The organism is Herbaspirillum sp. CAH-3, from assembly GCF_009668275.1.
Classification (GTDB): domain Bacteria; phylum Pseudomonadota; class Gammaproteobacteria; order Burkholderiales; family Burkholderiaceae_D; genus Herbaspirillum; species Herbaspirillum aquaticum.
Genome location: NZ_VSWE01000008.1, coordinates 113,927 through 229,269, shown reverse-complemented (window position 1 = coordinate 229,269; position 115,343 = coordinate 113,927). Strand labels below are relative to the sequence as shown.

Genomic DNA, 115,343 nt, shown 5'->3' with positions numbered 1-115,343 from the left:
GGCGCCAAGGTGCTGGTGATCGCCGCCATCGACGGCACCACCCTGACCGACGTGCTGCAGAAGGCCGCCGACAAGGGCGTCAAGGTCATCGCCTATGACCGCCTGATCCGTGGTTCCAAGAACGTCGACTACTACGCCACCTTCGACAACTTCCAGGTCGGCGTGCTGCAGGCACAATCGCTGGAAAAGGCGCTGGGCCTGAAGGAAGGCAAGGGTCCGTTCAACATCGAACTGTTCGGCGGCTCCTCGGACGACAACAACGCCTTCTTCTTCTACAACGGCGCCATGTCGGTCCTGAAGCCCTACATCGACAGCGGCAAGCTGGTGGTGCGTTCCAAGCAGATGGGCATGGACAAGGTCGCGACCCTGCGCTGGGATCCGGCTACCGCCCAAGCCCGTATGGACAACCTGCTGTCGGCCTTCTACACCAACGCCAAGGTCAACGCCGTGCTGTCCCCGTATGACGGCCTGTCCATCGGTATCCTGTCCTCGCTGCGCGGCGTCGGCTACGGCACCCCGCAACAGCCGTTCCCGTATGTCTCGGGCCAGGATGCGGAAGTGCCTTCGGTCAAGTCCATCATCCGTGGCGAGCAGTACTCCACCATCTTCAAGGACACCCGCGAACTGGCAAAGGTTACCGTCGGCATGGTTGACGCCGTCCTGGGTGGCAAGCAGCCCCAGATCAACGACACCAAGACCTACAACAACGGCGTGAAGGTGGTGCCGTCCTACCTGTTGAAGCCGGTCGTGGTCGACAAGTCGAACTGGAAGGAAGTCCTGGTTGGCAGCGGCTACTACACCGAAGCTCAACTGAAGTAAGCATCATCGTGTAATACGCAGGCGGCCGGCATCCTCGATGTCGGCGCCGCCTGCGGCAGTACCGCAAGACCCAACAAGAACAAAAATCACCGTAAGCAGAACAGCATGGTCCCGCTCTGTGCGGGACTAATTCTTTCAGCAGGTTGCGCTTGCCCCAATGCAACGCGCAAGAGACAAATAAGTCCGGCTACGTCATCCACGCAAGACCGGCAAAAGAGAGGTCAGCATCATGAGCAACATTCTGGAAATGCGCGGCATCGAGAAGAGCTTCCCGGGTGTGAAGGCGTTGAACAACGTCAACCTGGCAGTGCGCGAAGGCGAGATCCATGCGATCGTCGGCGAAAACGGCGCCGGCAAATCCACGCTGATGAAGGTGCTCTCGGGCGTCTACCCGCACGGCAGCTATTCCGGCGACATCGTCTACAAGGGTGAGGTCCGTGCCTTCAAGGATATCCGCGACAGCGAACACCTGGGCATCATCATCATCCACCAGGAACTGGCCCTGGTGCCGCTGCTGTCCGTGATGGAAAACCTCTTCCTGGGCAACGAGCAAGCCCGTGGCGGCGTGATCGACTGGGAACAATCCTACGTGCGCGCCAAGGAACTGCTGGCCAAGGTCGGCCTGAAGGAATCCCCGCTGACCAAGGTCGGTGACCTCGGCGTGGGCAAGCAGCAGCTGATCGAGATCGCCAAGGCGCTCTCCAAGGAAGTCAAGCTGCTGATCCTGGACGAGCCGACCGCCAGCCTCAATGAAAGCGACTCCGACGCACTGCTGGAACTGCTGCTCGAACTGAAGCGCCAGGGCATCGCCTCGATCCTGATCTCGCACAAGCTCAACGAAATTTCCAAGGTGGCCGATTCCATCACCGTGCTGCGCGATGGCACCACGGTCGATACCTTCGACTGCCGCGCTGAACCGATCAGCGAAGACCGCATCATCCAGCACATGGTGGGCCGCGAAATGGCCGACCGCTATCCGCAGCGCGATCCGCAGATTGGCGACGTGATCTTCGAAGTGCGCGACTGGCGTGTACACCACCCGCTGCACTCGGACCGCCTGGCCATCAAGGACGTCAACATGACGGTGCGCGCCGGCGAGATCGTCGGCATCGCCGGCCTCATGGGCGCGGGCCGTACCGAGCTGGCCAAGAGCATCTTCGGCCGCGCCTACGGCAAGAAGATCACCGGCCAGGCTTTCCTGCACGGCAAGGAAGTGGACCTTTCCACCATCGAGAAAGCGATCGACAAGGGCATCGCCTACGTCACCGAAGACCGCAAGGGCGATGGCCTGGTGCTGGAAGAAGACATCAAGAAGAACATCTCGCTGGCCAACCTGGGCGGCGTCTCCGAGCGTACCGTCATCGATGAGGCGCGCGAGTACAAGATCGCTGCAGATTTCAAGCAGCAGATGCGCATCCGCTGTTCCAGTGTGCTGCAGAAGGTGGTCAACCTCTCCGGCGGCAATCAGCAGAAAGTGGTGCTGTCGAAGTGGCTGTTCTCGCAACCGGAAGTGCTGATCCTGGATGAACCCACGCGCGGCATCGACGTCGGCGCCAAGTTCGAGATCTACAACATCATCAGCAAGCTGGCCGCCGAGGGCAAGTGCATCATCATGATCTCCTCGGAAATGCCGGAGCTGCTGGGCATGTGCGACCGCATCTACGTGATGAACGAAGGCCAGTTCGTGGGCCACCTGCCCAAGGCCGAAGCGACCCAGGAAAGCATCATGCGCGCCATCATGCGCAACAAGCGCATCGATGACCCGGGCCTGTCGCAGGCTGCCTGACACCCATTACCAAGCCGGAGCCAAACCGGCAGCATCACCCATAAAGTCCATCAAGACCAGAGAGCACCCGAGGAGCAAGACAATGGAGAGCATTGACATGAGCAAGAAACCGGCTGCGGCCGCCGCCAGCGGCGCCGTCGAGAAGAAGGACTACGGCAGCTTCCTGAAGAACAACATGCGCGAATACGGCATGCTGATGTCGCTGGTGGCCATCATGGCCTTCTTCCAGATCATGACCGACGGTACGCTGATGCGTCCGCTGAACCTGACCAACCTGGTCCTGCAGAACAGCTACATCGTCATCATGGCGCTGGGCATGCTGATGGTGATCGTGGCCGGCCACATCGACCTGTCGGTGGGCTCGGTGGTGGGCCTCATCGGCGCGCTGGCCGCGGTACTGATGGTGGACTATGGCTGGGGCTTCGTGCCGGCCTCCATCGTCTGCCTGATCGCCGGTGCCTTGATCGGCGCGGCGCAGGGCTACTGGATCGCCTACTTCAAGATCCCGTCCTTCATCGTCACCCTGGCCGGCATGCTGGTCTTCAAGGGCATGGCGCTGGCGCTGCTGCAAGGCCAGTCCCTGGGCCCCTTCCCGCAGACTTTCCAGATGCTGTCCTCGGGCTTCATCCCCGAACTGACCGACAACACCACCTTCCGCACCACCTCGCTGATCGTGGGCATCATCGCGGCCGTCGTGCTGATCCTGGTCAAGCTGCACGGTCGTCGCAAGCAGACCAAGCACGGCATGGAAGATGAACCGGCCATGTTCTTCCTGCTCAAGAACGGCGTCTTCGCCATCGCCATCATCGCCTTCAGCTACCTGCTGTCGACCTATCGCGGCATGCCCAACGTGCTCATCATCATGTTTGCGCTGATGGTGCTCTACACCTTCATCACCAGCCGTACCACCCTGGGCCGTCGCGTCTACGCCGTGGGCGGCAATGAAAAGGCGGCCAAGCTGTCGGGCATCAAGACCGAGCGCGTGTCCTTCTTCACCTTCGTCAACATGGGCGTGCTGGCGGCACTGGCTGGCCTGATCTTCGCGGCCCGCCTGAACACCGCTACCCCCAAGGCGGGCCTGGGCTTCGAGCTTGACGTGATCGCAGCCTGCTTCATCGGCGGCGCATCGGCTTCGGGCGGCGTGGGCAAGGTCATGGGTGCGGTCATCGGCGCCTTCATCATGGGCGTGATGAACAACGGCATGTCCATCATGGGCATCGGCATCGACTACCAGCAGATGATCAAGGGCCTGGTCCTGCTGATGGCTGTCTGCTTCGACGTCTACAACAAGAACAAGTAATCCGGATCAAGCAAGGCGGGCCTGGCGCCCGCCTTTTGCATTCGGGTGCAAGCGTTTTTCGAGATCCTTCGTTTTCTGTCATTCGGGAATTCAACAATGAGTAGCGACAAAAAAGACAAGAGCCGCACCCTGCGCTCGGCCGGCTGGTTCGGTACCGCCGACAAGAACGGTTTCATGTACCGCAGCTGGATGAAGAACCAGGGCATCCCCGACCACGAGTTCCAGGGCAAGCCGGTCATCGGCATCTGCAACACCTGGTCGGAACTGACGCCCTGCAATGCCCACTTCCGCAAGATCGCCGAACACGTGCGTCGCGGCATCATCGAAGCCGGTGGCTTCCCGGTGGAGTTCCCGGTGTTCTCCAACGGCGAGTCCAACCTGCGCCCGACCGCCATGCTGACCCGCAACCTGGCCAGCATGGACGTGGAAGAATCGATCCGCGGCAATCCGATCGATGGCGTGGTGCTGCTGACCGGCTGCGACAAGACCACCCCGGCCCTGCTGATGGGCGCGGCCAGCTGCGACGTGCCGGCCATCGTCGTGACCGGCGGTCCGATGTTGAACGGCAAACACCAGGGCCGCGACATCGGTTCCGGTACCGTGGTGTGGCAATTGTCCGAACAGGTCAAGGCCGGTGAAATCACCATCCACGACTTCATGGCGGCCGAAGCCGGCATGTCGCGTTCGGCAGGTACCTGCAACACCATGGGCACCGCTTCCACCATGGCTTGCATGGCCGAGTCGCTGGGTGTGTCGCTGCCGCACAATGCAGCCATTCCCGCCGTGGATGCGCGCCGCTATGTTCTCGCGCACTTGTCCGGCATGCGTATCGTCGACATGGTCTGGGAAGGCCTGACCCTGTCCAAGATCCTGACCCGCAAGGCCTTCGAGAATGCCATCCGCACCAACGCCGCCATCGGTGGTTCCACCAATGCCGTGATCCACCTGAAGGCCATCGCCGGCCGCATCGGCGTGGACCTGGAACTGGAAGACTGGACCCGCATCGGCCGTGGCACCCCGACCATCGTCGACCTGCAGCCCTCGGGCCGCTACCTGATGGAAGAGTTCTACTACGCCGGTGGCCTGCCAGCCGTACTGCGCCGCCTGGGCGAAGCTGACCTGCTGCCGCACAAGGATGCGCTGACCGTCAACGGCCAGACCATGTGGGACAACGTCAAGGATGCGCCGATCTACAACGATGAAGTGGTGCGCCCGCTGGCCAACCCGCTGATCGAAGATGGCGGCATCTGCATCCTGCGTGGCAACCTGGCGCCGCGCGGTGCGGTCCTGAAGCCCTCGGCCGCTACTCCCGAGCTGATGAAGCATCGCGGCCGCGCCGTGGTCTTCGAAGACTTCAACCACTACAAGGAACGTATCAACGATCCTGACCTGGATGTCGATGCCAGCTGCGTGCTGGTGATGAAGAATGTCGGGCCCAAGGGTTATCCGGGCATGGCCGAAGTGGGCAACATGGGTTTGCCGCCCAAGGTGCTGGCGACCGGTGTGAAGGACATGGTTCGCATTTCGGATGCGCGCATGAGCGGTACCGCCTACGGCACCGTGATCCTGCACGTGGCTCCGGAAGCCGCTGCCGGCGGTCCGCTGGGCATCGTCCAGGATGGCGACTTCATCGAGCTTGACGCCTATGCCGGCAAGCTGCAGCTGGATATCAGCGAAGAAGAGATGCAACGCCGCCTGGCCGAACGCGCCAAGGTGCTGGCCGAGCGCAAGCCGGAGATGGCCGGCGGCTACCAGTCCCTGTATGTGGACCGCGTGCTGCAGGCTGACGAAGGCTGCGACTTCGACTTCCTGGTCGGCTGCCGTGGCGCGGCCGTGCCCAAGCACTCGCACTGATCTTCTTCCCGTCATCATGATGCCGGTGCCGCGCCTGGCGCGCGCACCGGCCTGCAAGGAAACCTCATGAGCAATACCCCCCAGAACGTGCAACTGGCGAACTTCCCCAGCCTCAAGGGCAAGCGCGTCTTCATCACCGGCGGCGGCACCGGCATCGGTGCGGCCATTGTCGAAGCCTTCGCGCAACAGCGCGCGCATGTCGCTTTCGTCGATATCGCCACCGAGGCCAGCGAGGCGCTGTGCAATGAAGTGGCCGCTGCCGGCTACCCCAAGCCGCTGTTCCGCCATTGCGACCTGCGCGACATCCCCGCTTTCCAGGCCACCATCGCCGAGCTGCAAGCGCAGCTGGGCGACTTCGACGTGTTGGTCAACAATGCCGCCAACGACCAGCGCCACAAGCTCGAAGAAGTGACGCTGGACTACTGGAACGACCGCATCGCCATCAACCAGCGTCCGTCCTTCTTTGCCGTGCAGTCGGTGGTGGAAGGCATGAAGCGCCGTGGCGGCGGTTCCATCATCAACTTCAGTTCGATCAGCTGGCACCAGTCCGGTGGCGGCTTCCCGGTCTACACCACAGCCAAGGCCTCGACCCTGGGCCTCACGCGTGGCCTGGCGCGCGACCTCGGTCCGCACAAGATCCGCGTCAATACCGTGACACCGGGCTGGGTCATGACCGAACGCCAGATCCAGCTGTGGCTGGACGAAGAAGGCAAGAAGTCGATCGCCCGCAACCAGTGCCTGCAGGGCGACCTGCTGCCCTGGCACCTGGCGCGCATGGTGCTGTTCCTGGCCGCAGACGATAGCGCGATGTGCACCGCGCAGGAATTCATCGTCGACGCTGGCTGGGTGTGACAGTCTTTACGGCGCGCACTTGCGCAACGGAGCAGAAAGAGTCGCCAAATGGCGACTCTTTTTTTGCGCAAATTTTGCGCAAACGCCAAAAGGGCTTGGAGACGGGAAGGGAAATGCGGCAGTTTTAGAAAAAAGCTGTATGACAGCTTGGAAAAACTTAGATTTTTACGCGTTTGAAGTGTTGTTTTTTAGCCGCGTTTTTTTAAAGTTTCGGGGTGCGTGATTTCTGTTTTGATGCCGCGTCGGGAGGCGATTTCAGAGTGTCTTACGTTACCTTACATTTCTTAATAAAACTCGGCGCAGCAAACCGACCCCGGCATGGTCCTGGCCGGGCTGCCGGGGTGGATCAGTAGATCATTTTGGCCACTTCACGGATGGCTTGCAGTACCAGGTTGGCGCCTGGCGAGAGCAGGTTGTCCTGGCGCGTGATGATGCCAAAGCCGGCCATGCGGCAGGGCAGCTCGATGGGCAGGATGTCCATCAGGCGGGCCTGGGTGTAATAGCGCGCCACCTCGGTGGGCATGGCGTAGATGAAATCGGTCTGCTGCAACAGGCTGGTGATGAACAGGATGGCGGTCGTGTCGACCACGTTGGAGGGCGGCGCCAGGCCTTGCTCACGGAACATCTGGTCGCAGCGTGCGCGCAGGATGCTGCCCTTGGGGGCCATGATCCAGGCCTCGCTGGCCAGGTCGGCCAGGCTCAGGTCGGTGCGGGTGTGGAAGGGGTGGCCCACGCGCGCCACGGCGCACACCGGCTCGTCAGCCAGTTCCTCATAGAGCAGTCCGCCGCGGGCTTCCTCGTCCAGGATGCGGCCGATGATGAAGTCCAGCTCGCCGTGCAGCAGGCGTGAGAGCAGGATGTTGCTGCTTTCCACCTCCACGCCGATGCGCAGCATCGGGGCCTGTTCCTTGACCCGCGCGATGGCTGGCGGCAACAGGGCCATGCCGGGCGAGAGGATCACGCCCACATCGACCTGGCCGGACAGGCCGGACTTCAGGGCCACGATGTCCTCATGGGCCTTGGACAGGCTGGTCAGGGCCATGCGCGCATGGCGGATCATGGCCTCGCCATAGATGGTGGGCCGCATCCCGCGCGGCAGGCGCTCGAACAGCGACACGCCCAGCATGTCTTCGAGGTCCTTGAGTTGCTTGGAAGCAGCCGGCTGCGTCATGTTCAGCTCGCTGGCAGCGCGGTGGATGTTGCGGGTGTCGTCGAGAGCGATCAGCAGAAGGAGTTGGCGGGTCTTCAATCGCGCCCGCAGAAACCAGTTCGGGTCACTGTTTTTCATAAGTCTCCGGGGGACGGTTTTCTAAATTTTTTCAATCGTTTTTTTATTAGGAATTGATGATATCAAATCGCATATCGGAATTGCTAAAGATTTCATTGGAAAGACATGAACTGAATACTTAGTATCTAGCCACATTCCGGGCTGTACAGGAGACAACCAGGGCAGCAGCGGGATGAAAGAAGAGAAGGTCGGGCAGCATCAAAAACAACAAGTTGGGAGACTGTCAGGAGTCCGTCAGGATCCAGGGGTCTGAAATGCAACGCTGCACGGCCAAGCCCACCGACGAAAAAAATTTTAAACGGCAATATCCACGGAGACTATTCATGAAGCAAGTGAAGCCATCCTTTATTGGAGCAAAGACCCTGTGCGCGCTCGCGCTGATGGGTGCGTTCTCGGCACAGGCGCAGGCGCAAAGCAGTGTCACCATCTACGGCCGCGTGGTCGCCGGTATCGACTTCCAGACCAACGCCGGTACCAACGGCAAGGGTTCCAAGTGGAGCGCTGCGAACAACCAATGGGGCACCAGCATGATCGGCTTCAAGGGCACGGAAGACCTGGGCGGCGGTACCAATGCCTTCTTCCTGCTGGAATCCGGTTTCAACTCGACCAAGGGCGCTTTCAACGGTACGGACACCAGCAACAACGCGCTGTTCAACCGCCGTTCCTACGTCGGCCTGTCCTCGGCCAGCGCCGGTTCCATCAAGTTCGGCAAGAACCTGTTCATCAACAACGACGTCTGGTTCCTCGACCCGACCGGCCAGCAAGCCATCGGCACCTCGGTGCTGGTCAACGGCCGCAACTGGCCTGGCGCGTCCAACGTGATCGAATACAACAGCCCTGACATGGCTGGTTTCACCGTCAACCTGCAAACCAGCTTGGGTGAGAAGGCCGGTTCGTTCAACGGTGGCAACAACAACAGCGCCGTGGGCGGCAGCAGCGATGGCCGCAAGGACGGCATCTCGCTGGCCTACCAGAAGAACGGCCTGGAACTGCGCGCGATCTATGACGTGGTCCGCGACGCCAACGGCAACTACGACGATCTGTGGAAGCACTCCAAGGAGCTGATCCTGGGTGCTACCTACAAGTACGACAAGCTGAAGATGTTCGTCGGTTACGAAAACCTGCGCGCACCCAACGCTGCTGCTGGTGCACCGAGCCGTGCCAACCACTACTGGCTGGGCGCCAACTATGACGTGACCTCGCAGCTGCAACTGGTCGGCGCATGGTTCCACGTCAATGCCAACAACGCCTCGGTCAGTTCGACCGGCGTGGGCAACGGCGGCGGCACTGCCAACCTGTACATGGCCGGCATCAACTACTTCCTGTCCAAGCGTACCCTGCTGTACGTCGATGTGGGCACCGTGCGTAACGGCACCGGCGCTGGCCACATCCTGGAAAACGGTGGCGACAATGGCGTTTCCGGCCTGAAGCAGACCGGCGGTTACTTCGGTATCGCCCACTCGTTCTAATGTAACGAATAGCAGTAATGTAATCCTTCCTGAGGTGGTCTTGATGTAGTTGAGGGTGGGCGCAAGCCCACCCTTTTTTGTCGTTTTGACGGACGTTTCATGGCGTCCTTCAAACAATTTATATCGTTTGTTTCATTGACTTGATTGGTAGGCGGAACCCCGATGAATGCGCAATTGCTGGTCGACGGACATCATGAACTGGGCGAAGGCGTGCTGTGGTGCGAGCGCTCGCAGACGGTCTTCTGGACCGATATCCATGCTTCCCGCCTGTGGAACCATGATCCCGCCAGCGGTGCCACCCGCAGCTGGGCCATGCCGGAACGCCTGTGCTGCTTTGCCTTCACGGCCGATCCGCAGCGCCTGCTGATCGGACTGGCCTCGCGGCTGGCCTTCTTCGAGCTGGATAGCGGGAAAATCAGCCCGATCTGCCGCATCGAAGACGACCTGCCGAGCACGCGCCTGAACGATGGCCGCTGCGATCGCCAGGGCCGCTTCGTCTTCGGTACGCTCAATGAAGATGCGGGCCGCGCCCCCATCGCCAGCTTCTATCGTCTCAATGCCGACCTGAGCCTGGAGCGCCTGGCGCTGCCGGGCATCGCCATTTCCAACAGCATCTGTTTCAGCCTCGATGGCAAGCTGATGTATCACTGCAACTCCATGGCCGGCAAGATCATGGTGTGTGATTACGACACCGCCAGCGGTGCGGTGGGCCATCAGCGCCTCTTCGCCGACCTGGCGCAGCAGCCGGGCGGCCCCGATGGGTCGACCGTCGATGCGGACGGCTACCTGTGGAATGCCCAGTGGGGTGGTGCGCGCGTGGTGCGTTTCGCGCCCGATGGCCGCATTGACCGCATCATCGACATGCCCACGGCGCAGCCTTCCTGCGTGGCTTTCGGCGGTGCGGCCTTGGATACCTTGTTCGTGACCACAGCCCACGAGGGCATGAGCGCCGAACAGCGCGCCGAGGATGCGCTCGCCGGAGGCCTCTTCAGCGTGCCGGGACTGGATGTGCGCGGCTTGCCCGAAGTGCGCTTCGCCGGCTGAGGCCGCCACACGCGTGCGGCCTCCCCGCACGCAACTCTTCCAACGGGTCCGGATTCAGGACCCGAAACTCGAATCCCCCATCAGCCGCGACAGCCGCGCCGAGACTTCCTGGACGATGCCTTGCACCTCATCCAGGCTGGGGTTGACCTTCTTGTCGATGCGTTCGATGTAGGGCACGTTCAAAGCCGCCAGCATGCGGTTGTTGGCCCCCATCACCGGGTAGGACAGGTTGATGACGCCCCGGATCTGGCGGCTTTCCATGCGCGAGTGGCCGCGTTTGCGCGTGTCCTCGATCTGGCGCATCAGTTGCGCCGTCTCGATTTCCTGTTCGCCATCCATGCGCACGTGCGCAGCCAGCATGCCGGCGCGTTCGGCCTCGTCGCGGAAGGCCAGCAGCACGTGGCCCGAGGCCGTATCGGTCAGGCTCACCAGCGCACCGACCTTCAGTCCGAAAGCCCAGCGTTCGGGGCTGTCGACTTGCGCCACCACGATTACCCGCCCCGCCTCATAGACCGTCAGGTGCGTAGACTGCATGGCGCGGTTGGCCAGCTCGCGCATGTGGGGCAGGGCGGTGCTGACCAGTGAGCGAATGGGCTGGTGATGGTGCGCCAGTTCGAACAGCTTCAGCGACAGGCGGTAATGATCGTTGTCGGCCACCAGGTAGCCGCGCTGTTCCAGCGTGACCACCATGCGAAAGATTTCATTGACGCTGCGCCCCAGCTGCCGCGAGATCTGGTTCAGGGTCAGCATCTGTTCCGAGCGGCTCAACAACTCCAGGATATCCAGTCCCTTGTCCAGCGCCGGCGCGGCATAGCGTGTCTTGCCGCTGGCGCTTTCCTCTTCATGGTCGGCAGCCGTCTGTACGGCAGGGGCCTCGGCAGGATTGATTTTGCGGGTTCTGGGCATGGCGTTTCGGGGCGCAATAGGGAGCGGGATCGCAAAAACGGCGGGTTTCTGGGGCCGGATTGTAGGTGATTTTGATGAAAAATCCATTTTATTCATGAAATATTTTTTCATGAATGATCCCATCGCCCCAGCTCGTCATTCCGAAAATGATATCAATCAGAGCGGAAACTTCATCGGCCTGGCGCTGTAGTGGGAGGATAATCGAGGTTATGCTCTGCAACTCACAGATGAAATGATATTTTATTTGTGAGTAAATGCAAAAGAGGGGCCCCGCCCCGGAGACGATCATCCCGGCTTTCCGTGACGGAGGGCCCCGCCGGCCGCGGCTCGCCACCGCAGCGGCATCCACGCTAGAGACCGATGACCAAGATTACTGCCCTGCGCGTGCTGGACGTACGCTTCCCCACTTCGCAATCGCTGGATGGTTCGGACGCCATGAATCCGGATCCGGATTACTCCGCCGCCTACGTCATCCTCGATACCGACAATGAGCAATTGAAGGGCCACGGCCTGACCTTCACCATCGGCCGTGGCAACGAGATCTGCTGTGCCGCCATCCGCGCCATGGAGCACTTGGTGGTGGGCCTGGAGCTGGACTGGATTGCCGCCGACATGGGCCGCTTCTGGCGCCACGTCACCTCCGACAGCCAGCTGCGCTGGATCGGCCCGGACAAGGGCGCCATCCACCTGGCCACCGGCGCGGTGGTCAATGCCGCCTGGGACCTGTGGGCCAAGGCCGCGGGCAAGCCGGTCTGGAAACTGGTGGCCGAGATGTCGCCGGAGGAACTGGTGCGTACCATCGACTTTCGCTACATCACCGATTGCATCACCCCGGACGAAGCGCTGGCCCTGCTGCGCGAAAAGGAGGCCGGCAAGGCCGAACGCCTGCGCATCCTGGAGCAGGAAGGCTATCCCTGCTACACCACCTCGGCCGGCTGGCTGGGCTATGACGATGCCAAGCTGCGCCGCCTGTGCCAGGAAGCCATCGACCAGGGCTTCAACTACGTCAAGCTCAAGGTCGGCCGCGACCTCGAAGACGACAAGCGCCGCGTGCGTATCGCCCGCGAAGTGCTGGGCCCTGGCCGCAACCTGATGATCGATGCCAACCAGGTATGGGAAGTGGACCAGGCCATCGACTGGGTCAACGAGCTGGCCTTTGCGCAACCCTGGTTCATCGAGGAGCCGACCAGTCCGGATGACGTGGAAGGCCACCGCAAGATCCGCGCAGGCATCGGCGCGGTCAAGGTCGCCACCGGCGAGATGTGCCAGAACCGCGTGCTGTTCAAGCAGTTCATCATGCGCGATGCCATCGACGTGGTGCAGATCGATTCCTGCCGCCTCGGTGGCGTCAATGAGATCTTGGCCGTCATGCTGATGGCCGCCAAATTCGGCAAGGTGGTCTGCCCGCATGCCGGTGGCGTGGGCCTGTGCGAGTATGTGCAGCACCTGTCGATGATCGACTACCTGTGCATTTCCGGCAGCAAGGAAGGGCGCGTGACCGAATACGTGGATCACCTGCACGAACACTTCGTGGATCCCTGCGTGATCCGCAATGCCGCCTACATGCCGCCTGCCTTGCCGGGATTTTCGATCGAAATGAAGCCCGCTTCCCTGGAGCAGTACCGCTTCCGGGGCTGAGGCCGGCTCCCCCATTACAAGATGAACGAAAACGGAGACTGATGTGGATTTGAACCTGCAAGACAAGGTCGTCATCGTGACCGGCGGCGCCTCCGGCATCGGTGGCGCGATCAGCCTGCAACTGGCTGCCGAAGGCGCGATACCGGTGGTGTTTGCGCGCAGCGAACCGGACCCGCAGTTCTGGGCCCGCCTGACCGGCGTGCAGCCGCGCGCCGCCCTGTTCCAGCTGGAATTGCAGGACGAAGCGCGCTGTGGCGAGGCGGTCGCCGAGACGGTGCGCCGCTTCGGGCGGCTCGATGGCCTGGTCAACAATGCCGGCGTCAATGACAGCGTGGGCCTGGAGGCCGGCCGCAATGAATTCGTGGCGTCGCTGGAGCGCAATCTCATCCATTACTACGTGATGGCGCATTACTGCGTGCCGCACCTGAAGGCCACGCGCGGTTCCATCCTCAATGTCTCTTCCAAGACCGCCCTGACCGGGCAGGGCAATACCAGCGGCTATTGCGCCTCCAAGGGGGCGCAACTGTCGCTCACGCGCGAATGGGCTGCGGCCTTGCGCGAGGATGGCGTGCGCGTCAACGCCCTGATTCCCGCCGAAGTGATGACCCCGCTCTACGAGAAATGGATCGCCACCTTCGAGAATCCGCAGGAGAAGCTCGATGCCATCACCAGCAAGATCCCGCTGGGCAAGCGCTTCACCACCTCCGAAGAAATGGCGGACATGGCGGTATTCCTGCTCTCGGGCCGCTCCTCCCATACCACCGGGCAATGGGTCTTCGTCGATGGCGGCTATACCCATCTCGACCGCGCGCTGACCTGAGGCCGCCATGCGTACCGTACTGGCCCTCGACCTCAAGGATGATCCGGCCCTCATCGCCGAGTATGAGCGGCATCACCAGCGCATCTGGCCCGAGATTGCTGATCACCTGCGCCGCCAGGGCGTGACCGGCATGGAGATCTACCGCCTGGGCACGCGCATGATGATGGTGATGGAAACCGATGACAGCGTCTTCGACGCCGCTGCCATGGCGGCTGCAAGCGAAAGCGACCCCAAGGTGCGAGCGTGGGAAGAGCTGATGTGGCGCTTCCAGGCGCCCACGCCGTGGACCCCGGCCGGACAGAAGTGGGTGCCGATGACGCGCATCTTCGATCTGGGCGCGCAGGAAGATTAAGTTTTCATTGTCGCAAAGTTTAGACTTTGCAAATCGCTTTCTAAGTTTTTCGCAAGGCGGTACAGTAGGCAGCAGGCAGTCAACGCAGTCCCCCAACAGCAGCGAACGAAGAGTCGCGCAGACGATGGCCATGGTCCCGCCCAGGCCGGCAATGCATCCGCATCCGAGGTGAGCATGCAACAAGAACACGAGACAACAGCCCGCGCAGGAGCGACGGCAGCGGCTACACCGCTGATTCTCCTGCGCAATGTCAGCAAGCGCTTTCCCGGCGTGCTGGCGCTGGACGATTGCCAGTTCGAACTGGTGGCCGGCGAAGTCCATGCCCTGATGGGCGAGAACGGCGCCGGCAAATCCACGCTGATGAAGATCCTCTCCGGCGTCTACCAGCGCGACAGCGGCGACATCCTGCTCGACGGCAAGCCGGTGGAAATCGCCGAGCCGCGCCAGGCGCAGGCGCTGGGCATCGGCATCATCCATCAGGAATTGAACCTGATGAACCACCTGTCAGCGGCGCAGAACATCTTCATCGGCCGCGAGCCGCGCAAGGGCTTCGGCCTCATCATCGACGAAGAACAGCTGAATCGCCAGGCTGCGGCCATCTTCGCGCGCATGCGGCTGGACATGGATCCGCGCACGCCGGTGGGCGAGCTCACCGTGGCGCGCCAGCAGATGGTGGAGATCGCCAAGGCGCTCTCCTTCGATTCGCGCGTACTGATCATGGATGAGCCGACCGCGGCCCTGAACAACGCCGAAATCGCCGAGCTGTTCCGCATCATCCGCGACCTGCAGGCCGAGGGCGTGGGCATCGTCTACATCTCCCACAAGATGGACGAGCTGCGCCAGATCGCCGATCGCGTCAGCGTCATGCGCGATGGCAAGTACATCGCTACCGTCCCCATGCAGGGCACCTCCATGGACACCATCATCTCCATGATGGTGGGTCGCGCGCTCGATGGCGAACAACGCATGCCGCCCGATACGTCCGGCAACGAGGTCGTGCTGGAGGTGCGCGGGCTCAATCGCGGCCGCGCCATCCGTGACGTCAGCTTCCAATTGCGGCGGGGCGAAATCCTCGGTTTTGCCGGCCTCATGGGCGCGGGTCGCACCGAGGTGGCGCGCGCCATCTTCGGTGCCGATCCGCTGGAGTCGGGCGAGATCATCATCCACGGCGGCAAGGCCGTGATCCGCCAGCCGGCCGATGCAGTGGCACATGGCATCGGCTACCTGTCGGAAGACCGCAAGCATTTCGGGCTGGCCGTGGGCATGGACGTGCAGGCCAACATCGCGCTCTCCAGCATGGGCCGCTTCACCAAGGCCGGCTTCATGGACCAGCGCGCCATCCGCGAAGTGGCACAGGGCTACGTGCGCCAGCTGGCCATCAAGACCCCCTCGGTGGAACAGCAGGCGCGCCTGCTCTCGGGCGGCAACCAGCAGAAGATCGTGATTGCCAAGTGGCTGCTGCGCGACTGCGACATCCTGTTCTTCGATGAGCCCACGCGCGGCATCGACATCGGTGCCAAGAGCGAGATCTACAAGCTGCTCGATGCCCTGGCCGAACAGGGCAAGGCCATCGTGATGATTTCCTCCGAGCTGCCCGAGGTGCTGCGCATGAGCCACCGCATCCTGGTCATGTGCGAGGGCCGCGTCACCGGTGAACTGGCACGTGCCGAGGCCACCCAGGAAAACATCATGCAGCTGGCCACGCAGCGCGAATCGGCCGTGGCGCAATAAGCCGCAAGCCACAGGCCACAAGTCACAAGCAACACCGGGCCCCAAGACCTGACAAGAGAGACACACCGATCATGGCAAACCAAATCCACTCCGCCCCTTCCGCATCCACCATGGCCAATACCGCTTCCCCCTCGGGCCTGCGCGCCCGCCTCTTCAATCCGGCGGCGCGCCAGAAGCTGCTGGCCTTTGCCAGCCTGCTGCTGATGATCCTGTTCTTCAGCTTCGCCTCGCCCAACTTCATGGAGGTGGACAACCTGGTCAGCATCCTGCAGTCCACCGCCGTCAACGGCGTGCTGGCCATTGCCTGCACCTACGTCATCATCACCTCCGGCATCGACCTGTCGGTGGGCACCATGATGACCTTCTGTGCCGTCATGGCCGGTGTGGTGCTGACCAACTGGGGCATGCCGCTGCCGCTGGGCATTGCGGCGGCGATCTTCTTTGGCGCGCTCTCGGGCTGGATCTCCGGCATGGTGATCGCCAAGCTGAAGGTGCCGCCCTTCATTGCCACGCTGGGCATGATGATGCTGTTGAAGGGCCTGTCGCTGGTGATCTCCGGTACGCGCCCGATCTACTTCAACGATACCGAGGGCTTCTCGGCCATCGCCCAGGATTCGTTGATCGGCGAGCTCATTCCCTCGCTGCCCATTCCCAATGCGGTGCTGATCCTGTTCATCGTCGCCATCGCGGCCTCGGTCATCCTCAACAAGACGGTGTTCGGCCGCTATACCTTTGCCCTGGGCAGCAACGAGGAAGCGCTGCGCCTGTCGGGCGTGAAGGTGGATTTCTGGAAGGTCGCGGTCTATACCTTCTCGGGCGCCATCTGCGGCATCGCCGGTCTCATCATCGCCTCCCGCCTCAATTCGGCCCAGCCCGCGCTGGGTCAGGGCTACGAGCTCGATGCGATTGCCGCCGTGGTGATTGGCGGGACTTCCCTCTCGGGCGGCACCGGCACCATCCTGGGGACCATCATCGGCGCTTTCATCATGAGCGTGCTGGTCAATGGCCTGCGCATCATGTCGGTGGCGCAGGAGTGGCAGACGGTGGTGACCGGCGTCATCATCATCCTGGCCGTGTACCTGGACATCCTGCGCCGCCGCCGCCGTGCATGACATGATTTCCCTGTAGTAATGCAAGCCCCGCCGGAAGCGCCATTTCCGGCACTCCATCATCGATAACAAAAGGAGACGTACCGTGTTCAAGAACAAGTTACTGGCCGCTGCCCTGGGCCTGGCCTTCGCTGTCGGCACTTCGGCCGCGCACGCGCAGGAAGTGTATGTGCCGCTCATTTCCAAGGGCTTCCAGCACCAGTTCTGGCAGGCTGTCAAAGCCGGTGCCGACCAGGCCGGCCGCGATCTGAAGGTGAAGGTCACCTTCGAAGGTCCGGAAACCGAGGCCATGGTCGACAAGCAGATCGACATGCTCTCCGCCGCCCTCGCCAAGAAGCCGCAAGCCATCGGCTTTGCCGCCCTGGACAGCAAGGCCGCCATCCCCCTGCTGAAGAAGGCGCAAGCCGCCAAGATCCCGGTGGTCGCTTTTGACTCGGGCGTGGACAGCGACATCCCCGTGACCACCGCCACCACCGACAACCGTGCCGCTGCGGCGCTGGCCGCCGACAAGATGGCCGAACTGATCGGCAAGGAAGGCGAAGTGGCCGTGGTGGCCCACGACCAGACCAGCCGTACCGGTGTGGATCGCCGCGATGGCTTCCTGGAGCGCATCAAGGCCAACTATCCCAAGATCAAGGTGGTCAGCGTGCAATATGGCGCGGGTGACCAGTTGAAGTCGACCGAAGTCACCAAGTCCATCCTGCAGGCCTATCCCAAGATCAAGGGTGTCTTCGGCACCAACGAAGGCTCGGCCATCGGTGTGGTCAATGGCGTCAAGGAGATGAAGCGCAAGATCATCATCATCGGCTACGACTCCGGCAAGCAGCAGAAGGATGCCATCCGTGAAGGCGTGATGGCCGGGGCCATCACCCAGAACCCGGTGGGCATCGGCTACAAGACCGTGGAAGCGGCGGTCAAGGCGATCAAGGGCGAGAAGTTGCCCAAGGTCATCGATACCGGCTTCTATTGGTACGACAAGAGCAACATCGACGATCCCAAGATCAAGGAAGTGCTGTACGACTGATCTGGTCTGGCATCCTGCGGTTTCCCCGGCACGGTCCGGGGAAATCCCTAAGTTTTCGGTTTCCCGTTTCTAAGTTTTCGTCCAGAAAAAACTAAGGGATGCGGAAACGCTTCGTTCTCCTCCTCCCTCCCGAGACTGCGCCATGAAACCCCTCCGTATCGACGCCCATCAGCACTTCTGGCGCTATCGCGCCGACGACTATCCCTGGATCGGAAAGGGCATGGAATTGCTGGCCTGTGATCGCCTGCCGGGACAGCTGCATCCGGTGCTCGATGCTGAAGGGCTGCATGCGTCGATCGCCGTGCAGGCCCGCGCCGGGCGCGAGGAGACCGGTTTCCTGCTGGACCTGGCCCGGGCCGATCGCCGCATTGCCGGGGTGGTGGGCTGGGAAGACCTGTCCTCGCCGCACCTGGCGGCCAACGTGGCCCAATGGGGACGCGACAAGCTGGTGGGCTTTCGCCACCAGGTCCAGGACGAAGCCGATGTCACCGCCTTCCTGGAGGCGCCGGCCTTCAATGCCGGCATCAAGTGGCTGCAGCAGCAGGGGCTGGTCTATGACGTGCTGGTCCATGCCAGGCAGATGGCCGAGGTGCAGGCTTTCTGTGCCCGCCATGACGCCCACTGGCTGGTGCTGGATCACCTGGGCAAGCCGGCCCTGGCTGACTTCGGGCGCAGTGAAGCTTCTTTCAATGAATGGAAACGCCAGTTGCGCGCCTTGGCCGCCATGCCGCATGTGGCCTGCAAGCTGTCGGGACTGGTCACCGAGGCGGACTGGTTGCGCGGATTGCGGCAGAAGGATTACGACAATATCGCCCTGTGCCTGGACACGGCGCTGGAAGCCTTCGGCCCGCAACGCCTGATGTTTGGATCGGATTGGCCGGTATGCCTGCTGGCCGCTTCCTACGCCAAGGTGGCGGGCGTGGTCCGCGAGTGGGCGGCCACGCGGCTGTCGGCGGCCGAGCAGGAGCAGTTGTGGGGGACGACTGCGGCGCGCTGCTACGGCCTGTAAGTCATGCGGGGCAGGTGCCGCCTTTGAGCGGGCGGCACCCTGCCTTACTTCGTGAAGCCGTTGAAGGCCACGTGCAACATGTGTTTCACGATTTCTTCATTGCTCATCTTGCTGAACTTCTGCAGGTAATCCACCGCCGGGTCACAGGTGCGTGCGTAGTAGCTGTACAACACCACATCACTGGGCAGGGCGGCATCGAGCTCGCCATTCTTCTGCGCCTCCTTCACCAGCTTTTCCAGTTGCCCGTTGAGCTTGAGCACGCGCATGACGTATTTCACGTTGCGCATGAGCATCTCGCGCACATGCGCGCTGGTGGAGGGCAGGAAGGGCAGGCCCCCTTCCAGGCGCACCCGCAGCGCCCATTCCAGCATCGCTTCGAGCTTGCCGCGCGGGCTGGCGATGTCCTCCAGCTGCGCCAGCTGGTCAATGGCGCCATCGATGAGACGCAGCATGGTCTCGCCAACCAGCTCTTCCTTGGACTTGAAATGCTTGTACAGGCTGGGTTTGGAGATGCCCACTGCACCGGCCACGTCGTCCATGGTCATCAGGTCATAGCCCTTGCTGCCCAGGACGGTCGTGGCGGCATCCAGGATGGCGTTCTCCCGTAATTTGAAGGCTTGGTCCTTGAAGCTCAGTTTGCCGAAAATACTCATTGGTAGTTTAAGTTACTAATTAGTAGATTTTATTTTTCTTTGGTAGTAATCTTAGCACCTAAATCAAGGATGAGAAGCAAATAAGCGGCGCCGGTGGCCAAAAAGCCCCACAGCAAGCGCCGCCCCGGGTCACCAAACGCAGCACGGGCCAGCAGGGCGGGAGAACATTCCCAAGGACTGGCAACGGCAGAACTTCAATAACAAAGACAGAGGCGGGCAAGTTTTCATGAATCCAAACGCAGCAGCCAACGGGCAAGGCAGCCAACAGCGCATCGCCGTCATCGGCGCCGGCATTTCCGGGCTGGCCAGCGCCTACCTGCTGGCACGCAAGCACCAGGTGGTGCTGTTCGAGTCCGCGCCCACGCTGGGCGGCCATGCCAATACGGTGGACATCGCGCCGGAGGGCGTGCCGTTTCCGGTCGATACCGGTTTCCTGGTCTTCAACGACTGGACCTATCCCAACCTGATTGCGCTGTTCGAGGAACTGAAGGTCGAGACCTACGATACCGACATGTCTTTCGGGGTGTCGATGGATGAAGGCAGCTTCGAATGGGCCGGCACCAACCTCGATACCGTTTTCGCCCAGCGCAAGCGCTTGCTGCAACCCGCCTTCCTGGGGATGCTGCGCGACATCCTGCGTTTCAACCGTGCGGCCCATGCCAACCTGGCGGCCTGCGAGGGGCGCCCGATCAGCTTGCGCCATTTGCTGGAGGAGGGCGGCTATGGCGTCCTCTTCGGGGATGCCTACCTGATCCCGATGGCGGCGGCGATCTGGTCCAGTTCGCCCTCGGACATCCTCGATTTCCCGGCAGCGACCTTCCTGCGCTTCTGCATCAACCACGGCCTGCTGCAGGTCAACAACAGGCCGCGCTGGCGCACGGTGCGCGGCGGTTCGCGTGAGTACGTGCGCCGCATCGCCGCCACCCTCGACGATGTCCGCCTGGGCAGCCGCCTCACCAGTGTCACCCGCAATGAGCAGGGAGTGCTGGTGCGCAGCGGCGGCGCCGAGCCGCGCGAAGAACAGTTCGATGCCGTGGTCTTCGCCACCCACGCACCGCAGACCCTGGCCCTGCTGCAGGACGCCACCATCGAAGAACATCAGGTGCTCTCGGCCGTGCGTTACCAGGCCAATACCGCCTGGCTGCACAGCGATGTTTCGCTCATGCCGCACCTGGACAAGGTCTGGTCGGCCTGGAATTACCTCGGTTCGCGCCACAGCGACGGCAGCCGCGCCGTGTGCGTGAGCTATTGGCTCAACCGCCTGCAGGACTTGCCCTGCAAGACCGACATCGTCCTCACCTTGAATCCGCCGCAGCCGCCCAATCCGGCTACCGTGATGGGACGTTTCGACTACGAGCATCCGGTGTTTGACCAGCCCGCCATCGACGCCCAGCGCCGCCTGCCGGAGATCCAGGGCAAGCACCGTGCATGGTTCGCCGGTGCGTGGACCGGTTACGGTTTCCATGAAGACGGCCTGAAATCGGCCTTGCGTGTCATCCAGGACTTCGGCGTGACGCCGCATTGGGCCGCGCTATGAACACGTCGCCGACCGCCCGCACCGACGCGCCCGCGCTGTTGTTGAGCGGGCAGGTGATGCACCAGCGCCTGCGTCCGGTGCTGCACAAGTTCGTCTATCCGGTGTTCTGCGTGCGCCTCGATCTTGCGCGCCTCCACCAAGCCGGCAACGCCTGGTTCGGGGTGGATCGCCGCCGCCTGATGTGCGTGCGTACACGCGACTATGGTCCGCGCGATGGCAGCGACCTGGCTGCCTGGGTACGTGGCCACCTGCAACAGGCGGGCCTGCCGCATGACGGTGCCATCTGGCTGCAGACCTTTCCGCGCCTGTTCGGCTTCGTCTTCAATCCGGTCAGTTTCTTCCTGTGCCATGACGGCGCGGGCCAGTTGCGTGCGGTTCTGGCGGAGGTCAACAACACCTTTGGCGAAACCCAGCACTATTTGCTCTCGGCGCCGGATGAGGGCGCCATCGACGAGCACACGCGGCTGGTGTGCAACAAGCTGATGCACGTCTCGCCCTTCTGCGAAGTACGCGGTTTCTATCGTTTCCGCTTCCGCGACCAGGCACGGCGTGCGGAGGCTGGCGGCAACACCGCCTTCGTCGGCATCGATTATTACGACCACGGCCACCCGTCGGACGTCGCGCAGGGCTTGCAACCCCTGATGCGCACCTCGGTGGGCGGCCACCTGCATCCCCTGACCGCGGCCACGGCCTTCGGCGCGCTGTGTGCACAGCCGCTGCTGACCCTGGGCGTGGTCGCCCGTATCCACTGGCAGGCCTTGCTGTTGTGGCGCAAGCGCGTGCCCTGGTTCAGCAAGCCCGAGCGCGTCGCCGCCACAGGACCTTCTTCTGGAAAGGAAACCCTATCGTGAACAACAGCCCCGCACTGCAGACTACCGGCCGCCGTGCCGGCCCGATTTCGGCCCGCCTGTTCCTGGCGATGCTGGAACGCCTCAATCACGGCCATCTTGAACTGATCACGCCGCATGGCACCACGCTGACCTTCGGCGACCTGCGCCAGCCGCCCAGCGCGCAACTGCGCATCCTCGACTGGCGTGCCTGCGGTGCCATCCTGCGTGCCGGCGACATCGGCTTCGGTGAAGCCTACGGCAATGGCTGGGTGGAGACGCCCGACCTGGCCGCGCTGCTGCGCCTGGCCATGCGCAACCGCGCGATGCTCTCCAGCGCGGTCGAAGGCGGACGCCTGGCCTCGCTGTGGTATCGCCTGCGCCACCTGCTGCGTTCCAACACGCGCAGCGGCAGCCGCCGCAATATCCATGCGCACTACGACCTGGGCAACGATTTCTATCGCCTGTGGCTGGACCCGACGATGACCTATTCATCGGCCATCTTCACCGAACCCTGCCAGAGCCTGGCCTCGGCGCAGGCCGCCAAGTACCAGCGCATCGTCGACCAGCTCGGCCTGCGGGCCGGCGACCGCGTGCTGGAGATCGGCTGCGGCTGGGGCGGCTTTGCCGAACATGCGGCGCGCCTGGGCATCCGCGTGCATGGCGTGACGATCTCGCCGGCGCAACTGGCCTTCGGCCAGGAGCGAATGCGCCACCAGCAGCTCGATCATCTGGCCCATCTGGAACTGTGCGACTACCGCGATCTGGACGGGCAATACGATGCCATCGTGTCCATCGAGATGTTCGAAGCCGTCGGCGAGCGCTTCTGGCAAACGTATTTCGATACGGTCTCGGCGCGCCTGAAACCCGGTGGTCACGCCCTGATCCAGTCGATCACCATCGATGAAGCCGTGTTCGAACGCTATCGCGACAGTGCCGACTTCATTCGTGAATTCATTTTCCCCGGCGGCATGCTGCCCAGCCATGAGCGCTTCTCGCGCTGCGCCCAGCGTGCCGGGCTGGCCACGCGCGACCGTTTCCATTTCGGCCGTGATTACGCCGAAACCCTGCGCCGCTGGAATGACGCTTTCCTGGCCCAGCGCGAGACCATTGCCGCGCAAGGTTTCGATGAGCGCTTCCGCCGCCTGTGGCAGCTGTATTACGTGTTCTGCGAAGTGGGCTTCGATGAAGGCCAGACCGATGTCGTGCAATTCCTCTTGCACAAGGAGTGAGTCATGGATGCCAAACTGATGCGTACGGGCCTGCCCGCGCGCCTATGGAAGGGAATCACGCTGGCGCTGCTGGCGCTGGCACTGGGCGGCTGCGCCTCGCAGAAATTGTCGGACTACGCCAGCAAGACGCCGGTGTTCGATCCGGCGGTGTTCTTCAAGGGGCGCACCGAAGCCTGGGGCATGTTCCAGAAGCGCGGTGGCGAAGTGGCACGGCGCTTCCATGTGGTCGTGACCGGTACCGTGGAGGGCAATACGCTGACCCTGGACGAGCGATTCCGCTATGACGATGGCGAAACCCAGACGCGCGTCTGGACCCTGGTACGCCAGGGCGACAACAGCTGGCGCGGCCGTGCCGGCGATGTCATCGGCGAGGCCATCGGCCAGACCGCCGGCAATGCCTTGCACTGGAATTACACGCTGCTGCTGCCGGTCAATGACAAGCAATACGAAGTCCAGATGGATGACTGGATGTACCAGATGGATGAACGTACCCTCATCAACCGCACCAGCATGAGCAAGTTCGGTGTGGAAGTGGGCCAGGTCACGCTGTTCTTCCGCAAGGAGGGCGTATGAATACCCAGTCCAAGCCCCTGCCCAAGGAGGCCGCCGGCACCGCCGACGAGCGCGCCCCGATTTCTCGCCCGGCCGTGTTGTTTGGTCCGATGAACCAACCGGTCAGCGACCTGCGTGGCCTGCGCATCTGGCTGGTCGGTGCCTCCAGCGGCATCGGTGCCGAGCTGGCGCGCCAGGCGCTGCAGGCGGGTGCCCGCGTGGCCTTGTCGGCGCGCCGCGCCGATGTGCTGCAAGAGGTCGCAGCGGCCCACAAGAATGCCTTCATCGCACCACTGGATGTGCTCTGCCACGATGCCTGGCGCGACCAGCATGCCCGCATCGTGGAAGCCTTCGGCGGCATCGACCTGCTGGTGTTCTGTGCGGCCAAGTATCGCCCTGAACGCACCTGGGAAGTCCAGGAAGACGAAGCCGAACACACCTTGCGCACCAACGTTGCCAGCGTCTATTCGGCACTCGGTGCGGCGCTGCCCGACATGCTGGCGCGTGGCAGCGGCGGCATTGCGCTGGTGGCCAGCGTGGCCGGTTATGTGGGGCTGCCGGGGGCGACCGTGTATGGTCCCGGCAAGGCGGCGTTGATCAATCTTGCGGAAATTCTTTATAGCGATTTGCGGCCCAAGGGATTGAACGTGTACCTGATCAATCCGGGCTTCGTGAAGACCGACCTGACCGACAAGAACGACTTTCCCATGCCGGCCATCCAGACGCCGCAGCAGGCGGCCACCGCGATCTGGCGCGGGATCTCCGAAGGCCGCTTCGAGATCCACTTCCCGCGGCGCTTCACGGCTTGGTTGAAGATCCTGCGGCTGCTGCCGTTCCGGCTACGCTTCATGCTGTTCCAGCGCTTCATGCTGAGCTGACCATGCAGCATCTTGACCGCTTGCTGGACTGGTATGGCGCGCTGGACCCTGGCAGCCTGGAACGGATTGGTGAATTTTATTCACAAGAGGCCCTGTTCAAGGACCCCTTCAACGACATCAAAGGTCTGCGTTCCATCCGCGCCATCTTTGCGCACATGTTCGAGACCACCGAAGATCCGCGCTTCGTGATCCTGGAGCGCATGGGGCAGGGGCAGCAGGCCTTCGCTACCTGGCGTTTCGAGTTTCGTCTCAAGGGACGTTTCTACACGGTGCTCGGGGCCACGCATTTCCGCTTCGATGCAGCGGGGCTGGTCACCGAGCATCGCGATTACTGGGATGCGGCTGAAGAGCTGTGGCAGAAGTTGCCGGTCATTGGCGGGCCGGTGAAGTGGTTGCGGGGGAAGTTCAGGGCCACCCCCTACTGATCCGGTCGGACATCAATCAATCATCAATCGGTCGTGCTCGGCGTCCAGAATGCCTGCTTCACCGCCGGCAAGGCCAGCAAACGTTCCACCAAGGCATCGAGTTCATCGCCATCCACGGAGGTCGCTGCCAGGGTGGCTTCGATCTCGACTTCATCTTCCGTGAAGGGCCGCACATCCAGTCCATGCGTAGGATGGCGGCTCTGCTCCAGCATGTCGGTGACGGCGGTCAGCACGCGCTTCTGGTGTGCACTCTCCACGATCAAATGGATGGTGTTGGTCACTTCCACCGAAGGCACATCCAGCGGCTTGCGGTTGATGGTGTTGACCACCGGGCGCAGCAGGGTGTTGGCGGCCAGCACGAAGAGGGTGGCCAGGATCGCTTCCAGGATCAGGTCCGCCCCCGCCGCTGCTCCCACTGCGGCCGAGCCCCACAAGGTGGCGGCGGTATTGATGCCGCGCACGTTGCCTTCTTCGCGCATGATCGCGCCCGCGCCCAGGAAGCCCACGCCCGACACCACATAAGCCACCACATGCACCGCCCCTTCGTGACCACCCATGCGATTGGCCATGTCGACGAAGACCGCCGCGCCCAGGGCCACCAGCACATTGGTGCGCAGGCCGGCGGTACGTTGCCGGTACTGGCGCTCCAGCCCGATCAGGCCACCCAGGATGAAGGCGGCGGTCAGGCTGATGGAGGTATCGAGCAGGGATTCGAGATTGATGTTGGCGATGATTTGCATGGGACTTCCGCTACGTTCATGGGGCCGCACGAGGGCCGGGCTGCGCAATGGTGCGCGATGATGCCCCAGAAATGCAACAGGGACATGACAAATTCCGGATGAGCCTGGGGCTGTTCACATTCAATCGCACGCGCAGTTTGAACGTGAACAGGCCCTGATGCGCGTCTCATGCCCTGCACGCGGCATCGACACGCACTACAATCGCCAATCCCGCGCAGGACGTCATGATTTCCCGTGCGGCAAGATCACTTATCCACAAGGAGTTTCCATGAGCAGCAAAGTAGCCCTGATCACCGCCGCCGGCAGCGGCATGGGTGCCGCCGCCGCGCGCCGCCTGGCGGCCGATGGCTTCCAGGTCGGCATCCTGTCTTCCTCCGGCCGTGGCGAGGCGCTGGCCGCCGAGCTGGGCGGCATCGGCGTGACCGGCTCGAACCAGTCAGTGGAGGATCTGCAGAAGCTGGTCGACCAGGCCGTGGCCCGCTGGGGTCGCGTGGACGTGCTGGTCAACAGCGCCGGCCATGGTCCGCGTGCGCCCATCCTCGACATCACCGATGAAGACTGGCATCGCGGCATGGATACCTACCTGCTCAACGTCATCCGTCCCACGCGCCTGGTGACGCCGCTGATGCAGGCCCAGGGTGGCGGCTCCATCATCAACATCTCCTCGGCCTGGGCTTTCGAGCCCTCCGACATGTTCCCGACCTCAGCCGTATTTCGTGCCGGGCTGGCCGCGTTCACCAAGCTCTTCGCCGACAAGTACGCACCGGAAAACATCCGCATCAACAACGTCCTGCCAGGCTGGATCGACAGCCTGCCGCAGCGTGAGGAACGCCGCGCCGGCGTGCCCATGCAGCGCTATGGCACCAGCGAGGAAGTGGCCGCGACCATCGCCTTCCTCGCTTCCACCGGTGCGGGCTACATCACCGGACAGAACATCAAGGTCGATGGCGGACTGATGCGTTCGGTGTAATACAGCCAACCTGACCCCGTACGACGGCCCTGCCTTGCAGGGCCGTTTTGCTGCCGTGCAGTGTATTTCATTCTCCGAGCCTTTTTGCGCAAAAAAGTATCAGTCCTGCTTCGCTGGTGATGTAGAAGCCGCAGCCAGAGGGGCACTAAGATGCAGCACATGAAGAAAACTGACAACAGCGATTTGTCAGTTTCAATAAGGAAAATGCTCTCGATTGAGAGGAGACACGATGCAGCCCGACCTGGAACTGGTCCATATCCGCAAGGGCGAATCCTTTGCGGCATGGATGCACGGCTACCCCTTCCGTACCGTGCGCTGGCACTACCATCCGGAGTACGAGATCCACCTCGTGGTGGCGACTTCGGGACGTTTCTACGTCGGTGACCACATCGGCGACTTCGCGCCGGGCCAGCTGGTGATGACCGGCCCCAATCTTCCGCAGAACTGGATCTCCGACATCGGCCGCGATGAGGTGGTCCCCGTGCGCTCGCTGGTGATCCAGTTCCCCGAGCAGCTGGTGGATCAATGCGCCGCCAGCATTCCCGAGATGGAAGCCATCATGCCGCTGCTCGAACGCAGCCATCGCGGACTGCTGTTCGATGCCGCCACCAGCGACACGGTACGCCCGCTGATGCAGCGCCTGATCGACCAGCGCGGCCTGAAGCGGCTGGCCCTGTTCTGGGAAATCCTCGACGTGCTGGCCAATTCGCCCGAGCCGGAAGTGCTGGCCAGCCTCTCCTACAAGCTGGATCTGTCGGGCGTAAACAGCAGCGGTCTCAACCGCGCCATCGCCTACCTGCGCGAGCACCTCACCGATGACATCGGCGAACAGGACCTGGCCGACATGGTGGGGCAGAACCTGAGCACCTTCTCGCGCGCCTTCAAGCGCCACACCGGGACCACGCTGGTGCGCTACAAGAACCAGCTGCGCGTGGACCTGGCCTGCCTGGCGCTGCTCAACAACCCGGAAGCGCGCATCACCGACATCTGCTACGAGACCGGGTTTTCCAATCTCTCCAACTTCAACCGGCACTTCCAGAAGATCAAGGGCATGTCGCCTTCGGAGTTCCGCAATACCTTCGCCAGCAATGGCCTCTTTGCCGCGACCGGATAGCGTCGGTCGCATGCCGTAAATAATTTAAATCATTTAAAGCATTTAAATCATTTAAATCATTTCCTTGTCAGGGAAACCGCATTCAGGAAAGCCCCCGCTTTCCGGAACAGGACAGGTGTTGCCTGTCACTTCGCAACGAGCATGCCGGGCCATCCCGTCATCAAGCACACGACCAACAACAATGGAGACTGCAATGAAGAAAGCACTGACCGCACTGGCCCTGTCCACCGCCACGCTGGTGGCGTTCACCGCGCCGGCAGGCGCCCAGGAACTGTCCAAGCTCAAGATCGGCATGAGCTTCCAGGAAATGAACAACCCGTATTTCGTCTCGATGAAAAAGGCCCTGGATGATGCGGCCAAGTCCTTCGGTGCCAAGGTCATCGTCACCGATGCCGCCCACAACGTGGCCAAGCAAATCGCCGACATCGAAGACATGCTGCAGCAGAACATCGACATCCTGCTCATCAACCCGACCGACTCCGCTGGCGTGGAAGCGGCAGTGAAAGCGGCCAAGGCACGCAACGTGATCGTGGTGGCGGTCGATGCCAATGCCTCCGGTCCGGTGGACATGTTCGTCGGTTCCAAGAACAAGGACGCCGGTTACCAATCCTGCCGTGCGCTGGCCGATGCCATCGGCGGCAAGGGTGAAGTGGCGATCCTCGACGGCATCCCCGTGGTGCCCATCCTGCAGCGCGTGGAAGGCTGCAAGCAGGCCCTGGGCGAATACAAGGACATCAAGCTGGTGGCCACCCAGAACGGCCGCCAGGACCGCTCGGTGGCGCTGGGCGTGGTGGAGAACATGATCCAGTCGCGTCCCAACCTCAAGGGCATCTTCTCCGTCAATGACGGCGGTGCGATGGGCGCGCTGGCCGCCATCCAGGGCAGCGGCAAGGACATCAAGCTGACCTCGGTGGATGGTGCGCCGGAAGCCGTCAAGGCCATTGCCGATGGCGGCCCCTTCATCGAAACCACCGCGCAATTCCCGCGCGACCAGGTGCGCGTGGGCCTGGCCATGGCGCTGGCCAAGAAGTGGGGCGCACGCGTGGTGCCCAAGGAAGTGCCCATCGACGTCATGCCGGTGACCAAGAAGAACGCGGCCGGCTTCAGCTGGTAAGCCGCTGGCGCGGCAGCCCTGGGTTGCCGCGCCTTCCTTTCCCTTGATGGAGGCAGCCATGCTCCAACTGACTGGTATCAAGAAGAACTTCGGCCCGGTGACGGTGCTGCGCGGCGTGGACCTGCAGGTGCGCGCCGGTGAGGTGCACGCGCTGTTGGGCGAGAACGGCGCGGGCAAGTCCACCCTGATGAAGATCCTGTGCGGCATCGTCACGCCCGATGGCGGCGAAATCCGCATCGATGGGCAGGCCTGCCGTTTTGCCAGCTATCACGAGGCCATCGCCGCCGGTGTCGGTGTGGTGTTCCAGGAATTCTCGCTGATTCCTTACCTGGATGCGGTGGACAACATGTTCCTGGCACGCGAGCTGCGCAGCCCCTTCGGCCTGCTGCAGCGTGCGGCCATGAAGCGCCGCGCGGCGCAGATCATCGCGCAGCTGGGTGTGGAGATTCCGCTGGATGTGCCGGTGTGCAAGCTCTCGGTGGCGCAGCAGCAGTTCGTCGAGATTGCCAAGGCACTGGCGCTCGATGCCCGCCTGCTGGTGCTGGATGAGCCGACCGCGACCCTCACGCCCGGTGAGGTCGAGCACCTGTTCAAGGTGATGCGCGGCCTGCGTGAGCAGGGCGTGGCGATCATCTTCATCTCGCACCATCTGGAAGAAATCTTCGAGATCTGTGACCGCATCACCGTCCTGCGCGATGGCGCCTATATCGGCACCTGTGCCGTGAGTGAAGTGGACCAGTCGCGCCTGGTGGAGATGATGGTGGGGCGGCGCATCGAGAACTGCTTCCCGCCCAAGGCCGCGGCCGCTCCCGAAAGCGATGTGGTGCTGGAGGTGGAGGCCTTGCAGCTCAAGCGCAATGGCCCGGTATCGCGCTTCCGGTTGCGGCGCGGCGAGATCCTGGGCTTTGCCGGCCTGGTCGGCTCGGGCCGCACCGAGACCGTGCTGGCCATGCTGGGCGCGCATCCGGCGGTGCAATGCAAGCTCTCCATGCACGGTGTGCCGCTGCGCTTTGCCGATCCGGCGCAAGCCCTGCAAGCGGGGATCGGCCTGCTGCCGGAAAGCCGCAAGGAGCAGGGACTCATTACAAGCTTTCCGATCCTGCACAACATCTCGCTGAACAATTACGGCAAGTATCGCGCGGCGGGCCTGTTCCTGGATCGCCGCCGTGAAGCCGAAGCGACCCGCATCGCCATGCAGCGCGTACGCGCGAAGGCGCCTGATGCCCAGGCGCGGGTCGATACCCTGTCCGGCGGCAACCAGCAGAAGGTGGTGATCGCGCGCTGGATCAATCACAACATGCAGGTGCTGATCTTCGATGAACCGACACGCGGCATCGATGTGGGCGCCAAGGCCGAGATTTACCAGCTCATGCGCGAATTCACCGCGCAGGGCTATTCCATCATCATGATTTCTTCCGAGTTGCCGGAGGTGGTCGGCATGTCCGACCGGGTCTGCGTCTTCAAGGGCGGCGGCATCGTGGCCACCGTCGAAGGCGATGCCGTCACCGCCGAAGAGATCATGACCCATGCCACCACCGGGAGACTCCACCATGCAGCATGACGCAAATACCCTGGGCAACGCCCCCGTGCGTGCCTCTTCGCAGGCGCGCTGGCGCGCCCTGATCCATTCACCGCTGGCACTGCCGCTGGCCGGGCTGGTCGTGGTCTCGCTCCTGATGGGGCTGGCTTCGGACAACTTCTTCACCGTCTCCAACTGGCTCAACGTGCTGCGCCAGGTCTCCATCGTCGGCATCCTCGCTGTGGGCATGACTTTCGTCATCCTCACGGGCGGCATTGATCTGTCGGTGGGTGCGGCCATGGCATTGGCCGGTACCTTGTCGGCCGGGCTGATCGTCAACAGCGGCCTGCCTGCACCGCTGGCATTGCTGGCCGGGGTGGCGCTGGCGGTGGGCATCGGCCTGCTCAACGGCGCGCTGGTGGCGTGGGGGCGCATGCCGGCCATCATCGTCACGCTGGCCACCATGGGCGTGGCACGCGGGGTCGGGCTGATCTACTCGGGAGGCTATCCGATCTCGGGCCTGCCCGGCTGGATCTCGTGGTTCGGCGTGGGCCGCATCGGCATGATCCCGGTGCCGGTGATCCTGATGCTGGTGGTCTATGCACTGGCCTGGGTGCTGCTGCAGCGCACGCCCTTCGGTCGCCACGTCTATGCCATCGGCGGCAATGAGATGGCAGCGCGGTTGTCGGGCGTAAAGACCACGCGCATCAAGCTGGCGGTGTATGCGATTTCCGGTTTCACCTCGGGCCTGGCCGCCATCATCCTCACGGGCCGCCTGATGTCGGGCCAGCCCAATGCGGGCGTGGGCTTTGAACTCGATGCGATTGCCGCCGTGGTGCTCGGCGGCACCGCCATCGCCGGTGGACGCGGGCTGGTGGTCGGTACGCTCATTGGCGCGGTGCTGCTGGGCATCCTCAACAATGGCCTGAACCTGATGGGCATCAATCCCTACCTGCAGGACATCATTCGCGGCGTGATCATCCTGCTGGCGATCTATATCGCCCGGGAATGGCGCTGAGCATTTCCATTCCTTTTTTTCATACTCAATTTCATTCACAAGGAGACAGAACATGCCCCAATCTCTCGCAGGCAAGATCGCCGTCATCACCGGTGCCGCCTCCGGCATCGGCCTGGCCACCACCGAAAAGCTGCTGGCCAATGGCGTGACCGTGGTGATGGTGGACTGGAACGCCAAGGCCCTGGACGAACTGGCCGCACGGCTGGGTCCGCAAGCGATCCCGCAGGTGACCAACCTGCTGGACGCCGACAGCTGCGCGGCGATGGTGCCGGAGATCCTGGCCAAGGTCGACCACATCGACATCCTCTACTGCAATGCCGGTACCTACATCGGCGGCGAGCTGGTCGATACCACGCCCGAGGCCATCGACAAGATGCTCAACCTCAACGTCAATGCGGTGATGAAGAACGTGCATGCCGTGGCGCCGCACATGATCGCGCGCAAGACCGGCGACATCATCGTCACCTGCTCGGTGGCCGGGCATTTCCCGACTTACTGGGAGCCGGTCTATGCGGGTTCCAAATGGGCCATCACCTGCTTCGTGCAGACCATGCGACGCCAGATGATTCCCCATGGCGTGCGCGTCGGCCAGGTCTCGCCCGGCCCGGTGATCTCGGCACTGCTGGCCGACTGGCCGGAAGAGAACCTGCGCCTGGCCAAGGAATCGGGCAGCCTGATCGAGCCCTCGGAAGTGGCCGATGCGGTCGAGTACATGCTGACCCGCAACCGCAACGTGACCATCCGCGATATGCTCGTGCTCCCCACCAATTTCGATCGCGTGTGAGTCAGTCAACGCGGCAGGTGGCCCATTTCCAAACCAGCGAGGAATGATGGAGACCTATCTGATCGGCATCGATGTCGGTACCGGCTCGGCCCGGGCCGGCGTATTTGATCGCAGCGGCAAGCTGTGTGGCAGCGCCAAACATGACATCGATCTCTTCCGCGACGAGCGCCGCGCGCGCGTCGAACAATCCAGTGCCCAGATCTGGGACGCGGTATGCCACGCGGTGCGGGGTGCCGTTGCCAAGGCCGGCATTGATCCGCAGAGCGTCACCGGCATCGGCGTGGATGCCACCTGTTCGCTGGTCGTGCAAGGCGCGCCGGCCGGCGTGGGCGATGCCGACCATCCCGAGCGCGATGTGATCGTGTGGATGGATCACCGTGCGCTGGAGCAGGCGCAGCGCATCAATGCGGGCGGGCATGCGGTGCTGTCCTATGTGGGCGGCGTGATCTCGCCGGAGATGGAAACGCCCAAGCTGCTGTGGTTGAAGGAGCACTTGCCGGAGGTGTATTTCGGCGCTGCTCAGTTCTTCGATCTCACCGACTTCCTGACCTGGAAGGCGACGGGTTCGCTGCAGCGCTCGTCCTGTACCGTGACCTGCAAGTGGACTTATCTGGCGCATGAAGGACGCTGGGATGCCGATTACTTCCGCCGCATCGGCCTGGGCGATCTGGCCGAGGAAGGCTTCGCGCGCATTGGCCAGGAAGTGGTGTGGCCCGGTACCGCTTTGAATGGCGGCTTGTCGCCCGAGGCTGCGCAGCAATTGCAGTTGCGGCCCGGCATCGCGGTGGCGGCCGGACTGATCGATGCGCATGCGGGCGGCGTCGGCACGGTCGCTGCGCGCGGTGGTGCGGAGGATGCAGCAGCTTGCATGGCCTATGTGTTCGGTACATCTTCCTGCACCATGACCAGCAATGCCGAAGCCGTCTTCGTACCCGGGGTGTGGGGTCCGTATTACAACGCCATGGCGCCGGGCATGTGGCTCAACGAAGGCGGGCAGTCTGCGGCGGGCGCGGCCATCGATCATCTGCTCACACTGCATCCGGCCACGCCGCAAGCGCGCCAGCTGGCCGCCGCTGAAGGGATGGAACTGCCGCAGTGGCTGGCCGCGCGCGCGCTGGCTTCGGTGGCGCAACCGGCGCAGGCGGTGTGGCTGGCCGGACAGCTCAACGTGGTGCCGGAATTCCTCGGCAACCGTTCGCCGCTGGCCGATCCGCAGGCCCGTGCGGTGCTGCTGGGGCTGGGCATGGAGCACGACATCGACAGCCTGGTGGCGCTCTACGTGGCGGGACTGTGCAGCCTGGGCTACGGCCTGCGCCAGATCATCGAAGCGCAGGCGGCATGCGGGGTGCGCATCGCCAGCATTTCGGTCTCGGGCGGTGCCGGTACGCATCCGCTGACGCGCCAGTTGCTGGCTGATGCCACCGGCCTGCCGGTGGAAATCACCGCCTGCCCGGAGCCGGTACTGCTTGGATCGGCCATGCTGGCGGCGGTCGCGGCCGGCACGCATGCCGACCTGCAGACCGCGATGGCATCCATGTCCAGCGTGGCCGGGCGCAATGCGCCGACAGGGGAGGCCATCGGCCGCCTGCATGAGGTGCGTTATCAGGCCTTTCTCAAGAGCCAGCAACTGGCGCGCGAGGTACGCGACAGCCTGGCCCCGCTGTTGGCGGCGCAGTCCGCGCCCGCCGCAGCGTCTCACTGAATGGAGACAAGCAGATGGAATTTTCAGGAACATCGGTCATCATCACCGGCGCCGGCAAAGGCATAGGCCGCGCCTGTGCCAGGTTGATGGCGCAGCGCGGCGCCGAGGTGATCGCTTTGTCGCGCACGGCCAGCGACCTGGCGAGCTTGCGGGAGGAGATCGGCGGCCGTTCGGTACAGGTCGACCTGGCCGATCCGGCGGCCGCCCGGCGCGCCATGGCACAGGCCGGCACCGCGGACTTCCTCATCAACAGCGCCGGCATCAACGTGCTGCAATCCAGTACGGCAATGACCGATGAAGGCTATGAGGCCGTGCTGGGCGTCAACCTGCGCGCCGCGCTCATCACCTGCCAGGCCTTCGCCCTGGCCCGTATCGCGGCTGGTGGCGGCGGTGCCATCGTCAACATCACCTCCATTGCCGGCCATCGCGGCTTTGCCGAGCATCTCTGCTATGCCGCTTCCAAGGCCGGCCTGGAAGGCGCGACGCGGGTACTGGCCAAGGAACTGGGCGTGCATGGCATCCGCGTCAATGCGGTGGCGCCGACCATCACCCTGACCGAACTGGCCGAGGCAGCCTGGAGCGATCCGGCCAAGTCGGCCCCGATGATGGTGCGCCATCCCTTGCAGCGCTTCGCTTCTGCCGAGGACGTGGCGCGCAGCATCGCCATGCTGCTCTCAAGGGATGCGGCCATGCTCACGGGGGCGGTGGTGCCGGTGGACGGCGGCTTCCTGGCGGTCTAGCGATATCCGATATCCGTCATGGCCCTCGCCAGACGCGACAAGGGCGGCCCGAAGACCGCCCTGACGATGCTGCGCGCGGCATTCGCCGCGTAAATTTGACGAAACTTGACGGGGATCAGCGGCCGATCTGGTGACCGATCACGCCGCCCACGGCCGCGCCGCCAGCGGTACCGATGCCGCTGCCGCCGGTGAGGATGGCGCCGCCCACGGCACCTACCGTGGCGCCGATGGCAGTGTTCTTGTCGCGGGTGCTCATGTTGCTGCAGCCGGTCATGGCGGTGAGCGCAATGGCAGTGATGGAAATGGCAGCGATCTTGTGCAGTGTTTTCATGATTTTTTCCTGATCGAAAGTTGGGCTGGTTCCCGACGTTTTTTGAATGAGGGTCCGGCTCGCGCATGCTGCCCCAAGGAGGTCTTCATGCGGGAGCGGGTACGGCAATAGACCAGCTTGATCTCGAAAAGATTCGAGTTGCAACACGTTCTCTTACAGTTGTTACATACTTTGGCCTGCGCCGTACCAGCCCTTGGGAAAAGGGGCGGTGCGTCGACTATTTTTGACAATAAACAGACCAGAGAGACCTCATGAACCTGACCTCAAGCCTGCGCCGGGCGGCCCGCCTGTTGCTCACCTCTGCCAGCCTGCTGCTGGCTGCTGCGCCGCTTTACGCTGCCGAACCGGCCAAGCCGGTGGAAGGCAGCTGGGTGGCGCCGCGCTTCCAGTTCCATACCGGCCAGACCCTGGAGAACCTGCGCCTGCACTACGTCACCCTGGGCGAGCGCAGCAATCCGGCGGTGCTGGTGCTGCACGGCACCTACCAGAGCGCCGGTGCGATGCTGTCCAAGGACTTCGGCGGCCAGCTCTTTGGTCCCGGCCAGCCGCTGGATGCCAGCAAGTACTTCATCATCATTCCGGACGGCATCGGCGTGGGCAAGTCCACCAAGCCCTCCGACGGCCTGCGCGCGGCCTTCCCGCAATACAACTATGACGACATGGTGCTGGCGCAATACCGCATGCTGACCGAGGGCATGGGCATTTCGCACCTGCGCCTGATCATCGGCAATTCCATGGGCGGCATGCAGACCTGGATCTGGGGGGGTACCTATCCCGGCTTTGCCGATGGCCTGGTACCGATGGCCTCGCAGCCGACCGAAATGGCCAGCCGCAACTGGATGATGCGGCGCATGCTGGTCGAATCGATCAAGCAGGACCCGGCCTGGAACAACGGCAACTACACCACCCAGCCGCCCTCGCTGCGCCTGGCCAACAACATGTTCGTCTTTGCCACCAATGGCGGCACGCTGGCCTACCAGGCCATGGCCGGCACCCATGCCCAGGCCGACAAGCTGGTCGACGAGCGCCTGGCCGCACCGGTGACGGCAGATGCCAATGACTTCATCTACCAGTGGGGTTCCTCGGCCGACTACAACGCCGCGCCAGGTCTGCCAAAGATCAAGGTGCCGGTGCTGGCCATCAATTCCGCCGACGATGAACGCAATCCGCCCGAGACCGGCATCATGCAGGCCGCCTTGAAGGAAGTGCCGAGCGCACAGCTGCTGCTCATCCCGGCCAGCGCCGAGACGCGTGGCCATGGCACCACCGGCATGGCGCGCTTCTACGTGCGTGAGCTCACGCAGTTCATCCAGGGCCTGCCCGCTCGCTGAGTCCGGGGCTGCTGATGTACAAGCGCATTGGGCGACGCCTGCCGGCGCTGGCCGCGCTCCTGCTGGTGGCATGGGGCCGTCCGTCGGAGGCGGCCACCGGCTATTACCTGGTCAATGTCTATTCCGATCCGGGACGATGGACGCTGGACTACAAGTACTGGAACGCCAAGGCCAGCGTCGGTCCCCCGATCGGTTCGCCCGAGCTGGGGATCGGCTATGGCGTCAATTCGCGCTGGTACACCGAGCTGTATGGCGTGACGCAGCAGGATGCCGTGCAGGGCACGCAGATGCTGAGCATGAACTGGCAGAACGATGTCCTGCTCACGCAAGGGGAATACCCCTTCGACCTGGCCATCCACACCGATGTGGGCCAGTATCGCAACAGCCAGCGCGACGGCTATTCACTGGAGTGGGGACCGGCGCTGCAAACCGAATGGTGGCGCACGCAGTTCAACGCCAACCTGTTCCTGCAGCGGGACTACCGCAGCCAGCGCGACGGACCGACACAACTGGTCTATCAATGGCAGGTGCGTCAGCACTGGCGGCCCTGGTTCAACTTCGGGCTGCAGGGCTTCGGCGAGCTGGGACGATGGGATCACTGGGCCACGCGCGATCAGCAGTCGCATCGCGCCGGACCGGCGCTGTTCGGTACGCTGCGCATGGGGCATCAGTTCGTGAAATACGAGGCCGCCTACCTGTTCGGCAGCAATGCCACCCTCAGTGCGCGTACCTTCACCATGCGGCTGCAAGTGGGCTTCTGACAGGCGCGCTGCGCCTTATCCTGCGGTGTAAAGTTCATATCCGCTCTTTCCCCGGTGCTTGACGTGATACATGGCCGCATCGGCCTGCTCCAGCAGCCGCGACAGGTCTTGTCCATGGCTGGGATACAGGCTGATGCCGATGCTGGCGCCCAGGACGAATTGCTGGTGTCCGACCTCGATGGGGGCGGCCAGCTTGGCCAGCAGCTTCTTGGCGATTTCCGGGGCCTGGTCCTGGCGCTCCAGCTGGGTGGCGATCACGGTGAATTCATCCCCGCCCAGCCGGGCGCAGATGTCGGTGCTGCGCACGGCCTCCTTCAAGCGCTGTGCCACGCACATCAAGACCTTGTCACCGACCGCATGGCCAGCCTGGTCATTGACGGGTTTGAAGTTGTCCAGGTCGATGTAATACACCGCCACCAGGTGATGCGGACGCGTGGCCAGCAGCAGCGCCTGGTCGAACAGGTTGTTCATGAAATGCTTGTTGTAGAGGCCCGTGAGCGGATCCTTGAACGCCAGTTTGAGGGCCTTGGCCTCGGCCTGGATCAGGCGCCGGTGGAACAGTGCCAGGATGGCCGTGAGCAGGCTCATGTACTGCAGCGCCACCAGCGCTGTGCCCAGCAGGAAGCCATAGCGCAGCCAGGGCGGATAGAAGTGCCCGACCAGGCCACCGCTGGCCCAGTGCACCGTCAGCGCAATGCAGGCAGTGGCCATGCAGCGGCGGATGAGGCGCGGGCAATCGATGTCGTCGCGCAGCAGCATCCAGCTCAGGCTGGCCAGCACGAAGACGTTGAAGAGGGCATAGCTGGTGCTCTTGATGAGCGGCAGGGCCAGCTGGTTGTTGGACCACAGCATCCACAGTTCGGCAACGGCGGCGCTCACGCAGATGGCGCGTACCAGCATGGTGCGATGTTGCAGCTCGAAGAAGCGCACGAAGCCCATCACCAGCAGCACCTTCTCCAGGATCAGGAAGCTGCCATACACCGGATTTGCCAGTGCCAGTTCACCCAGCGGCGTGAGATAGAGCACCGCCAGCCGGCCCAGCAAGGCACAGCTGATGGCAGCGGCAAACCAGTTGGCACCGGGCGGCGTGCGCGGGATGCGCGCGGCCAGCAGGAACAGCGCGATGAAGACGCAATACACTCCGGCCCCGAAGGCGTGCACGATCTGATAATGCATAGCGTCCCCTTGCGCTTTGCCATCCGCCTGTCCCGGCAGGCTAGTCCCCGCTAGCGATCATAGCCAAGCGCAATGGGCGAGTACAGGGGAAATGAAGGCTTCTTCACACATCCCTTCCGGCAATATTTCCCATGCGCAAAATCAGGGCGCAAACGCACGCCCTGCAAGGCTCTCAGCCCAGGCGCGCGGCGCTGGGCGGATGTCCGATGATGCGCTTGAAAGCGCGACTGAACGATGCTTCCGAATCGTAGCCCAGGCGGTTGGCCACCACCGCCACCCGCAAGCCGTCTCGGGCGATCCAGTGGCGCGCCTGGAACATCTTGACGCGGGCCACGTACTTGGCCGGGGTCTCGCCCACGGTGGCCGAGAACTTCTCGATGAAGCTGGAACGCGAGGCTCCCATCAAGGCCGCCAGTTCATTGACTGACCAGTCGCGTTCCGGATGCTGGTGCACCGCCGCCAGCACCCGTCCGACCAAGGGGCAGCGCACGGCTGCGATCCAGCCGCTGGCATCGCTGCAGGCGCATTCCACCCAGCCACGGATGATGCTGGCGGCCAGCACGTCGGCCAGGCGCGCCAGGATGCCGCAGGCACCGATGCGATTGAGGGCCACTTCGCGCTCCATCGCATCGAGCAGGGCCAGCACCGCCGGATCGCGCTGGGCCAGGTCACAGGCACGCATGGCCTCGGGCATCATCATCAAGAGCGGGTGCAGCGGGTCGAGGTTGAAGCGCAGCGTACCGGAGAACACCACGTGCGTAGGCGGCGTGGCCATGCCGGTATCGGATTGGGCATGCGCACTGTCATCGACCAGGAACAGATTGTCCGCCACCGCCTTGCGTGCCAGCTTGCCGATCGCCACCGTCGGCAGGGCAGGCGCACTGGCCAGCGCATGCGCCGAGCCGCGCGGCAGCAGTACCGCATCGCCTGCATTGAGCTGCAGCCAGTCTTGCTGGCCGACCTGTATCCAGCAACTGCCCTGGGCGATGAAGTGGAAGGTCGCCTCGCGCAGCGCCGGGAAGGCCACTGCCCAGGGCTCGTGCAGCACATAGCGGGCGTACTCGACGCCATCGAGCCGCAGGCCCAGCAGGATCTCGGTCAGGGGATCGACGCCATCGGCGGGACGGTCCTTGGGGGCGCACTCAGTGATTTCCGGGAGATTTGGACGAATAGTCATATCTTTGCGAAATATCGGCATGGAAAGTCCAGACATTTAACCATAGACTGCGCTACCCAGTCATAAAACGTCACAAGAAAGGTTTTTCCCATGTCCAACCCCGGCATCATCGAGGCCCCGCTGACCGAGACGGCGGCCCCGGCCAGCGGCCCTGCGGCGCCTGCCCACAAGGCAGCGAAAGACATCCCGGCCAACTGGAGCGGCATTGCCAGCCTGGCATTGGGCGTGTTCAGCCTGGTCACCGCTGAATTCCTGCCCGCCAGCCTGCTGACGGCCATCGCCACCGACCTGCACGTCTCCGACGGCGCGGCCGGCCAGGCCGTCACTGCCACGGCCATCGTCGGTGCCGTGGCCGCCCCCAGCATCCCGCTGCTGACCCGCAACATCGACCGCAAGCGCGTGGTGCTGATGCTGACCCTGCTGCTGCTGGTGTCCAATGTCCTGGCCGTGACCGCGCCCAGCCTGCCGGTACTGCTGGTGGCGCGCGTGCTGCTGGGCGTGGCGCTGGGCGGCTTCTGGTCGATGGCGGCGGCGCTGGCCATGCGCCTGGTGCCGGACCATCTCTTCGCACGCGCCATGTCGCTGATCCTCACCGGGGTCTCGGTGGCTACCGTGTGTGCTGCGCCCATCGGCGCCTACATGGGCAACCTGTGGGGCTGGCGCAGCGCCTTTGTGGCAGCCGGCGTAGTGAGCCTGGTGGCCTTTGCGATCCAGTGGATCGCCATTCCGCGCCTGCCGCCCAAGGACCATCCCAGCCTCAAGGTGCTGGCCGAACTGCTGGGCCGCAAGGATGTGCGGGTGGCGCTGCTGGCGGTGCTGCTGGTGGTCTCCGGCCACTTTGCCGGGTTCACCTACATCCGCCCCCTGATGGAGCAGATCACCCACATGTCGGTCGCGACGATCTCGGCCGTGCTGCTGGGCTATGGCGTGGGCGGCTTCTTCGGCAACTTTGCCGGGGGCTTCATCGCTGAACGCAGCGAACGCTATGCCATCGTCAGCGGCGGCACGCTCATCGCGCTGCTGGCGGCTTCCCTGTGGGTGGCCGGCAGCTCGCCGTTGGTGGCGGCCATCGCCATCACGCTGTGGGGCTTCGCCTTCGGGGCCTTCCCGGTCGGCTTCCAGACCTGGATCGTGCGGGCTGCGCCGGACCACGCCGAAGGTGCGGGTGGCTTGCTGGTGGCCGCCTTCCAGGTGGCCATCGCCAGTGGCGCCATCGGCGGCGGCGTATTGGTGGACCATGTGGGCGCGCTGGGCGGACCGATCTTCGCCCTCATCGCCATTACGCTCGGCACCTTGCTGACGCTGCGCTATGGCCCGCGCGGTGGCGGTGCGCCGGTCGGGGGCAATGCGCATTTCTGAACGGATACGCCGGGTCCCGTGCTGACCCGGTGAGAGCGCCCGACGGCTTCCGGCTTGTCATCGGAAGCCGTTTTCATTTCCGCTGCATTATTCCTGCCTGTGCAATAAAGAAGTGCCGATGGCACGGATTCTCTTCATCCGCGCTTGGCTCCACACTGGCGTCACGGTCAAGGAACAACTCCCTGACCGACCCAACCCACCAGGAGCCCTCCCATGAAGATCCATCATTTCTCCCTCTCCGGCCACGCTCATCGCGCCGTCCTGTTCGCTTCGCTGCTGGGCCTGGAGGCCGAGCTGGTTCACGTGGACCTGGCCGGTGGCGCCCACAAGCAGCCGGCCTTCCTCGCCTTGAATCCCTTCGGCCAGGTGCCGGTGCTGGAAGATGGGGAAGTGGTCATCGCCGATTCCAATGCCATCCTGGTTTACCTGGCCAAGAAGGCCGGCCGCACCGACTGGCTGCCCGAGGATGCCCAGGGCGCCGCCGCCGTGCAGCGCTGGCTGTCGGTGGCCGCCGGTGAGCTGGCCTATGGCCCGGCTGCCGCACGCCTCATTACCGTCTTCGGTGCCCGTTTCAATCCGGAAGAAGTAATCCAGCGCACGCACCTGCTGCTGGGCCGCATGGAGCAGCACTTGGCCACGCGCCAATGGCTGGCCGCCGATCACCCGACCATCGCCGATGTGGCCGTCTACAGCTACCTGGCCGGCGCACCCGAGGGCAACGTCGACCTCGCCGCCTATCCGGCCGTGCTGGGCTTGCTGGAGCGCATCGAGGCCCTGCCGGGCTTCGTACCCTTCCCGCGCACGGCCGCTGGCCTGCGGGCTGCCCAGGCCTGATTGTCGGAGCCCATTTCCTGGCGGTCGTCACGGCGATTGCCTGCACTGTCTTTTCGAGAGGTCCGTCATGAGCACTTTCCCCAAGCTACCGACCTGGCATGCCGGTGAGAAACAACTGCAAGCGCAACTCGGCGTGGCCGACAAGATGGAGTCCGTGGGGCAGCGCGTGGTCCGCGACTTCATGCCCGAGCAGCACCGTGATTTCTACGGCCAGCTGCCCTTCATCGTAGTGGGCAGCGTCGATGCGTCGGGCGATGCATGGGCCACCTTCCTCGAAGGCCATCCCGGTTTCCTGGCCTCGCCTGCGCCGACCCAGCTGGACATGCACGCCCGTCCCGCCGCCGGCGACCCGGCCGCCGCCGGCATGGCCGCAGGCGCGCCGGTCGGCCTGCTGGGCATCGAGATGCACACGCGGCGCCGCAACCGGATGAATGGCGTGCTCGCGCCGCTGGCCGACGGATGGCGCGTGCAGGTGGACCAGAGCTTCGGCAATTGCCCGCGCTACATCCAGCTGCGCGACTATTCCTTCGCCCGCGAGCCGGGCGAGGCGCGCACCGACCAGGTCGAGATGCTGGCCACGCTGGACGAAGCAGCCCGTGCCTTGATCGCCGGTGCCGATGCCTTCTTCGTGGCCACCTATGCCGACCTGGAAGGACGGCGCCAAGTGGATGTCTCGCATCGGGGCGGCAAGCCGGGGTTCGTCCGGGTTGATGAGGAGGGCGTGCTGACCGTGCCGGACTTCAACGGCAACCTGTTCTTTTCCACCCTGGGCAACATCGTGCTCAATGGCCGTGCGGGTTTGCTCTTTGTGGACTATGCCTCGGGCGATGTCTTGCAGATGACCGGGCAGGCCGAGGTGATCCTCGATTCCCCCGAGATCGCCGCCTTCGAGGGCGCCGAGCGCCTGTGGACTTTCCGCCCGCAGCGTATCGTGCGCCGTCCTGCAGCACTGGCCTTGCGCTGGGCGTTCCAGGAGCACGCCTTTTCGCCGTACGCGGTCATGACGGGCGACTGGCAGCAAGCCGCCGAGCGCCTGCGCGCCCAGGCCCTGGCGGGCCAGTGGCGCAGCCTGAAGGTGGCGCGCATCGTGCAGGAAAGCGACACCATCCGTTCCTTCCACCTGGTGGCCGACGATGGTGCCGGGCTGCTGCCGGCGCTGCCGGGCCAGCACCTGCCGATCCGGGTGCAGACCGAGGCCGGGACCGCGCCGTTGATCCGCACCTACACCTTGTCCTCGGCGCCGCACGAGGGGCACTACCGCATCAGCGTCAAGCGCGAGGGCGTGGTGTCGCAGTACCTGCATGCGCAGCTGCGCGAGGGCGACCGCATCGAGGCGCGCGCCCCGGCGGGCGACTTCATCCTCGATACCGCCTCGGACCGGCCGGTAGTGCTGCTGGCCGCAGGCGTGGGCATTACGCCGATGATGGCCATGCTGCGCCACCTCGTCCAGGAAGGACTGCGCCGCCAGCGCATGCGCCCGGCCATCTTGTTTTATGCCGCCCGTACGCTGGGCGAGCGCGCTTTCGACACTGAGCTGGCCGAGCTGGTGGCGGCCTCACGGGGTGCAATCAGGCTTGTACGCGTGCTCAGTGACACCACCGACGCCCGCGAGGGCGAGGCGTTTGACACCGCCGGCCGTATCGACATGAACCTGCTCTCGCGCAGCCTGCCGTTTGGCGATTACGAGTTTTACCTGTGCGGTCCGGGCGGCTTCATGCAGGGGCTCTACGATGGCTTGCGCGGATTCGGCATCGATGACGAGCGCATCCATGCCGAAGCCTTTGGTCCGGCCTCGCTCACCCGCACGGGAAACACCGTCACGGCGGCCGTGCCGCTGGCACCGGTGGCGGACACGGCCGTGCCCGTGATCTTCATGGAAAGCCGCAAGGAAGCCCGCTGGACACCTGATTCCGGCAGCTTGCTGGAGCTGGCCGAAGCACGCGGCCTCTCGCCCGAGTTCAGTTGCCGCGAAGGCCACTGCGGTACTTGCCGCACCCATTTGCTGGCCGGCGAGGTGACTTACCTCAAGCCGCCGCAGGCCAGCGTGGGCGAAGGCGAGGTGTTGCTGTGCTGTGCGCGTCCGGCCAAGCCATCTGGCACGGATGCGCAGCGCCTGGAGCTGGCGCTGTGAGGGCGAGATGAAGGTTTTGGCAAGTCCCGCTCCGGATGCCGCTGAAGAGGGCATAATGCGACCTTCTCCGACAGGCAGGCAAGGAAGGCACATGGACCGATGGCTGGCAATGCGAATCTTCGTGCAAGTGGCCGAGACCGCCAGTTTTGCCAAGGCGGCGCGGCAGATGCAGTTGAGTGCGCCGGTGATCACCCGCACCGTGGCGGGCTTGGAAGAACTGGTCGGTGCGCGGCTGCTGGTGCGCACCACGCGCTCGGTCAAGACCACCGAAGCCGGGGCCCGCTATCTGGAAGACTGCCGCCGCATCCTGGCCGAAATCGCCGAAGCCGAAGCGGCCGCGGCCGGTCATTACGACCAGCCCTCGGGCACGCTGTCGGTGACGGCGGCCCTGCTGTTCGGGCAGTTGCATGTGCTGCCCATCGTCACGGAATATCTCGATCTCTATCCGGGCATGCGGGCGCGCACGTTCTTCGTGGATCGCCCGGTCAACATCGTGGAAGAGGGGATGGATGTGGCGGTGCGCATCGGCCATCTGCCGGATTCGGGATTCACGGCCATCCAGGTCGGTTCGGTCAGCCGCGTGATCTGTGCCTCACCCGACTATCTGCGCCAGCATGGCACGCCGACCTCGCCCGCCGATCTGAAGCAGCATCGCATCGTCACGTCCACCAGCGCCTGGGCTTCGCCGGAATGGCGCTTTGCCGACGGCCAGCGCGTGGTGGTCGATGCAATCCTGCAGACCAATACCAATGAAGCCGCCATCAGCACTGCCCGCCAGGGCTGGGGCTTGACGCGCGTGCTGGCCTACCAGGTGGCAGCCGACTTGCAGGCCGGGCGCCTGCAGCGGGTCATGCGCGAGTTCGAAGAGCCGCCCCTGCCTATCCACGTGCTCTATCCGGAAGGACGGCGCTCGCCAGCCAAGGTGCGCGCCTTCATCGACCTGGCCGTGAGCCGCTTGCGGGCGCATCCTGCATTCCTCTGAGCGCTGCCGGGCTCATCCGTAGTACGCGGGTGCCCGCACTGAAATGCGCAGGGGGCGGTCCAGCTGGCGTGTCCAGGCCGCGTAGGCCTGGTCGGCGACCAGGCGCAGGGCGGCGATGCGCTCCGGCAACTGGTCAAGGATCTGTGTTTGGCTCTGTGCAGCCGGGCCGCATGCACGCAGCAGTTCGCCGCGACCCGCGGCACACCAGCTGCGCACGCTCTCTTCGGTCACTTCGAGATGGCCCTGGAACCCCCATTGCCTGCCGCGCATGAATCCCTTGTTGAGGCAGTGGCTGCCATACATGGTGCGCACGGCGCCGACGGGAATTTCAAAGGTGTCGTAATGCCAGTTGAAGAGGGTGACCTGGCGCGCCAGTCCCATGTGCTGCTGCGCGGGCGGCGTGACCCAGACCGGGCTCCAGCCGATGTTGGCGCAGAGGTTGCGGCTGACCTGCGCGCCCATGGCGCGGGCCAGCAATTGGGCACCGAAGCAGTGGCCCAGCACCGGAACGTCGCGGGCCAGGGCATCTTGCAGGAGAGCGTGTTCGGCGTGGATCCAGGGCAGGTCTTCATTGACGCTGCGGTCGCTGCCCAGCGTGACGATGCCGGAAAACTGGCTGGCATCGCGCGGGGCATCGCCTTCTGCGGCGGGATGGAACAGGCGATAGGGTAGGGCGTATTGTTGCAGATGATCGAGCAGGACACCGGGACCCTGCGTGCTTTCATGCTGGAGGATGGCGATCGGTCTCATGAACGGGGGACGGGCTTGGGCCGGTCCGTAGTGGAGGAGACGTCAATGTAGGATGGGGGGCGTAAACGGCGGGTTGTATTTTTGAGTGGAGACGTAAACATCCTGTAAAGCCGCTGACATCCCGGCCACTTGCAGATGCTTGGTGGCAGATTGGACGTCACACCCCAAGCCACAATTACGCGCGCGACGCCACCCCGAGTCGCCCGGCCATGGTCTTGATGGCCAGATGATGAATGCTGCCGAGCATGCGCAACTGAGACGCCCGAAGATGTGCCGGAACATCGCTGCGGGCGGCGAATTCTTCCAGCAATGCCAGCGAGGCGGCTTCGACCTGATCGATCATCCGCGAGACTTCGCGCCGGAAGCTGATGTTGCCCATGCCAAGTTGCCGCGCGAACGTCTGCAAGTGCGCAAGCGTGAGCTCGTGGTAATGGCGTGCTTCTCCCACGGGGAAAGACATCGGAATGTCTGGCCAGCATGCTTCACCCGGCCCTAGCAGTTCCGGCCGTGCCCATGCGCCGATACTGAGCAGATCGTAATGCGGGGCCAGTTCGTAGCCGTCGGTGCCGGCATACAGCGAGAGATTCTTCAAGTGTGCATCGCTGTTGCCGATCAGGATGTTGAAGAGCGTCCACCGAAACAATGCGGTACGAGCGGTCGCCGGAGTGCGGCATTTCTCCAGGATATCGAGCAGTGCCCTTATACCGGAATGTGCGTATTTGGCTGCGGCCGACAGCGACAGGACTTGGGCCGCATCCAGTGTGTGCAGGCGGCGTACCCGGTTCGCCTCGATGCTGCGGTCGAAGCGCTCCACGATGTACACGGCTGAAGGGACGTAGCGCAGCTCAACTTTCGGCACCGTCAAGCCCAGTCCTTGCGCCAGCCGCGCACAGAACCATTCGTTGACCGCGCTGCTTGGATAGTGGGCGCTCAGTACATCGGGCTTGAGGATATGGGTCGATGCCAGGCTGCCGGTCGGTTCGAAAAGTTGGCCGTCCTGCAGCACTACGGCGATCTTCTGCTGGGCACCGGCCAGTGACATTTTCTTCGGTGCAGTCGCCGAGAGCGGTTGTCGCGGCATGGCACGGATGCGCGTTTCCAACTCTTCGTGTGATAGCGGCACCAGTGTCGAGGGCGGCAATGTCGCGCCTGGTGCCAGCAAGGTGATCGCGCCGGCAGATTCGGCACCGAAGTATTCCAGCATGGACCAGGCGTCGATCGTCTGCGCGGCATCCTTCCTCATGAAGGCCATCAATTCCAGCCGCGCGCCTTCTTCGGGCAGCAGATTGTCGAAGAACCATTGCACCGGACGCATCGTGCCTTCGTCCTGATGCAGCCCGGCTGTCAGCGGAATTCCGGGAGAGAGTTCGTGCCCGGTGCTGATCCAGTCCTGCGCATACCGGAAGGACCACACGCCCGTGTTCTCGAAAAGCTGGCCCACCGGCTTTTCATCAATGAAGACGTCGAGCTGCCGGTTCATGGGCGTGCCCGCCTGCGCTTGCCATCCTGCGCTGAGGCAGCAATGGCGCGTTCATTGAGGGCGGGTGGCAGTGAGAGGTGCAGTTCAATGCCCAGTTCTCGCATGGCTGAAAAAAGCTTTTCTACGGCTACCGTCGCCTCGCCCTGCTCCTGCCGTCGCAACAAGGTTTGTGATGTATTCAATGTCTCAGCCAGATCGGCCAAAGGCACGTTGAGGCCTACCCGCACTGCGCGCAGTACGTTGCCCAGTTCTTGCGGCGAGGTGACTTTCATGGTGCGTCCTAAGCGTGTGATATTGCTCTATTATTGCAATTTACATCTGGCGGTCAAGTTAAAAGTGTGAAATCACTCTTTTATTTTCTGAAGCGGGCACATTGTCTTTAAAAAAGTAATATTGCTCTTTAGTGTTGGGCGAGTTTCCCGAATATCCGCACGCTGGCCAGAAACAAAAACGCCGCGCGGCTGCAGTCACAGCGGCGCGGCGGCTTGCAGCCGGTCATGCAGAATTACCGGCTCGGGTCAGTGAATGTGTTAAGCCATCGGACAGCTCAAATCCCCCCCATGCACAAATACTTCACCACCAGATAATCATCAATCCCGAAGTGCGACCCTTCACGCCCCAATCCCGACTGCTTGACCCCGCCAAACGGCGCGACTTCATTGGAGATGAGCCCGGTATTGATCCCCACCATGCCCGACTCCAGCCCTTCTGCCACACGCCAGATGCGGCCGATATCGCGTGAGTAGAAATAGCTGGCCAGCCCGAATTCGGTATCGTTAGCCAGCGCCACCGCTTCGTCATCGGTCTTGAAACGGAACAGCGGTGCCATCGGACCAAAGGTCTCTTCGCGGGCCACCTGCATGGCCGGCGTCACATCGGCCAGCACGGTGGGTTCGAAGAAGCTGTGGCCCAGCGCATGACGCTTGCCGCCCAGCAGCACGCGGGCGCCCTTGCTGACCGCATCGGCAATGTGCTGCTCCACCTTCTTGACGGCCTGCTCGTTGATCAGCGGACCTTGCGTCACGCCGTTCTCCATGCCATCGCCGACCTTCAGTTTCTTGACCGCTTCCACCAGCTTGGCAGCGAAGGCGTCATACACCCCATCCTGCACGTAAATCCGATTGGCGCAGACGCAGGTCTGGCCGGCATTGCGGTACTTGGAGGCAATCGCTCCTTCCACCGCAGCGTCCAGGTCGGCATCGTCAAAGACGATGAAGGGCGCATTGCCACCCAGTTCCAGCGAGAGCTTCTTGATGCTCGATGCACTCTGTTCCATCAGCAGCTTGCCCACGCCGGTGGAGCCAGTGAAGCTGATCTTGCGCACGATGGGGTTGGAGGTCATCTCGCCGCCGATGTCCTTGGCGCTGCCGGTGACCACGCTGAACACCCCGGCCGGAATGCCCGCGCGCTCGGCCAGCACCGCCAGGGCCAGTGCCGAGAAGGGGGTGGCTTCCGCGGGCTTCAAGACCATCGGGCAGCCGGCGGCCAGTGCGGGACCGGCCTTGCGGGTAATCATTGCAGCAGGGAAATTCCACGGCGTGATCGCAGCGCACACGCCGATGGCTTCCTTGATGACCACGATGCGATTCGACGGCGAGGGCGACGGAATGGTATCGCCATAGGTGCGCTTGCCTTCTTCGGCAAACCACTCGATGAACGAAGCGGCGTAGCCAATCTCGCCCTTGGCCTCGGCCAGCGGCTTGCCTTGCTCGGCCGTCATGATCAGCGCCAGGTCGTCGGCATTGGCCATCATCAGCTCATACCAGCGGCGCAGGATGACGCTGCGTTCCTTGGCGGTTTTCTTCTTCCACGCCGGCCAGGCGGCGTTGGCGGCTTCGATGGCGCGGCGGGTTTCGGCCGCGCCCATCATGGGCACGCTGCCCAGCAGGCTGCCGTTGGCCGGATTGTGGACCTCATGCTTGCCACCTTGGTCGGCATCGCACCACTGGCCGTTGAGGTAAGCCTGCTGGCGCAGCAGGGAAGGATCTTTGAGTTGTTGCAGCATGTCGGTTCTCCGTAAAAGAAGGGGCCGGCTCAGAAGCGCGCGGCCGCCTTGTTGCGCCCGCGCAGCCATTCCAGGGCCAGCAGCAGGCAGGTCGAAAACAGAATCAGGATCGTCGCCAGGGCGGCGATGGTCGGGCTGATGTTGTCCTTGATGCCGGCAAACATCTGGCGCGGCAAGGTGGCTTGCTCAGGCCCGGCCACGAACAAGGTCAGAACCACTTCGTCGAAAGAAGTTGCAAAAGCGAACAAAGCCCCCGAGATCAGGCCCGGCGCAATCACCGGCAAGGTGATGCGGAAGAAAGTGCGCAGCGGACTGGCCCCCAGGCTCAGGCTGGCGCGCACCAGGTTGTGGTTGAAGCCCTGCAGTGTGGCCAGTACCGTCGTGACCACGAAGGGCGCACCCAGTGCGGCATGCGCCAGGATCAGGCCGAGATAGCTGTCGGAGAGACCGATACGCGCAAAGAACAGGTAGACACCCACACCCACCACCACCACCGGCACGATCATGGGCGAGATCAGGATTGCCATCAGGATACCCTTGCCGCGAAAGTCCGACTTGTTCAGGCCGACCGCCGCCAGCGTGCCCAGTACGGTGGCGATGACGGTCGCGGCTGGAGCCACGATGAAACTGTTCTTGGCGGCTCGCACCCATTCGTCGGAACTGAACAGGTTCTCGTACCAGCGCAGCGAGAAGCCCTTGATGGGATACATCAGGAAACTGCTGTCGGAGAACGACAGCGGGATCATCACCAGGATGGGCGAGAGCAGGAACAGCAGCACCAGCAGGTTGAAGCCGCGCGAGGCAAAGAACCAGGCGCGTTCCACCAGCGAGGTGTAGGGCGGGAAGAGGGGCGGTTTGTTCATGGCGTACTCCTTGGATTCTTCAATGGCTCAGCTGATGCCCACATCGACCTTGGCAAAGCGGCGGTAGACGCCATACAGCACCAGGGTCGCCGCCAGCAGCAGGGCACCCAGGGCGCAGGCCATGCCCCAGTTGATGGTGGTGTTGATGAAGTAGGCGATGAAGTAGCTCACCATCTGTTCGTTCGGTCCGCCCAAGAGCGCCGGGGTGATGTAGTAGCCGCCGGCCATGATGAAGACCAGCAGCACGCCTGCACCGATGCCCGGATAAGTCTGCGGCACATACACGCGCCAGAAGGCCGCAAAGGGATGGCTGCCCAGCGACACGGCAGCCTTCAGGTAGGTCGGCGGCACCGATTTCATGACGCTGTAAAGCGGCAGGATCATGAAGGGCAGGAGGATGTGCGTCATCGAGATGTAGACACCGACGCGATTGAAGACCAGCTCCAGCGGCGACTGCGTGAGACCGGCCAGCATCAGCGCCTTGTTGACCAGGCCTTCGGATTGCAGCAGCACGATCCATGCGGCCACGCGCACCAGGATCGAGGTCCAGAAAGGAATCAGTACCAGGATCATCAACAGGTTGGCGCGGCGCTCCGGCATGGTGGAAAGCCAGTAGGCCAGCGGATAGGCCAGCAGCAGCGCGATGAGGGTGACCACTGCGCTCATCCACAGCGTGCGGCCGAAGATGGTGCGGTAGATCGCCGATTCAGGGGCGGCCGCTTCGATGTCGCCGAAGACGTTCTGGCGCAGGTCCAGCGATGCCAGCAGATAGTAGGGCGAATAGACCGAGCCGTTCTGGGCGATCACGCGCCACACCTCCGGCTGGCCCCATTGTGCATTGAGGGCGATGATGGCCTCGCGCGCGGCGGCGGGGCTCAGGGCCTTGCCATCGGCATCGCGCAGCGGCATGGCACGCGCCGTGCCCATCACCAGCGAGCGCGCACCGGACAATTCGATATTGAGACGGCGTGCCAGGTTGCCGGCAGTCGTGTCTTCCTTGGCACGGGCCAGGTCTTCCGCCAGCGCTGAAAAGGCCTGGTCCGGCAGGGCCGACTTGCGATCCCACTTCGAGAGCACCGCCACGGTCTGCGGCAGGGTGGTGGCCACTTCCGGATTTTCGATGGCGCGCTGCAGGAGGGCCACGATGGGGGCCACGAAGGTCAGCAGCAGGAAGATCGCCAGCGGCGCGATCAGGGCCAGCGCACCCAGGCGCTTGCGGGTCTGGGCGGCGCGCAGTTCGCGCTTGAGTTGCTGCGGATCAGGTTCGGCCAGGGGCATGGCGGCGGCGGAGCGGGTGGCGATGGTGGTCATGTCTCGGGTGTCCGGTGGCAGCGGAATTGAAGGCAGCGATCCCGCCTGTCGGGGGCGGGATCGCTGTCAGTACGGCGTGCAGGCTTACTTGGCGATCCAGGCAGCGAAGCGCTGCTCCAGCTCTTCACCGTGGTCGGTCCAGAACTGCAGGCTCAGCTGCACCGCATCCTTGGCATTGGCCGGCGAGGTCGGCAGGTTGCCCAGGGTCTTGGCATCCAGCATCTTCAAGGCACCCTTGTTGACCGGGCCGTAGGCGATGTTGTTGGCGTAGACCTTCTGATTTTCCGGCTGGCTGACGAAGTTGATGAACTTCTCGGCCAGTGCCTTGTTCGGCGAACCCTTCGGGATCACCCAGTAATCCAGGGTGTAGACGCTGCCGGCCCACACCACCTTCAGGTTCTTGCCTTCGCGCTGGGCGGCATCGATGCGGCCGTTGTAGGCGTTGGCCATGACCACGTCACCCGAGGCCAGGAACTGCGCCGGCAGGGCACCGGCATCCCACCACTGGATGTTGGGTTTCAATTGATCCAGCTTCTTGAAGGCGCGATCCACACCTTCCTTGGTGGCCAGGACCTTGTAGACATCCTTGGTCGGCACGCCATCGGCCATGAGCGCGAACTCCAGGTTGTACTGCGCGCTCTTCTTCATGCCGCGCTTGCCGGGATACTTCTTGGTGTCCCAGAAATCGGCCCAGCCGGTCGGTGCGGTCTTGAGCTTGTCGGCGTTGTAGGCCAGCACGGTGGACCAGACGAAAGCACCCATGCCGCATTCGCTCACCGTCGCTTCGGGGATGTAGTCATCCTTCTTGATGGTCTTGGCCAGGTCGAGCTTTTCGATCAGGCCATCATCACAGGCGCGGGTCAGGTCGCCGCCGTCGATTTCCACCACGTCCCAGCTGACCTTCTTGGCCTCGACCATGGCCTTGACCTTGGCCAGTTCGCCGTTGAATTCAGCCGTCACGACCTTGGTGCCGGTGCTCTTCTGGAAAGGCTCCACGTAAGCGACCTTCTGGGCGTTGCCGTTGGCGCCGCCGAAGTTGACCAGGGTCAGTTCTGCGGCAGAGGCCGCGCCGGAAAAGAGCAGGCCCAGGAAGAGCGGGGACAGCAGGGCGGGTGTCAGGCGTTTCATTGTTGTTCCTCGTTGGTTATCGTGCGTGTTGACTGTGTTGAACTAAGGTAGAGCCGAGCGGCAATCTAAGTTGCCTCACTCATCGAGCGGTACTGCAGACCATCAGGTGCGACTAAAGAACAAAAACGGAATAACTCAAAAACTAAGTAAACGGGAGTGTTGGAAAAATCAGAGGAAGCAGCGCAGGCGATCCTGCGCCACATGCAGGACCACGCTGCTGCCTTCGCTCAGTCCTGCCAGTGCCGGGTCGGACAGGGAGAGCTTGACGAAGCAGTCTTCCTGCCCCGTCACCGTGCAGCGCACGCGCACGTGATCCCCAAAATAGATCAGCCCGGCGATGGTGGCGCGGATGCTGTTGGGTTCGGCGCTGCCGCCTGCGGCCAGGCGGATGCGTTCGGGGCGTACGCAGGCGGTGATGCTTTGTCCCGCATGGGCGCGATGCACGTTCAGGCCGGTGACCACGGTGCCATCGGCCAGGCGCAGCGTACAGTGTTCGCCCTGTACCGATTCCACGCTGCCCTTGAGACGGTTGTTGTCGCCGATGAAGTTGGCGACGAATTGATTGTCGGGATATTCGTACAGCTCGGTGACCGGGGCCAGTTGCTGGATCACGCCCTGGTCGAACACGGCCACGCGATCCGACATGGTGAGCGCTTCGCTCTGGTCGTGGGTGACGTAGACGAAGGTCACGCCCAGGCGCTTGTGCAGGGCCTTCAGTTCGAGCTGCATGTGTTCGCGCAACTGCTTGTCGAGTGCGCCCAGCGGTTCATCCATCAACACCAGTTGCGGATCGAACACCAGCGTGCGGGCCAGCGCCACGCGCTGCTGCTGGCCGCCGGAGAGCTGGGTCGGATAGCGGTCGCCGAATTTGCCCATCTGCACCATGTCCAGCGCCTGCTTGACCTTGGCTTCGCGGGTGGCGCGATCCATCTTGCGTACCGACAGCGGATAGGCCACGTTCTGCGCGATGGTCATGTGCGGGAACAGCGCATAGTTCTGGAACACCATGCCGATGTTGCGCTTGTGCGGCGGCACGCGATTGAGCAGCTGGCCATCGAGGCGGATCTCGCCGCCGGTCGGGAATTCGAAACCGGCCAGCATCATCAGGCAGGTGGTCTTGCCGGAGCCCGACGGACCCAGCAGGGTCAGGAATTCACCGCGACGAATGTCGAGATCCAGGTTCTTGACGATCAGGTTTTCGCCGTCGTAAGTTTTCTTCACGCCACAGAACTGCACCAGCACGTCAGTGCCGCTGGCGGCGGCCGGCGCGGGTGCTTGCGCCGATTGCTTCATTGCATGAGCTGCCATCATCGATCCTCTCTTCTACGCAGGCCGGAGTCTTGGTCCGGCCCGTCTACCCTGTTCTGAAAGCTGCCTTGCAATGCAAGACTCAGGCCAGCTTGATCGCCTTGGCCAGGATGCCCAGCGCCTCGTCCATGACGGTATCGGGAATCGTCAGCGGGAACAAGAAGCGGATCACGTTGCCGTAGCTGCCGCAGGTCAGCAGCAGCAGGCCGTTGTTCAACGCATGCTGTTGGACCTTCTTGGTGTACTCGGCATCGGGCTTGCCGGTGGCCGGATCGGCAAACTCCACCGCCACCATCGCGCCCACGCCGCGCACTTCGGCGATCTGCGGCACGGCCGAGCGCCATTCGTTCAGGTGTTCCTGCAGCTTGTCACCCAGGCGCTGGCCACGGGCCGGCAGCTTTTCTTCTTCCATCACCTCCAGCACCGCCAGCGCCGACGCCACGGCCAGCGGGTTGCCGGCATAAGTGCCGCCCAGGCCGCCGGGAGCGGGCGCGTCCATGATCTCGGCGCGGCCGTTGACGGCCGACAGCGGCATGCCGCCGGCCAGGCTCTTGGCCATGGTAATCAGGTCGGGCAGGACATCGTAATGTTCCATCGCAAACAATTTGCCGGTACGGCCATAACCGGACTGCACTTCGTCGGCGATCAAGAGGATGCCGTGCTCGTCACAGATGGCGCGCAGCCCGCGCATGAAGTCGGCCGGGGCGGCATAGAAACCGCCTTCGCCCTGTACCGGTTCCAGGATGATGGCGGCCACGCGCTTGGCTTCGATGTCATTCTTGAAGAGGGCTTTGACCGCATCCAGCGCTTGCTCGGTGGTGATGCCGTGCAAGGCGCTGGGGAAGGGCGCATGGAACACTTCGCCGGGGAAGGGACCGAAGCCCAGCTTGTAGGGCGCGACCTTGCCGGTGAGCGCCATGCCCATCATGGTCCGGCCATGGAAAGCGCCGCCGAAGGCGATCACGCCGGGACGGCCGGTGTAGGCGCGGGCGATCTTGATGGCGTTTTCGACCGCTTCGGCGCCGGTGGAGAAGAAGGCAGTCTTCTTGGGATAGTTGCCCGGCGTCACCGCATTGATGCGCTCGGCCAGTTCCACGTAGCTGGCGTAGGGCACGATCTGGTAGGCGGTGTGGGTGAACTTGTCGAGCTGGGCGCGCATGGCGTCGAGCAGCTTGGGATGGCGGTGGCCGGTGTTGAGCACCGCAATGCCGGCGGCGAAGTCGATGAAGCGGCGGCCTTCCACATCCCACAGTTCGGCGTTCGACGCGCGCTCGGCATAGAAGTCGCACATCACTCCCACACCGCGCGGGGTGGCGGCGTTCTTTCGTTGTTGCAGCTCTTGGTTGGTGGCCTTGCTGGTCATGGCTTGCTCCGATCTTGCTTCGTTGAATGCGCCGCAGGGCGCGGAAATGTGCAGGAAATTGCTGAATCGGGAAACAATATAAAACCCCAGTGGCACTGTAATATAGAGCCAATTTCAATTATTTGATGGTGCCACTTGAAACTCGCCTCCTTGTCCGACTATCTGCTGCTGCGCATCAATCGCAGTCCCGCCAAGGCCGCGCCGGGCAAGGGCAAGGCGGCAGCCAGCCGCGAAAGCGGCGCAGCGAAGGCCCTCAAAAACGCCAAGCCTGGCAGCGAGCGCATGCCCGTCAACCGCCAGATTTATCAGTTGATCCGTGAAGCCATCCTGGCCCACACGCTGCCGGCGGGAATGCAATTGCCGTCCTCGCGCGACCTGGCCCTGGAGCTGGGCACCTCGCGCAATACGGTGACCTATGCCTATGAACAATTGCTGGCCGAGGGTTATCTGGAGAGCCGCACCGGTGCCGGAACCTTCGTGGCCGATACGGCGCCGGACCAGATCCCCGAGGCGGTGGAGCGCAAGGAGCCGCTGACCGATCCTTCCGGCAAATCGGAACTGTCGGCGCGCGGCGCATTGCTCACACGCCAAGCCGGCGTGGGCGAGCGCCAATGGGGGGCCTTCATGCCGGGCGTGCCCGACGTGACCTGCGTGCCGCACAAGATCTGGGGACGCCTGCAGAACAAGCATTGGCGCCGTTCCAATTCGGACCTGCTGACCTACGGGCCTGGTGCCGGTTATGCCGGCCTGCGCGAGCAGATCGCCGAGTACCTGCGGGTGGCGCGCTCGGTCAATTGCACGCCCTCGCAGGTGCTCATCACCACCGGCATTCATCAGTCCATCGACATCGTGGTCAAGCTGCTGGGCGAACATGGCGATACCGCCTGGGTGGAAGACCCGTGCTACTGGGGCACACGCAGCGTGCTCAATTCGCTGGGCATCCAGTCGGTGCCGATTGCGGTGGACCAGGAAGGCATGCGCATGCGCCTGGCCAACCTGCGCCGGCCGCCGCGCTTCATCTGCACCACGCCCTCGCACCAGTACCCGCTGGGCATGGTGATGAGCCTGTCGCGGCGGCGCATGCTGCTGGAGTACGCGGCCACCCACAAGGTGTGGATCATCGAGGATGACTACGACAGCGAGTTCCGCTACGGCGGCCGTCCGCTGGCGTCGCTGCAGGGCATGGATACGCAGGACCGGGTGCTGTACATGGGCACCTTCAGCAAGATCATGTTCCCGGGATTGCGCATCGGCTTCCTGGTGGTGCCGGAGTCACTGGCCAAGGCCTTTGCCACCGGCATCGCCGAGCTCTATCGCAACGGCCAGGTGTTCCTGCAAGCCACGCTGGCCGACTTCATGGCCGAGGGCCACTTTGCTTCGCACATCCGCAAGATGCGCGTGCTCTATGCCGAGCGGCTACGACTGCTGCAGCAGTCCATCAATCGCCACTTCGGCGAGAAGATGACCATCACCGGCGGCGAAGCCGGCTTGCACCTGGTGCTGGGCCTGCCGCAGGAATGCGACGACGTGCTCATCTGCGAAGAGGCGCTGGCGGCCGGCATCGTGGTGCGGCCGCTGTCGCGTTACTACATGCATGCGCGCGGCGCGCGGCGCGGCCTGCTGCTGGGCTATGCGAGCGTGCCCAATGAGGAGATCGCACGTGCCTTTGACAAGTTGGCTGCCGTGATCAAGCCGCATCTGGCCTGAAGCCGCGACCGGTGCTGGATGGGGCCGGATTTTCGCTTGTATGAAGAAACTCTTTCGCGGGTCCGGGAGTGGTTGTCGGGCGGGCGCTGTCCTAAGATGCCTGCATCCATTGATCTTCAACGTGAAGGATTTAGCCATGAAAGCCATCATCACCAACCCGCAAGCCCAGGCCATCGACAATGCGGCCTCCCTGACCGAGACCATTTTGCCCGATCCGGTTCCCGGCGAGCATGACCTGCTGGTCGAAGTCAACGCCATCTCCGTCAATCCGGTCGATACCAAGATCCGCGCCAGCGCCAGCGAAGCCCGCGTACTGGGCTGGGATGTGAGCGGCGTGGTACGTGCGGTCGGTGCGGGCGTCACGCTCTTTGCCCCGGGCGACGAAGTGTTCTACGCCGGTGCCATCGATCGCCCCGGCGCCAACAGTGAACTGCACGTGGTGGATGAGCGCATCGTCGGCCGCAAGCCCGCCAGCCTGGGCCACGCTGATGCCGCGGCGATCCCCCTGACCGCGATTACTGCGTGGGAACTGCTGTTCGACCGCGTCGGTGTGAAAGAGGGAGAGGGACAGGGCAAGCGCTTGCTGATCATCGGTGCCGCCGGTGGCGTGGGATCCATCCTGACCCAGCTGGCGCGCAAGCTGACGCAGCTGACCGTCATCGGCACCGCCTCGCGCAAGGAAACTGCGCAATGGGTGAGCGAGCTGGGCGCGCATCACGTGATCGACCACAGCCAGCCCTTCAAGCCGCAGCTGGAGCAGCTGGGGTTGCCGGAAGTGGATATCGTCATCAGCCTGACCCATACCGACCAGCACTATGCGCAGATCATCGACGCACTGGCGCCGCAAGGGCAGCTGGCCCTCATCGACGATCCGGCCACGCTGGACGCGGTGCCGCTCAAGCGCAAGAGCATTTCGCTGCATTGGGAATTGATGTTTACGCGCTCGCTGTTCCAGACCGCTGACATGATCCGTCAACATGAGCTGCTGCAACGGGTGGCGCAACTGCTCGACGAAGGCATGCTGCGCACTACCACGGGCGAGCATTACGGCCGCATCAGCGCCGAGAACCTGCGCCGCGCCCATGCGCTGCTGGAGTCGGGCAAGGCCAAGGGGAAGATCGTGCTGGAGAATTTCTGATTGCGTGACGGCTTTGCATAGAGTGAGCCCGATCAATGACTTATCTTGAGTCGGACCCGTGGCGCGAAGCAAGAAATTGATCAATCGCTCGTCGCAGCGACGAAATCGCTTCCGGGTTCTTCTCAATCAAAAAATCAAAGATTTGCTGTTGAGTGTATTCGTACCGGGTCAGATGCGTGAACAGCTTTTTTCCCGCATTTGAAAAATCCCGTTCCTTGATGGGTTCTCCTTTTGCTGCGCTCAGCTTTCGACGCAACTCGGTATTCTTGTTCTTTTTGATGAACAGCAGGAGAGAGTAAAGGGCGCTCTTGAACGAAGCTCCCTTTTCGCCATTTTCTCCACGCATGAAAGCGGCCATCCTCTTGTGATCTGGAATCAGCACTTGGAGTTTTCTGGTATCCCAAAACTCACCAGCAAGGCACCTCGCCAGAAGCTCCTTCTCGACGCTTTCCATCGGGATGAAGAATACGTTTTCTTTCTTGGAAAGGGCAGTCTTCTTCTGATCACCATCCAATACAACGATGACGTTTCTATATTCGTCGGTCAGGAATTTTTCAGTCTTGTTTCGCTGCATCAAGTCAGTCGTATTCTTGCTCCCGCCGACATAAATAATTTTGAATTGATAAAACGGTCGTATGCAGTGCTGATTGATCAGATGTTCAAGAAAGGCTTTTAGTACCTCATCCTCGGTCAATATGTATTTTTCCCATCCGTTGAACCCGAACAACGTACTTTTCACGAATCCGTAGGATCGTCTTTCAATTGTCGTGGTGCCGTCCGGCTGTTCTTCCATGTAGAAGAGTTCATCAGAGACGGTCCGCATCATCGCGAGAGAATGGGTAGTGAAGATGAATTTGGTCTGGTATCTCTCCTTGAATTTTCTCAGCCACTCGACCAGGCGAACTTGTGCCGCTGCGTCGAGGGAAATATCGATTTCGTCGATGAAGATAGCCATGTAGCCCGACTTTATCCTGCGATACAGGCTGATCAAGAAGTACTCGCCTGAGCTGAAGTAGTCTTCTCTGAGATAGTAGTCGCCGTCGTAGGGGATCACATAATAAGGAACATCTTTCACTGTGATCTCCACAAGATTGTCAAACTTTGACGTGTTATAGATGGCCTTGAGAAAGCTGATCAATTCTTCAGGATGTGAATATTTCTGAAGTACGATCTGCCGTCGCAGGTCTTCGTCAATGCCGCTGATCTTTTGGAAAAAATTAAAGCGCTCTCCATGAGGAATGGGTAACTCTACTGATAATTTTTCTTTGATTGATCTCGGTAGCGTCGTGCGTGAATCGAGTGCTTTGAGCTTTTTGTTGTAAGTAAATGCGATGGGCTCTCCATCGATCTCGTAGCGGATGGTGCTGTGTTCGCTGACGATTCTTGCGGCACTGGTTCTGGAAAATGTATCGGCATTCAAGAGGTTGCCGATGGCTTTGAATAACGTGGTCTTTCCAGAACCATTTTTTCCGGTAATGCACAGCAGCGACTTGTCCTTCAGATCGAAAGAGAAGTCGAAACATTTGACGTGCTGTACGTTGCGAATCGAGATGGCCAGTTTCATTTTTCTTTTGAAAAGCCGCTGTGCTTGAGTGCGTCAATCGTGGCCGTGCCAAATTTTCGGCGAAGCTTGTCCGTATAGTCCGGATCGATAGAGTCTACGTGATTGATGGTCCCGCTTAAATATGCAACGTAATCGTCATCGCTTAATTCTCTACTTGTTTCCGTGCGATTCTTAGCCTGATTCACGATCTTTCTGAATCGTTCCTTATCGTTCAAGTAGAAGAACAGGAGCACCTCAAGATCTTTTTTCTTCTTGGAATCGATGCTGATCTTCCCGTTTGGAAGAATCGTCATTCCAAGGATTTTTATCTTTCCTCCTACGTGGAAATAACGGGTCTTTCCTTCATGAATCGAGAAATTCTTTGATGAGAACTGATGTAATTTTTCTTGCACTGATTGTCCTATCTCTTGGACATCAACCTGCCGGTGCCCGGAAATGATGATGTCGTCAGCGTACCTCGAGTAGCAGAGTTCCCGTTCGAGACAGCTGCGTTCCAACTCATTGTCGAAGTCCAGCAGGACTGCGTTGCTCAGCGGTGCTGATGCAGGAAGGCCGACGGGCAGAGAATTATCAATGCACACCAGGTCCACAATTCTGTCGAGGTGAATGTCCAAGTCGGAGATAGGGCAGTTCGCCTGGCCGGACAAAATGGCTTTTTCGGTCAAAGCGCGATCAATCGAGTCAAAGAACGCCTGAATATCGGTTTGATAGAAAAATTTGCTTTTGGCATGCTTTTGCACCGCATGTAATGCACTGAAGCCTTTGCGATAGGAGAAGACAACTCTATCGTTGACTGGTAAGAATTCAAAGAGGAACAAATTCAGAAATCGATGATAGGTCTTGAGATTTTCTTTAGGCTTGAATAATCTTCGCCCGCCCGGCTCTGTCGGTGCGATGACCTCGTAATTTTTCTCGACCGGGCTTTGCAAAAAATCCTCGAAGCTATATTTGCCGTGATACATCGCGTCAAAAAGTTTCTGCAAAGGCTGTTTAGTCATGGTCAGTATGTGTTGACGTTCATAAAGAACGGGGGAATATTGCATCGTTTTTCAAAGCCGGGATATAATCGCGGCATGTCAGTGACTAGGAGTAGCTCCAGTCATTCTGCTGACCTCTAGGCCGTCTGATTCTACCAATTTGGTTGCGGGGCTTGAATCATATTCAAGCCCCGCAATAGTAGATTCGCAAATCCTCCTTCTCCTCTGGCAACGTCTGCATTTTCCGTAATCCCGCTCTTTGGGCGTTCGCAGACGCTTGCGTCACGTGTTAGATCGGTCTCGTCCTTTTTGATAAATTTGGCTCGCGTGGGGTGCCATGAAAATTGCATTATTGCAATAAGGCCGGCAACCGCTTCTACCCGTGGTAAATTACGCAGTCCGGACCGGCTCATGGTGTCCGGGCCCTTTGACAACCCCGATAGGAACCCTCGTTGGAAAACATATTGCTGATCGTCGCAGCCTTCTTCCTGGTTGCGTTGAACGGTTTTTTCGTTGCAGCAGAATTCAGTCTGGTCAAGTTGCGTCAAACGCGCATCCGGGCCATCGCAAAGACACAAGGCATGCGCGGCCGCATCCTGGCCGTGGTCCACAACCAGCTGGACGCCTATCTCTCCGCCTGCCAATTGGGCATCACCCTGGCCTCGCTGGGCCTGGGCTGGATCGGTGAACCCGCTTTCGCCCGCTTGCTGGAGCCGCTCTTCTCGCTGGTTGGCGTGACCAACCAGGAGCTGATTCACGGCGTGTCGTTCGTATTCGCCTTCTTCGTCATTTCCTTCCTGCACATCGTGGCCGGTGAACTGGCTCCCAAGTCGATGGCCATCCGCAGCCCCGAGAAGCTGGGCCTGTGGTGTGCCGTGCCGCTGTATGGTTTCTATTGGGGCATGTATCCGCTGATCTGGGTGCTCAATGCCAGCTCCAACTGGCTGCTGCGCGTGGCCGGCCTGGGTGCGGGCCACGGCCACGATGCGCATTATTCCTCGGACGAACTCAAGCTGATCCTGCGCGCAGGCGGCAAGAGCGGCAAGAGTGGCAAGTTCACCCGCGACGAGTGGAACGTGCTGGCGCAGAGCCTGAACTTTGCCGAACTGGACGTGGCCGACATCATGCGTCCGGCCAGCGAGATCGTCTCCCTGGGCGATGACAAGAGCCTGGAAGAAAACCTCGACATCATTTACCGCAACCGCTATTCGCGCTATCCCTATTTCGATGCCGAGCGCCAGCAGGTGTTGGGCCTGGTGCACCTGAAGGATGTTTTCCTGGCGCAGCAGGATGGCCGCGCCATCAGCAACCTGAAGGATTACCTGCGTCCCGTGCAGTTCATCTCGCCGGCCTTGCCGGCACTGGACCTGCTGCGGCGCTTCCGTACCGGCATGCCGCACTTTGCCATCATCGGCAAGAAGGGCCAGCCGCCGCAGGGCTTCATCACGCTGGACAACATGTTGAGCTTCCTGGTGGGCGAGATCCGCGACGAATTCCGCCACAACACCGGCGAGTGGAGCCGTCAGGACGACGGTACCTTGCTGGGCAAGGGCAGCCTGCCCATCGTGACGCTGGAACACATGCTGGGCATCGACATCGAGTATGACGACAGCATCGACTCGGTCGGCGGCCTGGTGATGGAGAAGCTGGGCGACTTGCCCAAGGAAGGACAGAAGATCGAGTTCGCGGCCTTTGATGTGGTCATCAAGCGCATGTCGGGGCCGAAGATCGTGTTGGTGAAGGTTTACCCGAAGGGTGGCGACGCGCGTGAGTGAGTCTCGGATGGGGCTGGCGGTCTCTTGAAGTTCGCCAGTGGCATCGGTCGAGGCAAGCTGGTTTGTCCGGCCAGCCGTTGACAAGGTCAGTGAATGCGAACAGGCAGGTGGTGGCGAGAGGCCATCACCTGCCTGTTTTTTTTGTGGGGATCGTTCCTGGCTTTTGTTCCTTGCCTTCGGCCAGGAAGCTCGCCGTATAGATCAGGAAGGCTTTGCCGTTGGCATCGGCGCGGTCGTAGTCGGCCACCAACGCAGCGATTTCGCGCTTGAGCAGGCTGCTGCTGGTGCTCGCGCTGTGGCCGCTGAGCAGCCAGGTGATGTCGATGCCGAATTGCTCGCGCATGAGGCACAGCAGCCTGCTGCCGGGAACGCAGCGGCCGCGTTCGATCTGGCAGATGTGATTGGGCGCGGTGTTCAAGGCGCGGGCGAAGAGATTCTGGCTGATGCCCATTCTCAGGCGAATCATGCGCAGGCGTTGGCCGATGGCGATTTTGTGTGAGTCCATGATGGTGCGGGTTCAGGATGGGGGCGGGTGTGGGTCATGTGTGGCGAGGCGGGGAGGATGCCTTTGGCAGCGATGAGGGATTGATCCAATCCGGCGGCAGCAGAAGTGCGCTGTTCCAGTAGTCGCTATCGGTGAGCCGGGGCAGGGCGATGCCGGCTTCCTGCCGCTCCAGCGAGGGGAGGGCATGCTTGGTTTCCACATGTTCCGGCAGGCTCAGCCAGGCGCGGTCCTCCCGCTGGGCGTAGAGGCGTTCCACCAGCATGGGGAGGTCTTCGTTGCCGGGCCGCCAGAAATTGCGGCCGTCGCCTATTGTTCGGGACATACATTGGTCTCCTTCCTTTCTCTGTTGCGATGATGGGGGCAGCAAGGGCCCCGGCCCGTGAAGCGTGGGCCGGGGTGCTGCAGGTCAAGCTTGGTTCAGATCACACGCCGAAAAGGGTGTGCGTGTTGCTTGCGTTGTAGGTGACGTTTTGCAAGTAGAGGGTGTACTTGTCGCCGCCAGCAAGGCCATCCAGATCGATCACCAGCTTGGTGCCGGTTCCGGATGCGCTCTGCTGGCTAGCCGGGGCAAAATTCTCCAGGTTGTCGAGTCTGATGTCCCTATACGTCAGGCCGTTATTCCCGTTGCCAGCCATGATCCTGATCCTGTCCGTGCCCAGTCTGAAATCCGTGATGGTCGCCTCCAGAGAGCCTGTGCGGCCCAGGTTCGAGAGGGTCAGGACATCTTGTCCGTTACCGGTCTCGATTTCTGTCGCAGCACCTCCGGCAGTGCGGCCGAGCAGTATTTCATCGTTGCCGGCCCCGCCCTTGACGTTGCCCAGTGATTGCGGCGCCCAGTAGTAGCCCAGTGCCAGACCTTGCACGCTGTTGACCATGCCCTTGTGCTCACTGTTGGGCGTGATGTTGGTGGCCGTCACGCTGAGGTCGTCATAGAAGCCCGGTGCAAGCTGGCTGGCACCGGTCCTGACGGTGAAATTGCCGCCGCTGACCACATCAAAACCGAGCAGCTTGCCCCCCATGCTCACCTGCACCAGATACGTGCCTCCGGCATCGGTGCCATTGGAGAGCAGCGTACCGACCTTGCCCGTGATGGTTGGCCCTTGTTCGTAGTTGTTGGTGCGGCCCGGTGCGTCAGGATCGACGAAGACCGCATAGGAGCTCTTGGACGTTCCCAAGGCCTGCGCAGGCTTTGCCGAGGGGTAAGGCAATTGCACCTTCAGATCACTGAGGAAGGGCAGCACCCCCTCTCGGGTTACGTTCAGCGGGACCGCCACCTCGGTCTTGCTTTCATCCCCCGAGACTTCGCTGTACTTGGCCGTGAACTGGTGCTCTCCCTTGCTGAGGCTCTCCGTCACAGTGAGCCGGATTTGATCGGTGTCGTTGATGTCGGCCGCCGTGAGGCGCTTGCTGGCGACCAGACGGGAGCCATCATAGATCTCCATCAGACCGCCTACGGTGGCATTTCGGTGATCAAAACCGATAGAGAAGGTGGGCGTATTCGTGGTCGCGGTGGTGGACACCTCATAGAGCAGCTTGATCTTGCCAATGGCGTAGAGACCACCGGCACTGGCTGTGTTGGTACCGTCGAAGTTGTAGAGGTCGCTATCTTGTCGGTTGAACGAACGCAGGTTATGGAGCGTCAATCCGCCAGCGCTGGCCACGAACTTGAGGAAATCGCCCTTGACGTAGGTGCCCCCCTGATGGCTGAAGGAAAATGACACATCATTGCGCGGCGGGACATTGAAGCCAAGATAGCTCTTGACGTTCTCATTCAACAGGTTGGCACCATCGTTGTTACTGGTTGCGGCAATTCCTTTGCCGCCCCAGACCGCCGACAGGCCGCGGATGTTCTTGAGGAAATCCGCCGCACTAACTCCGCTGGGAAGGGGAATGTTGAGAGGATCATCCTCACTGTTGAACACGAAAGTATTGTTCGCCCCGAATCCACCATTGAACTCCAGAACATCGTAGCTGACCTGATTGTCGTTGACGATCGCCAAGCTCAAGGTCTGTGGCGGCGGGTCGCGGTCCAGCGTGATGCGCGCGCGCGCCGGTGCGCTGGTGTTGCCGGCCTGATCGGTGAGGGTGATGTCGATCAGGCGGGCGGTGGCGTCGGTGGAGGTGGTCTTGAATTGCAGCCCTTCCAGCACGGCCTTGACCTGCTCACTGGTGAAGCTGCTCCCGTCGGTCTTGGTCAGCACCAGTGGCGGGATGTTGGCGCTACCGGATGTGCGTGTGTAGCTGATGGCCACGTCGCGCACGCCTGCAATGGTTTGCACCAGGTTGGCCGGTGCGCTGGTATCGAAGGCAAGCGTGTAGCTGCCCAGGACCAGCTTGTCCAGCGTGACGGCCAGCGTGCCGTTGGTGAAGCTCAACTGGATGCTCTTGGTATCGTCGTCTCTTGGCGTGGCGATGGGCTTGGCGAACAGGCTGGCGCCTTCCGTTTGACCGGCCAGATTGATGATGCGGGTTGCGACCAATTGGGTGCCGGCGGTGGTGGCGTCGAGGTCTAGTGGAGGGGCGAAGTTACGTGTAGTTACATAGACAGAAGAGACCGGCCCCGCTACACCATTTTTAACGAGAGAAAGATCGAACTGATTTTCGTTGCTACTCAATGAGATGAAATGGATGTGCTTTATGATCGCCACAATTTCGTTAGCGCTAAACTCTCCACCACCGTTGCGCACTATGCCGATAATGCCTGAGTTCGAATTCACGTTGAGGCGGACGTTGGATACCCCTCCTATCGTTCCTACGAAGGGAGTATTGTTGTCGTAAAGGACGATTCTCTCCACAACACCTATGCCCCCTCCAGAGACATTCGAGCCGTTGTCCACCTCAATCTGCTCCTGATCGGTGAAGAAGTTCTGCCCTTCGTCGAAGCCCCGCTTGCTGATTCGAATTTCATTTGCGGAAGATGTGGCTGTGAGATCCGTCACAAAGGCTGTACGTGGTTCGCGGATGTTTTGGTACTTGACCTTTGATTGATGTTGAACCCCGGCCAAGCTGGTGTCCATATCCAACATCGGTTGATTATTGACGATGTTGAGCGAGGTCACCGACGACAGGATACCGTTCTGCTTTGCAATGTCTTGCAGGACCACTTCGGCACGGTAGCGCTCGCCGCTGGCGATGCTCCCCGCCGTGTTCTTGATCTTGATCGCTTCCAGAATGCGCTCGACTTCATTGCCGGTCAGTGCCTGCAGAGCGTTTGATTTGCGTACAGTAAGCGTAGCCCCGGTTGCGTCATAGCTGAAACTGAGTCCGCTCACCGTTCCGATGGTCTGGTTATTCAGCAGCGCCAGATTGTCTTTCATGAACAGGGTCGTGCCGCTCACCATGAGTTGATTGGTGGCGCGATTGCTGCCCTGCGCGGTAAAGCGCACGAGGATGGTTTCAATATCGGTACTCTCCGGCGGCGCTACGTTGCCCACAAGATTGATCCCGGTGTTGAGTTGCGACAGGGTAAATTCCAGCGTTGAAGCCCCTTGTATGCCTGCGGTGCTGGCATCCATATCGAGCAGCGCAGGGGGGAGGGTGTCGATGCGTACCTTCCGTGTTGCGCTGGCGACGCTGGTATTGCCGACCACATCGGTTTGCGTGGCGCTGAATTCGTGCAGAGCACGTGGACTGTTGCTGCTGATCAGGCTGATGTCGGATCGCTTGAGCAGACGCTGGTGCGTACTGCTACCGTTGGTTTCCAATTCCGTTTGCACGGTAGCGAAGTTGGTATTCATCGCCATCAAGCTGGTGGTGTTTTCGGGGAAGGCAGTCTGCTCAGGTGAATTCAGAATCTCCCGATGCCATTCGTCTGCACCACTCTGGCGTGAGATGCGATAGTCGCCGTTGAGGGCGCTCCAGAGGTACCAGTTTTCGCCGATAGCAGTTGTCATCCGGTATGCCGGACGGGAGGTGTCGATGACGTTGTTGCCGCTGATGCTGAAGTCCGCATGGAATGCCGGCAGCGCACTCACCTGACCCAAAGTCAGCAACTGATATACCCCATTGGCCGCACTGAGCTCGCCATCCACACGGCGCAAGCCGGTGATTTCCAGCGTGCTGTTGACCGTGAGCGACCAACTGCCATCCGTGACCGAGGCTATTGCCGTACCGACCTCCTTGCTACCATTGCGTACGGTGACCTGCGCCCCTTTCTCCGCCACGCCGGAAAGCACGAAGCTCGCTGCCGTGGTCAGTGCTTCGCCTGCCGGATTGGTGCCAGCAGGGTTGTTGAGTTGCAGCGTTGGTGCAGAGGCCACGGTATCCAACGTAAAAGTGACCTCTGCATTGGGGCTGACATTGCCCGCCTTGTCGCTCTGCCTCACGGCAACGCGATACTCCCCATCCGCCTGGGTTGCAGGCAAGGTGAAGGAATTTCCCGTCAGGCGGACCCAGGCACCGTCCCCAAGCCGGTATTCGGCCAGGCCATCCGCATCCAGCCCGGAAACGGTGAAGCTTCTGTCCTTGGAATAGGTTTTTCCGCCAGAGAGCACAGCCGCGACTTTGCTCAGCGTGGGTGCGACCGGTGCGATCCGGTCAAGGATGAACTCAAGCGCCTCGCTCTCGGCGCTGGCATTGCCCGCCTTGTCCGTCTGGCGCACCACTACGCGCTTGGTGCCTTCGCTGCCGCCCAAGGTGAGGGTAGTGCTGCTGCCGTTCTGCCAGTTGCCGTCGTCGAGCTTGTATTGCCAGGTGGCGCCGGGTTCCAGTCCCAGCACTTCCACGGTGCCGTCACGGGTGAGCTTGTCGGTGGCGACACCCGGCAAGCGCGTGTCGCCCGTGTCATTGACCAGCCGCACGCTGGGCTTGGTGGCAACGGTGTCCAGCGTGAAGTCGAACCTGTCGCTGACCGTGCTGACGTTACCCGCCACATCCGTCTGCCGCATCCAGACCTGTTTGCTGCCATCGCCAGTGAGGGTGAGGGTGTCACCCGTGAGCACGAGCCAGTCGGTGTTGTTGAGGGAATATTCCACCTTGCTACCGGCTTCGATATTGCTGATGCGCACGCGGCCATCGCTGGTGATCTTGTCGGTGTCGAGCGTGATGACACTGCTCCCGACCACGCCAGCCGTATCGCGCACCAGCGCCAGCACCGGCTTGACGGGCGCAGTGGTGTCGAGGGTGAATTCAAATTGCGGCGTGATGCTCTCGTTGCCTGCCACATCGGTCTGACGGACGCGTACCTTCTTCACGCCATCGCTGCCGCCGCTGGCATTGGCACCGGGCACCACAAAGCTCGTGCCGCTGCCGTTTTGCCATGTGCCTTCACCGATCTGGTATTGCCAGGCGCGGCCTGCTTCCAGGCCATCGACCTTGACGGTGCCATCGCGGGTGATGGCCGCTGCCGTGCTGCCGGTCTTGTTGAGCAGGCTCAAGACCAGCGAGGGGCCGATGCGGTCCAGGGTGAAGTTCAGTTCGGCGGCGACGCTTTCGTTACCGGCCTCATCGATCTGGATCACGCTGACCTGACGTTCACCGTCCGAGCCGGGAGTGGCATCGAAGCTGTTGGTGGTGCTGCCGGGCAGATAGGTGCTGGCGCCGATCTTGTATTTCCAGCTGGCGCCGGGTTCCAGTCCGCTCACACGCACGTTGCCGTTGCTGGTATAGCGGTCGTTGTTGAGGTCTCCCGTATCGCTGACCAGGCTCAGGGTTGGTGCAGCGGGTGCGCGGGTGTCCACGGTCACGGTCTTGGTCTGCTCGGCGTTATTGCCCGCCACATCGGTCATGCGCACGGTGACGTTGTGCCTGCCTTCGGGAACCTCGAAGCTGTTGCTGCTGCCGCCGTTCCGGAAGCTGCCGTCATCGATGCGGTAGCTCCAGGTGGCACCGGCTTCCGGTGCGGGCACGATGATCCGGCCATTGCTGGTGATGCCATCGTTGTCCCGGATGCCGGTGTCTTGCTGCAACCTGATGTCGGTAGTGAAGACGGGATCGATGGTGTCCAGCGTGAAGGACAGTTCGCTGCTCACGGTCTCGTTGCCGGCAGCATCGGTCTGCTTGACGCGGACCTTTCTGAGGCCATCCGTGCTGCCGGTTTTCAGGCCGGGGACTACCACGGTGTTCAGGCCTGCGCTGACCTCAATCCATTCACCGCCATCGATCTGGTAAGTCCAGGCGCGCCCGGCTTCCAGGCCATTGACCTGCACCGTGCCATTGTAGGTAATGCCGTCGCCAGCGGTGCCGGTATCCTGCGCCAGTTGCAGCGTGAGCACCGGGCCGGTGCGGTCGAGCGTGAAGACCAGCTCGTTGCTGATGAGGCTTTCGTTGCCCGCCGCATCGATCTGCCGTACCTCGATGCGGCGCTCGCCATCGGCGCCGGCAGACAGGTCCACGATGTGTTCGGTGTCTGCGGCGTCGGCCGGGCCGTGATCGATCCAGGCACCGGTGATGCCGCTGCGGTGCTGCCACCTCACGCCCGGTTCGAGGCCGGTGACCTTGACCAGGCCCGTGCGGGTGATGAAGTCGTTCGGCAGGTCGCCGGTATCGTCCTTGAGCGCGACGGTGGACTTGAGCGGAGGGGTGGTATCCACCGTTACCGTCAGGGTCTGGGCGGTGCTGTTGCCTGCGCCATCGGTCTGGCGCACGGTGACCGTGTGCCGGCCCTCAGGGACCACGAAGCTGTTGCCGCTGCCGGTCTGAAATTCGCCGCTGTCGATCTGGTAGCTCCAGTTCACGCCCGCCTCCGGCGCGGGAACGATGATCTTGCCGTTGTTGGTGATGCGGTCACCCGGGACACCGCTGTCCACCTCCAGGCGGATCGGGCTGCTGAAGGACGGGGCCACGGTATCGATGAAGAATTCTCCGGTGACTTCGATGGAGTCGGTGCCTCTCTGCGTGCTGTGCGATCGCAGGTGGATGCTCTTCCTGACGTTGTTGGCACCGGCTGCACCCAGCTTGGTCCAGTCGGCTTCGGTCAGGGTGTAGCTCCAGTTCCACAGCTTGGTGCCGTTGTGGGGATCGACGGTGACGATGTCCGACTTCATGATGCTTCCATCTTCAAAGCGCAGGGTGACCCTATCCTCACTGCCGGCCGTGCCGGTCAGGGTAACGCCGGCTTCCCGTTCGGCCTTGTTGATGATGTTGTCTGCGGTGACCGGGTTCAGGCTCGGCACGTTGGTAACGGTGAAGACGGCATCGGCCAGCTTGGACCAGGTGTTGCTGTCCAGGCCATCGTCGCGCAGGCCATCGATCTTGTTGCGCACCTGTTCGATGTTGCTGTCCTTCACACCCGGAATGTTCAGAGCGGTGAAGTCGGCCACGTTCAAGGGCTGGCTGCGGTCGCCTTTGACCAAAAGTGCAACTTTCTCGGACAGGGTGACGAAGTTCTGGATCTTGGCCGGGGTATCGATGTCAGCCACGCCACGGCTGTCGATGATGGAACTGAGCAGCTTGATCGCGTTGCCGGATTGCTCGCTGCTCATGGCTTCGAGCCTGACCATGTTGATGCCGATGTTCTTGAAGTCCTGCAAGCCGGCCAGGTTGTCGTCCGCAGTATCGGCGGGAGTGCCATTGGCCTGGGCGAGCAGCTTGTTGTAGCTGTTGACGATGGCTTGCAGCCTGCCCGGGGGATTGACGCTGGCCGCGTTGATGGCCGGCAGCTCCAGTACCGCATGCAGGGCGGCGAGATTGGCCGGCTTGTTGGTAACCGTCACCTCGCGCACGTCGCTGATGCCCAGGATGCGGTAGTCCTCACCGGTCGGTACGGGCGCTGCGCCCACTCCATCGGCATAGTTGCGGATCTTGGCGTAAGCCAAGGGGGCTTGCACCATCAGATCCTTGGTGGTCTGGACGGTCAGCACATCGCCGCTGGTCTTGCTTTGCAGGGCGTAGGTGATCGCTACCTCGTCCAGCGGCTGGAGGGCGGCGTTCTGACCGATGAAGTAGCGGTAATCCTCGACGCTGAACTTGTTGGCATCGGCCACCAGATCACCCGGCGCCTGGTCGGCGATGGCGATGACCTTGGCGGCACGTGCGGCCAGCACATTCAGGTGGCTGACCTGCGCCACGCTGGCGGCATCGGGCATGTTGTCCACCATGTCGTTGAACAGGCGCAGGTGCTTGGCCTCGGTCAGCTGGAACTGGGTGGTGTTCACGCCCAGCAGGTCCAGATCGGCCACGGTCAGCAGCTTGTCGGAAGGGGTGTTGCTACGGCCATCGGCCATGGGCAGCAGTTTGCCGTGGTAGAGCGCGAGGATGGCCTCCAGTTGTTGCGGTGTGTTGGCCTGGGCACGGGTGACCAGCGGTGCGGCCAGGGTGGAGTTGAGGGCGCCCAGCATCAGTGCCGCGTAGTCGTTGATCTCGGGGCGGTTCGGCATGAGGACGCCCATGTCGAGATAATCCTGCTGCGTCGGCGCATCGGCAGGGACGTTGCTGTCGGCATAGTTGCGCACCTTGGCCTGCGCCTGCACGGCTTTTGTGACCATCTCTTGCAGGCCGGCCAGACGGGTGATGCCGGCTGTTTCGATATTGTCGATACGCGACAGGCGCGCCAGGACGGCGGGCAGGTCGGCGGCTTCCAGGCCGGTGATGCCCAGGCCGGTGAAGTCGTCGCGCTGCGGGGCGGCGGGGGCCGGGGTGGCAGAGCCGGTACTGATGCTGCCCGCGTAGCCGAGCACCTTGCTGACCTTGTCGGCCAGGGCGGTGATTTCTGCGGGGGTGTCGATCTGCTGTGCGGTCAGCGGATCAATCACCGAATTGAGCAGCGTGAGGTAGCCGGGCTTGGTGGCGACGTTGCCCAGGTTGCTGCCGATGCGGGTGTAGTCGGCGACCTCGGGCGCAGTCGCAAGCGCGAGGTTGGCCGTGCCATCGGCCAGTGCCAGCACCTTGTTGTAGCTGTCGACGATCTGTTGGATCTGCGTGTGCGTGGCGGCTTCGGCACCGCTGATGGCGGCGCTGGCCAGGCTGGAGAGCAGGGCGAAGAGGCCCTCGGGCAACGGATCGGGGCGGTCCGGGGTGATGCTGTTGTAGCGGTCCACACCGGTCACGCCAATGGCCTTGAAGTCTGGCAAGGTGGGCAGGCCGGCGCTGTTGGCCGGTGCTACTACGCCATCGGCGGCGCTTTGGGCGTAGTCCCTGATCTTGTTCAAGGCGGTGTGGGCGGCGCTGGCGAGCTCGCGCAATTCGGCCAGGGTGTCCATGTCGGCCGGCTGGTGCAGCTTCAGTGCGGCCTCGAAAGCGGCCAGCGAATCGCCGTTCACTACGGCGCCCGTACCGGTGGAAGTGATGCCCAGCCTGGCCCATTCCGCCGTGGTGATGACCACAGCCGGGGCGGCGAGATCGGACGCGGCCAGTTTCATGACGCGATTGACGATATCGGCCAGGTTCAGATCATTGAGCTTGTTCACATCGGAGACGGTGCCAAAGCCGCGCTGGTTGTCCAGCGCTTCATTGAGCAGCTTGATGTTGGCGGGCTTGTCCTCGATCTGCATGCCCAGTGCCAGCAGTTCGGCGCGGGTCAGTGGCGCGCCCGTTGTGGGCAGGCCGTTGGGGTCGCGGGCTTCGGCAGTCGGGCGCAGGCTGTCGGACACCACGCCGTCATTGGTGGTGAGCATGCGCAGCTTGTAGGCGGCGGTGGCGATGGTCTGCACCTTGCCCAGGTCGAGCGCACTGAGGGCGTCAGCGGGCGTCCTGCCCAGGGCGTCGTTGACCAGCAGCAGGGTGGACGCGATCGGACCTTGCTGGCCCAGCAGATGGCGTACGCCGAGTTTTTCCAGATCGGCCAGGGTGGGTGCGGTGGCGGTATTGGTGGCCGCGAACTGGGCCACCTTGCCAGCCAGTGCGAGCAGGTCGCCGATCAGGGCCGGGGTCTTGACGGTGCTGCCATCGGAAGGCTGGGCATCCAGCGCGGTCAGCAGCAGGCCCAGCGTGGCGCGGGCCAGGGCTTTTTGCGGTGGCGTGCTGTCGGCCTTGTCGGGATCGGGCAGAACGTTGTCGGCCAGGCCGATGGTCACCAGTTCGGCACGGGTGATCGGGGTCGCGACGTTGCCGGCCACGCCATCGGCGGCTTGCAGGATGTGGTTGTAGGCGTCGGCAATGGCTTGCAGCTTGAGCTTGCTGTCCACCTTCTGGCCGTTGCCCTGAGCCTTCACGGCGGCGTTCATGGAGACCAGGTTGGTCGCGGTCACGTGCTGCACGCCGGCATTGGCGTAGTTGTGGACGGCAGGCTCCAGTACCACGCCGGTGGGGCCGAGGGTAGCGTCTTCGTTGGGCTTGTTGTCGGCATAGTTGCGGATCAGTTTCAGATCCTTCAGCAGGCCGTCGATGGCGGTTTGCAGACGGGTGCTGGTGTTGATGTTCTCCACCGCGCTGGTGCTGATGAGACCGCGCACCGAGATCATGACGTCTTCGCTCAGGCCGTTCACGCCAAGGTTTTCAAAGTCGGACAATTGCAGCGCGTCGGCATCGGCAGCATGGCCCGCAGCACCGATGAGGCGTGCGGCCGAGGCGTTGATGATCTCGATCTTGGCCGGAGTATCGACCTTGTTGCGGGCTACGGCGTCCAGTGCGGTGGCGAGCAGGCTGATCTGGCTGGGCGGGGTGTTGGGTGCCAGGTTCACGCCGATGCGGTCGAGTTCGGCGGCGGTCGGCACCAGGTCGGTGCCGACCGGATCGACGCTCTCGCGCACGCCATCGGCAGCGGCCAGGATCTTGCGGTAGGCATTGACGATGGCCTGTACCTCGGGCTGGGTATCGGCCTCGGGTGCGCCTACCTTGACGCTGGCGAGCGCGGCATTGACGGCGGCCAGGTTGTTGGCATCGACATCGGCTACGCCCATGGCCTTGTAGTCATCGGCAGTGGGTACATCGCCGGTATTGGTGCCGGCATAGGCTTCGATCTTGGCCAGGGCGGTGATGGCCTTGGTGACCAGTTCTTCCAGCAAGTGGACGGACTTGATGGCTTGTCCATCGGTGCCGCTGGTGCCCACGGCAGCGAGGATGGCCTCTTTCTGGGCAGCGGTCTTGCCGGAGATGTCCACGCCCAGGGCCTTGAAGTCATCCGCCGTGGGGAGCGGTGCCGTCCGGCTGGCGGCCTTGTCCATGAGCTTGTTGACGGTATCGGCCAGGGTTTGCAGCTTGTCCAGGCTGTTGATGTCGGTCCAGGACTTGCGGTCCAGCACGCTGCCCAGCAGGGCTGCACCGGAACCGTCGGCATCCAGCGCGCGGCTGCTGTGGCCCATGTCCAGGCCCAGGGCGGCGTAGTCGTCGGCCAGGGGCAGGCTGTTGTCTTCACTGTTGGCGGTGCCATCGGCCAGGGTCACGATGTGCGCGGCGACGTCGGCTGCCTTTTGCAAATTGGCCTGATGCTTCACATTCTCCAGCGGCAGTTTGCGCACGCCGCCGTCCAGCAGCGTCTTGGCGTTGGGGTTCAGGCCGGTGACGCCAATGGCTTCATAGGCGCCGGAAACCGGCATGGTTTGGCCCCCGTTGTGCCAGTCGATAATGCTCTGGTAGGCATCGATGATGGTTTTCAACAGGCTGGGATCGTCGGCACGGGCAGCATTGATGGGCGCGCTGGCCAGGGCCGAGTTGACGGCGCCGAGGTTGTCGGCGGTGGTGACCAGCGGGGTGCGCGCGGCATCGTTCTTGACCAGGCCGATGGCGGCGTAGTCGGCTGCCGTGGGGGCGGGTGCCGTGGCGTTGTCGGCATAGGCGGTGATGCGGGCATGGGCAGCCAGGGCGAGCGTGGCCAGTGGACGCAGTTCGGCCATGTTGTCCACCTCGGCAGGGCCAGCCTGTGCGGCAATGGCGCCCAGCACGGAGGCGGCGGCACCGTTGGTGCTGGTGGCGGCTTCCGGCAGCAGGCCCAGTTTGATCAGCTCTGCCGCAAACAGCCCCACAGGCAGGGCAGCGGCAGAGAGCGCTTGCGGATGGCCGGCCAGATCGGTGATGGCCTGGGTCGTTCCCAGCAGCGCGAGCAGCCTGGCCGGGGTGTTCATGTGGGCCGTATTGCCCATCACATCCAGCGCCGAATGCAGCAGGTCGAGGGCGGCGTCGCTGGTGCCGGCGGCGACCGGCGCACCGACGGCCGTCAGCAGCGTCTTGAAGCCGTCGCGCGTGGCGGCGGCAAGCGGCTGGTTGGGCTGGCCGTCGGGCAGGGTCAGCAGCTTGTCCCAGTTCTGCAGCAGTTTCAGCAACTTCTCGGGCGTGTCGATATCGGCCACGCCGATGTGCGCCGTCGCCAGGCTGGCGGCGGCACCTACGGCCAGATCGGCCTTGACGCTGGCCGGGGCCACCAGGCCCATGGCTTCAAAGTCGTCGGCATTGGGACGGTCGGCATCATTGGGGAAACCGGCGGGGATATCGTTGAGCGCCGCATAGGTCTGGATCTTCTTGTAGGCAATCATGGCCTTGCGGACCACGTCGCGCAGTTCGGTGAAGTTGTCGACTGCCGTGCCGTCATCGGCACCAAAGCGGATGGCGTACAGCGCAGCCAGCACGGCTGGCGCGTTGGCGGCATCGGTCAGGCTGCCTTCGGGTGCGGCAATGCCCAGCTCGGCCAGTTCGGCGGCGGTGATCTGATCGGGCTGGGTGTCGCCGGGCTGGGTGCGGGCCTGGGCGATGACCTTGTTGACCAGCACGCCCAGTCGTTCGATCTTGGCCGGTGTATCCACGTCGGCCGGGAGCTTGCTGCCGATGACCGAATCCAGCAGCGAGCGCACGGCGGCGTTGGTGGGGCTGGTGCTGTCGTCGGTGACGCCCGTGATGTCGGCACCGATGCGCTTGAAGTGATCGGGCGTCAGGGCGGTGCCTGTATCCGCAGCAGGGCCGTTGGCGCGCGCCAGGATGGCGAGATAGGCGTCTACCACTTCCTTCAGATGTTCCGGTGTATCGGCATTGGCGGCGGTGACCTTGACAGTGCGCAGGGCGGCGTTGACGGCGGCCACGTTGTCGGTGCTCACCAGCGGCGAGCGCACTGCGTCGGGGTCAGCGGGGATGCGGACCAGGCCGATGTTCTTGTAATCCTCCACCGTGGGCGCGGTACCGATGTTGGTCTGGGCGTACTGGCGCAGGGTTTCCTGGGAGGTGTCGGCTTTTTCTACCACCCCGCGCAGTTTGATCAGGCTGTTCACCTCCGAGCCATCGCCCTTGCTGCCGGCGATGGCGGCGCGAATGGCCGGCCAGTTGGTGAGCTTGCCGTTGCTGTCGAGATGGAGGTTCTGGAACTGCACTCCCAATTGGCTCAGCGTATCTTGCGATAGCGGCGGATTGGCCGGTCTGCCGGCGACCGTGTTGATCAGGGACTGGATCAGATCGAGCAACTGCGCCAGCCGGTCAGGCAGGGCGATGGGCGCGCCGCTGCTGTCCTTGGTCAGTTGGTCGATGGTGCTGGCATCGACCGTATCGGCCAGGAAGGCGATGCCGGTGGTCTTGGCATCCCGGATTTTTTGCGGGTCCAGGCCCAGGGCCAGGAAGTCTGCCTCGTTGGGCTTGGGCGTGGCGTCGTTGGGGTTGCCGTTGGCGGCATCGACTACGTGCTGGGCGGCGGTGATGAGCTTTTGCAGCTGCGCCGGGGTATTGGCCTTGCTGCCATCGATGGACTGCGAGCGCAGCGCATCGTTGATGGCGTTGAGGTAAGGCGTCGGCTCGTCCTGCTGGTTGCGCGGCAGGGCCAGGCCCAGGGCCTCGAAGTCTGCGACGGTGGGCGCGGTGCCGGTGTTGGTCTCGGCGTAGTTGAAGATCCTGGCTTGCGCCGCCACGGCATCATCGGCCATCTTTTGCAGGTCCTGGATGCGCGCGGCACCACTGCCGTCGTCAGCGGTAGTTTGCAGCTTGGCCAGCAGCAGGGCGACGCTGGCCTCGTTCATGCGCTTCAGTCCGAGTTTGGCGAGCGCATCGGCCTCCAGCGTGATCGCTACCTCCGGATACTGGTCGGGATACTTCTCCGCCACCTTGGTCACCGCCGCGATCTGCATGAGCTTGTCCACCGTCAGCGCCAGCTTGTTGAGCTTGCTGATGTCGTCGATGTTGCTGTCGCTGGCCTGCGCGGCAATGGCACTGTTGAACAGCTGCAGCGCATGTTGGCCGCCATGGGCAGGCAATTGCACGCCGATGTTCAGATAGTCCTCGCGCGTGGGTGCGGTCGCGCTCTCGCCTGCGCCCACGTGGTCGAGGATGGTCTTGTAGCTGGCGGCGATCCGCTTCAGTTTGGCCAGCGTATCGATGCCATCGACCTTGTGGCTGTCAGCATCGCCGGTCTTGGGCTCACCGGTGGCGGTGTCGACCCCGTTGCCCTTGTACTTGACCGCATTCAGGAAGGCCGTGCGGCGCACCGGGGTATCGATGGCGCTCAGGCCCAGATTGCGCAGGCTCTCGATACTCAGCGCGGTGCCGCCCGCATTGACGACCGCATCGTTTTCCTGTTCGCGTCCGGTACGAATGAGATCGGCGACTGTTTTGGCGAGGGCTTCGAGCTTGTCGGGCGTACTGACGTCCGGCTTGTTGCGGCTGCCGACCACGTTGTTGAAGAGGGCCAGTTTGGCCAGGTCCACATTCTCCAAATTCTTGGAGCCGTCCGGCCTGACGACCAGCGTGCCCATGCCGATGGCAGGGCTGCCCAGCGGCACGCCGATGGTCAGGTAGCCGAGCGCGGGGAGGGTCGCGCCTGAGTCGTTGAACGCCTCGCCATCGGCCGCTGTGAGGATGGCGTTGTAGGCATTGACCACGGCCTTGATGAGGCGGCGGGTGCTGACATCGTCGCGGTTCAGCTTGTCGATGGCACTGTTGATGGCGGCGAGGTTGTCGTTGGTCACCAGCGGCACGCCGGTTGCAGTGATGATGCCGGCCAGGGTGTAGTTCTCCACCGTCGGAGCGGGATGGGTGTTGTTTTCGGCATAGGCGGCAATCACTTCCACCGAGGCGTTGACCTTCTGGACGATGTCCCGCAGCTTGATGATGCTGTCGATCGTGTTCACGCCCTTGTTGCGGATTGCTGCCAGCACTTCATTCAGATTGCCATCCTCGGTGTCCGTATCGATACCGGCGATGCCCAGCGCATGCGCATGCGCCTGCCACTGCTCGGCAGTGACGCTGGTGGTGCTGCCTGCAGCCTGGGCGGCCAGCGTCATGAACGCATCGACGGCCTTGCCCAAGGTGGTCAGCTCGCCCACGGTATCGACTTCGGAGCGGGTCCTGTACTTGAGTGCGTCATCCAGCAGCCGCAGGCGGGCGGCCTGGTCTTGCGGCGATACGGGGGTTTCGGTAACGCCCGTTACTTTCACGCCAATGGCCCGGAAGTGCTCCACACCGGGGTCTGCCGTTGGGGTTGCGTCCGCTTGCTTGTCCTCTGGAGGAGCACCAGCAGCCCGGGGATTTTCGTTGGCTTCCTGCAGGATGCGTTCATAAGCTTCCACCAGTGCGCGCAGTTTCTTCGGGCTGTTGATGTCGCTGAAGCGCACTGCATCGATGGCGCTGACCGCTGCTTGCGCCACGACCGGGTCGGTGACGGTGATCCCGACGGCTTCCAGTTCGGCAATAGCATCGGTGAACTTGTCAGCGTCGGTCGCATTGCCGGCCGTGCCGTCGGCCAGCCGGCTGATCCGGGATACGATATCCACGGTCTTTTGCAGGTTGGCCACATCGAGCGCCTTCTCGCGTGCCATGCCATCCACCACGGCCTGCACGTTGGCCAGCAGGTCTTCGGAGGCCCCGGCCAGGCCGGTGATGCCCAGCTTGCCCAGTCCCTCGGCCGTGACCTGGGTGGCTTCTGGACTCAGGCTGCCATCAGCGGGCGCTGCCCCGTTGGCTGCTGCCAGGACCTTCTGGTAGCTGTCGATGATCTCCTTGAGCTTGGTCGGCGGATTGACCTGCGCCTTGGTCACGGCGGTGGTGTGCAATGCGCTGTTGAGGGCGCTCACGGCATTGGCCGCGCTGCCGGCCAGCGGCAGGTGTTTGCTCAGGTCAAGACCGACGTCCTTGTAGGTGTCGCTGGTCGGCTCGGGCACATCCTGTTTGTTGTCGGCATAGTTCTCCAGCACGCGCATGGCGGCATGGGCCTTGTTGGCCAGCTGCTGCAGGCGCAAGGTGCCGCTGATCTGGCCGATCACCTCCGAACCGTCATCCTTGCTGGCCGCCAGTGCCGAGAGGACGGCGGAGAATGTGTCGGCCTGCAATCCCGTGATGCCGATCTTTTCCAGCTCCTGCAGGCTGACCCTGCTGTCGCCGGTTGCGCCCCTGACTTGGGCGATGATCTTGTCGGCGATCTCGGTACGCTCCTGCAGCAGCGCCACGGTATGGACCTTGTCCTTGCTGGTGGCATCGACCAGGGTATTGAGCAGGGCCAGCAAGGGGTAATCACCCTCCTTCAATTTGGTGACCAGTTCGGTCTTGATGCCTACCCGTTCGTAATCCACCGCCGTGGGCGCGGTCGGGGCGCTCGCCGGTGTGGTGGCATTGCCTGCAACGCCATCGGCCGCCGCCAGGATCCTTGCGTACGAGCTGACGATGCCCTGTACCAGCTTCGGGCTGGCGGTCTGTGCGGATTCGACGACCGGGGTTGCCAGCGCGGAATTGATCGCATCGAGGTTGCTGGCGGTGACCTTGTCCACACCCATGTCGGAATAATCGCTGCTGACCGGTGTGGGTTTGCTGGCGTCATCGGCGTAGAGATTGATCTTGCGTTGTGCATCAGCGGCCTTGTCTGCGAGCTGTTGCAGCTTGTCCAGCGTATTGATCTTTTCCCCGTCGGCAGGGCTCAGGCGCAGGGCAGCGATGACCGCGGGCAGCACGGCATCGTCGGGAGCACTCACGCCGAGTCTGGTGAGCTGGGTCTTGATGGCCGTCAGTTGGGCGGTGGTCAGCGCAACGGCGTCTTCGGCCTCGGGCATGCCCTTGACGAGGGCGTGCAGGTCCGCCGCCGCTTGTGCCAGCAGCGTGACCTTGTTGACGGTGCCAACGTCTTCGGGGGTCTTCTTGTGCAGGACAGAATTGAGCAACTGCGCGGCATTGGCGGTAAGGGAGACGTCGACGCCGATGGCGGTGTAGTCCGCTGCGAGCGGATCAAGATTGGCCTTGGCGACATCGCCAGCTTCGCCGAGGATGCGCAGGTAGGCATCGGCAATGGTTTGCAGGGCGGCAGGCGAGGTTACCGCCGCGCCGTTGATCTTGTCGGTGGCCAGGCTGCTGTTGAGGGCAGCGGCCTTGAGGGCGCTATCGATGCCGGCGATGCCAAGGTCGCGATAATCGTCGACGGCGGGCGCGGGTTTGCTGGCGTCATCGGCATAGGCACGGATTTTCGCGGCGGCGGCCAGCGCCTTGTCGATCACATCCTTGAGCCCTTGTACGCTGTTGACCTTGGTGCCGTCATCCTTGGTGCCGGTGATGCCGGAACGGATGATCGCCATCTGTGCATCGTCGTAGAGATCGACGTTGAGCAACTGCTTCAGCTCAGCGGCGCTGAGCACGGTGTCACCCTGCTTGGCCAGATGGACTGCGCGGGCGGCAATGTCGGCCAGCGTGTCCAGCAGGGGGACGGTGGCCACTTTGCTGCGCGCGCTGCCATCAATGACTTCCGCCAGCAGGCGCGCGGCACTGGCCTGGCCGGCAGTATCGAGCCCGTCCGCCGCCTTGAATACGTCGGTGAGGGCTTTGACGCCCACCCGCACAAAATCATCCAGCGTGGGCAGGGCGGGGGCATCGCCGGCGATGCCATTGGCCGAGGAGAGGATGCGCTCATATGACGCAGCGAGGTCAATGACCTTCTTCCACGAATCCACGTTGAGCCCGCCGACGGCCCGCAGCGCGCTGTTGATCGACGCCAGGTTCAATGGGGTCACGGCCGAGCTCAGGCCGAGGACGGACGGCGGTCTGTAGTTATCCACGGTCGGCTCCGTTTGCAGGGGCGCGTCGGGATTGATCGGCGATTTGCCGTTTGCATAGTTGATCAGCACCCGCAGGTCGCCAATGTTGAACTCGACGATCGCGATGACCTCCCTCAAGGTGTCGACCGTGCCGACTACCTTGTCGGGGCGGCTGGCATCTTTCAGGGCCGGGGGAACGTCGAACAGGCTGCTGCGCACGGCGGCCAGGTTGTCTGCCGTCACGCCGTTGATGCCCAGTTTTTTGAAGTCTTCAACCGTCGGTGGACTGGCGGGCTTCTCTTCGACTGCCTGCACCGCGATGCGTTGCGCCGCTTCGGCGATTGCGCTCAGTTTGGCGACGGTGTCGACGTCCTGTGTTTTCTTGCTGTCGAGCACATTGCCCAGGATGGTAGCGGCTGCCGGACTCAAGGCCGGTTTCACCCCGAGGATTGCGTAGACGGCGGCAGCGGGCAGTGCCGTGTCTGACGTATCGGTCTGCTCATTTGCCAGCGCCAGCACCTTCAGGTAGGCGTCGGTGATGGCCTGGATCTTGTTGATGGAATTGGACTGGTTCTTCGGCAGCTCCCTGATGGCATCCACCACCGCCGCCATGGCTGTCGTGTTGCCCAAGCCCAGCACACCCATAGCGAAGAAGTCCTCGCTATCCGGTGCGGGATTGGCCGGATCATCCCCGTAGAGCGAGGCCTTGGTCACGGCGGTATCGGCCTTCTGCTTGGCATCCGCGACGAAGTCCTTCAGTCCGGCCTGGTGATTGATTTTCTCCACGTTGGTGGCGCGGCTGAGCTGGTTGACGATGGCCGGGAGATAGGCCACGTCGGTGCTCTGGCCCAGGACGTCATCGAGGCGATACGAGCCATCCTCACGTGCCGTGGTCAATGCCTTGCGTACGTCCACGACGGCCTCATCATGGGCCTTGCGGGCGGCCTCTTCGACCCGCAGGGCTGCGGCCAGCAATGCCTGCTTGGCGGTTCTCTCGGTGACCGAGGCGGTGTCGAAGGCGGTTTTTGCCTGCGCCCTGGCCGTGCTGGCGTCCGTGAGCACCTTCTGGCGTTGCACCAGCAGGTTGACCAGTTCGATGGTGCCGGTGCTGTCGGTGACGAAGGTCTGGCTGAACTCGTTGTAATTGCCGGCCGCGTCGATGTGGCGCAGCTTCAGTGCCGCCTTGCCGTTGCCGTTCTTGGTGTCGCCGCGCATGACCAGGTGTTCGTCAGCCTTGAGGATGATCCAGCTGCCGGGCGCGATGGCGCGGCTCACGCCTGCGGTATTGACCGCGGCCAGCGTGTCATTGGTGCTACCGTCCCCGGTCTGCAGCTGCACGTGCAGTTCGGTCCCGCCTTCGCGCGGGGCCGCCAGTTCCAGCCTGCTGTTGAGCTGGCCCGTGATGCCGTCGTCGCTGGCCACGCCGTCGTCCAGGCCCGCGACCAGGCGCAGGCGGACTTGCGTGGGGGCGAGCTTGTCGAGGGTGAATTGCAAGGGCGTCTCCAGCGTGTTGGCATTGCCGTAGCCGCCGGTGAATTCAACACCCTTCTGCACGATGCGGACCTTCACCCAGATCGGGCCATTGACTTCGCTCACCTCGCCGGTCTCGTAGACGACGCGGCCGGGAGCGGGGCTGCCCTTCTCGGTCAGGCCATTCACCTCGCGCCAGTTGTCCCACGCCGGGTTGCCGTGGCGGTCGGGGCCGGTGGCGATCGCCCATTGCACACGTTCACTGTCGGGGTTGTACGCCTTGTTGAGGACGATGCGCAGCCTGCTGTCGTGGGTAATCCTGTCGCTCCCTCCCTGGTTGGCGGCGGGGAAGCGGCCACTGTCGCCGACGGCGCTGCCGTCGTAGAAGGTGTCGTTGAGCAGGCTCAGCGGATTCTGCTCGGCAAAGCGGGTCATGCTCTCCGGCGTGTTCAGGTCCACGCGCACATCGATATTGCTGCTGCTCCACAGCGCATGGTTGGTGCGGCTGTTGCTGCCGTCCGTGACGGTGACCTGGGCGCTGATGGCGCGATTGCGGTCGACGCCTTGCAGGACCTCCATGTTTTCGTCACTGGCTTTGAGGATGGCGATGCCGCTGGCATCGGCGTGGGCCATGGGCAGGCTCACGCTGATCTCATGGCCGAGGTTGTCCACGGCCTTGATGATCACTGCGACCTTGGCATTGGGCGTGGTCTTGACGCGCAGGTCGCCGTCCAGCAGGTCGCCCTGGTCCAGCACCAGCGTGCTGTTGAGCGGTGCCGTCTGCCAGGGCAGGGGATTGCCGAGCACGGCATTGCGGATGGTGATGACGGGGTTGGGGATGGCCACGTGATTGTTGATCAGGTAGTCCGCCACCGTGCTGCCATTGGGCAGGTTCTGCAGGGCGTCCAGCGTGCGCTGGGCGGTCTCTACCGCCTCTTCCGAGCTGTCGGGATTGTCGATGACCTGCGTGAGCGGCTCGCTCAAGAGCGCCCCTTGCAAGGCACTGGCCTTGGCCAGCGTCTGGCCGCGCGTATTGGTGGCCCATTTGAGGCCGCTGCCGGCCTCGTCGACGAAGTCCAGGCTATCGGCCAGGCGCGACAGGGCACTGGCCTGGTTGGGGTAAGTGTTCTTGTCCAGCCGGACCAGGTTGGCGATGGCCTTGAGCGCTGCGCCATAGTTCTGCGTCTCCACGCTCAGTGCGGCGGTGAAGCCGGGGTTGGGGATGCCGCGCCCGGTGGCGTGGGTGGCCGAGGTGGCCACCACGTCCGTACCGAGGATATCGACCTTGAAGAAGCCGCTCACCGCGTTGTTGGCGGCGATGATGCGCTCCGCGGTGATCTCGGGCTGGTTGGCAATGCCGATGAGGCCCTGGTCCAGGCCGGCCTTGAGCACGGCCAGTTCGGTCAGCGCGGTCACGTTGAGGTTCTGGTTCACGCCGCTGGCCATGACCAGGTTGCGCAGGGGCATGTTGCCCAGGTCGGTCGGCTGCAGGGTGGCTTCATCGATGTAGTTGTCGGCCAGCCCGGGGGTGTTGTCGCGCACCACCAGCATCATCGGTCCCTTGTAGAGCGCGCGCTTGAGGGTCAGGGTGTACTTGCCGTCGATGACGGCCACCGTATCGCTGAGGGCATTGCCGAACGCGTCATAGGCCGTAACGTTCGCGTTCTTGATGGCGCCCAGCGCGGCGCTGCCCCGGATGACGGCCGCGGACGGATCGACCGTGCCTGCGCCGCCACCGCTGGCGGTGGCTGCAGCGCCTCCACCAGCACCTGTGCCGCTGCTGCTACCGTTAGCAGCACTGCCGCCGTTGCTGCCACCGCCGCCGCCACCACCGCCAGCCGCTGCCAGCAGGGCCAGGGCACCCGCTGCGATGGGCCATTGCACGCCCCAATTCTTTTCGTGCTGGGAATTGATTTCGGCATCGGCGATCTGGCTCTGGTTGTCAGGGGATTGGGTGGGCGTGAAGTTGGTTTGCTCGGTATTGCCGCCGCTGCCGCTGGTCTGCGCCGCAGCCCTCGGGTCATGCTCGCCATCGTCGATCACGACCGGCTTGTCGGCGGCTTCCTCGTCATCCTTGCGGGCTTTCTTGTTCCTTGCGTTGTTCTGGTTGTAGCGCGTGATTTCCTTGGAACTCACCGTGAGGTTGGCTTCCGGCGAGACGTCGATCTTCTCGATCTGCTGGAATACGCTGGCCAGTGGCAGCTTGCCGTCGGCGAACTGCAGCGAGGACTCCGGCGCGCTCATCGCGCTGACGGCGCCGTTGCTGATGATGATGCTGTCGCCGTTGCGCAGGACCAGCATCAGGTCAACGTCCAGCGCGCGGACATCCTTGATGTTCTTGATGGAGATGTTCTTGAGGTAGGTGTCCGCATCGGACAGCTTCAGGACGGTAACGGTCATGGTGGTACTCCCTATAAGGTGACAAGTCGATATCTGCGTCACGCACGGCTGCATCGCACAACGCAAGTCCCCAACCGGACAAAGGATGTGCCGGATGATCAGGCGCCAGACCGGCGCGCAAAGCGTGGAGACTTGGTAGGGCGAAAGCCGTGTTCAGTGACAAACGCATGCCATAGTGATGGCGCGCATTTGTCCTGATAAGGGGATCAAGGGAATAAAGCGCAAAAACAAAAAAATATCGAAATGACCTTCTTCGGATTTCGATATTTGCCTCGAACAATTTCTTTTGGTGTCTCGAATATGTTCAAGTGCCGGCGCGAAAATAAAGTGGCATGATCCGCAGAGCCGCCATGGGAGCGGATTTTCAGATGGAGGGTGAATCAATCAAACCGGAAATGAATGAGTAAAGAGAAAATCCGGAAGAACTCGAATAATTTTATTGTGCCGGATTGAAAATAAGTTTTTACGGAGGGGTCTCACGTTCATTCCGGCAATTCCGAAAGTGAAGGGAAACTTGGCTGGAATTGGCCAATGACCGTGAATCGAGGGTCGTCACATTCCGCGTTTCCATAAAAAATGGCTCCCGAACATGCATCCGGGAGCCATCTTCAAGCGAAGGGAAGCAAACGCTTCAGCGCTTCAGCGCATCAGAACCCCATCGTCCGTCCATCCGGATTGCGCGGGTCCGAGAAGCCATCGAATCCATCCTGGCGGATCTGGATGGTCTGGGTGCGGCCCATGGAAGGCTGCACGCTGATCTTCTGGCCCTTGTCCTGCAGGATCTTGAGCGTATCGGCCGACAAGCCCTTTTCAACGCGCAGCTGGTCCGGTGCCCACTGGTGGTGGATACGCGGCGTGATGGTGGCTTCGGCCACGTTCATGTCGTGGTCGATCACGTTGAGGATGGTCTGCAAGGTGGTGGTGATGATGCGGCTGCCACCCGGGCTGCCGGTGACCAGGAAGGGCTTGCCATCCTTGAGCACGAAGGTCGGCGACATCGACGACAGCGGACGCTTGTAGGGGCCGACCGCGTTGGCGTCCCCACCGATGAGGCCGAACGCATTGGGCACGCCCGGCTTGGCGGCGAAGTCATCCATCTCGTTGTTCAAGGTGATGCCGGTGCCAGTGGCGACGATACCGCTGCCGAAGTTCAGGTTCAGCGTGTAGGTGGTGGCGACCAGGTTGCCGTCCTTGTCGGCCACCGAGTAGTGGGTGGTCTGGTCGCTTTCATACGGCTGCGGCTGGCCCGGCTTGATCTCGGTGGAGGGCGTGGCGCGGTCCGGGTTGATCTTCTTGGCCAGTTCGTCGGCATAGGCGCGCGAGGTCAGGCCCTTGACCGGAACCTTGGTGAAATCCGGATCGCCCAGGTATTCGGAGCGGTCGGCATAGGCCAGCTTCATGGTTTCGGCCATCAGGTGGATGGTCTGCGCGCTGTCGGCACCGTATTGCTTCAGGGGGTAGCGTTCCAGGATGTTCATCATCTGGATGATGTGCACGCCGCCCGAGCTCGGCGGCGGCATCGACATGACCTGGTAGCCGCGATAGTTGCCGGAGACCGGCACGCGTTCGACGACCTTGTAGTTCTTCAGGTCCTCGGCGGTGATGAGGCCGCCGTGCTTGTCCATCTCGGCCACGATCTTCTTGGCGATGGCGCCGTCATAGAAGGCCTTCGGACCTTCCTTGGCGATCAGGCGCAGCGACTTGGCCAGGTCCTTCTGGACCAGCATTTCGCCTTCCTTGAGCGGACGGCCTTCCTTGAAGAAGATCGCCTTGGACGAATCCCACTGGCCCAGGTGTTCGCGCTCGGCCGAGAGGATCAGCGCCAGGCTGCGGCTGACCGGATAACCCTTTTCGGCCAGCTCGATGGCCGGCTGGATGACCTGCGACAGCTTCATCGTGCCGTACTTGGAGAGCGCATGCGACAGGCCCGCCACGGTGCCGGGTACGCCCACGGCCAGGTGGGTGTAGAGCGAACGGCCGGGCACCACGTTGCCCTTGTCGTCCAGGTACATGTTGCGGGTGGCGCGCTGCGGGGCCATCTCGCGGAAGTCCAGTGCCACGTTCTTGCCGGTCTTGGCGTCGTGGATCATCATGAAACCGCCGCCGCCGATGTTGCCCGCATTGGGCAGCACCACGGCCAGCGCGAAGCCTACGGCTACGCCGGCGTCGACGGCATTGCCGCCCTTCTTGAGGATGTCCACGCCGACCTTGGTGGCCAGCTCCTGCTCGGTGGCCACCATGCCGTGCTGGCTGTGGACCGGGCTGATGATGTCATAGGTCAGGTCGTACTTGACCACGGGGGCCGACGGCGCGGCCGTCTGGGCCGAGGCCGGCAGGAAGGCCAGCGCGCCGCACAGCGGCAGCAGGGCCATGGCGGCGGGTTTGCAAAGACCGGTGAATGTCTGCATGAGGGTTGCTCCTGGTGATCTGGACTTGGAAATGTGCATATTATTTATATGGATGTCGTCTGCGGCGCTGCATCCCTGCATCAGCGTCATGCTGTGCTGCTGCATTCTTGCAGAGCAGAACGACACCGGGAGATTGTAGAGAATGGCGATTTTCTGTCCAGAGCCAGGAGCCGGCGATGGGTGGATTATTGACGCCGATTCGTCCACGGATGTGGGGGATGCAGGTCCGAGCGTGAATGCGAACGGTCTCAGGTACTCTCGCGTACCGCCAGCTCGAAGCCGAGATCGAGCCGCCCCTTGGGGATGTCTTCGCCCTTGAGCTGGCGCACCAGCATCTCGGCCGACTTGTAGCCGATGTCGTAACGCGGCGTGACCACGGTGGTGATGGAGGGCGTGGCGCAGGCTGCCCAGGAGAGATCGTTGAAGCCGGCAATGGCCATTTCGCGCGGCACGCTGATGCCCTGGCGCTGGCATTCAAACAGCGCGCCCAGGGCCAGGTCATCATTGCAGCAGAAGACGGAGTCGCACTCCGGGTGCTGCTCCAGCACACGCCGCAGCAACTGTGCGCCCATGTCGACCGTGGTCGGCTCGGGCAGCAGCACTTCAATCTCGGGCGTGATCCCGGCTTCCAGCAAACCTTTGCGGAAACCCTCGCGGCGCTTCATCATGCGCGGGTCGAGCTGGGCCGCCAGGAAAGCCGGGCGCCGGTAGCCACGCTCCACCAGGTGCCGCGCCACCGCGTGCCCGGCGCGCGTCTGCGAGAACCCCACCGAGAAATCATGCTGGCTGCGCCCCAGGTCGAACATGCGTACCGCCGGGATGTCGCGGCTGCCCGGGCGCGCCTGCAGGATGTCGTGCTGCTCGCTGCTGGAGAGCAGGAAACCGGCTGGTGCATGGGCCAGGTAGGTGGCGATGAGCTGCTCTTCCTTGGCCCGCACGTAGCCGGTCTCGCCGATCAGGAACTGGTAGCCGGCGCCGGCCAGGTAGTCACGGATGCCGGACAGCGTCTCGATGAAGACAGCATTGGTCAGCGACGGCACCAGCACCGCGATCACCTGCGAACGTGCAGAAGCCAGCGTCGAGGCGGCCTGGTTGGGCACATAGCCCAGGCGATCGATGGCTTCCAGGATGCGCTGGCGCGACTGTTCCTGCACCAGGCCGGGATTTTTCAGCGCCCGGGAGACCGTCATCGGGCTCACCCCGGCCTCGGCCGCCACGTCGATGATGGTGACGCGCCCGGTAGCGCGGCTGCCGCGCACGGCGGGTAGGGACTTCGGCTTGGACTTGGGTGCTGCGCGCTGGGTCATGGATGCGGGGGAGGGCGGTCATTCAGGGTGGCGACATGATACCTGCTCGGGCGGCTGTCTTGGCTTGCTGATGCCCATGACGGCGCTGATTTTTTAGCGGTCTACGCTTGGTGACGCCTGGTCTTCCGAGATCACCTGGATGAAGGCCCGCAGGGGCGCGGGCACGCGTCGGCCCGGAAAATACAGCCGCGGCCCTTCAAAGCTTTGCCACCAGTGCGGCAACACCGGGACCAACGCACCACTGGCGAGATGCGGTTCAAGCCAATTGGCGAAGGTACACATCAGGCCGTGTCCGGCGCAAGCCAGGTCAATCGCAGCCGGTGCCGCATCGACCCCGATCACCAGCCTGGCCGGTGGATCCACCGTGATCGACTGTTCGCCGCGCTGGAAGTCCCAGGCGGTCAGCGCTCCGCTGGAAAAGCGCAGCCGTATGCAGGCATGGTCGACCAGTGCGTCAGGGTGCGCAGGCGTTCCGTGCCGGGCGAGATAGCCGGGGGACGCCGCCAGCGCCAGACGCTGGACACGCGGCCCGATGGGCAGCGAGACCATATCCTGTGCCAGATGTTCGCCATAGCGGATGCCCGCCGCGCAGCCTTCGGCAACCACATCGACCAGGCGGTCTTCCACGACGATTTCCATGCGCACCTGCGGATGCCTCTCCAGGAAGCGATCCACCAGCGGCGGCAGGATATCGACCATCACCGCACCGGTGACATTGATCTTGAGCAGGCCGCGCACTTCATGCCGGGTGCTGGCGATGTCGCTGAGGGCGTGGCGCGCCTGCGTCCACAGCGGGGCAAGGCGCTGAACGAGTTCGCGGCCCGCTTCGGTGGGGACCACGCTGCGTGTGGTCCGGGTGAGCAGGGGCACGCCGAGGCTGGCCTCCAGCCGCGCCACGGTATCGCTGACATTGGAGGGAGCCAGCCCCAGCCGGCGGGCGGCAGCGCGAAATCCGGCGGTCTCGCAGACCGCAAGAAAGACCGACAGGTCATCGAAAGAGGGTTCCGTATTGTTCGCCATGTCGATCAGTCTATTCGCATTTTGCTGGATTGTCTGCGGGCGTCGAGGCCTCTACGATGGGGATGGATGCCTTGATGCCGTTCTTTTTGGAGGGCGTGGAGGCATCACGGCCCTGGATTTCATTGATCGCGTCAAAGATCGTTTGCGCATTGGTTCTCCTTCTTTTTTGATTGTCCACCTCCCCACATCGAGCAAATCCCCATGACACAGCACACTGCAACGCCATCTGATCCGACGACCCCAAGCCTGTCTGCCGGGAGCCCTTTCGCCAGCTGGAAAGGCGACCACGCAGGGATCCGAGTGCCTGACTTTGCGCAGGCGGCGGCCTGGTACCGGGAGAAGCTGGACTTTCGCGTCAGCCCCGGTCTCCCGCTGGGAGAAAAGACCCTGGCCTTCCTGAGCCCGGCGCAGGACGACGGATTTCGCATCGAATTCATTGCCGGTCCGGGCTGCACGGTCAGCCGCCCTGCCTTCGAGCAACTGCTCGATACCCACGAAGTAGCCGGCTGGCACCACGTCTGCTTCCGCGTCAACGACCTCGCCGCTTCGGTGACCGCCTTGCGGCAACGTGGCGTACGCATCGTCAGCGAGCCCAGGGACGTGCCGCCGCTCGGACTGCGCTTCGCTTTCTTCTGCGATCCCTGGGGCAACCTGTTCGAATTGCTGGAGCCGCTGGCGGCGACGGAGCGGTAAAGCAGGCCGGCCGCAGCAGGGGTTCCTTCATCTTCATCCCGTCGCCGTCCTGATTTCTGCCGCGCTGCAGCAAAAGAAAGGTTTGACCTGCTCAAAATGTTAGCGTTATCATCGCGCCCCATGTTAACGCTAACATCCGTACCTCCGGGCACACGGCGGCGGAGCTGGCGGCGGCATACCACACTCAGGAACGGAACTCAGTGCAGCCCTCGTGGGTTCCTCAATAAAACACTACGCAGATAGTGCAGATGTCCGTGCCTTCCCCAGGAGAGGCCGCAGGAGACGCTCGCCCTACCGCCATGCGCGGGGCCGCGCCGCTGCGGTGAACCGGGGATCGTGCGCCATCGGCTATCGGCAATCGGAGATCCCATGCTGGGCATGAGCCACGACGCCACCTTGCTGTTCAATGCAGTCATTGCGATCCTCGCGCTGATCCTCATGATCACGCGCCTGCGCATCCATCCCTTCATCGCCCTGACCATCACCTCGGGCTTCCTTGGGCTGATCTCCGGCATGCCGCTGCCCAAGATCGTCAAGTCCTTCCAGGACGGCTTCGGCGGCGTGCTGGGTTTCGTCGGCATCGTGCTGGGCCTGGGTACCATGCTGGGCAAGCTGATGGCCGAGTCCGGCGGCGCTGACCAGATTTCCCAGACGCTGGTGCGCGCCTTCGGCCGCGAGCGCGTGCACTGGGCCATGATGATGGGCGCCTTCCTGGTCGGCATTCCGCTGTTCTTCGAGATCGGCTTCGTGCTGCTGATCCCGCTGGTGTTCATCGTGGCGCGCCGCTCGGGCGTGCCGCTGTTCAAGATCGGCATGCCCATGCTGGCCAGCCTGTCGGTGATGCACGGCCTGGTGCCGCCGCATCCGGGTCCGCTCTTGGCCATCGGCATCTTCGGCGCCGACATCGGCAAGACCATCTTCTACGGGCTGCTGGTGGGCCTGCCGACCGTCATCATCGCCGGCCCGCTGTTCGGTGCCTTCATCTCGCGCTACGTCGACATCAAGCCCTCCGAGGAACTGATGGCGCAACTGGCGCGTGAGCCGCAGACCACCAACCTGCCGGGCTTCACCACCACCCTGGTGACGGTGCTGCTGCCGGTGTTCCTGATGCTGCTCAAGACCTTCGTCGACGTCACCCTGCCGGAAGGCCACGCCGTGCGCGACCTGATGGACTTCATCGGCAACCCCATCGTGGCCCTGCTGGCCGCACTCCTGCTGGCGATCTGGACCTTCGGCATCGCCCGTGGCTTCACCCGCCAGCAAGTGCTGAAATTCGTGGACCAGAGCCTGGCTCCTACCGCGGCCATCGTGCTCATCATCGGTGCCGGCGGCGGCTTCAAGCAGATGCTGGTGAACTCCGGCGTGGGCACCGCCATCGGCCAGCTGGCCGTGCATGCGCAAATCTCGCCGCTGCTGCTGGCCTGGTTCGTGGCTGGCGTGATCCGCGTGGCCACCGGTTCGGCCACCGTCGCCACCATCACCGGTGCCGGCATCGTCGCGCCGCTGGTGGCCCTGATCCCCGGCACCAACAAGGAACTGCTGGTGCTGGCTACCGGTGCCGGTTCGCTGATCCTGTCGCACGTCAACGATGCGGGCTTCTGGCTGGTCAAGGAATACTTCAACATGAGCGTCGGTGAAACCTTCAAGACCTGGACGGTGATGGAAACGCTGATCTCGGTTGTTGCTATCATCTTCATCATGTTGCTCAACCTGGTCGTCTAAGACTGAATGCAACGCCCGGCTGGTCCGGGCGTCTTGCTTTGTTTCTCAAGGAAAATTCACATGTCCTCTTCCGCACCTTACATGCTCGGCGTCGATATCGGCACCACCAGCACCAAGACCGTGGTCTTCACGCTCGATGGCAAGGTGGTCGCCCAGCATGCAGAGGAATACCCGGTCCTCTGTACCGAACCGGGCATGGCGGAACAGGACCCGGAGCAGATTGTCGCCGCCGCGCTGGCCTCCATCGCAGGCGCCGTCAAGGCCGCCAAGGCCGCACCGCAGGAGATCGCGCTGCTGTCCTTCAGCGCGGCCATGCACAGCGTCATCGCGCTGGACGCCGACAATCGCCTGCTCTCCAACAGCATCACCTGGGGCGATATCCGCGCCTCGGTCTGGGCTGAACGCATCAAGCACGAGCACGACGGCAATGCCATCTATCGCCGTACCGGCACGCCCATCCACCCCATGTCGCCGCTGTGCAAGCTGATGTGGATGCGCCATGAAAAGCCGGAAGTCTTCAACCGGGCCGCGCGCTTCGTCGGCATCAAGGAATACCTGCTGTACCAGCTCTTCGGCCAGTGGGTGGTGGATCACTCCATCGCCTCGGCCACCGGCATGTTCAACCTGCGCGAGCTGGCCTGGGACCAGGGGGCGCTGGAATTGCTGGGTGTACGTCCCGAACAATTGCCCACCCCGGTCCCGACCACGCACCGCCTGCCGGCGCTTTCGCCGGAGATGGCGCAGCGCCTGGGGCTGTCGGTGGACACCCCCTTCATCATCGGCGCCAATGACGGCGTGCTGTCCAACCTGGGGGTGAACGCCATCGAGATCGGCCATGTGGCCGTGACCATTGGTACCTCCGGCGCCATGCGTACCGTGATCGATGAGCCGCTCACCGATCCGCATGGCCGCCTGTTCTGTTATGCACTGACCGAAAAACACTGGGTGGTCGGTGGCCCCGTCAACAATGGCGGCAACATCTTCCGCTGGGTGCGCGATGAACTGGCTACCGCCGAAGCGGCGGCGGCGCGTGAAGAGGGCGTCGATCCCTATGAGGCCCTGACCCGCATCGCCGAGAAGGTGCGCCCCGGTGCCGAAGGATTGCTGTTCCATCCCTTCATGGCCGGCGAGCGCGCCCCGCTGTGGAACGCCGACCTGCGCGGCTCCTTCTTCGGCCTGGCCCTGCATCACGGCAAGCACCACATGATCCGCGCCGCCCTGGAGGGGGTGATCTTCAACCTCTACAGCATCCTGCCCGCGCTGGAAGAACTGGTCGGTCCGACCAAGCGCATGATGGCCACCGGCGGCTTTGCCCGCTCGGCCCTGTGGCGGCAGATGATGGCCGACATCTTCAACCGCGAGGTGGTGGTGCCCGAGAGCGTGGAATCGTCCTGCCTGGGCGCGGCCGTGCTGGGCGCCTGGGCACTGGGCCTGCTGCCGTCGCTGTCGGTGATCTCCGGCATGGTCGGCTCCACCAACCATCACGCTCCCGAGGCCGAGGCGGTCGCCGTCTATGGCCGCCTGCAACCCATCTTTGCAGCCATTCCGGCCAAGCTGGAGGCGGAATATCACGCCATCGCCGCCTTCCAGCGCGAGACCGGAAAGCAGCACTGAGTCCTGTTTTGCGCCATCAAGGGCAAGGCAGGTGTTGACACTGAAATTTCCGACAAGAAGAAAGAGACATCATGACCATCAAGACCACCCCCTTGCCCGCAGGGTTGCAGGGCTTTTCGCTGGAAGGCAAGCTGGCGCTGATCACCGGTTCCTCCGGTGGCATCGGCCTGGCGCTGGCACGCGGCATGGCCCAGGCTGGCGCGGCCATCGTGCTCAACGGACGCGATGCCGGCAAGCTCGCCACCGTCGCGGCGCAATTGCGTGCCGAGGGCCACACCATTCATGAAGCCAGCTTCGATGCCACCGTCAATGACGAAGTCAAGGCGGCGGTACAGAAGATCGAAAGCGAGATCGGTGCCATCGGCATCCTGGTCAACAACGCCGGCATCCAGCGCCGCAATCCGCTGGAGGAGTTCAAGGAATCGGACTGGCACGACCTGATCAACACCAACCTGAACAGCGTCTTCTATGCCGCCCAGGCGGTAGCGCGCCACATGATCCCGCGCGGCGCGGGCAAGATCATCAATATCTGCTCGGTGCAGAGCGAACTGGGCCGTCCCGGCATCGCCCCCTACACCGCCACCAAGGGCGCGGTGAAGATGTTCACCAAGGGCATGGCCATCGACTGGGGCAAGTACGGCATCCAGGTCAATGGCCTGGGACCCGGCTACTTCAAGACCGAGATGAACATGGCCCTGGTCAACGATGCCAAGTTCACCGACTGGCTGGTGGGCCGCACTCCTTCGCGCCGCTGGGGCGATGTGGAAGACCTGGTGGGCGCGGCCGTGTTCCTGGGCAGCGATGCCTCGCGCTTCGTCAACGGCCACATCCTCTACGTGGACGGCGGCGTGACCGCTACCTTGTAAATCATTGAGATCATTTCGGAGACAAACATGCAACAAGGCCTCGTCATCCATGCACCGCACGACCTGCGCATCCAGCCGCTGGAGTCCGCCCCCCTGCAACCGCAGCAACTGAAGGTCAAGGTCAAGGCCGGCGGTATCTGCGGCTCGGACCTGCACTACTATCATCACGGCGGTTTCGGCGTGGTGCGCATCAAGGAACCGATGGTGCTGGGCCATGAAGTCTCGGGCCAGATCGCCGAAGTGGGTTCGGCCATCACCGACATCGCACCCGGCACGCGCATCGCCATCTCGCCCAGCCGCCCCTGCGGCGTTTGCAAGTACTGCCAGGAAGGCAAGCAGAATCATTGCCTGGACATGCGCTTCTACGGCAGTGCCATGCGCACCCCGCACGTACAGGGCGCGTTCCGCCAGGAAATCATCATCGAACGTGCGCAGGCCCACATCGTGGCCGACCATGTCACCGATGGCGAAGCGGCCATGGCCGAGCCGCTGTCGGTGGCGCTGCACGCGGTGCGCCGCGCCGGTCCGCTGGTGGGCAAGCGGGTGCTGGTGACCGGCTGCGGTCCCATCGGCGCCCTGGTGGTGGTGGCGGCACGGCGCGCCGGTGCGCTGGAAGTGGTGGTCACCGATGTGGCCAGCATGCCCTTGCAAGCGGCCCTGCAGGTGGGTGCCGACCGCGCCATCAACATGGCCGAGACGCCCGATGCCTTGAAGGCCTTTGCCGCCGACAAGGGGACTTTCGATGTCCTCTTCGAAGCCAGCGGCAATGAACGTGCGCTGGTGGGCGCGCTGGAAGCGCTGCGTCCGCAAGCCGTCATCGTGCAGGTCGGGCTGGGGGGCGACATCCAGTTCCCCGCCAACCTGCTGGTGGGCAAGGAACTGGATTGGCGCGGTGCCTTCCGTTTCCATGAGGAGTTCGCCATGGCGGTGGAACTGATGAACCGCAAGCTGGTGGACGTGAAGCCCCTGATCACCGCGACCTATCCCATCGCCCAGGCAGTGGAGGCCTTCGAGATCGCTGGTGACCGGTCGAAGATGATGAAGGTGCAGATCAGTTTTGACTGAGCCCGCATGGTGGCTTCCTTGCGGGGCTGCCGTCAGGGAAAGTGAGAATGCCATCGCGCAAAGTTGCGCGGTGGCATTTTTGTTTTTCCCGCCCTGCAGGGTGGATGCCGGCCTTGATTGACAAGCCTGGCTGCGCGCTATAAGTTCGTTGCCAAAACGGCAGCGCGCGGCTCGGAGGGGGGCGCGCTCTGGCATACCGCCATCGCCACACCTCTGGGGGGAGGAAATCATGTCCAGGCCAGGACTTCGCACCTTGACCGTCGGCCAGCGCCTGTCGGTGCTGATCCTGCTGGCCTTGCTGGGGCTGGTCGCCACGGCCGCCGTCAGCTTGCGCCAGATCGAGAATGTCTACCAGGCGGCCAGTTACGCCCAGGTCAATACGGTGCCCAGCGTGACCACGCTTGATGATGCACAGGCCGCCTTCAATGCCATCCAGGGATGCATTTACCAATACCTGTTCAATCACGATCCGCACGACCGCGCCCGCTTGCTGCAGGAGATCGAAGTGCAGCGCACGCGGTTGAACCGGCATCTCAAACTGTACGCGGAGGCTTACATCACCGATGAGACCGATGGCGCGATGCTGGCCGATGTCCAGGCCCGCATCGTCGCCTTCGAGGAAGTGGTGCGACGGCTTTTGGCTGTGGCTGATGCAGACCGCATCGAGGACAGCCTGTCGCAAGCGATGCTGGAGTTCCGGGCGGGCGTTGATGGCGTCCAGGTGACCTTTGGGCGACATCGTTCCTACAACATCGCCTTGGGGGAAGCCGGTGCCCTCAGCGCACGGGAGATCATCCGCGACGCCCTGGAGAACGTGCTGCAGGTGGCCGGCGGCGTGCTGCTGGCCATGCTGTTGGCGGGATGGGTGCTCACCCGCACCCTGCTGCGCCAGATGGGCGGCGAGCCCGGCGACGTGGTGACGGTGATGCAGCGCCTGTCCGATGGTGACCTGGTCCAGAAGGTCAGCCTGAAGTCCCGCTGCAGCGACAGCATGATGCATGCGATCCAGAAAACGATGACGCGCCTGGCCCAGGTCGTGACCGAGGTGCGCGACAACGCCGAAGGGCTGGTCAGCACGGCCGAAGAGGTGAGTGCAACGGCGCAAGCGCTCTCGCGCGCCTCCAGCGAGCAGGCCATCGGTGTGGAACAGACCAGCGAAGCGCTGGCCCGGATCCATGCCTCCATCCTCAGCACCGCCCGGAACGCCCGCCAGACCGACCAGATCGCTGCGGCCGCAGCGCTGGAAGCACGTCAATGTGCAGAAACGGTCAGGCAGATGGTAGTAGCCATCCAGCAGATTGCCGGCAAGATCGAAGTCATCGATGACATCGCTTACCAGACCAACCTGCTGGCCTTGAATGCCACCATCGAGGCCGCCCATGCGGGTGAGCACGGCAGCGGCTTTGCGGTGGTGGCGGCCGAAGTGCGGCGGCTGGCCGAGCGCAGCCAGTCAGCGGCCCAGGAGATCGATGCGGTAGCGCGCGAGAACGTGGCCCTGGCCTGCGCGGCCGAACGGCAATTGGATGACATGGTGCCGACCATTGCCCGCACCTCGGCCCTGGTGCAGGACATCGTGCAGACAGCGGATCAACAATCAGACGCCGTCAGCCAGATCAGTGCCGCCGCCAGCGAGCTGGCCCAGGTGATCCAGCAGAATTCGCTGAGTTCGGAAGAACTGGCGGTGACCTCGGAAGAACTCAACCGGCGTGCCATCCACTTGCAGACGACGGTGGGTTTTTTCCAATGCCAGCTGGTGCGGGGAATGCGGGCCAGCCTGGCGTAGATGGCAACAAGGCGAGCACGCAGGTGCTCGCCTTGTGATGGGGGCCGGCTGGCGGGCTGTGCGTTAGTTCAACGCAGGCCGTCCACGATCTGTTCCAGCTTCACTGCATCGGCCGCGAACTGGCGGATGCCTTCGGCCAGTTTTTCGGTGGCCATCGCGTCGCCGTTCAAGGCCAGGCGGAAAGCCTTTTCGTCCAGCGAGATGCGCTCGATATCGGCGGCATCGGCCGCTTCCTTGCTCAGCTTGCGCTCGACCGGTGCATCGGACTCGGCCAGCTTCTGCAGCAGGTCCGGGCTGATGGTCAGCAGGTCGCAACCGGCCAGCTCGACGATCTGCGAGGTATTGCGGAAGCTTGCGCCCATCACTTCGGTGGTGTAGCCGAACTTGCGGTAGTAGTTGTAGACCGACTTGACCGACTGTACGCCCGGATCATCGCTGCCGGTGTAGTCCTGGCCGGTGGACTTCTTGTACCAGTCATAGATGCGGCCGACGAAGGGCGAGATCAGCTGGACACCGGCTTCGGCGCAGGCAATGGCTTGCGGCAGCGAGAACAGCAGCGTCAGGTTGCAGCGGATGCCATCCTTTTCCAGGATCTCGGCGGCACGGATGCCTTCCCAGGTGGAGGCGATCTTGATCAACACGCGCTCGCGGGCAATGCCGGCTTCTTCGTACAGGCGGATCAGTTCGCGTCCCTTGGCCACCGTGCCTTCGGTGTCGAAGGACAGGCGCGCATCAGTCTCGGTGGAGACGCGTCCCGGGATCAGCTTCAGGATTTCCAGGCCGAAGGCAATCAGCAGGCGGTCGATGATTTCATCGGTGCTCTTGCCGGCATGCGCCTTGACGACCGACTCCAGCAGCGGCTTGTACTCCGCCTTCTGCACGGCCTTGAGGATCAGCGAGGGATTGGTGGTGGCATCCTGCGGGGCGAAGGCCTTCATCGCCTGGAAGTCGCCGGTATCGGCCACGATGGTGGTGTACTGCTTCAACTGGTCAAGCTGGCTCATGGAAAGTCCTGTTGCTAAAGAGAATGAAGGGGACAACGGCATTGTACGCATTGGCGCTGCGCTGTCTGTCGGTCAATGACTGATCCTTGATCCGTCGCAGTCCTCTCAACGGAAGAAGGAATCGAATTGCATGTCGAATTTCTGCAGCGATTTCTGGGCGTTCTGCATCTTCTTGCGGAATTCCGGTCCGCGCCGCAGGGCCAGGCCCACGGCGAGGATGTCGATCACCACCAGGTGCGCCAGGCGCGCCGAGATGGGGGTATAGGGATCGATGTTGAAGGACAGGTCGATGGGCACCAGTACGGTGGCCAGTTCGGCCAGCGGGGTGCCGGACGGGCCCAGCACGATGATGTCGGCACCGCCCTTGCGCGCCAGCTGGATCGAGCGCAGCAGGGCGGCATTGCCACCACGCTGCGAGATCGCCACCACGCAGTCGCCGGCCTTGAGCAGCGAGGCTGCGATGCTGTGGATGTGCGGGTCGGAGTAAGCCACCGTGGGCACGCCCGAGCGGAAGAACTTGTGCTGCGCGTCGTTGGCCACGATCCCGGAGGTCCCCTGGCCGTAGAACTCGATCTTGTTGGCCCGCGCCAGCACGTCCAGCGCCAGCTGGATCGCATCCGGGTTCAGGTGGTTGCGCAGATCCAGCAGCGTGTTGATGGAGCGGCTGCAGATCTTGTTGACCAGGTCGGCCGCCAGGTCATCCTGGGCCAGCGTCTCATCGGCACCGGGCAGGGCCAGCGCCAGGCTCTGCGCGAGTTTCAACTTGAAGTCGTGCCAGCCCTCGTAGCCGATGGCGCGGCAGAAGCGGATCACGGTGGGTTCCGAGACCTCGGCATTCTTGGCCAGCGCCGTCAGATTCTCCGCCAAGGCCAGCTGCGGGTTGGCGAGGATGGTCGCCGCCACCTTCTTCTCCGACTTGGAGAGGGAGTTGATGTGGGTGCGAATGGAATCGAGCAGCATGGACATGGCAGTGGCCTGGTGACGCTAAGCCTGTGGCCTCAGACCTCGGGCAGCGCTTCTTCGCGCCACTGCAGGCCATCGCGGCCGATCAGTGCGCTCGCAGCCGCCGGACCCCAGGTGCCGGCGTTGTAGGGCACGGGATCGGCTTCCTGCTGGTCCCAGTAAGTGAGGATGGGTTCCACCCATTCCCAGGCGGCTTCCAGTTCGTCGCTGCGCATGAACAGGGTCAGGTGACCGCGCAGCACATCCAGCAGCAGGCGCTCGTAGGCATCCATGCGCGGGGTCTTGAACTTCTCGCGGAAGTCCAGTTCCAGCTCCACCGGGCGCAGGCGCATGCCGTCGCCGGGCTGCTTGGCCATCAGGTTCATGTGCAGGCCTTCGTCCGGTTGCAGGCGGATCACCAGGCAGTTGGGGGTGTCGTTCTGGTGCGCGAAGATGGAGTGCGGCACGCTCTTGAAGCGCACCACGATCTCGGCGAGCGAATCGGCCATGCGCTTGCCGGTGCGCAGGTAGAAGGGCACGCCGGCCCAGCGCCAGGTATCGATCTCGGCCTTGACCGCCACATAGGTCTCGGTACGCGAATCGGGATTGGCGTCGGCTTCCTTGCGGTAGCCGGGCACGGCCACGCCATCGACGTGACCGGCGCGGTACTGGCCGCGCACGACATTCATGGCCAGCGTGGTCGGGGTAAAGCGCTTGAGCGAGCGCAGCACCTTCAGTTTCTCATCGCGCACGGCGTCGGCCGAGTTCGATACTGGCGGCTCCATGGCCACGATACAGAGCAATTGCAGCAGGTGGTTCTGCAGCATGTCGCGCAGGGCACCGGAGGTGTCGTAGTAATCGAAGCGGCCACCGACACCGAGTTCTTCGGCGATGGTGATCTGCACGTCGGAAATCCATTCACGGCGCCACAGCGGCTCGAACAGCACGTTGCCGAAGCGCAGCGCCAGCAGGTTCTGCACCGCCTCTTTACCGAGGTAGTGGTCGATACGGAAGATCTGCGATTCCTGGAAATAGCGACCCACTTGGGCGTTGATGTTGCGCGCGCTTTCGAGGTCGCGGCCCAGCGGTTTTTCCAGCACCACGCGCGAGGTCGGGGTGACCAGGCCAGCCTTGGACAGGTTCTCGCAGATGGAGGCGAACAGGCTGGGCGGCGTGGCCAGGTAGAACACGCGGGCCAGGCCGTCGACTTCGCGCAGGGCTTCTTTGAGGTGGCTGAAGCTGTCGGCTTCCTTGGCATTGACCGAGGCGTATTGCAGGCGATTGGTGAAGCGGTCCCAGACGGTGGCGTCCATGTTGGCCGCCGGCACGTGGGGTTTGGAATCCTTTTCCACCAGCTTGAGGAAATCCTCACGCGACTTTTCATCGCGGCCCAGGCAGATGATGCGGGCATCGGCCGGCAGGTCGCGCGCGCGTTCGCGGGCGTACAGTGCCGGCAGCAGCTTGCGCATCGAGAGGTCGCCGGTGCCGCCGAATAAAACCAGATCGAAATCAGAAGTAGCCATGGTGTGTGTTGTCTCTTTGTGCGTGAAGTAGCTGGTCGCAGCTACGTGGTTGCTAGCCTTGTTGCGCAGCGCGGGCTGCTTCGCGCGCCAGTGCGATCAGGGCGCTGGTGGAGGCATCGTGGCGCGAGGCATCCGGTGCGGTATCGGACTTCAGTTCGGCCAGGATGGTCTTGGCCAGGACCTTGCCCAGTTCCACGCCCCATTGGTCGAAGCTGTTGATGCCCCAGATCGCGCCCTGCACGAAGGTCTTGTGCTCGTAGAGCGCAATCATCGCGCCCAGCGCATGCGGGCTCAGTTCGGGCAGCAGCAGGGTATTGCTGGGACGATTGCCATCAAAGGTTTTGTGCGGGATCAAGGCCGCAAGTTCCGCTTCGGGCAAGCCCTGCGCCTGCAGGTCGGCGCGCACTTCGTCGGCATCCTTGCCGCGCATGAAGGCTTCGGACTGCGCGAAGCAGTTCGCCAGCAGGGCTTCCTGATGCTCGGCAATGGCGTGCGAAGGCTTGAGTACGGCGATGAAATCGATGGGCGTGATGTCCGTGCCCTGGTGCAGCAGCTGGAAATAGGCGTGCTGGCCATTGGTCCCCACATCGCCCCAGATGGCCGGACAGGTCTCTACCGAGACGGGTGTACCGTCACGGGTGATGCGCTTGCCATTGCTCTCCATGTCCAGCTGTTGCAGGTAGGCCGGGAAGAAGCGCAGCCATTGGTGATACGGGGCGATGGTGAGCGAGGCGCTGTCGAGGAAGTTGCGGTTCCAGATCCCGACCAACGCCTGGATCACCGGCATGTTCGATTCCAGCGGGGCTTCGCGGAAATGGCGGTCCATGGCGTGGGCACCGGCCAGGAACTGCGCGAAGTGGTCGTAGCCGATCAGCAGCGCGATCGGCAGACCGATGGCCGACCACACCGAGTAACGGCCACCGACCCAGTCCCAGAAGGGGAACATGTTCTCGGTATCGATGCCGAAGGCCGAGACTTCCTTGGCATTGGTGGAGACGGCCACGAAGTGCTTGGCCAGGTCTTCGGACTTGCCATGCTGCAAGAACCACGCGCGCGCCGACTTGGCGTTGAGCATGGTTTCCTGCGTGGTGAAGGTCTTGGAGGCGACGATGAACAGCGTGGTCTCGGGATCGATGCGCGCGAGCACCTCATCCAGATCATGGCCATCGACGTTGGAAACGAAATGCGCCGTCAGGCGAGCGTGGCGATAATCGCGCAGGGCCGTGCAGACCATCTGCGGGCCGAGGAAGGAGCCGCCGATGCCGATGTTGACGATGTCGGTGATCTCGCGTCCGGTGTAGCCGCGCCATCGGCCGCCGCGCACGCGCTCGGAAAACTCGCGGATGTGCTCCAAGACCGCATGAACCTCCGCTGCGACAGGCTGTCCGTCCACTTGGGCGTCGCAGGCATCGGCCGGTGCGCGCAGGGCAGTGTGCAGGACGGCGCGTTGTTCGGTAAAGTTGATCTTCTCGCCGCTGAACATGGCGTCGCGCAGGGCCTCGACGCCGCGCTCACGGGCCAGGCTCATCAGCAGGGAGAGCGTGTCGGCGTTGAGCCGGTTCTTGGAGTAATCCAGCAGCAGTCCGGCGGCACGCACGTGCATGCGCTCGAAACGGTCGGGCTGTCGGGCGAACAGGTCGCGCAGGTGCCATTGAGCTGCCGTGGCGTGATGAGCTTGCAATGCCTGGAAGGCGGCCGTGTCGGTCAGGGCGGTGGTATGCATGAGTTGGGTGTCGGTTGGCTGTCTTGACCTGACAGGCAGCGCGGCCGGCCGGGGTCATGTGATCGGGACAACGCCGATGACTATACATCAAATGTCGCCAAAGTGGTAGTTTCACTACAGTTTATGACGGCCCCGTTACATTGCCGTGAAGCATCGGCGCTGTGGGCTGCAAAGTGCGAAGTGATAAGGGTTTTGAAGCGCAATGATGATTACCAATGAAAAGACGGGCAGGACTGGCCTGCTGCAGTGCTCTAAGTGTATGATTTCATTCGCTCAAAATTATGTAGTAAAATTACAGTGTTAACGCTAACAGGAAACCGACAATGTCTCTCAACGCTACCTTAGCCAGCGTCACCCAACGCATCGCCGAACGTAGCCGTCCTTACCGGACCGCTTATCTCGAACGCCTGGAAGCCGCTCGCCGCAAGGGCGCGCAGCGTGGCGCGCTGGGCTGTACGAACCTGGCCCACGGCTTCGCCGCCTTCCCCGCCAATGACAAGCTGAAGTTGAAGGAAGACAAGGCACCGTCGCTGGCCATCGTCTCGGCCTACAACGACATGCTGTCGGCGCACCAGCCCTTCGAGCGTTTCCCCCAGATTTTGAAAGAAGCCGCGCGTGAAGCCGGCGCCGTGGCGCAGTTCGCCGGCGGCACCCCGGCCATGTGTGACGGCGTGACCCAGGGCCAGGCCGGCATGGAGATGTCGCTGTTCTCGCGCGACGCCATTGCCATGGCGACTGCCATCGCGCTGTCGCACAACATGTTCGATGCGGCGCTGTACCTGGGCGTGTGCGACAAGATCGTGCCGGGCCTGTTGATCGGTGCACTGCATTTCGGCCACCTGCCGGCCGTGTTCGTGCCCGCCGGTCCGATGACCAGCGGCATGAGCAACAGCGACAAGGTCAAGATCCGCCAGCTCTATACGGCCGGCAAGATCGGCCGGGCCGAGCTGCTGGAAGCCGAGTCCAAGTCCTACCATGGTGCCGGTACCTGCACCTTCTACGGCACCGCCAACAGCAACCAGATGCTGATGGAAGCCATGGGCCTGCACCTGCCGGGCGCCGCCTTCATCACCCCCAACACGCCGCTGCGCGATGCGCTCACCGCTGCCGCGGCCAAGCAGGCGGCCAAGATCACTGACCTCGGTGCGCAATACACGCCGGTGGGCCGCATGATCGACGAGAAGTCCATCGTCAATGCCATCGTCGCGCTGCATGCCACCGGTGGCTCCACCAATCACACCCTGCACCTGGTGGCCATCGCCAAGGCAGCCGGCATCGTGATCGACTGGGACGACTTCGACAAGCTCTCCGCCGTGGTGCCGCTGATCACCAAGATCTACCCGAACGGTACGGCTGACGTGAACCACTTCCATGCGGCAGGGGGCACCGGCTTCGTGCTGCGCGAACTGATCGACGCCGGCCTGATGCATGACGACGTCACCACCATCCTGGGCCAGGGCCTGCGCCAGCACTGCAAGGAGCCGATGCTGGCTGCCGAAGGCGAGAACGGCCGTCCCGGCATCGTCACCTGGCACGACGCCCCCGCCAAGAGCGGCGACGAAGGCGTGCTGGGCACGGTGGCCAAGCCGTTCGCGGCCGATGGTGGCCTGAAGCTGCTGCAGGGCAACCTCGGCCGTGCGGTCATCAAGATTTCCGCCGTCAAGCCCGAGCACCGCGTGGTGGAAGCGCCTGCCGTGGTGTTCCACTCGCAGGAAGCTTTCATGGCCGCCTTCAAGGCCGGCGAGCTCGACCGCGACTTCGTGGCCGTGATCACCTTCCAGGGTCCGCGTGCCAATGGCATGCCGGAGCTGCACTCGCTGACCCCGGCGCTGGGCATCCTGCAGGACAAGGGCCGTCACGTGGCGCTGGTGACTGATGGCCGCATGTCGGGCGCATCGGGTAAAGTACCGGCCGCGATCCACGTCACGCCGGAAGTGCTGGGCGGTGGTCCGCTGGGACGCGTTCGCACGGGTGACGTCATCCGCCTGGATGCCGATGCGGGTACCCTGCAAGCCAAGGTGGATGCGGCCGAGTGGGAAGCCCGTGGCCAGGACAGCAGCGACCTCTCGGGCAACCAGCACGGCATGGGCCGCGAATTGTTCAGCATGTTCCGCAACGCGGTGGGAACCGCAGAAGAGGGCGGCGCCACCTTCGGCCTGCCGCCGATTTTTGAGAAAGAGAAAGTCACGGTATGAAGACCACACTGGAAATCATGCGCGCCTCGCCGGTCATCCCGGTGATCGCCATCGACAAGTTTGAACACGCCGTGCCGCTGGCACGCGCCCTGGTCGCAGGCGGGATCCGCGTGCTGGAAATCACCCTGCGCACCGAACACGGCCTGCCGGCCATCCGCGCCATTGCCGAGTCGGTGCCGGACGCCATCGTCGGCGTGGGTACGCTGACCTCGCCGGAAGAGTTCACGGCCTCGCGCGATGCGGGTGCGGTCTTTGGTGTCTCGCCGGGCCTGACCCCGGCGCTGATCGAAGCGGCCAAGCGCAGCGGCCTGCCGCTGCTGCCGGGCGTGATGACGCCTTCTGAAGTGATGGCGGCGCGCGAAGCGGGCTTCCGTCAGTTGAAGCTGTTCCCGGCCGTGCCGGCGGGTGGCGTGGGCATGCTCAACGGTATCGCCGGCCCCTTGTCGGACGTGTCGTTCTGCCCGACGGGCGGTATCACGCAAGAGACGGCACCGCAGTTCCTGGCGTGCAAGAACGTCGTGTGCGTGGGCGGCTCCTGGCTGACCCCGAAGGCGGCCATCGAGGCCGGTGACTGGGACAAGATCACCGAGATCGCCAAGGCGGCGGCTGCGTTGAAGAAGGCTTGAGTTTTCCACAGCCTCACGCGCTCGCGCGTCGATGAAAAAAGGGCGGTACCGAATCACCGGTACCGCCCTTCTTCTTTCCTGCTCAGCTGTCAGCTCTTGGACGCGGCTACCGGCTCCACCGGCGCTTGCGCCTGCTGCTTGAGCTTGTAAGCCAGCACCAGCAAGATGATCCCCAGCACGATCATCGGCACCGACAGCATCTGCCCCGCCGAGATGGTGATGCCACCGAAATGCACCTCGTAATCCGGCACGCGGAAATACTCGGTGAAGAAGCGCGCGCAGCCGTACAGCAGCGAGAACATGCCCGCCACCGCCATGCGCGGACGCGAATGGCGCGCGAAGATCCACAGGATGATGAACAGCAGGATGCCATCGACCAGCATCTGGTAGATCGGCGAAGGATGGCGCGGGATGTTGTCCACATTGGGCCAGATCATCGCCCAGGGCAACGAAGGATCGGCCGGACGCCCCGGCAGTTCGGCATTGATGAAGTTGCCCAGGCGGCCGGCCGCGTAGCCCAGCGGCACCATCGGCGCAATGAAGTCCATGATGTCCATCAGGTTGCGGCCGCGCTTGCGGCCCCACAGGTACATCGCCAGCATCACGCCCAGGAAGCCGCCGTGGAAGGACATGCCGCCCTTCCAGACCGCGATCATGTCGGCCGGATGCGCAAAGTAATACGCCGGGTTGTAAAACAGGATCTCGCCCAGCCGCCCGCCCAGCACCACCCCAAGCACGCCATAGAAGAGCATGTCGTCGAGGTCTTCCTTCTTCCAGCCGACGGCGGCGATGTGCGGTTGCTTGATGCGCAGGCGTCCCAGCGCGATGAATTGGGCAAAGGCCAGCAGGTACATCAGGCCATACCAGTGGACGGCCAGCGGCCCGATGTGGATGGCGATCGGGTCGGGCATGGGGTGAACGAGCATGAGTTTGATCTTTCTGTTGTTGGGCGGAACGGCGGTTGGAGCGCGCCGGCTTGCGCAAGTTCGCTGCAGCCATTCCCGTGCAATGGGATCAGGCAGGCATGTCCAAGAGGTCCAGCAGGGCACGCAGCACGCCGGACGGGTTGTCGCGCCGCCAGGCCAGGCCGGTCTGGATTTCCGGTGCCGGATCGGAGAGCCGGCGGTAGTCCACGCCCGGGCGTTTCAAATTCGAGACGGATTGTGGCACAAGCGCCATTCCCATGCCAGCCGAGACCAGGCCGACGATGGTCTGCATCTGGATTGCCTCCTGGCCGATATGGGGCGTCACGCCCGCATCGCGAAAGCAGGACAGGATGGTGTCATGGAAGGCCGGCGCAATGCGGCGCGGGAAGATGATCAGCGGCAGTTCGCGCAGGCTCTTGAGCGCTACCGGCCCGCGTTTCTTGACCGCGCCTTCGGGCAGCGCTGCGATCAGCGGTTCCGACAGCACCGGGCGCACATCCAGCACGGCCGCGGCTTTTTCCGGCAGCGGCGGAAGCAGCAGGCCGGCGTCGATCTTGCCCTGCATCAGGTCTTCCAGCTGGATATCGGTGGTGGCTTCGCGCAATTCGATCTGGACTTGCGGATACCGCGCCCGGAAGCGCTGCAGGAGCGGGGGCAGGATGCTGTAGTCCGCACTCGATATGAAGGAAAGCGATAACAGCCCCGATGCCCCGCTGGCCGCGCGCCGGGCCAGGTCGGGCAGGGCGGCGGCCTGTTGCAGGATGCGCTGTACCTCCGGCAGCAGGGCTTCGCCGGCAGGGGTGAGCGCCACACTGCGCTTGGTGCGCTGGAACAGGGGGGTGCCGAGTTGCTCCTCCAGCGCGGCGATGGTCTGCGACAGCGGCGGCTGGGTCATGTGCAGGCGCGCGGCGGCGCGGCCGAAATGCTTTTCTTCGGCGACGGCGGCAAAGTAGCGCAGCTGGCGCAATTCCAGGCGGGGATGGTCGGACATGGACTGATATCGGATCCGAATGAGTCGGGTGCCCATGATATCCCCGGCCTTGCACGGCGACAAGGCGAGGGGGGCGTGATATTTCCGTCATGGAATTTGATCTATGACAGATATACGCGAGGGCAGATAGAGGGTGCGTGGCGAAGCCGGGTAGAATAGCCCCGCCTGCGAAGCGCCTGGAGAATGCCGCTGCAGGCCTGACCGTCGTCCACCGCTTGCTGAGGAGCCCCCATGAAATACCTGTTGTTGATCGCCACCCTGGTGGCCGGTTCGGCCATTTCCGCCGAAGCCATGGCCAATGCGCAACTGGCCAAGTCCAAGAATTGCATGGCCTGCCACTCGGTGGACGCCAAGATCGTCGGTCCCGCCTTCAAGGAAGTGGCCAAGAAATACGCCGGCCAGAAGGATGCCGAAGCCAAGCTGACCCAGAAGGTCCTCAACGGCGGCGGCGGTGTCTGGGGCGCGGTAGCGATGCCGGCCAACAAGGGCCAGGTGACCGAGGCTGAGGCGAAGGAGCTGGTGAAGTGGGTGTTGAGTCTGAAGTAAGCCCCAGCAATACGCCATGAAAAAAGGAGACCGAGGTCTCCTTTTTTCATGCAATCATCATCGCTTTCCAATCACTGTCAGCCTGGAAGGATCAGCATGAGCAAGCGTATTTCCCTCGCAACGCTACCACCTTTCGATGCAGCCTTGTTCCTTGTTCCTTGTTGATGAAGACAGCATTGACGTGTATCTGCGCGAGATACGTGCCAGCAACGATGCTGTTTTACTGGCTAGCGCAATCAAAGACGTCGAACGTGCGCGCCTGATGAACCAGTTTGCTCGCCCGTTGGACTGACCGAACTGATTCATCACTACCTCGCGCGTCTGCTTACTTCAACCACTCCCTGATCCGCCGGCTCAACACCTCGCAACTGATCCCATACCGGTCATGCAAGGTCGGCAGCGCGCCCGCATCGAGGAAGGCATCGGGCAGGCCGGCCATCTGGAAGCCCGCCGGCTGCACCCGGTGGCGCATCAGCGTGGTGGCGACGATCTCGCCCAGGCCGCCGATGACCGAATGGTTCTCGGCTACCACCACCAGGCGGTTCTTCTTCCTGACCTGTTCCACCACCGTGGCTTCGTCGAAGGGCTTGATGGTCGGGCAGTGCAGCACGCCCACGCTGACGTTGTCGGCCTCCAGCGCCTTGGCCACTTCCAGCGCGCGCATGGTCATGAAGCCGCTGGAGATGATGAGCACGTCGTTGCCGTCGCGGATTTCCTTGGCTTTGCCCAGCTCGAACTGGTAGTCGTATTCATCCAGCACCAGTGGCACATTGCCGCGCGCCAGGCGCATGTAGACCGGGCCCTGGTGTGCCGCGATCTGCGGCACGGCCTGTTCCAGGTCCAGTGCATCGCAGGGGTCGACGATGGTCAGGCCGGGAATGGCGCGCATCATCGCCAGGTCTTCGGTGGCCTGGTGGCTGGGACCGTAACCGGTGGTCAGTCCCGGCAGGGCGCAGCAGATCTTCACGTTCAGGTTTTCTTCGGCAATCACCTGGTGGATGAAGTCATACGCGCGCCGCGTGGCGAAGACCGCATAGGTGGTGGCGAACGGCACCAGGCCTTCCTTGGCCATGCCGCCAGCGGCGGCCATCAATAACTGCTCGGCCATGCCCATCTGGAAGAAGCGCTCGGGATACGCCTTCTGGAACAGGTGCAGGTCGGTGTACTTGGCCAGGTCGGCGGTCAGGCCCACGATCTCGGGGCGGTCCGCAGCGTATTCCACCAGGGCCTTGCCGAACGGGGCCGCCTGCACGCGCTGCCCTTCAGCAGCGATGGAGGCGATCATGGCCGACGTGGTCAGGCGCGGTTTCTTGTCTGCGACGGTGTTCATGCTTGGCTTCCTTGTTGATTAGACTGGTCGAGGATGGACAGCGCCTGCTGCCATTCAGGCGGATCCACACGGATGAAGTGGTTCTTCTCGCGCTGCTCCAGGAAGGGCACGCCCTTGCCCATCAGGGTATCGAACAGGATCACGCGCGGCTTGGCGTCCCTCAGGTTGCGCGCATTGTCGAAGGCCTGCACCACGGCCGCCAGGTCGTTGCCGTCGACCCGCTGCACGTACCAACCGAAGGACGCCCACTTGTCGGCCAGCGGCTCAAAACCCATCACCTTGCTGGAAGGACCATCGGCCTGCTGGTTGTTGATATCGACCAGGCAGATCAGGTTGCCCAGCTGGTGGTGCGCCGCGCCCATGGCGGCTTCCCAGGTCGAGCCTTCATCCAGTTCGCCATCGGACATGGAGTTGTAGACGAAGGCCGGATTGCGGTTGTAGCGCAGGCCCAGCGCCATGCCCACGCCAATGGCCAGGCCCTGGCCCAGCGAGCCGCCGGAGATTTCCATGCCCGGCGTATAGGTCGCCATGCCCGACATGGGCAGGCGGCTGTCATCGCTGCCGTAGGATTCCAGCTCTTCATCGGGGACGATGCCGGCCTCGATCAGCGCGGCATACAGGGCGATGGCGTAGTGCCCGTGCGAGAGCAGGAAGCGGTCGCGGCCGCTCCACTCGGGATCATCCGGGCGCAGTTGCATGGCGTGCTTGTAGGCCACGGCCAGCACGTCGGCCCAGCCCAGCGCCTGGCCGATGTAGCCCTGGCCCTGGACCTCGCCCATGCGCACGGCATTGCGGCGGATGCGGTATGCGCTTGCGCGCAGGTTTGCCAAATTGTCAGACATTGCGAGTCCTTGCGAGATGAGTGAAAGCGTCAAAATCAGAGGAAACCGATCGAGAACCATGGCACGAAGGCGACGATCAGCAGGCCCACCACCAGCGCGCCCAGGTAAGGCCAGATGCGCTTGACGGCCACGTCCGGATGCACGCGGCCGATGGTGCAGGCGGCGTAGTAACCCAGGCCGAAGGGCGGCGCAAACAGGCCCACGCCCATGGAGAGGATGATGACCATGGCGTAATGCACCTCATGCACGCCAATGGCCTTGGCCACCGGGAACAGCAGCGGCGCAAACAGCACCATCGCCGGGATTCCCTCCAGCACGCTGCCCAGCACGATGAAGGCGGCGATCGACACCAGCAGGAAGCCATACTTGCCCCCCGGCACACTGGTCATGGCCTCGGCCAGCGCATGCGAGAAGCCCGACTGCGTCAGCGCCCACGACATGCCGGTAGCGGTGCCAATGATGAACAGGATCGCGCCCGACAAAGCGGCGGTGTCGACCAGCATCGGATAGAGCCGCTTCCAGTCGAACTGGCGATACACCAAGAGACCCGCCACCACCGAATAGGCGATGCCGATGGTGGAGACTTCGGTGGCCGTGGCCACGCCTTCGACCACGGCAGTACGGATGAGGATGGGCAGCAGCAGCGCAGGCAGGGCGATGATGAGCGTGCGCAGTACCACGCGACCGGGCGCGCGCTGGATGCCTTCCATGATCTCGGCACTGCGCCAGCGCGCGAGGATCGCCAGCAGGACTGCCAGCACGATGCCCGGCATGATGCCGCCAGTGAAGAGCGCCGCAATCGATACCCCGGCCACCGAACCGATGGTGATCAACACCAGCGAGGGCGGAATGGTCTCGGCCATGGCACCGGAGGCGGCCAGCAGCGAAATGAGTTCTCCCTCGTGATTGCCACGCCGCTTCATCTCCGGCAGCAGCACCGGAGCCACCGCCGCCATGTCGGCAGTCTTGGCGCCGGAGATGCCCGAGACCAGCAGCATCGCGCCCAGCAGCACATAGTTCAGCCCGCCGCGCACGTGGCCCAGTAGCGACGCCAGGAAATCCACCATGGCCTTGGCCATGCCAGTCATCTCCACCAGGTGGCCCAGCAGGATGAACAGCGGCACCGCCAGCAGGATCAGCGAGGACATGCCTTCATCGAAGCGTCCCGCCACCACCGCCAGCGGGCTGGTGGTGACCGTGAGCATGAAGGCCACCGTCGCCAGCCCGAAGCAGAAAGCGATGGGAATGCCCAGCAGCACCGACACCCCCAGCACCACGCCGAAGAACACCACCAGGTTCCAGTTGCCGATGGCCTGCAGCCAGCCTGCGCCCAGGACCATGGCACCGGCCACCACGGCCAGCAGGGCCACCACGCCGGCCAGGTCGACCAGCTTCTGGCGCGAGATGCGCAACAGCGACAGCGCGATCATCAGCGCCGCACCGACTGCCACGGCAGCGGCTCGCACGGTGTTGGGCCAGCCCAGCGCCGGGGTCTGCACGAACATTTCGTCTTCGGCGTATTCCCACATCGGATGCATCAGGATCAGCAGCATCACGCAGGGCGCGATGATGGCCAGGGCTTCCGCCCATGCCTTGCCGCGTTCGCTCATGAAGCCCACCAGCACGGTGGTGCGCATGTGGGTGCCGCGCCGCAGGGCCACGGCCGCGCCCAGGTTGGCCAGCCAGAGGAAGAGGATGGAGGCCAGTTCATCAGCCCAGGGAATCGGGTTGTTGAAGATGAAGCGCATGATCACGCCCGCCAGCAGGACCACCACCTCGCCCACCACCAGCGCCGCGGCAGGAATCTCGATGGCCAGGCCCAGCCAATTTTCCAGGCGCGCCGCCAGCGAACGGTCATCCGTCACCGGCTGCTCCAGCGACAGGGCGCTCATCCCAGGCTCCCGACGGCGTTCTGCAGCAGCTTCCAGGCTTCGTCGCCGAACTTGGCGCGCATGTCCTTGTAGAAGTTGGCCTGGGCCAGTGCCGCCTTGAAGGAATCCTTGTCGGCCTCGATGATCTGTACGCCCTTGCCCTGCAGGTCATTGCGGGCGAAGCCGGCCAGCGAGGCGATATCGGCGCGTTCATCCGTGGCGGCCTTGTCCAGTTCACGACGAACGATTTCCTGGATGTCCTTGGGCAGCTTCTCGAAGGCGCGGCGGTTGCCGAGGATCCAGTAGGCATCCCAGACGTGGTTGGAGATGGTGCAGAACTTCTGCACTTCGTACAGGCGCGCAGTGCTGATGATGGCCAGCGGATTTTCCTGGCCTTCGACCAGCTTGGTCTGCAGCGACGAATAGACTTCGTTGAAGTTGATCGGCGTGGGGCTGGCACCCAGTGCCGTGAAGAGCGAGGTCAGCATCGGTGCGGCCGGCACGCGCAGCTTCAAGCCCTTGAGGTCGCCCGCCGTCTTGATCGGCTTGGTCGAAGTGGTGATCTGGCGGAAGCCGTTGTCCCAGGGTTTGGACATGGTCAACAGGCCCACCTTCTCGATCTGTGCGCGCACGTAGGCGCCCAGCGGGCCATCCATGGCCTGCCAGACTTCCTTGTAGTCGTGGAAGGCGAAACCGGTGTTGACGATCCCGGCCGCCGGCACCAGGGTCGACAGCACCACGCTGGCCTGGTTGAAGAATTCCACGCCGCCATTGCGGATCTGCGACATCAAATCGGTATCCGAGCCCAGCTGGTTGGCCGGGAACAGCTTGATGTCCAGCCGGCCGCCGGTGGCTTCACGGATACGGTCGATGGCCTGCTGCGCACGCTTGTTGACGGGGTGCGACGGATCCTGGCCGGTGGCGAACTTGTAGTTGAACTCGGCCGCACTGGCCGGACGGCTCATGATGGAAAACAGCGGCAGTGCCGCACCCACCGTACCGGCCTTGAGCAGCTGGCGGCGGCTCAGGGTGGTCTTGCCGGGTTTGCTGTTGTCTTGGGTCATCTCTGGTCTCCTGTTTGTTCTGGTATCGGGAAAGATGCCGGCCAGGCCGGCGCGGACTAGCATTAAGCTGCGTTTAATGGATCAGCATTCCACCATTAACGTCCAGCGTGATGCCGGTGCAGTACTGAGAGAGGTCGCTGCCCAGGAAGACGCAGGCGCCGCCGATGTCCTCGGCACGGCCCAGGCGCCCCAGCGGAATGGTCTCGGCGATCTCGGCCTTCTTTTCTTCGGTGAGCTTGCCCTTGATGATGTCGGTGCCGATCAGGCCGGGGGTGATGCAGTTGACGCGGATGCCTTCCGGACCGAACTCGCGCGCCATGGCACGTGCCAGGCCCAGGACGCCCGCCTTGGCCGCCGAATAGTGCGGACCGCCCAGGATGCCGCCACCGCGCTGGGCCGACACCGACGAGATGCAGATGATGGAACCGCCCTGCTGCGCGCGCATGGTCGGCAGCACTGCTTGCGACATGTAAAGCGTGCCGCGCAGGCTGACATCGAGGATGCGGTCGTAATCCGTACCGGTGATTTCCAGCGTCTTGACGGGTTGGGTGATGCCGGCATTGTTGACCAGGATGTCGATGCGGCCGAATTGCTTGACGGCCTCGGCGATGGCAGCTTCGCAGGAAGCCTTGTCGGTGACGTCGGCCACCAGGCCCAGGTGCTGGCTACCGATACGGGCGGCAGCACCGGCCGGGTCGGCTTGCGCCAGGTCCAGCACCACCACGCGGGCGCCTTGCCCGGCCATCAGGCGCGCGGTGGCGTAGCCCAGTCCGTTGATTCCTGCACCGCCGGTGATGACGGCAACCTTGTCCTTGAGCAGCATGTCGTGTTCTCCAGATGTTTGCGTTGAGGTGAGCAACAGCGGAGACAGCGCGGATGCGCGATTGCGCGTGCCGCCATGCAGCGTGCAGGGCTTTGACCATGTCTCCGTTTTTGTTCTGATGCGCATGGTCGAACTTTCCTCGCCTGACGACAAGCGAAGTCTCGTCATGTTAAAGTGACGGATCATCATCTTAGCCCGAGAGCCCGTCCATGGCCGTTCTCCCGCCTTTACCCAACCTCCAGGCCTTCGAAGCGGTGGCCCGGCGCAAGAGTTTTGCGCTGGCGGCGGCCGAACTGCACCTGACCGCCTCGGCAGTGAGCCACCAGGTGGCGCGGCTGGAGTCCTATCTCGGCATTCGCCTCTTCGAACGCAGCGCGCACGGGGTGCGCATCACGACGGCAGGGGAGGGCTACCTGGCGCGCATCCAGGGCGCGATCTCCGCCATCACGGCGGCGTCCATGGATGTGCGGCAGGGTGTGAGCAACACGCTCTACATCCATTCCGCGCCCAGCATCGCCAGCCTGTGGCTGATGGCGCGGCTCAATGATTTCGCGCGCACCTATCCGGAGATCACCTTCAATCTCTCGGCGGCGCACTCGCAGAGCAATTTCGAACTGGGCGAGGTGGATATCGACATCCGCTACGGCATTCCCAACTGGCCGGGACTGGTGGTGGAGCCGCTCTTCGAAGAGCGCATCGTGCCGCTGGCCAGCCCGGCTTTCATCCGTGAGTACAAGCTCAAAAAACCTGCCGATCTGCTCGGCGTGAAGCTCATTCGCAGCAACGTGAGCGTGGTGCAGTGGGCGGACTGGTTCGGGGAATTTGCGGACGTACGCCCGCCGGAGCAATTTGCGGTGCGTTTCGACCGCGCGCAGATGTCACTGGATGCTGCCACCCAGGGCTTGGGCGTGGCGCTGGAGAGCGCGACCGTGGCCGCGCGGCACATCGAGGAAAAGAAACTCAAACCGGTCTTTGGACTGGAGCGCGCCATCAAGGTCAAGGCGCACTTTGCGGTCTATCCGGCGCATCATGCACGCCGGCCGGCGGTGGCCGCGTTCCTGGAGTGGCTGCGTGAGCAGGCCGGCTTGCAGGATTACTGAGCGGCCTTCTGCTGCCGCGCCACTTCCTTGCGCTTCATCGATAGATAGTCCTCGCGGCTGACTTCATGCAACTGGCGCGGATATTGTTCGGTTGCACCGTACCAGGCCGTGAGCCGCTTCTCCAGCCGTTCTCCCGCCGGTGCTTCCAGACCGGACAGATAGGCATCGATGGCCAGGTAATAGCGCATCGTATTGCGCTCCACCGTGGCACGGCTGCCCGAGACATACTGCGGTTGCCCGTTGGTCTCGCGCTTGACCACGCTGAAGCCGACCTTGTCGCGGCCGGCCGTCATCAGGTAGGCGCGCAGCGCCAGCTTGCTGGCCATGCCATAGGAATAGGCATAGCTGAAATGCAGGAAGGAGCGCTTCTCATCCAAGGGCGTCGCTTCGATCTCGATACGGTAGTTGGAAGTGTCCAGCGGTCCCTTGTCGGCCAGCATCGAGGACGAGAAGTAATCGGCCGCGCTGGCCCCGCCGTGATAGCGCAGGTCGACGCGGTAGGTATCGTTGAGATCCTGTTCGGTTTTCTTCCCGACCTGCATGCGCAGGGTGGTCCGTCCGTTCTCGCGCATCATCCGGCAATACTTGGTGTTGAGGTGCAGGATGAGGATGTCACACCAGTGGTCGGGGTTGTCCAGCGACTCGCGCACCTGGGCAAAGGGATAATTCAGCACGGCGTAGATGTCGCCCTTGACGTTGCCGCCTTCCTCGCGCGAATTCAGGTAGAGCGGGCGGTGGTAGCTGTTGTTGCTGAGCTCGCCCTGCAATTCTTCGTAACGGCTCTTCATGGCGGCCGCGCCGGTCTGGGTTTGGGCCTGTGCCGAGCTGCCGACAGCCAAGGCACAGCTGGCCGCCAGCAACAAGCGTGAGGTCAGACGGGGCAACATCGATCGCAAACCGGACTCCTTTTCGATTTCAGTACATTGGTTCAT

The 115,343-nt window shown here is 63.1% G+C and carries 84 protein-coding genes (1 of these 84 cut by a window edge); 48 read left to right on the top strand and 36 right to left on the bottom strand.

The genetic code is table 11. From position 1 onward, the window contains the following. The 5 genes from chvE to FYB76_RS12300 all read left to right on the top strand — a co-directional run. On the top strand, window positions 1–819 hold the 3' portion of the coding sequence (chvE, locus tag FYB76_RS12320) for a multiple monosaccharide ABC transporter substrate-binding protein (RefSeq protein ID WP_088755351.1). The gene continues 255 nt to the left of window position 1, outside the view; the window shows 819 of its 1,074 coding nt (coding positions 256–1,074); the start codon falls outside the window, past its left edge; it ends in the stop codon at window positions 817–819. A 229-nt stretch (window positions 820–1,048) separates the two neighbouring features. Then, window positions 1,049–2,605 (top strand): multiple monosaccharide ABC transporter ATP-binding protein, encoded by a 1,557-nt coding sequence (gene mmsA / locus FYB76_RS12315; protein WP_154133824.1) that lies wholly within the window; start codon window positions 1,049–1,051, stop codon window positions 2,603–2,605. An 82-nt stretch (window positions 2,606–2,687) separates the two neighbouring features. Continuing rightward, entirely contained in the window at window positions 2,688–3,905 is a 1,218-nt protein-coding gene (gene mmsB / locus FYB76_RS12310) for a multiple monosaccharide ABC transporter permease (protein WP_154133823.1), read from the top strand. A 96-nt stretch (window positions 3,906–4,001) separates the two neighbouring features. Then, complete coding sequence (locus tag FYB76_RS12305; RefSeq protein WP_154133822.1) at window positions 4,002–5,759, top strand: IlvD/Edd family dehydratase; 1,758 nt, start codon at window positions 4,002–4,004, stop codon at window positions 5,757–5,759. Between the two features lie 66 nt (window positions 5,760–5,825). Beyond that, on the top strand, window positions 5,826–6,611 hold the full coding sequence (locus tag FYB76_RS12300) for an SDR family NAD(P)-dependent oxidoreductase (protein WP_154133821.1): 786 nt from the start codon (window positions 5,826–5,828) through the stop codon (window positions 6,609–6,611). Window positions 6,612–6,957: 346 nt separating this feature from the next. On the opposite strand, the gene FYB76_RS12295 is transcribed toward FYB76_RS12300, so the two are convergent. Further along, on the bottom strand, window positions 6,958–7,899 hold the full coding sequence (locus tag FYB76_RS12295; protein WP_008326088.1) for a LysR family transcriptional regulator: 942 nt from the start codon (window positions 7,897–7,899) through the stop codon (window positions 6,958–6,960). A gap of 323 nt (window positions 7,900–8,222) precedes the next feature. Between FYB76_RS12295 and FYB76_RS12290 the strand changes: the two genes are divergently transcribed. Together FYB76_RS12290 and FYB76_RS12285 are read left to right on the top strand one after the other, a co-directional pair. Next, a complete protein-coding gene (locus FYB76_RS12290) occupies window positions 8,223–9,368 on the top strand; it encodes a porin (protein WP_154133820.1) in 1,146 nt (381 codons plus the stop codon). A gap of 162 nt (window positions 9,369–9,530) precedes the next feature. Continuing rightward, entirely contained in the window at window positions 9,531–10,412 is an 882-nt protein-coding gene (locus FYB76_RS12285; RefSeq protein WP_154133819.1) for an SMP-30/gluconolactonase/LRE family protein, read from the top strand. 54 nt (window positions 10,413–10,466) lie between these two features. On the opposite strand, the gene FYB76_RS12280 is transcribed toward FYB76_RS12285, so the two are convergent. Further along, window positions 10,467–11,318: an IclR family transcriptional regulator gene (locus FYB76_RS12280; RefSeq protein ID WP_154133818.1), complete on the bottom strand. Its 852-nt coding sequence runs from the start codon at window positions 11,316–11,318 to the stop codon at window positions 10,467–10,469. Between FYB76_RS12280 and FYB76_RS26630 the strand changes: the two genes are divergently transcribed. The 8 genes from FYB76_RS26630 (at window position 11,302) to FYB76_RS12245 (ending at window position 19,001) form a co-directional block, all read left to right on the top strand. Beyond that, window positions 11,302–11,508 (top strand): hypothetical protein, encoded by a 207-nt coding sequence (locus FYB76_RS26630; protein WP_195724626.1) that lies wholly within the window; start codon window positions 11,302–11,304, stop codon window positions 11,506–11,508. The genes FYB76_RS12280 and FYB76_RS26630 overlap by 17 nt on opposite strands. A 170-nt stretch (window positions 11,509–11,678) precedes the next feature. After that, window positions 11,679–12,956 (top strand): L-fuconate dehydratase, encoded by a 1,278-nt coding sequence (locus FYB76_RS12275; RefSeq protein ID WP_154133817.1) that lies wholly within the window; start codon window positions 11,679–11,681, stop codon window positions 12,954–12,956. A 43-nt stretch (window positions 12,957–12,999) separates the two neighbouring features. Next, window positions 13,000–13,776 carry an SDR family oxidoreductase gene (locus tag FYB76_RS12270; RefSeq protein ID WP_088755340.1) on the top strand — a complete coding sequence of 259 codons (777 nt, stop codon included), beginning with the start codon at window positions 13,000–13,002 and terminating at the stop codon, window positions 13,774–13,776. A gap of 7 nt (window positions 13,777–13,783) precedes the next feature. Next, window positions 13,784–14,128: an L-rhamnose mutarotase gene (locus FYB76_RS12265; RefSeq protein WP_088755339.1), complete on the top strand. Its 345-nt coding sequence runs from the start codon at window positions 13,784–13,786 to the stop codon at window positions 14,126–14,128. A gap of 174 nt (window positions 14,129–14,302) precedes the next feature. Further along, on the top strand, window positions 14,303–15,859 hold the full coding sequence (locus tag FYB76_RS12260; RefSeq protein ID WP_154133816.1) for a sugar ABC transporter ATP-binding protein: 1,557 nt from the start codon (window positions 14,303–14,305) through the stop codon (window positions 15,857–15,859). A gap of 71 nt (window positions 15,860–15,930) precedes the next feature. After that, window positions 15,931–16,971: an ABC transporter permease gene (locus FYB76_RS12255; protein WP_154133815.1), complete on the top strand. Its 1,041-nt coding sequence runs from the start codon at window positions 15,931–15,933 to the stop codon at window positions 16,969–16,971. Window positions 16,972–17,053: 82 nt separating this feature from the next. Continuing rightward, window positions 17,054–17,992: an ABC transporter substrate-binding protein gene (locus tag FYB76_RS12250; protein WP_088755336.1), complete on the top strand. Its 939-nt coding sequence runs from the start codon at window positions 17,054–17,056 to the stop codon at window positions 17,990–17,992. 142 nt (window positions 17,993–18,134) lie between these two features. Beyond that, entirely contained in the window at window positions 18,135–19,001 is an 867-nt protein-coding gene (locus tag FYB76_RS12245) for an amidohydrolase (RefSeq protein ID WP_154133814.1), read from the top strand. Window positions 19,002–19,045: 44 nt separating this feature from the next. On the opposite strand, the gene FYB76_RS12240 is transcribed toward FYB76_RS12245, so the two are convergent. Next, window positions 19,046–19,654, bottom strand: coding sequence for a TetR/AcrR family transcriptional regulator (locus tag FYB76_RS12240; protein ID WP_154133813.1), 609 nt, complete (start codon window positions 19,652–19,654; stop codon window positions 19,046–19,048). A gap of 226 nt (window positions 19,655–19,880) precedes the next feature. Between FYB76_RS12240 and FYB76_RS12235 the strand changes: the two genes are divergently transcribed. From FYB76_RS12235 to FYB76_RS12210, 6 genes are read left to right on the top strand one after another with little or no spacing between them, the layout of a single operon-like run. Further along, window positions 19,881–21,191 carry an NAD(P)/FAD-dependent oxidoreductase gene (locus FYB76_RS12235; RefSeq protein ID WP_154133812.1) on the top strand — a complete coding sequence of 437 codons (1,311 nt, stop codon included), beginning with the start codon at window positions 19,881–19,883 and terminating at the stop codon, window positions 21,189–21,191. Beyond that, on the top strand, window positions 21,188–22,042 hold the full coding sequence (locus tag FYB76_RS12230) for a DUF1365 domain-containing protein (protein ID WP_154133811.1): 855 nt from the start codon (window positions 21,188–21,190) through the stop codon (window positions 22,040–22,042). Before FYB76_RS12235 ends, FYB76_RS12230 begins: the two co-directional genes overlap by 4 nt. After that, window positions 22,039–23,250: a cyclopropane-fatty-acyl-phospholipid synthase family protein gene (locus FYB76_RS12225; protein ID WP_088755331.1), complete on the top strand. Its 1,212-nt coding sequence runs from the start codon at window positions 22,039–22,041 to the stop codon at window positions 23,248–23,250. Before FYB76_RS12230 ends, FYB76_RS12225 begins: the two co-directional genes overlap by 4 nt. Window positions 23,251–23,253: 3 nt before the next feature. Beyond that, a complete protein-coding gene (locus tag FYB76_RS12220) occupies window positions 23,254–23,823 on the top strand; it encodes a DUF3833 domain-containing protein (protein ID WP_154133810.1) in 570 nt (189 codons plus the stop codon). Then, the gene (locus FYB76_RS12215; protein ID WP_154133809.1) at window positions 23,820–24,680 is read left to right on the top strand and encodes an SDR family NAD(P)-dependent oxidoreductase; all 861 of its coding nucleotides are present in this window, start codon (window positions 23,820–23,822) and stop codon (window positions 24,678–24,680) included. The genes FYB76_RS12220 and FYB76_RS12215 overlap by 4 nt, the downstream gene beginning before the upstream one ends. Before the next feature lie 2 nt (window positions 24,681–24,682). After that, on the top strand, window positions 24,683–25,105 hold the full coding sequence (locus FYB76_RS12210) for a nuclear transport factor 2 family protein (protein ID WP_154133808.1): 423 nt from the start codon (window positions 24,683–24,685) through the stop codon (window positions 25,103–25,105). Window positions 25,106–25,128: 23 nt separating this feature from the next. Here the strand turns inward: FYB76_RS12210 and FYB76_RS12205 are convergent, their stop codons facing one another. Continuing rightward, window positions 25,129–25,845: an MgtC/SapB family protein gene (locus tag FYB76_RS12205; RefSeq protein WP_154133807.1), complete on the bottom strand. Its 717-nt coding sequence runs from the start codon at window positions 25,843–25,845 to the stop codon at window positions 25,129–25,131. A 268-nt stretch (window positions 25,846–26,113) separates the two neighbouring features. Here FYB76_RS12205 and FYB76_RS12200 point away from each other — a divergent pair, with 268 nt between their 5' ends. The 8 genes from FYB76_RS12200 (at window position 26,114) to FYB76_RS12165 (ending at window position 34,806) form a co-directional block, all read left to right on the top strand. Next, window positions 26,114–26,815 carry an SDR family oxidoreductase gene (locus FYB76_RS12200; RefSeq protein ID WP_154133806.1) on the top strand — a complete coding sequence of 234 codons (702 nt, stop codon included), beginning with the start codon at window positions 26,114–26,116 and terminating at the stop codon, window positions 26,813–26,815. A gap of 229 nt (window positions 26,816–27,044) precedes the next feature. Next, on the top strand, window positions 27,045–27,929 hold the full coding sequence (locus FYB76_RS12195) for an AraC family transcriptional regulator (RefSeq protein WP_034340275.1): 885 nt from the start codon (window positions 27,045–27,047) through the stop codon (window positions 27,927–27,929). Window positions 27,930–28,122: 193 nt separating this feature from the next. Continuing rightward, window positions 28,123–29,043 carry an ABC transporter substrate-binding protein gene (locus FYB76_RS12190; RefSeq protein ID WP_088755325.1) on the top strand — a complete coding sequence of 307 codons (921 nt, stop codon included), beginning with the start codon at window positions 28,123–28,125 and terminating at the stop codon, window positions 29,041–29,043. Between the two features lie 58 nt (window positions 29,044–29,101). Next, entirely contained in the window at window positions 29,102–30,604 is a 1,503-nt protein-coding gene (locus FYB76_RS12185) for a sugar ABC transporter ATP-binding protein (protein ID WP_154133805.1), read from the top strand. After that, window positions 30,594–31,580: an ABC transporter permease gene (locus FYB76_RS12180; RefSeq protein ID WP_206601748.1), complete on the top strand. Its 987-nt coding sequence runs from the start codon at window positions 30,594–30,596 to the stop codon at window positions 31,578–31,580. Before FYB76_RS12185 ends, FYB76_RS12180 begins: the two co-directional genes overlap by 11 nt. Window positions 31,581–31,632: 52 nt before the next feature. Next, window positions 31,633–32,364, top strand: coding sequence for an SDR family oxidoreductase (locus tag FYB76_RS12175; protein ID WP_154133804.1), 732 nt, complete (start codon window positions 31,633–31,635; stop codon window positions 32,362–32,364). A 46-nt stretch (window positions 32,365–32,410) separates the two neighbouring features. Then, window positions 32,411–34,066, top strand: a complete 1,656-nt coding sequence (locus FYB76_RS12170; RefSeq protein ID WP_154133857.1) for an FGGY-family carbohydrate kinase — start codon at window positions 32,411–32,413, stop codon at window positions 34,064–34,066. Between the two features lie 14 nt (window positions 34,067–34,080). After that, the gene (locus FYB76_RS12165) at window positions 34,081–34,806 is read left to right on the top strand and encodes an SDR family oxidoreductase (RefSeq protein ID WP_154133803.1); all 726 of its coding nucleotides are present in this window, start codon (window positions 34,081–34,083) and stop codon (window positions 34,804–34,806) included. Between the two features lie 115 nt (window positions 34,807–34,921). Here FYB76_RS12165 and FYB76_RS12160 read toward each other — a convergent pair whose 3' ends face one another. After that, the gene (locus FYB76_RS12160) at window positions 34,922–35,137 is read right to left on the bottom strand and encodes a glycine zipper 2TM domain-containing protein (protein WP_088755320.1); all 216 of its coding nucleotides are present in this window, start codon (window positions 35,135–35,137) and stop codon (window positions 34,922–34,924) included. A 251-nt stretch (window positions 35,138–35,388) separates the two neighbouring features. On the opposite strand from FYB76_RS12160, the gene FYB76_RS12155 reads away from it, so the two are divergent. Continuing rightward, window positions 35,389–36,468, top strand: coding sequence for an alpha/beta fold hydrolase (locus tag FYB76_RS12155; RefSeq protein WP_154133802.1), 1,080 nt, complete (start codon window positions 35,389–35,391; stop codon window positions 36,466–36,468). 14 nt (window positions 36,469–36,482) lie between these two features. After that, complete coding sequence (locus tag FYB76_RS12150; RefSeq protein WP_154133801.1) at window positions 36,483–37,229, top strand: hypothetical protein; 747 nt, start codon at window positions 36,483–36,485, stop codon at window positions 37,227–37,229. A 15-nt stretch (window positions 37,230–37,244) separates the two neighbouring features. On the opposite strand, the gene FYB76_RS12145 is transcribed toward FYB76_RS12150, so the two are convergent. Continuing rightward, window positions 37,245–38,405, bottom strand: coding sequence for a GGDEF domain-containing protein (locus FYB76_RS12145; protein ID WP_154133800.1), 1,161 nt, complete (start codon window positions 38,403–38,405; stop codon window positions 37,245–37,247). Between the two features lie 172 nt (window positions 38,406–38,577). Next, window positions 38,578–39,582, bottom strand: a complete 1,005-nt coding sequence (locus FYB76_RS12140; protein ID WP_229296954.1) for an AraC family transcriptional regulator — start codon at window positions 39,580–39,582, stop codon at window positions 38,578–38,580. Window positions 39,583–39,672: 90 nt separating this feature from the next. Here FYB76_RS12140 and FYB76_RS12135 point away from each other — a divergent pair, with 90 nt between their 5' ends. The 4 genes from FYB76_RS12135 (at window position 39,673) to FYB76_RS12120 (ending at window position 44,888) form a co-directional block, all read left to right on the top strand. After that, window positions 39,673–40,941 (top strand): MFS transporter, encoded by a 1,269-nt coding sequence (locus tag FYB76_RS12135; RefSeq protein ID WP_154133798.1) that lies wholly within the window; start codon window positions 39,673–39,675, stop codon window positions 40,939–40,941. 213 nt (window positions 40,942–41,154) lie between these two features. Next, a complete protein-coding gene (locus FYB76_RS12130) occupies window positions 41,155–41,775 on the top strand; it encodes a glutathione S-transferase family protein (RefSeq protein ID WP_154133797.1) in 621 nt (206 codons plus the stop codon). A 67-nt stretch (window positions 41,776–41,842) separates the two neighbouring features. Beyond that, window positions 41,843–43,906: a pyridoxamine 5'-phosphate oxidase family protein gene (locus FYB76_RS12125; protein WP_154133796.1), complete on the top strand. Its 2,064-nt coding sequence runs from the start codon at window positions 41,843–41,845 to the stop codon at window positions 43,904–43,906. Between the two features lie 91 nt (window positions 43,907–43,997). Beyond that, window positions 43,998–44,888, top strand: a complete 891-nt coding sequence (locus FYB76_RS12120; protein WP_154133795.1) for a LysR family transcriptional regulator — start codon at window positions 43,998–44,000, stop codon at window positions 44,886–44,888. Between the two features lie 12 nt (window positions 44,889–44,900). Here the strand turns inward: FYB76_RS12120 and FYB76_RS12115 are convergent, their stop codons facing one another. From FYB76_RS12115 to FYB76_RS12075, 9 genes are all read right to left on the bottom strand, one after another. Then, the gene (locus FYB76_RS12115) at window positions 44,901–45,638 is read right to left on the bottom strand and encodes a type 1 glutamine amidotransferase (protein ID WP_154133794.1); all 738 of its coding nucleotides are present in this window, start codon (window positions 45,636–45,638) and stop codon (window positions 44,901–44,903) included. 175 nt (window positions 45,639–45,813) lie between these two features. Then, on the bottom strand, window positions 45,814–47,118 hold the full coding sequence (locus FYB76_RS12110) for a HipA domain-containing protein (RefSeq protein ID WP_154133793.1): 1,305 nt from the start codon (window positions 47,116–47,118) through the stop codon (window positions 45,814–45,816). Next, window positions 47,115–47,390 carry a hypothetical protein gene (locus tag FYB76_RS12105; RefSeq protein ID WP_154133792.1) on the bottom strand — a complete coding sequence of 92 codons (276 nt, stop codon included), beginning with the start codon at window positions 47,388–47,390 and terminating at the stop codon, window positions 47,115–47,117. The genes FYB76_RS12110 and FYB76_RS12105 overlap by 4 nt, the downstream gene beginning before the upstream one ends. Before the next feature lie 275 nt (window positions 47,391–47,665). After that, window positions 47,666–49,123 (bottom strand): NADP-dependent succinate-semialdehyde dehydrogenase, encoded by a 1,458-nt coding sequence (gene gabD / locus FYB76_RS12100; RefSeq protein WP_195724625.1) that lies wholly within the window; start codon window positions 49,121–49,123, stop codon window positions 47,666–47,668. Window positions 49,124–49,152: 29 nt separating this feature from the next. Continuing rightward, window positions 49,153–49,986 carry an ABC transporter permease gene (locus FYB76_RS12095; RefSeq protein WP_034341087.1) on the bottom strand — a complete coding sequence of 278 codons (834 nt, stop codon included), beginning with the start codon at window positions 49,984–49,986 and terminating at the stop codon, window positions 49,153–49,155. A gap of 27 nt (window positions 49,987–50,013) precedes the next feature. Beyond that, entirely contained in the window at window positions 50,014–51,297 is a 1,284-nt protein-coding gene (locus FYB76_RS12090; protein ID WP_154133791.1) for an ABC transporter permease, read from the bottom strand. Between the two features lie 84 nt (window positions 51,298–51,381). Next, entirely contained in the window at window positions 51,382–52,425 is a 1,044-nt protein-coding gene (locus FYB76_RS12085) for an ABC transporter substrate-binding protein (protein ID WP_034341078.1), read from the bottom strand. 168 nt (window positions 52,426–52,593) lie between these two features. Beyond that, window positions 52,594–53,718, bottom strand: coding sequence for an ABC transporter ATP-binding protein (locus FYB76_RS12080; protein ID WP_195724631.1), 1,125 nt, complete (start codon window positions 53,716–53,718; stop codon window positions 52,594–52,596). Between the two features lie 97 nt (window positions 53,719–53,815). Next, window positions 53,816–55,096 (bottom strand): 4-aminobutyrate--2-oxoglutarate transaminase, encoded by a 1,281-nt coding sequence (locus tag FYB76_RS12075; protein ID WP_088755305.1) that lies wholly within the window; start codon window positions 55,094–55,096, stop codon window positions 53,816–53,818. Window positions 55,097–55,231: 135 nt separating this feature from the next. On the opposite strand from FYB76_RS12075, the gene FYB76_RS12070 reads away from it, so the two are divergent. Then, window positions 55,232–56,803 (top strand): PLP-dependent aminotransferase family protein, encoded by a 1,572-nt coding sequence (locus FYB76_RS12070; RefSeq protein WP_154133789.1) that lies wholly within the window; start codon window positions 55,232–55,234, stop codon window positions 56,801–56,803. A 136-nt stretch (window positions 56,804–56,939) separates the two neighbouring features. Next, window positions 56,940–57,941, top strand: a complete 1,002-nt coding sequence (locus FYB76_RS12065; RefSeq protein ID WP_154133788.1) for a zinc-binding alcohol dehydrogenase family protein — start codon at window positions 56,940–56,942, stop codon at window positions 57,939–57,941. A gap of 40 nt (window positions 57,942–57,981) precedes the next feature. Here FYB76_RS12065 and FYB76_RS12060 read toward each other — a convergent pair whose 3' ends face one another. Both FYB76_RS12060 and FYB76_RS12055 read right to left on the bottom strand, forming a co-directional pair. Further along, on the bottom strand, window positions 57,982–59,505 hold the full coding sequence (locus tag FYB76_RS12060; protein WP_154133787.1) for an ATP-dependent endonuclease: 1,524 nt from the start codon (window positions 59,503–59,505) through the stop codon (window positions 57,982–57,984). Then, the gene (locus tag FYB76_RS12055) at window positions 59,502–60,503 is read right to left on the bottom strand and encodes a reverse transcriptase family protein (protein WP_195724624.1); all 1,002 of its coding nucleotides are present in this window, start codon (window positions 60,501–60,503) and stop codon (window positions 59,502–59,504) included. The genes FYB76_RS12060 and FYB76_RS12055 overlap by 4 nt, the downstream gene beginning before the upstream one ends. A gap of 431 nt (window positions 60,504–60,934) precedes the next feature. Here FYB76_RS12055 and FYB76_RS12050 point away from each other — a divergent pair, with 431 nt between their 5' ends. Next, the gene (locus FYB76_RS12050; protein ID WP_088755302.1) at window positions 60,935–62,257 is read left to right on the top strand and encodes a hemolysin family protein; all 1,323 of its coding nucleotides are present in this window, start codon (window positions 60,935–60,937) and stop codon (window positions 62,255–62,257) included. A gap of 124 nt (window positions 62,258–62,381) precedes the next feature. On the opposite strand, the gene FYB76_RS12045 is transcribed toward FYB76_RS12050, so the two are convergent. From FYB76_RS12045 to FYB76_RS12020, 6 genes are all read right to left on the bottom strand, one after another. Then, window positions 62,382–62,762, bottom strand: a complete 381-nt coding sequence (locus FYB76_RS12045; RefSeq protein WP_154133785.1) for a helix-turn-helix domain-containing protein — start codon at window positions 62,760–62,762, stop codon at window positions 62,382–62,384. 34 nt (window positions 62,763–62,796) lie between these two features. Further along, on the bottom strand, window positions 62,797–63,084 hold the full coding sequence (locus FYB76_RS12040; RefSeq protein ID WP_154133784.1) for a hypothetical protein: 288 nt from the start codon (window positions 63,082–63,084) through the stop codon (window positions 62,797–62,799). Between the two features lie 100 nt (window positions 63,085–63,184). Then, entirely contained in the window at window positions 63,185–84,427 is a 21,243-nt protein-coding gene (locus FYB76_RS12035) for an Ig-like domain-containing protein (protein WP_154133783.1), read from the bottom strand. 647 nt (window positions 84,428–85,074) lie between these two features. After that, window positions 85,075–86,835, bottom strand: coding sequence for a gamma-glutamyltransferase (gene ggt / locus FYB76_RS12030; protein WP_154133782.1), 1,761 nt, complete (start codon window positions 86,833–86,835; stop codon window positions 85,075–85,077). A gap of 248 nt (window positions 86,836–87,083) precedes the next feature. Next, window positions 87,084–88,142, bottom strand: coding sequence for a LacI family DNA-binding transcriptional regulator (locus FYB76_RS12025; RefSeq protein ID WP_154133781.1), 1,059 nt, complete (start codon window positions 88,140–88,142; stop codon window positions 87,084–87,086). A 93-nt stretch (window positions 88,143–88,235) separates the two neighbouring features. Beyond that, window positions 88,236–89,162, bottom strand: a complete 927-nt coding sequence (locus FYB76_RS12020) for a LysR family transcriptional regulator (protein ID WP_154133780.1) — start codon at window positions 89,160–89,162, stop codon at window positions 88,236–88,238. A gap of 201 nt (window positions 89,163–89,363) precedes the next feature. On the opposite strand from FYB76_RS12020, the gene FYB76_RS12015 reads away from it, so the two are divergent. The 6 genes from FYB76_RS12015 to FYB76_RS11990 all read left to right on the top strand — a co-directional run bounded on the left by FYB76_RS12015 (window position 89,364) and on the right by FYB76_RS11990 (window position 96,905). Further along, window positions 89,364–89,855 (top strand): VOC family protein, encoded by a 492-nt coding sequence (locus FYB76_RS12015; protein WP_154133779.1) that lies wholly within the window; start codon window positions 89,364–89,366, stop codon window positions 89,853–89,855. A gap of 369 nt (window positions 89,856–90,224) precedes the next feature. Next, complete coding sequence (locus FYB76_RS12010) at window positions 90,225–91,577, top strand: GntP family permease (RefSeq protein WP_034334060.1); 1,353 nt, start codon at window positions 90,225–90,227, stop codon at window positions 91,575–91,577. A 60-nt stretch (window positions 91,578–91,637) separates the two neighbouring features. After that, on the top strand, window positions 91,638–93,191 hold the full coding sequence (gene gntK / locus FYB76_RS12005; RefSeq protein WP_088755299.1) for a gluconokinase: 1,554 nt from the start codon (window positions 91,638–91,640) through the stop codon (window positions 93,189–93,191). A 71-nt stretch (window positions 93,192–93,262) separates the two neighbouring features. Then, on the top strand, window positions 93,263–94,057 hold the full coding sequence (locus tag FYB76_RS12000) for an SDR family NAD(P)-dependent oxidoreductase (RefSeq protein ID WP_088755298.1): 795 nt from the start codon (window positions 93,263–93,265) through the stop codon (window positions 94,055–94,057). Window positions 94,058–94,084: 27 nt separating this feature from the next. Beyond that, window positions 94,085–95,122, top strand: a complete 1,038-nt coding sequence (locus tag FYB76_RS11995; RefSeq protein WP_088755297.1) for an L-idonate 5-dehydrogenase — start codon at window positions 94,085–94,087, stop codon at window positions 95,120–95,122. Between the two features lie 229 nt (window positions 95,123–95,351). Further along, window positions 95,352–96,905, top strand: a complete 1,554-nt coding sequence (locus FYB76_RS11990) for a methyl-accepting chemotaxis protein (RefSeq protein ID WP_195724623.1) — start codon at window positions 95,352–95,354, stop codon at window positions 96,903–96,905. Window positions 96,906–96,973: 68 nt separating this feature from the next. Here FYB76_RS11990 and tal read toward each other — a convergent pair whose 3' ends face one another. The 4 genes from tal to pgi all read right to left on the bottom strand — a co-directional run bounded on the left by tal (window position 96,974) and on the right by pgi (window position 102,097). Beyond that, window positions 96,974–97,909, bottom strand: coding sequence for a transaldolase (gene tal, locus FYB76_RS11985; RefSeq protein ID WP_088755295.1), 936 nt, complete (start codon window positions 97,907–97,909; stop codon window positions 96,974–96,976). Between the two features lie 105 nt (window positions 97,910–98,014). After that, the gene (locus FYB76_RS11980) at window positions 98,015–98,869 is read right to left on the bottom strand and encodes an SIS domain-containing protein (RefSeq protein WP_034310514.1); all 855 of its coding nucleotides are present in this window, start codon (window positions 98,867–98,869) and stop codon (window positions 98,015–98,017) included. 38 nt (window positions 98,870–98,907) lie between these two features. Then, on the bottom strand, window positions 98,908–100,374 hold the full coding sequence (gene zwf / locus FYB76_RS11975) for a glucose-6-phosphate dehydrogenase (protein WP_088755294.1): 1,467 nt from the start codon (window positions 100,372–100,374) through the stop codon (window positions 98,908–98,910). Between the two features lie 52 nt (window positions 100,375–100,426). After that, the gene (pgi, locus tag FYB76_RS11970; RefSeq protein WP_154133778.1) at window positions 100,427–102,097 is read right to left on the bottom strand and encodes a glucose-6-phosphate isomerase; all 1,671 of its coding nucleotides are present in this window, start codon (window positions 102,095–102,097) and stop codon (window positions 100,427–100,429) included. A gap of 323 nt (window positions 102,098–102,420) precedes the next feature. On the opposite strand from pgi, the gene edd reads away from it, so the two are divergent. Together edd and FYB76_RS11960 are read left to right on the top strand one after the other, a co-directional pair. After that, on the top strand, window positions 102,421–104,292 hold the full coding sequence (gene edd, locus FYB76_RS11965) for a phosphogluconate dehydratase (protein WP_154133777.1): 1,872 nt from the start codon (window positions 102,421–102,423) through the stop codon (window positions 104,290–104,292). Then, window positions 104,289–104,918 (top strand): bifunctional 4-hydroxy-2-oxoglutarate aldolase/2-dehydro-3-deoxy-phosphogluconate aldolase, encoded by a 630-nt coding sequence (locus FYB76_RS11960; RefSeq protein WP_034336019.1) that lies wholly within the window; start codon window positions 104,289–104,291, stop codon window positions 104,916–104,918. The genes edd and FYB76_RS11960 overlap by 4 nt, the downstream gene beginning before the upstream one ends. An 89-nt stretch (window positions 104,919–105,007) precedes the next feature. Here the strand turns inward: FYB76_RS11960 and lgt are convergent, their stop codons facing one another. Then, a complete protein-coding gene (lgt, locus tag FYB76_RS11955) occupies window positions 105,008–105,844 on the bottom strand; it encodes a prolipoprotein diacylglyceryl transferase (protein ID WP_088755291.1) in 837 nt (278 codons plus the stop codon). Window positions 105,845–105,932: 88 nt separating this feature from the next. Beyond that, window positions 105,933–106,835 carry a LysR family transcriptional regulator gene (locus FYB76_RS11950; protein ID WP_187697666.1) on the bottom strand — a complete coding sequence of 301 codons (903 nt, stop codon included), beginning with the start codon at window positions 106,833–106,835 and terminating at the stop codon, window positions 105,933–105,935. Between the two features lie 231 nt (window positions 106,836–107,066). Here FYB76_RS11950 and FYB76_RS11945 point away from each other — a divergent pair, with 231 nt between their 5' ends. Further along, window positions 107,067–107,381 (top strand): c-type cytochrome, encoded by a 315-nt coding sequence (locus FYB76_RS11945; RefSeq protein WP_088755289.1) that lies wholly within the window; start codon window positions 107,067–107,069, stop codon window positions 107,379–107,381. A gap of 325 nt (window positions 107,382–107,706) precedes the next feature. Here FYB76_RS11945 and FYB76_RS11940 read toward each other — a convergent pair whose 3' ends face one another. The 5 genes from FYB76_RS11940 to FYB76_RS11920 all read right to left on the bottom strand — a co-directional run bounded on the left by FYB76_RS11940 (window position 107,707) and on the right by FYB76_RS11920 (window position 113,311). Next, complete coding sequence (locus FYB76_RS11940; RefSeq protein ID WP_088755288.1) at window positions 107,707–108,711, bottom strand: transketolase family protein; 1,005 nt, start codon at window positions 108,709–108,711, stop codon at window positions 107,707–107,709. Then, complete coding sequence (locus tag FYB76_RS11935) at window positions 108,708–109,553, bottom strand: transketolase (protein WP_088755287.1); 846 nt, start codon at window positions 109,551–109,553, stop codon at window positions 108,708–108,710. Before FYB76_RS11935 ends, FYB76_RS11940 begins: the two co-directional genes overlap by 4 nt. Before the next feature lie 35 nt (window positions 109,554–109,588). Further along, a complete protein-coding gene (locus FYB76_RS11930; RefSeq protein WP_088755286.1) occupies window positions 109,589–111,445 on the bottom strand; it encodes a TRAP transporter large permease subunit in 1,857 nt (618 codons plus the stop codon). Then, window positions 111,442–112,488: a TRAP transporter substrate-binding protein gene (locus FYB76_RS11925; protein ID WP_088755285.1), complete on the bottom strand. Its 1,047-nt coding sequence runs from the start codon at window positions 112,486–112,488 to the stop codon at window positions 111,442–111,444. The genes FYB76_RS11930 and FYB76_RS11925 overlap by 4 nt, the downstream gene beginning before the upstream one ends. A gap of 73 nt (window positions 112,489–112,561) precedes the next feature. Next, window positions 112,562–113,311: an SDR family NAD(P)-dependent oxidoreductase gene (locus FYB76_RS11920; protein ID WP_154133775.1), complete on the bottom strand. Its 750-nt coding sequence runs from the start codon at window positions 113,309–113,311 to the stop codon at window positions 112,562–112,564. A gap of 209 nt (window positions 113,312–113,520) precedes the next feature. Between FYB76_RS11920 and FYB76_RS11915 the strand changes: the two genes are divergently transcribed. Beyond that, a complete protein-coding gene (locus tag FYB76_RS11915; protein ID WP_088755283.1) occupies window positions 113,521–114,411 on the top strand; it encodes a LysR substrate-binding domain-containing protein in 891 nt (296 codons plus the stop codon). On the opposite strand, the gene FYB76_RS11910 is transcribed toward FYB76_RS11915, so the two are convergent. Further along, window positions 114,405–115,298 carry a hypothetical protein gene (locus tag FYB76_RS11910; RefSeq protein ID WP_229296953.1) on the bottom strand — a complete coding sequence of 298 codons (894 nt, stop codon included), beginning with the start codon at window positions 115,296–115,298 and terminating at the stop codon, window positions 114,405–114,407. The two genes, FYB76_RS11915 and FYB76_RS11910, sit on opposite strands and share 7 nt — an antisense overlap. Window positions 115,299–115,343: the final 45 nt, after the last annotated feature.

Coding starts and splice junctions, on each gene's coding strand:
- mmsA (WP_154133824.1), top strand. CDS start 1,049: ATGAGCAACATTCTGGAAATGCGCGGCATCGAGAAGAGCTTCCCGGGT.
- mmsB (WP_154133823.1), top strand. CDS start 2,688: ATGGAGAGCATTGACATGAGCAAGAAACCGGCTGCGGCCGCCGCCAGC.
- FYB76_RS12305 (WP_154133822.1), top strand. CDS start 4,002: ATGAGTAGCGACAAAAAAGACAAGAGCCGCACCCTGCGCTCGGCCGGC.
- FYB76_RS12300 (WP_154133821.1), top strand. CDS start 5,826: ATGAGCAATACCCCCCAGAACGTGCAACTGGCGAACTTCCCCAGCCTC.
- FYB76_RS12295 (WP_008326088.1), bottom strand. CDS start 7,899: ATGAAAAACAGTGACCCGAACTGGTTTCTGCGGGCGCGATTGAAGACC.
- FYB76_RS12290 (WP_154133820.1), top strand. CDS start 8,223: ATGAAGCAAGTGAAGCCATCCTTTATTGGAGCAAAGACCCTGTGCGCG.
- FYB76_RS12285 (WP_154133819.1), top strand. CDS start 9,531: ATGAATGCGCAATTGCTGGTCGACGGACATCATGAACTGGGCGAAGGC.
- FYB76_RS12280 (WP_154133818.1), bottom strand. CDS start 11,318: ATGCCCAGAACCCGCAAAATCAATCCTGCCGAGGCCCCTGCCGTACAG.
- FYB76_RS12275 (WP_154133817.1), top strand. CDS start 11,679: ATGACCAAGATTACTGCCCTGCGCGTGCTGGACGTACGCTTCCCCACT.
- FYB76_RS12265 (WP_088755339.1), top strand. CDS start 13,784: ATGCGTACCGTACTGGCCCTCGACCTCAAGGATGATCCGGCCCTCATC.
- FYB76_RS12260 (WP_154133816.1), top strand. CDS start 14,303: ATGCAACAAGAACACGAGACAACAGCCCGCGCAGGAGCGACGGCAGCG.
- FYB76_RS12255 (WP_154133815.1), top strand. CDS start 15,931: ATGGCAAACCAAATCCACTCCGCCCCTTCCGCATCCACCATGGCCAAT.
- FYB76_RS12245 (WP_154133814.1), top strand. CDS start 18,135: ATGAAACCCCTCCGTATCGACGCCCATCAGCACTTCTGGCGCTATCGC.
- FYB76_RS12240 (WP_154133813.1), bottom strand. CDS start 19,654: ATGAGTATTTTCGGCAAACTGAGCTTCAAGGACCAAGCCTTCAAATTA.
- FYB76_RS12235 (WP_154133812.1), top strand. CDS start 19,881: ATGAATCCAAACGCAGCAGCCAACGGGCAAGGCAGCCAACAGCGCATC.
- FYB76_RS12230 (WP_154133811.1), top strand. CDS start 21,188: ATGAACACGTCGCCGACCGCCCGCACCGACGCGCCCGCGCTGTTGTTG.
- FYB76_RS12220 (WP_154133810.1), top strand. CDS start 23,254: ATGGATGCCAAACTGATGCGTACGGGCCTGCCCGCGCGCCTATGGAAG.
- FYB76_RS12215 (WP_154133809.1), top strand. CDS start 23,820: ATGAATACCCAGTCCAAGCCCCTGCCCAAGGAGGCCGCCGGCACCGCC.
- FYB76_RS12210 (WP_154133808.1), top strand. CDS start 24,683: ATGCAGCATCTTGACCGCTTGCTGGACTGGTATGGCGCGCTGGACCCT.
- FYB76_RS12205 (WP_154133807.1), bottom strand. CDS start 25,845: ATGCAAATCATCGCCAACATCAATCTCGAATCCCTGCTCGATACCTCC.
- FYB76_RS12200 (WP_154133806.1), top strand. CDS start 26,114: ATGAGCAGCAAAGTAGCCCTGATCACCGCCGCCGGCAGCGGCATGGGT.
- FYB76_RS12195 (WP_034340275.1), top strand. CDS start 27,045: ATGCAGCCCGACCTGGAACTGGTCCATATCCGCAAGGGCGAATCCTTT.
- FYB76_RS12190 (WP_088755325.1), top strand. CDS start 28,123: ATGAAGAAAGCACTGACCGCACTGGCCCTGTCCACCGCCACGCTGGTG.
- FYB76_RS12185 (WP_154133805.1), top strand. CDS start 29,102: ATGCTCCAACTGACTGGTATCAAGAAGAACTTCGGCCCGGTGACGGTG.
- FYB76_RS12180 (WP_206601748.1), top strand. CDS start 30,594: ATGCAGCATGACGCAAATACCCTGGGCAACGCCCCCGTGCGTGCCTCT.
- FYB76_RS12175 (WP_154133804.1), top strand. CDS start 31,633: ATGCCCCAATCTCTCGCAGGCAAGATCGCCGTCATCACCGGTGCCGCC.
- FYB76_RS12170 (WP_154133857.1), top strand. CDS start 32,411: ATGGAGACCTATCTGATCGGCATCGATGTCGGTACCGGCTCGGCCCGG.
- FYB76_RS12165 (WP_154133803.1), top strand. CDS start 34,081: ATGGAATTTTCAGGAACATCGGTCATCATCACCGGCGCCGGCAAAGGC.
- FYB76_RS12160 (WP_088755320.1), bottom strand. CDS start 35,137: ATGAAAACACTGCACAAGATCGCTGCCATTTCCATCACTGCCATTGCG.
- FYB76_RS12155 (WP_154133802.1), top strand. CDS start 35,389: ATGAACCTGACCTCAAGCCTGCGCCGGGCGGCCCGCCTGTTGCTCACC.
- FYB76_RS12150 (WP_154133801.1), top strand. CDS start 36,483: ATGTACAAGCGCATTGGGCGACGCCTGCCGGCGCTGGCCGCGCTCCTG.
- FYB76_RS12145 (WP_154133800.1), bottom strand. CDS start 38,405: ATGCATTATCAGATCGTGCACGCCTTCGGGGCCGGAGTGTATTGCGTC.
- FYB76_RS12140 (WP_229296954.1), bottom strand. CDS start 39,582: ATGACTATTCGTCCAAATCTCCCGGAAATCACTGAGTGCGCCCCCAAG.
- FYB76_RS12135 (WP_154133798.1), top strand. CDS start 39,673: ATGTCCAACCCCGGCATCATCGAGGCCCCGCTGACCGAGACGGCGGCC.
- FYB76_RS12130 (WP_154133797.1), top strand. CDS start 41,155: ATGAAGATCCATCATTTCTCCCTCTCCGGCCACGCTCATCGCGCCGTC.
- FYB76_RS12125 (WP_154133796.1), top strand. CDS start 41,843: ATGAGCACTTTCCCCAAGCTACCGACCTGGCATGCCGGTGAGAAACAA.
- FYB76_RS12120 (WP_154133795.1), top strand. CDS start 43,998: ATGGACCGATGGCTGGCAATGCGAATCTTCGTGCAAGTGGCCGAGACC.
- FYB76_RS12115 (WP_154133794.1), bottom strand. CDS start 45,638: ATGAGACCGATCGCCATCCTCCAGCATGAAAGCACGCAGGGTCCCGGT.
- FYB76_RS12110 (WP_154133793.1), bottom strand. CDS start 47,118: ATGAACCGGCAGCTCGACGTCTTCATTGATGAAAAGCCGGTGGGCCAG.
- FYB76_RS12105 (WP_154133792.1), bottom strand. CDS start 47,390: ATGAAAGTCACCTCGCCGCAAGAACTGGGCAACGTACTGCGCGCAGTG.
- gabD (WP_195724625.1), bottom strand. CDS start 49,123: ATGCTGCAACAACTCAAAGATCCTTCCCTGCTGCGCCAGCAGGCTTAC.
- FYB76_RS12095 (WP_034341087.1), bottom strand. CDS start 49,986: ATGAACAAACCGCCCCTCTTCCCGCCCTACACCTCGCTGGTGGAACGC.
- FYB76_RS12090 (WP_154133791.1), bottom strand. CDS start 51,297: ATGACCACCATCGCCACCCGCTCCGCCGCCGCCATGCCCCTGGCCGAA.
- FYB76_RS12085 (WP_034341078.1), bottom strand. CDS start 52,425: ATGAAACGCCTGACACCCGCCCTGCTGTCCCCGCTCTTCCTGGGCCTG.
- FYB76_RS12080 (WP_195724631.1), bottom strand. CDS start 53,718: ATGAAGCAATCGGCGCAAGCACCCGCGCCGGCCGCCGCCAGCGGCACT.
- FYB76_RS12075 (WP_088755305.1), bottom strand. CDS start 55,096: ATGACCAGCAAGGCCACCAACCAAGAGCTGCAACAACGAAAGAACGCC.
- FYB76_RS12065 (WP_154133788.1), top strand. CDS start 56,940: ATGAAAGCCATCATCACCAACCCGCAAGCCCAGGCCATCGACAATGCG.
- FYB76_RS12060 (WP_154133787.1), bottom strand. CDS start 59,505: ATGAAACTGGCCATCTCGATTCGCAACGTACAGCACGTCAAATGTTTC.
- FYB76_RS12055 (WP_195724624.1), bottom strand. CDS start 60,503: ATGACTAAACAGCCTTTGCAGAAACTTTTTGACGCGATGTATCACGGC.
- FYB76_RS12045 (WP_154133785.1), bottom strand. CDS start 62,762: ATGGACTCACACAAAATCGCCATCGGCCAACGCCTGCGCATGATTCGC.
- FYB76_RS12040 (WP_154133784.1), bottom strand. CDS start 63,084: ATGTCCCGAACAATAGGCGACGGCCGCAATTTCTGGCGGCCCGGCAAC.
- FYB76_RS12035 (WP_154133783.1), bottom strand. CDS start 84,427: ATGACCGTTACCGTCCTGAAGCTGTCCGATGCGGACACCTACCTCAAG.
- ggt (WP_154133782.1), bottom strand. CDS start 86,835: ATGCAGACATTCACCGGTCTTTGCAAACCCGCCGCCATGGCCCTGCTG.
- FYB76_RS12025 (WP_154133781.1), bottom strand. CDS start 88,142: ATGACCCAGCGCGCAGCACCCAAGTCCAAGCCGAAGTCCCTACCCGCC.
- FYB76_RS12020 (WP_154133780.1), bottom strand. CDS start 89,162: ATGGCGAACAATACGGAACCCTCTTTCGATGACCTGTCGGTCTTTCTT.
- FYB76_RS12015 (WP_154133779.1), top strand. CDS start 89,364: ATGACACAGCACACTGCAACGCCATCTGATCCGACGACCCCAAGCCTG.
- FYB76_RS12010 (WP_034334060.1), top strand. CDS start 90,225: ATGCTGGGCATGAGCCACGACGCCACCTTGCTGTTCAATGCAGTCATT.
- gntK (WP_088755299.1), top strand. CDS start 91,638: ATGTCCTCTTCCGCACCTTACATGCTCGGCGTCGATATCGGCACCACC.
- FYB76_RS12000 (WP_088755298.1), top strand. CDS start 93,263: ATGACCATCAAGACCACCCCCTTGCCCGCAGGGTTGCAGGGCTTTTCG.
- FYB76_RS11995 (WP_088755297.1), top strand. CDS start 94,085: ATGCAACAAGGCCTCGTCATCCATGCACCGCACGACCTGCGCATCCAG.
- FYB76_RS11990 (WP_195724623.1), top strand. CDS start 95,352: ATGTCCAGGCCAGGACTTCGCACCTTGACCGTCGGCCAGCGCCTGTCG.
- tal (WP_088755295.1), bottom strand. CDS start 97,909: ATGAGCCAGCTTGACCAGTTGAAGCAGTACACCACCATCGTGGCCGAT.
- FYB76_RS11980 (WP_034310514.1), bottom strand. CDS start 98,869: ATGCTGCTCGATTCCATTCGCACCCACATCAACTCCCTCTCCAAGTCG.
- zwf (WP_088755294.1), bottom strand. CDS start 100,374: ATGGCTACTTCTGATTTCGATCTGGTTTTATTCGGCGGCACCGGCGAC.
- pgi (WP_154133778.1), bottom strand. CDS start 102,097: ATGCATACCACCGCCCTGACCGACACGGCCGCCTTCCAGGCATTGCAA.
- edd (WP_154133777.1), top strand. CDS start 102,421: ATGTCTCTCAACGCTACCTTAGCCAGCGTCACCCAACGCATCGCCGAA.
- FYB76_RS11960 (WP_034336019.1), top strand. CDS start 104,289: ATGAAGACCACACTGGAAATCATGCGCGCCTCGCCGGTCATCCCGGTG.
- lgt (WP_088755291.1), bottom strand. CDS start 105,844: ATGCTCGTTCACCCCATGCCCGACCCGATCGCCATCCACATCGGGCCG.
- FYB76_RS11950 (WP_187697666.1), bottom strand. CDS start 106,835: ATGTCCGACCATCCCCGCCTGGAATTGCGCCAGCTGCGCTACTTTGCC.
- FYB76_RS11945 (WP_088755289.1), top strand. CDS start 107,067: ATGAAATACCTGTTGTTGATCGCCACCCTGGTGGCCGGTTCGGCCATT.
- FYB76_RS11940 (WP_088755288.1), bottom strand. CDS start 108,711: ATGAACACCGTCGCAGACAAGAAACCGCGCCTGACCACGTCGGCCATG.
- FYB76_RS11935 (WP_088755287.1), bottom strand. CDS start 109,553: ATGTCTGACAATTTGGCAAACCTGCGCGCAAGCGCATACCGCATCCGC.
- FYB76_RS11930 (WP_088755286.1), bottom strand. CDS start 111,445: ATGAGCGCCCTGTCGCTGGAGCAGCCGGTGACGGATGACCGTTCGCTG.
- FYB76_RS11925 (WP_088755285.1), bottom strand. CDS start 112,488: ATGACCCAAGACAACAGCAAACCCGGCAAGACCACCCTGAGCCGCCGC.
- FYB76_RS11920 (WP_154133775.1), bottom strand. CDS start 113,311: ATGCTGCTCAAGGACAAGGTTGCCGTCATCACCGGCGGTGCAGGAATC.
- FYB76_RS11915 (WP_088755283.1), top strand. CDS start 113,521: ATGGCCGTTCTCCCGCCTTTACCCAACCTCCAGGCCTTCGAAGCGGTG.
- FYB76_RS11910 (WP_229296953.1), bottom strand. CDS start 115,298: ATGTTGCCCCGTCTGACCTCACGCTTGTTGCTGGCGGCCAGCTGTGCC.